The organism is Micromonospora sp. DT46, assembly GCF_049841735.1.
GTDB lineage: Bacteria > Actinomycetota > Actinomycetes > Mycobacteriales > Micromonosporaceae > Micromonospora > Micromonospora reichwaldensis.
The window spans coordinates 115343-230685 of record NZ_JBNCKW010000007.1; the positions used below are offsets into that span (position 1 = coordinate 115343).

The 115343-nt window shown below is 72.5% G+C and carries 91 protein-coding genes (2 of these 91 running past the window's edge); 34 read left to right on the plus strand and 57 right to left on the minus strand.

What is annotated here, in order from left to right; genetic code table 11:
- Window positions 1-633 carry the 5' portion of an SDR family oxidoreductase gene (locus ACLQ20_RS20520; protein ID WP_425857292.1) on the minus strand. It extends 267 nt beyond the left edge of the window, so 633 of the gene's 900 nt are visible here — the first part of the coding sequence; the start codon lies at window positions 631-633; its stop codon lies beyond the left edge, outside the window.
- 97 nt (window positions 634-730) lie between these two features.
- On the opposite strand from ACLQ20_RS20520, the gene ACLQ20_RS20525 reads away from it, so the two are divergent.
- From ACLQ20_RS20525 to ACLQ20_RS20535, 3 genes are read left to right on the plus strand one after another with little or no spacing between them, the layout of a single operon-like run.
- Window positions 731-1945: an MFS transporter gene (locus tag ACLQ20_RS20525; protein WP_425857568.1), complete on the plus strand. Its 1215-nt coding sequence runs from the start codon at window positions 731-733 to the stop codon at window positions 1943-1945.
- A gap of 55 nt (window positions 1946-2000) precedes the next feature.
- Window positions 2001-2822, plus strand: a complete 822-nt coding sequence (locus ACLQ20_RS20530) for an SDR family NAD(P)-dependent oxidoreductase (protein WP_425857294.1) — start codon at window positions 2001-2003, stop codon at window positions 2820-2822.
- On the plus strand, window positions 2815-3414 hold the full coding sequence (locus tag ACLQ20_RS20535; RefSeq protein ID WP_358118432.1) for a nuclear transport factor 2 family protein: 600 nt from the start codon (window positions 2815-2817) through the stop codon (window positions 3412-3414). Before ACLQ20_RS20530 ends, ACLQ20_RS20535 begins: the two co-directional genes overlap by 8 nt.
- Before the next feature lie 16 nt (window positions 3415-3430).
- Here the strand turns inward: ACLQ20_RS20535 and ACLQ20_RS20540 are convergent, their stop codons facing one another.
- Window positions 3431-4246, minus strand: a complete 816-nt coding sequence (locus ACLQ20_RS20540) for an SDR family NAD(P)-dependent oxidoreductase (protein WP_327028863.1) — start codon at window positions 4244-4246, stop codon at window positions 3431-3433.
- Entirely contained in the window at window positions 4243-5040 is a 798-nt protein-coding gene (locus ACLQ20_RS20545) for a hypothetical protein (RefSeq protein ID WP_425857296.1), read from the minus strand. The genes ACLQ20_RS20540 and ACLQ20_RS20545 overlap by 4 nt, the downstream gene beginning before the upstream one ends.
- 149 nt (window positions 5041-5189) lie before the next feature.
- On the opposite strand from ACLQ20_RS20545, the gene ACLQ20_RS20550 reads away from it, so the two are divergent.
- Together ACLQ20_RS20550 and ACLQ20_RS20555 are read left to right on the plus strand one after the other, a co-directional pair.
- Entirely contained in the window at window positions 5190-6455 is a 1266-nt protein-coding gene (locus tag ACLQ20_RS20550) for an FAS1-like dehydratase domain-containing protein (RefSeq protein ID WP_425857297.1), read from the plus strand.
- A 10-nt stretch (window positions 6456-6465) separates the two neighbouring features.
- Window positions 6466-7419 (plus strand): quinone oxidoreductase family protein, encoded by a 954-nt coding sequence (locus tag ACLQ20_RS20555; RefSeq protein WP_425857299.1) that lies wholly within the window; start codon window positions 6466-6468, stop codon window positions 7417-7419.
- Window positions 7420-7627: 208 nt separating this feature from the next.
- Here the strand turns inward: ACLQ20_RS20555 and ACLQ20_RS20560 are convergent, their stop codons facing one another.
- The 16 genes from ACLQ20_RS20560 to ACLQ20_RS20635 form a co-directional block, all read right to left on the minus strand.
- Entirely contained in the window at window positions 7628-8158 is a 531-nt protein-coding gene (locus tag ACLQ20_RS20560) for a nitroreductase/quinone reductase family protein (protein ID WP_151455101.1), read from the minus strand.
- A complete protein-coding gene (locus tag ACLQ20_RS20565) occupies window positions 8155-9627 on the minus strand; it encodes an MmgE/PrpD family protein (RefSeq protein ID WP_425857300.1) in 1473 nt (490 codons plus the stop codon). Before ACLQ20_RS20565 ends, ACLQ20_RS20560 begins: the two co-directional genes overlap by 4 nt.
- Window positions 9628-9630: 3 nt before the next feature.
- Entirely contained in the window at window positions 9631-10458 is an 828-nt protein-coding gene (locus tag ACLQ20_RS20570) for an ATP-binding cassette domain-containing protein (RefSeq protein WP_425857302.1), read from the minus strand.
- Window positions 10458-11528, minus strand: coding sequence for an ABC transporter ATP-binding protein (locus ACLQ20_RS20575; RefSeq protein ID WP_327028867.1), 1071 nt, complete (start codon window positions 11526-11528; stop codon window positions 10458-10460). Before ACLQ20_RS20575 ends, ACLQ20_RS20570 begins: the two co-directional genes overlap by 1 nt.
- Window positions 11529-11555: 27 nt before the next feature.
- A complete protein-coding gene (locus ACLQ20_RS20580; RefSeq protein ID WP_151455105.1) occupies window positions 11556-12533 on the minus strand; it encodes an ABC transporter permease in 978 nt (325 codons plus the stop codon).
- Window positions 12530-13471 carry an ABC transporter permease gene (locus ACLQ20_RS20585; RefSeq protein ID WP_151455106.1) on the minus strand — a complete coding sequence of 314 codons (942 nt, stop codon included), beginning with the start codon at window positions 13469-13471 and terminating at the stop codon, window positions 12530-12532. The genes ACLQ20_RS20580 and ACLQ20_RS20585 overlap by 4 nt, the downstream gene beginning before the upstream one ends.
- Before the next feature lie 142 nt (window positions 13472-13613).
- Window positions 13614-15188 (minus strand): ABC transporter substrate-binding protein, encoded by a 1575-nt coding sequence (locus ACLQ20_RS20590; RefSeq protein WP_151455107.1) that lies wholly within the window; start codon window positions 15186-15188, stop codon window positions 13614-13616.
- Between the two features lie 141 nt (window positions 15189-15329).
- Window positions 15330-16511: a lipid-transfer protein gene (locus tag ACLQ20_RS20595; RefSeq protein WP_151455108.1), complete on the minus strand. Its 1182-nt coding sequence runs from the start codon at window positions 16509-16511 to the stop codon at window positions 15330-15332.
- Between the two features lies 1 nt (window position 16512).
- Entirely contained in the window at window positions 16513-16938 is a 426-nt protein-coding gene (locus ACLQ20_RS20600) for a MaoC/PaaZ C-terminal domain-containing protein (protein WP_225852247.1), read from the minus strand.
- The gene (locus ACLQ20_RS20605) at window positions 16935-18062 is read right to left on the minus strand and encodes an acyl-CoA dehydrogenase family protein (protein ID WP_425857305.1); all 1128 of its coding nucleotides are present in this window, start codon (window positions 18060-18062) and stop codon (window positions 16935-16937) included. Before ACLQ20_RS20605 ends, ACLQ20_RS20600 begins: the two co-directional genes overlap by 4 nt.
- The gene (locus ACLQ20_RS20610) at window positions 18062-19081 is read right to left on the minus strand and encodes a bifunctional MaoC family dehydratase N-terminal/OB-fold nucleic acid binding domain-containing protein (RefSeq protein ID WP_425857307.1); all 1020 of its coding nucleotides are present in this window, start codon (window positions 19079-19081) and stop codon (window positions 18062-18064) included. Before ACLQ20_RS20610 ends, ACLQ20_RS20605 begins: the two co-directional genes overlap by 1 nt.
- Window positions 19078-20262, minus strand: a complete 1185-nt coding sequence (locus ACLQ20_RS20615; RefSeq protein WP_151455111.1) for an acyl-CoA dehydrogenase family protein — start codon at window positions 20260-20262, stop codon at window positions 19078-19080. Before ACLQ20_RS20615 ends, ACLQ20_RS20610 begins: the two co-directional genes overlap by 4 nt.
- Before the next feature lie 57 nt (window positions 20263-20319).
- Entirely contained in the window at window positions 20320-22017 is a 1698-nt protein-coding gene (locus tag ACLQ20_RS20620; RefSeq protein WP_151455112.1) for an AMP-binding protein, read from the minus strand.
- Between the two features lie 91 nt (window positions 22018-22108).
- Entirely contained in the window at window positions 22109-23269 is a 1161-nt protein-coding gene (locus tag ACLQ20_RS20625; RefSeq protein ID WP_425857309.1) for a CaiB/BaiF CoA transferase family protein, read from the minus strand.
- Window positions 23266-24903: an AMP-binding protein gene (locus ACLQ20_RS20630; protein WP_425857310.1), complete on the minus strand. Its 1638-nt coding sequence runs from the start codon at window positions 24901-24903 to the stop codon at window positions 23266-23268. Before ACLQ20_RS20630 ends, ACLQ20_RS20625 begins: the two co-directional genes overlap by 4 nt.
- A gap of 74 nt (window positions 24904-24977) precedes the next feature.
- Window positions 24978-26555 (minus strand): ABC transporter substrate-binding protein, encoded by a 1578-nt coding sequence (locus tag ACLQ20_RS20635; RefSeq protein WP_425857312.1) that lies wholly within the window; start codon window positions 26553-26555, stop codon window positions 24978-24980.
- Between the two features lie 522 nt (window positions 26556-27077).
- On the opposite strand from ACLQ20_RS20635, the gene ACLQ20_RS20640 reads away from it, so the two are divergent.
- From ACLQ20_RS20640 to ACLQ20_RS20665, 6 genes are read left to right on the plus strand one after another with little or no spacing between them, the layout of a single operon-like run.
- Complete coding sequence (locus ACLQ20_RS20640; RefSeq protein ID WP_151452840.1) at window positions 27078-27725, plus strand: PaaI family thioesterase; 648 nt, start codon at window positions 27078-27080, stop codon at window positions 27723-27725.
- A complete protein-coding gene (locus ACLQ20_RS20645) occupies window positions 27722-28597 on the plus strand; it encodes an SDR family NAD(P)-dependent oxidoreductase (protein WP_358118458.1) in 876 nt (291 codons plus the stop codon). Before ACLQ20_RS20640 ends, ACLQ20_RS20645 begins: the two co-directional genes overlap by 4 nt.
- Entirely contained in the window at window positions 28594-29742 is a 1149-nt protein-coding gene (locus ACLQ20_RS20650; RefSeq protein ID WP_425857314.1) for a TIGR03617 family F420-dependent LLM class oxidoreductase, read from the plus strand. Before ACLQ20_RS20645 ends, ACLQ20_RS20650 begins: the two co-directional genes overlap by 4 nt.
- Window positions 29739-30635 (plus strand): LLM class F420-dependent oxidoreductase, encoded by an 897-nt coding sequence (locus ACLQ20_RS20655; RefSeq protein WP_151452842.1) that lies wholly within the window; start codon window positions 29739-29741, stop codon window positions 30633-30635. The genes ACLQ20_RS20650 and ACLQ20_RS20655 overlap by 4 nt, the downstream gene beginning before the upstream one ends.
- A 52-nt stretch (window positions 30636-30687) precedes the next feature.
- Window positions 30688-31206: a nuclear transport factor 2 family protein gene (locus ACLQ20_RS20660; protein ID WP_425857316.1), complete on the plus strand. Its 519-nt coding sequence runs from the start codon at window positions 30688-30690 to the stop codon at window positions 31204-31206.
- A 4-nt stretch (window positions 31207-31210) separates the two neighbouring features.
- Window positions 31211-32080: a TIGR03619 family F420-dependent LLM class oxidoreductase gene (locus ACLQ20_RS20665; RefSeq protein ID WP_151452844.1), complete on the plus strand. Its 870-nt coding sequence runs from the start codon at window positions 31211-31213 to the stop codon at window positions 32078-32080.
- 48 nt (window positions 32081-32128) lie between these two features.
- Here the strand turns inward: ACLQ20_RS20665 and ACLQ20_RS20670 are convergent, their stop codons facing one another.
- The 3 genes from ACLQ20_RS20670 to ACLQ20_RS20680 are packed head-to-tail and all read right to left on the minus strand — an operon-like array spanning window position 32129 to window position 34352.
- A complete protein-coding gene (locus tag ACLQ20_RS20670) occupies window positions 32129-32959 on the minus strand; it encodes an SDR family NAD(P)-dependent oxidoreductase (protein WP_358118466.1) in 831 nt (276 codons plus the stop codon).
- Window positions 32956-33432, minus strand: coding sequence for a nuclear transport factor 2 family protein (locus ACLQ20_RS20675; RefSeq protein WP_358118468.1), 477 nt, complete (start codon window positions 33430-33432; stop codon window positions 32956-32958). Before ACLQ20_RS20675 ends, ACLQ20_RS20670 begins: the two co-directional genes overlap by 4 nt.
- Window positions 33429-34352 carry an NAD-dependent epimerase/dehydratase family protein gene (locus ACLQ20_RS20680; protein ID WP_151452847.1) on the minus strand — a complete coding sequence of 308 codons (924 nt, stop codon included), beginning with the start codon at window positions 34350-34352 and terminating at the stop codon, window positions 33429-33431. The genes ACLQ20_RS20675 and ACLQ20_RS20680 overlap by 4 nt, the downstream gene beginning before the upstream one ends.
- A gap of 205 nt (window positions 34353-34557) precedes the next feature.
- Between ACLQ20_RS20680 and ACLQ20_RS20685 the strand changes: the two genes are divergently transcribed.
- Window positions 34558-35019 (plus strand): hypothetical protein, encoded by a 462-nt coding sequence (locus ACLQ20_RS20685; RefSeq protein WP_151452848.1) that lies wholly within the window; start codon window positions 34558-34560, stop codon window positions 35017-35019.
- Window positions 35020-35125: 106 nt separating this feature from the next.
- Here ACLQ20_RS20685 and ACLQ20_RS20690 read toward each other — a convergent pair whose 3' ends face one another.
- Genes ACLQ20_RS20690 through ACLQ20_RS20700 form a run of 3 tightly spaced genes read right to left on the minus strand, consistent with a single transcriptional unit; the run spans window position 35126 to window position 45872 of the window.
- Complete coding sequence (locus tag ACLQ20_RS20690; protein ID WP_425857319.1) at window positions 35126-36790, minus strand: amino acid adenylation domain-containing protein; 1665 nt, start codon at window positions 36788-36790, stop codon at window positions 35126-35128.
- Window positions 36787-44127 carry an amino acid adenylation domain-containing protein gene (locus ACLQ20_RS20695; RefSeq protein ID WP_425857320.1) on the minus strand — a complete coding sequence of 2447 codons (7341 nt, stop codon included), beginning with the start codon at window positions 44125-44127 and terminating at the stop codon, window positions 36787-36789. Before ACLQ20_RS20695 ends, ACLQ20_RS20690 begins: the two co-directional genes overlap by 4 nt.
- Window positions 44124-45872: a condensation domain-containing protein gene (locus ACLQ20_RS20700; protein WP_192581262.1), complete on the minus strand. Its 1749-nt coding sequence runs from the start codon at window positions 45870-45872 to the stop codon at window positions 44124-44126. The genes ACLQ20_RS20695 and ACLQ20_RS20700 overlap by 4 nt, the downstream gene beginning before the upstream one ends.
- Before the next feature lie 232 nt (window positions 45873-46104).
- Between ACLQ20_RS20700 and ACLQ20_RS20705 the strand changes: the two genes are divergently transcribed.
- From ACLQ20_RS20705 to ACLQ20_RS20725, 5 genes are read left to right on the plus strand one after another with little or no spacing between them, the layout of a single operon-like run.
- Window positions 46105-47115, plus strand: a complete 1011-nt coding sequence (locus ACLQ20_RS20705; protein ID WP_425857322.1) for a ketoacyl-ACP synthase III family protein — start codon at window positions 46105-46107, stop codon at window positions 47113-47115.
- Between the two features lie 13 nt (window positions 47116-47128).
- Window positions 47129-47398: an acyl carrier protein gene (locus tag ACLQ20_RS20710; RefSeq protein WP_151452852.1), complete on the plus strand. Its 270-nt coding sequence runs from the start codon at window positions 47129-47131 to the stop codon at window positions 47396-47398.
- A complete protein-coding gene (locus tag ACLQ20_RS20715) occupies window positions 47395-48558 on the plus strand; it encodes an acyl-CoA dehydrogenase family protein (RefSeq protein ID WP_425857323.1) in 1164 nt (387 codons plus the stop codon). Before ACLQ20_RS20710 ends, ACLQ20_RS20715 begins: the two co-directional genes overlap by 4 nt.
- 5 nt (window positions 48559-48563) lie before the next feature.
- Window positions 48564-49583: an HAD-IIIC family phosphatase gene (locus tag ACLQ20_RS20720; RefSeq protein WP_425857569.1), complete on the plus strand. Its 1020-nt coding sequence runs from the start codon at window positions 48564-48566 to the stop codon at window positions 49581-49583.
- 43 nt (window positions 49584-49626) lie between these two features.
- On the plus strand, window positions 49627-50511 hold the full coding sequence (locus tag ACLQ20_RS20725; RefSeq protein ID WP_425857325.1) for a 3-hydroxyacyl-CoA dehydrogenase family protein: 885 nt from the start codon (window positions 49627-49629) through the stop codon (window positions 50509-50511).
- Between the two features lie 45 nt (window positions 50512-50556).
- Here the strand turns inward: ACLQ20_RS20725 and ACLQ20_RS20730 are convergent, their stop codons facing one another.
- Window positions 50557-50757, minus strand: coding sequence for a hypothetical protein (locus ACLQ20_RS20730; RefSeq protein ID WP_370518896.1), 201 nt, complete (start codon window positions 50755-50757; stop codon window positions 50557-50559).
- Between the two features lie 144 nt (window positions 50758-50901).
- Complete coding sequence (locus tag ACLQ20_RS20735) at window positions 50902-51552, minus strand: TetR/AcrR family transcriptional regulator (protein ID WP_425857327.1); 651 nt, start codon at window positions 51550-51552, stop codon at window positions 50902-50904.
- 118 nt (window positions 51553-51670) lie between these two features.
- On the opposite strand from ACLQ20_RS20735, the gene ACLQ20_RS20740 reads away from it, so the two are divergent.
- Window positions 51671-52696 (plus strand): hypothetical protein, encoded by a 1026-nt coding sequence (locus ACLQ20_RS20740; RefSeq protein WP_327028889.1) that lies wholly within the window; start codon window positions 51671-51673, stop codon window positions 52694-52696.
- 389 nt (window positions 52697-53085) lie between these two features.
- Here ACLQ20_RS20740 and ACLQ20_RS20745 read toward each other — a convergent pair whose 3' ends face one another.
- Together ACLQ20_RS20745 and ACLQ20_RS20750 are read right to left on the minus strand one after the other, a co-directional pair.
- On the minus strand, window positions 53086-54231 hold the full coding sequence (locus ACLQ20_RS20745; protein ID WP_151452856.1) for an RNA polymerase sigma factor: 1146 nt from the start codon (window positions 54229-54231) through the stop codon (window positions 53086-53088).
- Window positions 54232-54235: 4 nt separating this feature from the next.
- Window positions 54236-54643 (minus strand): YciI family protein, encoded by a 408-nt coding sequence (locus ACLQ20_RS20750; protein ID WP_151452857.1) that lies wholly within the window; start codon window positions 54641-54643, stop codon window positions 54236-54238.
- Between the two features lie 585 nt (window positions 54644-55228).
- On the opposite strand from ACLQ20_RS20750, the gene ACLQ20_RS20755 reads away from it, so the two are divergent.
- A complete protein-coding gene (locus ACLQ20_RS20755; RefSeq protein ID WP_151452858.1) occupies window positions 55229-56620 on the plus strand; it encodes a glycoside hydrolase family 43 protein in 1392 nt (463 codons plus the stop codon).
- 29 nt (window positions 56621-56649) lie between these two features.
- Window positions 56650-59400, plus strand: coding sequence for a beta-L-arabinofuranosidase domain-containing protein (locus ACLQ20_RS20760; protein WP_151452859.1), 2751 nt, complete (start codon window positions 56650-56652; stop codon window positions 59398-59400).
- Window positions 59401-59428: 28 nt separating this feature from the next.
- Here the strand turns inward: ACLQ20_RS20760 and ACLQ20_RS20765 are convergent, their stop codons facing one another.
- The 9 genes from ACLQ20_RS20765 to araB form a co-directional block, all read right to left on the minus strand.
- Window positions 59429-60421, minus strand: a complete 993-nt coding sequence (locus ACLQ20_RS20765; protein ID WP_192581264.1) for a LacI family DNA-binding transcriptional regulator — start codon at window positions 60419-60421, stop codon at window positions 59429-59431.
- 311 nt (window positions 60422-60732) lie between these two features.
- Window positions 60733-62817 (minus strand): RICIN domain-containing protein, encoded by a 2085-nt coding sequence (locus ACLQ20_RS20770; RefSeq protein WP_327028891.1) that lies wholly within the window; start codon window positions 62815-62817, stop codon window positions 60733-60735.
- A gap of 368 nt (window positions 62818-63185) precedes the next feature.
- Entirely contained in the window at window positions 63186-64688 is a 1503-nt protein-coding gene (gene araA / locus ACLQ20_RS20775; protein WP_327028892.1) for an L-arabinose isomerase, read from the minus strand.
- A 26-nt stretch (window positions 64689-64714) separates the two neighbouring features.
- Window positions 64715-65707, minus strand: coding sequence for a galactofuranose ABC transporter, permease protein YjfF (gene yjfF, locus ACLQ20_RS20780; protein ID WP_151452863.1), 993 nt, complete (start codon window positions 65705-65707; stop codon window positions 64715-64717).
- Window positions 65704-66774, minus strand: a complete 1071-nt coding sequence (locus tag ACLQ20_RS20785; RefSeq protein WP_151452864.1) for an ABC transporter permease — start codon at window positions 66772-66774, stop codon at window positions 65704-65706. The genes yjfF and ACLQ20_RS20785 overlap by 4 nt, the downstream gene beginning before the upstream one ends.
- Window positions 66771-68312, minus strand: a complete 1542-nt coding sequence (locus tag ACLQ20_RS20790; protein ID WP_327028893.1) for a sugar ABC transporter ATP-binding protein — start codon at window positions 68310-68312, stop codon at window positions 66771-66773. The genes ACLQ20_RS20785 and ACLQ20_RS20790 overlap by 4 nt, the downstream gene beginning before the upstream one ends.
- Before the next feature lie 89 nt (window positions 68313-68401).
- Window positions 68402-69394: an ABC transporter substrate-binding protein gene (locus tag ACLQ20_RS20795; protein WP_327028894.1), complete on the minus strand. Its 993-nt coding sequence runs from the start codon at window positions 69392-69394 to the stop codon at window positions 68402-68404.
- 89 nt (window positions 69395-69483) lie between these two features.
- Entirely contained in the window at window positions 69484-70155 is a 672-nt protein-coding gene (locus ACLQ20_RS20800) for an L-ribulose-5-phosphate 4-epimerase (RefSeq protein WP_425857571.1), read from the minus strand.
- An 8-nt stretch (window positions 70156-70163) separates the two neighbouring features.
- Window positions 70164-71849 carry a ribulokinase gene (gene araB / locus ACLQ20_RS20805; protein ID WP_425857332.1) on the minus strand — a complete coding sequence of 562 codons (1686 nt, stop codon included), beginning with the start codon at window positions 71847-71849 and terminating at the stop codon, window positions 70164-70166.
- Between the two features lie 843 nt (window positions 71850-72692).
- On the opposite strand from araB, the gene ACLQ20_RS20810 reads away from it, so the two are divergent.
- Window positions 72693-74210: a glycoside hydrolase family 27 protein gene (locus tag ACLQ20_RS20810; protein ID WP_425857572.1), complete on the plus strand. Its 1518-nt coding sequence runs from the start codon at window positions 72693-72695 to the stop codon at window positions 74208-74210.
- A 77-nt stretch (window positions 74211-74287) separates the two neighbouring features.
- Here the strand turns inward: ACLQ20_RS20810 and ACLQ20_RS20815 are convergent, their stop codons facing one another.
- Window positions 74288-74737 carry an alpha/beta hydrolase family esterase gene (locus ACLQ20_RS20815; RefSeq protein WP_425857334.1) on the minus strand — a complete coding sequence of 150 codons (450 nt, stop codon included), beginning with the start codon at window positions 74735-74737 and terminating at the stop codon, window positions 74288-74290.
- 555 nt (window positions 74738-75292) lie between these two features.
- Between ACLQ20_RS20815 and ACLQ20_RS20820 the strand changes: the two genes are divergently transcribed.
- Together ACLQ20_RS20820 and ACLQ20_RS20825 are read left to right on the plus strand one after the other, a co-directional pair.
- Window positions 75293-77101: a family 43 glycosylhydrolase gene (locus tag ACLQ20_RS20820; protein WP_425857336.1), complete on the plus strand. Its 1809-nt coding sequence runs from the start codon at window positions 75293-75295 to the stop codon at window positions 77099-77101.
- Between the two features lie 339 nt (window positions 77102-77440).
- Window positions 77441-79054: a cellulose binding domain-containing protein gene (locus ACLQ20_RS20825; protein WP_425857338.1), complete on the plus strand. Its 1614-nt coding sequence runs from the start codon at window positions 77441-77443 to the stop codon at window positions 79052-79054.
- A gap of 237 nt (window positions 79055-79291) precedes the next feature.
- On the opposite strand, the gene ACLQ20_RS20830 is transcribed toward ACLQ20_RS20825, so the two are convergent.
- Entirely contained in the window at window positions 79292-80815 is a 1524-nt protein-coding gene (locus ACLQ20_RS20830; protein ID WP_425857339.1) for a non-reducing end alpha-L-arabinofuranosidase family hydrolase, read from the minus strand.
- Window positions 80816-81249: 434 nt separating this feature from the next.
- On the opposite strand from ACLQ20_RS20830, the gene ACLQ20_RS20835 reads away from it, so the two are divergent.
- Window positions 81250-81609, plus strand: a complete 360-nt coding sequence (locus ACLQ20_RS20835) for a DUF4328 domain-containing protein (RefSeq protein WP_358118494.1) — start codon at window positions 81250-81252, stop codon at window positions 81607-81609.
- 285 nt (window positions 81610-81894) lie between these two features.
- On the opposite strand, the gene ACLQ20_RS20840 is transcribed toward ACLQ20_RS20835, so the two are convergent.
- Window positions 81895-83874 carry an acyl-CoA dehydrogenase gene (locus ACLQ20_RS20840; RefSeq protein ID WP_425857340.1) on the minus strand — a complete coding sequence of 660 codons (1980 nt, stop codon included), beginning with the start codon at window positions 83872-83874 and terminating at the stop codon, window positions 81895-81897.
- 264 nt (window positions 83875-84138) lie between these two features.
- Here ACLQ20_RS20840 and ACLQ20_RS20845 point away from each other — a divergent pair, with 264 nt between their 5' ends.
- Entirely contained in the window at window positions 84139-84966 is an 828-nt protein-coding gene (locus ACLQ20_RS20845; RefSeq protein ID WP_425857341.1) for an SDR family oxidoreductase, read from the plus strand.
- A 162-nt stretch (window positions 84967-85128) separates the two neighbouring features.
- On the opposite strand, the gene ACLQ20_RS20850 is transcribed toward ACLQ20_RS20845, so the two are convergent.
- Both ACLQ20_RS20850 and ACLQ20_RS20855 read right to left on the minus strand, forming a co-directional pair.
- Window positions 85129-86079: a hypothetical protein gene (locus tag ACLQ20_RS20850; protein WP_425857342.1), complete on the minus strand. Its 951-nt coding sequence runs from the start codon at window positions 86077-86079 to the stop codon at window positions 85129-85131.
- A complete protein-coding gene (locus ACLQ20_RS20855) occupies window positions 86070-86483 on the minus strand; it encodes a peptidase inhibitor family I36 protein (protein ID WP_425857343.1) in 414 nt (137 codons plus the stop codon). The genes ACLQ20_RS20850 and ACLQ20_RS20855 overlap by 10 nt, the downstream gene beginning before the upstream one ends.
- Before the next feature lie 156 nt (window positions 86484-86639).
- On the opposite strand from ACLQ20_RS20855, the gene ACLQ20_RS20860 reads away from it, so the two are divergent.
- A complete protein-coding gene (locus tag ACLQ20_RS20860) occupies window positions 86640-89447 on the plus strand; it encodes a BTAD domain-containing putative transcriptional regulator (RefSeq protein WP_425857345.1) in 2808 nt (935 codons plus the stop codon).
- A 192-nt stretch (window positions 89448-89639) separates the two neighbouring features.
- On the opposite strand, the gene ACLQ20_RS20865 is transcribed toward ACLQ20_RS20860, so the two are convergent.
- From ACLQ20_RS20865 to ACLQ20_RS20890, 6 genes are all read right to left on the minus strand, one after another.
- On the minus strand, window positions 89640-90143 hold the full coding sequence (locus ACLQ20_RS20865) for a hypothetical protein (protein ID WP_327028902.1): 504 nt from the start codon (window positions 90141-90143) through the stop codon (window positions 89640-89642).
- An 81-nt stretch (window positions 90144-90224) separates the two neighbouring features.
- Window positions 90225-90398 carry a hypothetical protein gene (locus ACLQ20_RS20870; RefSeq protein WP_192581199.1) on the minus strand — a complete coding sequence of 58 codons (174 nt, stop codon included), beginning with the start codon at window positions 90396-90398 and terminating at the stop codon, window positions 90225-90227.
- Window positions 90395-91327 carry a peptidoglycan-binding domain-containing protein gene (locus tag ACLQ20_RS20875; RefSeq protein WP_151452267.1) on the minus strand — a complete coding sequence of 311 codons (933 nt, stop codon included), beginning with the start codon at window positions 91325-91327 and terminating at the stop codon, window positions 90395-90397. The genes ACLQ20_RS20870 and ACLQ20_RS20875 overlap by 4 nt, the downstream gene beginning before the upstream one ends.
- A complete protein-coding gene (locus ACLQ20_RS20880) occupies window positions 91324-91869 on the minus strand; it encodes a hypothetical protein (protein ID WP_151452268.1) in 546 nt (181 codons plus the stop codon). Before ACLQ20_RS20880 ends, ACLQ20_RS20875 begins: the two co-directional genes overlap by 4 nt.
- Window positions 91866-92456: a MauE/DoxX family redox-associated membrane protein gene (locus ACLQ20_RS20885; RefSeq protein WP_151452269.1), complete on the minus strand. Its 591-nt coding sequence runs from the start codon at window positions 92454-92456 to the stop codon at window positions 91866-91868. Before ACLQ20_RS20885 ends, ACLQ20_RS20880 begins: the two co-directional genes overlap by 4 nt.
- 6 nt (window positions 92457-92462) lie before the next feature.
- Window positions 92463-93116 carry a hypothetical protein gene (locus ACLQ20_RS20890; protein ID WP_225851839.1) on the minus strand — a complete coding sequence of 218 codons (654 nt, stop codon included), beginning with the start codon at window positions 93114-93116 and terminating at the stop codon, window positions 92463-92465.
- Window positions 93117-93362: 246 nt separating this feature from the next.
- Here ACLQ20_RS20890 and ACLQ20_RS20895 point away from each other — a divergent pair, with 246 nt between their 5' ends.
- On the plus strand, window positions 93363-94343 hold the full coding sequence (locus tag ACLQ20_RS20895) for an acyltransferase domain-containing protein (RefSeq protein WP_425857348.1): 981 nt from the start codon (window positions 93363-93365) through the stop codon (window positions 94341-94343).
- Between the two features lie 51 nt (window positions 94344-94394).
- On the opposite strand, the gene ACLQ20_RS20900 is transcribed toward ACLQ20_RS20895, so the two are convergent.
- On the minus strand, window positions 94395-95447 hold the full coding sequence (locus ACLQ20_RS20900; RefSeq protein WP_151452272.1) for a S1 family peptidase: 1053 nt from the start codon (window positions 95445-95447) through the stop codon (window positions 94395-94397).
- Between the two features lie 550 nt (window positions 95448-95997).
- On the opposite strand from ACLQ20_RS20900, the gene ACLQ20_RS20905 reads away from it, so the two are divergent.
- Entirely contained in the window at window positions 95998-96831 is an 834-nt protein-coding gene (locus ACLQ20_RS20905; RefSeq protein ID WP_151452273.1) for an SGNH/GDSL hydrolase family protein, read from the plus strand.
- 161 nt (window positions 96832-96992) lie between these two features.
- Here the strand turns inward: ACLQ20_RS20905 and ACLQ20_RS20910 are convergent, their stop codons facing one another.
- The 3 genes from ACLQ20_RS20910 to ACLQ20_RS20920 all read right to left on the minus strand — a co-directional run bounded on the left by ACLQ20_RS20910 (window position 96993) and on the right by ACLQ20_RS20920 (window position 101970).
- Window positions 96993-97889 carry an NAD(P)-dependent oxidoreductase gene (locus ACLQ20_RS20910; RefSeq protein WP_425857350.1) on the minus strand — a complete coding sequence of 299 codons (897 nt, stop codon included), beginning with the start codon at window positions 97887-97889 and terminating at the stop codon, window positions 96993-96995.
- 118 nt (window positions 97890-98007) lie between these two features.
- The gene (gene wrbA, locus ACLQ20_RS20915) at window positions 98008-98649 is read right to left on the minus strand and encodes an NAD(P)H:quinone oxidoreductase (protein WP_425857352.1); all 642 of its coding nucleotides are present in this window, start codon (window positions 98647-98649) and stop codon (window positions 98008-98010) included.
- A gap of 48 nt (window positions 98650-98697) precedes the next feature.
- The gene (locus ACLQ20_RS20920) at window positions 98698-101970 is read right to left on the minus strand and encodes a BTAD domain-containing putative transcriptional regulator (protein WP_425857574.1); all 3273 of its coding nucleotides are present in this window, start codon (window positions 101968-101970) and stop codon (window positions 98698-98700) included.
- Between the two features lie 218 nt (window positions 101971-102188).
- On the opposite strand from ACLQ20_RS20920, the gene ACLQ20_RS20925 reads away from it, so the two are divergent.
- The gene (locus tag ACLQ20_RS20925) at window positions 102189-103352 is read left to right on the plus strand and encodes an MFS transporter (RefSeq protein WP_425857354.1); all 1164 of its coding nucleotides are present in this window, start codon (window positions 102189-102191) and stop codon (window positions 103350-103352) included.
- 75 nt (window positions 103353-103427) lie between these two features.
- On the opposite strand, the gene ACLQ20_RS20930 is transcribed toward ACLQ20_RS20925, so the two are convergent.
- On the minus strand, window positions 103428-105731 hold the full coding sequence (locus ACLQ20_RS20930) for an HAD-IC family P-type ATPase (protein WP_425857356.1): 2304 nt from the start codon (window positions 105729-105731) through the stop codon (window positions 103428-103430).
- A 300-nt stretch (window positions 105732-106031) separates the two neighbouring features.
- Here ACLQ20_RS20930 and ACLQ20_RS20935 point away from each other — a divergent pair, with 300 nt between their 5' ends.
- The 5 genes from ACLQ20_RS20935 (at window position 106032) to ACLQ20_RS20955 (ending at window position 113204) form a co-directional block, all read left to right on the plus strand.
- On the plus strand, window positions 106032-109079 hold the full coding sequence (locus tag ACLQ20_RS20935; RefSeq protein ID WP_425857358.1) for a patatin-like protein: 3048 nt from the start codon (window positions 106032-106034) through the stop codon (window positions 109077-109079).
- A gap of 171 nt (window positions 109080-109250) precedes the next feature.
- Window positions 109251-109547 carry a hypothetical protein gene (locus ACLQ20_RS20940; RefSeq protein ID WP_151452279.1) on the plus strand — a complete coding sequence of 99 codons (297 nt, stop codon included), beginning with the start codon at window positions 109251-109253 and terminating at the stop codon, window positions 109545-109547.
- A 774-nt stretch (window positions 109548-110321) separates the two neighbouring features.
- On the plus strand, window positions 110322-111149 hold the full coding sequence (locus ACLQ20_RS20945) for a peptidoglycan-binding domain-containing protein (protein ID WP_327028913.1): 828 nt from the start codon (window positions 110322-110324) through the stop codon (window positions 111147-111149).
- A gap of 72 nt (window positions 111150-111221) precedes the next feature.
- Complete coding sequence (locus ACLQ20_RS20950) at window positions 111222-112184, plus strand: hypothetical protein (RefSeq protein ID WP_327028914.1); 963 nt, start codon at window positions 111222-111224, stop codon at window positions 112182-112184.
- A 288-nt stretch (window positions 112185-112472) separates the two neighbouring features.
- A complete protein-coding gene (locus ACLQ20_RS20955; RefSeq protein WP_425857361.1) occupies window positions 112473-113204 on the plus strand; it encodes an alpha/beta hydrolase in 732 nt (243 codons plus the stop codon).
- A 50-nt stretch (window positions 113205-113254) separates the two neighbouring features.
- On the opposite strand, the gene ACLQ20_RS20960 is transcribed toward ACLQ20_RS20955, so the two are convergent.
- The 3 genes from ACLQ20_RS20960 to alaS form a co-directional block, all read right to left on the minus strand.
- Window positions 113255-114061 carry a M23 family metallopeptidase gene (locus tag ACLQ20_RS20960; protein ID WP_327028915.1) on the minus strand — a complete coding sequence of 269 codons (807 nt, stop codon included), beginning with the start codon at window positions 114059-114061 and terminating at the stop codon, window positions 113255-113257.
- 326 nt (window positions 114062-114387) lie between these two features.
- Window positions 114388-115071: a hypothetical protein gene (locus ACLQ20_RS20965; RefSeq protein WP_192581201.1), complete on the minus strand. Its 684-nt coding sequence runs from the start codon at window positions 115069-115071 to the stop codon at window positions 114388-114390.
- Window positions 115072-115156: 85 nt separating this feature from the next.
- Window positions 115157-115343: the end of an alanine--tRNA ligase gene (gene alaS, locus ACLQ20_RS20970; RefSeq protein ID WP_151452373.1), read on the minus strand. Its footprint extends 2459 nt past the window's final position; the window shows 187 of its 2646 coding nt (coding positions 2460-2646); its start codon lies beyond the right edge, outside the window; the stop codon is at window positions 115157-115159.

Below are 115343 nucleotides of genomic sequence, written 5' to 3' on the forward strand. Positions count from 1 at the left end.
GGCGAAGACGGCCTCGGTCATCGGCGTACGGGCCGAGGGGGCGATCGCGTTGACGACGATGCCGTAGCGGGCCCACTCGACGGCCGCGATCCGGGTCAGGGCGGCGATCCCGGCCTTGGCGGCGCCGTAGTTGCCCTGCCCGACGCTGCCCATGAGGCCCGCGCCGGAGGACGTGTTGACGACGCGCGCGGCGACCTGTCGGCCGGCCTTGGCCTCGTCCCGCCAGTACGCGGCGGCGTGGCGCATCGGGACGAAGTGGCCCTTGAGGTCGACCCGCAGGACGAGGTCCCACTCCTGCTCGCTCATGTTGACAAGCATCCGGTCGCGGTTGATGCCGGCGTTGTTGACGAGGGTGTGCAGCCCGCCGAAGGTCTCGACGGTCTCGCGCACGAGGCGCTCACCGTAGGCCCAGTCGCTGACGTCGCCGGTGCTGACGACCGCGCGACCGCCCGCTGCGCGGATCTCGTCGACGACGGCCTGGGCCGCCTCCCGGCTGCTCTCGACGTCGTTGACGACGACGTCGGCGCCCTGCCGGGCGTACTCGAGGGCGTGCACCCGGCCCAGCCCCTGTCCCGCACCGGTCACGATCACCGTTCGTCCTACGCAGAAGCCGCTCACGACACGCCCTTTCACTCGTGGTGCGGCCAGAAAACCACACCCGACGCTAGCTATGCAAGCAAGCGCTTGGTAGGGTCCGCGAAACGACAGAAGGACGGCGGACCACGTGACGATGTTCTCGGCCCTGCGATTCCGAGACTTCCGCTTCGTACTCCTGACCCTGGTGCTGTCCCAGGCCGGCTACTGGGGCTGCAACATCGCCTTCCAATCGGTGCTCACCGAGGTCGACGGCACCCCGGCGACGATGGGCGCGCTCTTCTTCTGCCTGCTCGTGCCGTTCACGCTCTTCTCCATCCCGGCCGGGGTGCTGGCCGACGCCTTCGACCGGCGACGGCTGCAGATCGGCGTGCTCCTGGCGACGAGCGCCCTGGCCGGGATCTGCGCGGCGACGGTCGCGGCCAGGGTCGTCGACCTGCCCGTGCTGCTCGTGCTCGCCTTCCTCGCCGGCACCGGGATCAGCTTCCTGTCCCCGGTGACCCAGGCACTCGTGGCCAACACCGTCCCGGCCGAGGCGCTCGGCAACGCCGTCCCGATCCAGGCCGCCGGGCTCAACCTCGCCCGCTCGATCGGCCCCGCGGTCGCCGGGCTGATCCTCGTGGCCTGGGGACCGCTGGGCACCTTCGTGATGTACGCGACGCTCAGCCTCGCCGCGGTCGCCGCCGCGGTCGCGGTGCGCACCCGTCGCGTCCCGCCGGTCACCCCGGTGGTCCGCGAGGGCCTGGCCGCGCAGGTCCGCGCCGGCATCCGGCACGCCCGGGAGCGGCCCCCGGCCGCGCTCTGCCTGGTCATCGTAGGGGTCAACGCCTTCTTCGGGTGCACCTTCACGACCCAGCTCGCCGTCCGGGCGACCTCGACCTCGGACCATCCGGAGACGGTCTTCCCCATGCTCGTGGCCCTGACCGGGCTGGGCTCGTTCCTCGGGGTCCTCGTCGTGGCCCGGCTCTCCGGGCGCGTCGCCACCGTGTGGCACGCCGCGGTCACCCTCGGCCTGCTCGCCGTGAGCACCGCGCTGCTCGGGGCGGCGACGACAGTTCCCGTGCTCGCGTGGGCCGCGCTGCTGTGCGGCTCGTTCAGCATCGGCGCCATGGTGATCCTGCAGACGGTCGTCCAGCGGGTCGTCGACGACGCGCAGCGCGGCCGGGCGATGAGCCTCTACTTCCTCGGCTGGGGCGGCATGCCGTTCGGTGCCCTCCTGCTCGGCGGGCTGAGCACGTGGTTCGGCTCCGCGACCGCCTTCCTGCTGTACGCCGCCGCGTGCCTCGCGACGGCGATCACGGTGATCGTGTGGTTGCGGCGCGGGGGCACCGCCCCCCTGCCCGCGACGTGACCGCCCCGGCCCCTCCTGCTCCCTGCCGACCCACCGCCCCTTGAAGGAGTTCGCCGTGACCGACCAGTCCCCCCCGACCACGCCCGCGGCGGCGCTGCCCGTGCCCGCCGACTTCGCCCACCGCACCGGTGTCGCGCTCGTCACCGGCGGCAGCGGCGGCATCGGCCGGGTCGTCGCCCTCGAGCTGGCCCGCCGGGGGTCGGCGGTGGCGATCACCTACCGCAGCAACGCCGAGGCGGCCCGGCAGGTGCTCGACGAACTGCCGCCCGTCGCGTCCGGCACGCACTCGGCGCACCATCTCGACCTCACCGACGCCGAGGCCACCGCCGCGCTCGTGACCGAGCTCACCGGAAGCCACGGTCCGCTGCACACGATCGTGCACGCGGCCGGGCCGCACGTGCCCATGCGGCACCTGTCGACGGTGCGCCCCGCGCAGTTCGCCGCGCAGGTGGCCAACGACACGACCGCCTTCTTCACGCTGGTCTCGGCCTGCCTGCCGGCCCTGCGGGAGAGCTGCGGCAACGTCGTGGCGATCACGACCGCGGCGACGGCGCGCTACCCCACCCGCGACGGCCTCTCCGCCGCACCGAAGGCGGCGGTCGAGGCGCTCGTGCGGGCCTTCGCCAACGAGGAGGGCCGCTTCGGCATCCGGTTCAACTGCGTCGGGCCGGGCATGCTCACCGACGGGATGGCGGAGCGGCTCATCGCCTCGGGAGACCTCGACGAACGCGCCCTGGCCGTCGCCCGGTCCTCGACCCCGCTGCGGCGGTTCGGCGACGCGCTCGACATCGCCGAGGCCGCCTGCTTCCTGGCCAGCGACCGGGCCGACTTCGTCACCGGGCAGAAGCTCGATGTCGACGGCGGCTTCGGTGTCTGAACAGCCCCGGTCCCCGTCGATTTCGGACCCCTGTGGCGAAGGGGACGCGGCGACCAGGGTCTCCGACGCGGTCGGGCTGGAGGTGCTGCTCGCCGAGCGGGCCATCGAGCGGGCCCTGCTGCGCTACGCGCGCGGGGTCGACCGGATGGACCGGGACCTCGCCGCGAGCGCCTTCCACCCGGACGCCCGGATCACCCTCGGCGGCACCGTGGCCGACCGGGACACGACGCTGGACGTGGTCTTCGCGCTCGTGGCGCGGCGCACCATGACGATGCACTACCTGACGAACGTCCTGGTCGAGCTCGACCCGACCGACCCGGACCGGGCCCGGGCCGAGACGTACGGCATCGCGTTCCAGCGCAGCGCGTCGGAGCCGCCGCACGGCAACATCGTCAGCGGGTTCCGCTACGTCGACCTCGTCACCCGGCGCGCGGGTGAGTGGCGGGTACGGGAACGTCTCACCGTCTCGGAGTGGCAGCGGGTCGACGACCTCGCCGGACAGTGGCCGCTCCCCGAGGCCTCGCTGCGGGGAGCCCGCGACGGGTCCGACCCGGCCAGCCGCCCGTGGCCGCCCGACGGCCCGGGTACCTAGCCACCGGACAGTGCCGTCAGCTCGGGCCGGGGCGCGACCCGCCGAGCATCGCGCGCATCCCGCCGTGGTTGCCGGCGACGAGGGCGGCCCGGTCCAGGCCGGAGCGCCGCGCGGCGACCTCGGCCTGCTGGCGCACGACGTGTACCGGGCCGGCACCCAGGGCTGCCAGCCCCTGGGCGGCGACGTCGGCCGGGTCGGCCGCTTTGGTCAGGTCGAGGCCGGCCCGCTGCATGGCCGGGGTGGCCGTGAGCCCGAGCACGAGGTGCAGCACGTCGACGCCGACCTGCCCGAGTTCGAGCCACAGGCCCTCGGTGAAGATCCGGGCGAAGGCCTTGGCCGCGGCGTAGACGCCGATGTCGGCGTGGCCGAGGTAGCCGGCCGAGGAGCCGACGACGAGAATGCCGCCACGGCCGCGTGCGGCGAGCCGGGCACCGAGCTCCCGGCAGAGTTCGAGCGGGCGGGTGACGTTGAGATCGATGACGGCCTGGACGCGGGCGAGGTCCGCCTCGACGAAGCGGCTGCGGTAGGTGTTCGCGCCGGCGTTGAGGACGAGCAGGCCGAGGTCGAGGTCGGCGACGGCCTCGACGATCCGGGCGGTCGCGTCCGCGTCGAGCAGGTCCAGTGCGAGCACGCGGCACGGGGCCCCGTGGGCCCGCACCCGGTCGGCGACCTCCTCGAGGGCCTCAGGCTTGCGGGCGACGAGCACGACGCCGAGGCCGGCCCGGGCCAGCTGCTCGGCGAACGCGGCGCCGACCCCCTCGGAGCCGCCGACGACCAGGGCCCAGGGCCCGTAGCGCTCGCGCAGGCCGGTCACGCCGGGAGCCGCGCTCATGACCCCGCCCCGCGCTCCGTCGCGGCGGGCTCGTCGAACCAGTCCCACTCCCAGGGGGTGATGGTGGCCAGGGGCCCGGTGAGCAGCGGGGTGGCCGTGCTGGCGAGCGTTGCGGGCGGGGCCGGCAGCGGATCCGCGGCCAGGTCCCGTGCGAACTCGACCGGGTCGGCCTCGAGGTAGGTGAGGCGGATCCGCGTGACCGGTCCGTCGGGGTTGCTGCGGCTCGGGGCGCTGCGGAAGGTCCACACGCCCGCGACACCGTCGCGCGCGAGCAGGTCGGGCACCTGGGTCTCGTGCTCGAACCGGGACAGGTCGGCCACGTCGGGGTGCGGGGAGGTCTCGACCCGGCTCACCTCGACGTACACCCCGCGGTGGGGTCGGAAGGGCAGCGCGGCGAGGGTGACGAGGGCCCGGGGCGCCACGTAGCCCCGGACGGGACGGAACATCCGGGTCATCGGCCGTTCGGTCCAGGCCAGCTCCGGACGCCGGCCCTGGTGGATCGCCCGGTCGCCGAGGTCCTTCCACTCGCCGATCGAGTCCGCGGCCGGCTCGGCGAACCAGTACATCGCCAGGTACTGGCTGCCGGCGAGGGCGGGGTCGGGGTAGCTGCCGAGCCGCTCGCACGCGGGGGTACGCACCCAGCGGTCGCCGTGGACGACGCCGGGCAGGGCGAGGTTCTCGGGGCGGTGGTCGAGCTGGTGCCACGCGTTGTAGTCGCGATGGCGCGCGGGGTCGGTCACCTTCGGGAACGAGAAGAAGGCGCGGGTGGCGGTCTCCGGGGTGCTCGGGATCATCTCGGCCCTCTCCACGGGTGGGCGCTGGTGGAGCGCGATCGGGCCGGCGTCGCCGCCGCGCTCGGCCGCTGACGCTTGACCCTAGGGCCGCACCAGCACTACCGTCAAGCAAGCGCTTGGTTGACGTAAGTGCCCGCGAAGGAGCCCCCATGACCGCCAGCGACGCGGACTTCCGCGCCCGGCTCGACGCCCTGATCGGCCTCACCGACCCGCCGCGCCGGGCCAAGGACGCGGTCACCGAGGCGGCAATCCGCATCTGGTGCGACGCCGTCGGCGACGAGAACCCCGCCTACCAGGACCCGCAGTGGGCCGCCCGCTCCGCCTGGGGCGGCATCGTGGCCCCCGCGACCTCGCTGAACATGTGGACCCTGCCGGGCAACCGGCGCAGCCACCGCCACGCCGAGAGCCTCGACCGGGTCAACGAGGTCCTCGCCGAGCGTGGCTTCACCTCGGTGGCCGCGGTGCAGACGGAGCACACCTACGTACGCCCGCTGCGCCCCGGCGACCACCTCGAACAGTTCCCCTCCATCGGCGCGGTCTCCCCGGAGAAGTCCACCCGCCTCGGCCGGGGCCACTTCGTCGACCTCGTCAGCGACTACCGCACCCTCGACGGCGAGCCGGTCGGACGCGTCGTCCTGCGGATGCTCCGCTGGAACCCGGCGACCCGGGCCGAGGTCCCGGCGACGCCCGGGGACCGCCTGGCCCGGCCGGTGCGTCCGGTCGGTGCCGCCCCGACCGACCTGCCGCCCGCCGGCACCACCGGCAGCCTGACCGCGCACCTGCAACCCGGCTACGCCGCCGCCCCCCTCGACGAGCGCCCCTACCTCGTCGGCACCGCCGAGCTCACCGACGGGACCCGCCTCACCGCAGACGTCGTGGACCTGCGCCCCGACCTCGTGCACGACGGCATGCCGGTCGTCGTGGCCCACCGGCGCACCCGCGACGGCCAGCTCCTGCCGGTCCTCACCGCCCCGCGGCCCGAACGCCGCACGAGCACCCGCACCGGGGCCGAGGTGAGCACCGGGCAACGCCTCGCCCCCTGGCCGATCCCCGTCACCCAGCTGTCCATCGCGGCGTTGGCGACCGCGACCTTCGACTTCAACGATGTGCACCTGGACCGCGACGCGGCCCTCGAGCGGGGCGCCCGCGACGTCTACATGAACATCCTCGGCTCGAGCGCGCTGGTCAACTGCTACCTCACCGACTGGGCCGGGCCGGAGGCCCGTGTCGTCGACTTCCGCACCCGCCTCGCCGCGCAGAACCACCCCGGCGACACCTTCACCCTCGACGGTGTCGTCACCGGCGTGAAGCCGGCGCCCGGGGCCACCGGGGGAACGCACGTCACCGTCGACGTCCGCGGCACCAACAGCCTCGGCGACCACGTCATCGCCTCCGCCACCCTCGCCCTGCCCTGAGAGGAACCCCGTGCTCGCCAGCTACGTCGTCGACTCCGGCTCCCCCGACAGCCTGCGGCTCGGCCAGCTCGACGCCCCGACGCCCGGCCCCGGTCAGGTGCTCGTGCGGGTCCAGGCGGCGAGCCTGGACCGGGTCGACACGTACATCCGTCGCGGCACCCACGGGATGGCGGTCGCCGGGCCGGCGATCCTCGGCCGGGACGTCGCCGGCACCGTGGTGGGGACCGGTCCCGGCGTCACCGGTCTCGCTCCCGGCGACGCGGTCGTCGGGCTGACCACCGGCACCCACGCCGAACTCGCCGTCGTCCCGGCCACGCACTGCTTCCCGCGGCCGGCCGCGCTCGACGCCGTCCACGCCGCGGCGGTGCCCACCGCCGGACGCACCGCCTACGACGCGGTCGTCAACCTCGCCGGGGTGCGCCCCGGTGACCGGGTCCTCGTCGTCGCCGCCGCGGGCGCCGTCGGCACCTTCGCCGTCCAGTACGCCCACCACCTGGGCGCGCGCGTCGTCGGCACCAGCGCCCCGGCGAAGGCCGACGCCGTACGCGCTCTCGGTGCCCTCGACGTCGTGGACCACTACCGCCCCGACGTCGTCGAGTCCCTGCGTGCCGCCCTGCCCGGCGGCGAGGCCGACGTCATAGTCGAGTCGGTCGGCGGCACCCTGTGGTCCGACGTGCTCAAGGTCCTCGCCCCCGGCGGGCGACTGGTCACCTGCGGCGTCACCGCCGACAGCCACGCCCACCTGCACCTGGGTCGACTCATGGTCAAGGGCTGGACGCTGCGCGGCATCGGCCGGCCCGGGCCCGAGGCGGTGGCCCGCCAACTGCGCGAGGCTCTCACTCTCTCGGCCGTCGCCGCCGTCCCCGCGGTCGCCGCCACGTACCCGCTCGAGCGGGCCGCGGCCGCGCACGACCGGATGGAGGCCTCCGACTTCGTCGGGCGGATCGTCCTCGCGATCGGCTGAGCGGGGCCGCGGGAAGCAGCTCCTCGTTGTGGTGCCTCGTCATGCAGCCTGGAACGGGTGATCCGCGCCGCGTGGGGCGGTGGTGGCCGCCGAGCCGGTCCGGCCGCTCACCATGCCGGTGAATCGTCTACGACATCAGCTCGACAGCGTCCCACGTGTGGATCCTCCGCGACGGACACCATGGCGGATCCTGCTCACAGACGAGGCGTCAGGTGAGCGACTCCCCCGACACGGCGGACAGGACGACGAGCGGGATCTGCCGCCCGAAGCCCGCGGCCCGTTCGGCGTAGCGCCCCACGTTCGGCTTCTGCGCCACGACGTGCGCGAACAGCTCCGGGTCGCGCTCCCCGTCGGTCACCCGCGCCCGCACCGCGATCGTCCTGCGCCGCAGGACGATCCAGCAGAGGTCGTGGTGCCGCGCGTTCACCACCCAGGCCGGGTCCTTGGGGCCGCCGCCCTTGGAGCCGACGACCACCAGGTCCGTCCCGTGCGGCACGTACGGCAACGCCGCGTCGCGCAGCTGCCCGGACCGGCGGCCCACCGTCGTCAGCAGCAGCGTGGGGTTGTACGGGAACCGGCCCGCCAGCGCGTACTGCAACGACACGAGCGAGAACCCGGTCCTGCGGACCAGGAACCGGTCGAACGCCATCCCGCGCGGCCCACGGATGACGATCAGCCACGACCGGCCGTACGAGGCGAACGACCTCGTCTCCGCACCGATCCGCTTTCCCCGGCTCATCGCGCCCGGGCCAGCAACGGTGACAGCGTCTCGGCGACGTCGGCGACGTCCTCGATGCCCCGGACCACCTCGACGAGCTGCTCCTGCGTGCCCGCGTCGAGGATCCCGTCGCAGAACGTGGCCAGCTTGCCGGTCACGAAGTCCCAGTCCGCCCGCGTCGCGGAGTCCCACGGGTCGCCCTGGGCGAAGTCCGACTCGACGACGTACTCCCGGCCGCCGGCCCGGATCGTCAGCGCGCCGCGCGTCCGGCGGATCTGACCGCCCGGATGCTCCCTGAGGTCGGCCTCCCACTCGGCGTCGAGCACCGGGTCGGGCGCCGTCGTGATCCGGCGCGCCAGGTCCCACACCTCGGGGTCCGTCAGCCGCTGCGGGTCGTACCACTGCGGACCCGGCGCGTGCCCGAGCAACGCCAGCGCCGCGGCGTACGGCATGTTGAAGGCACCGTCCAGCGGCGCGACGAGCGTGTCCGGGATCTGCGGGGCCGGCTCCCGGAACTGCAACGTCCGGTAGGCCGCCGGGCTCAGCCGGATCTCCATGGACTCGATCTGCGACACCGGCACCCCGTGGGTGCTCGGGAACGCGCGGATCGCGTCGAGCGCGGCGTGGGTGAAGCGGCACGTCGGGTACGGCTTGAGCGACGTCTCGCTGATCCACCACGTCGACCCCAGGCCGGCGACCATCTCGTGCCGCTCACCGCCGAGGAAGCCCATCGCCTCGATGAAGCCCGGGGTGCGGTCCAGCACGTCCAGGTCGCCGGTGTAGCCCTCCTCGGCGAGCGCCGCGCCGAGCATCCCGGCGTGCGCGATCGCGCCGTACGGGCCGTACTTGAACGCGTTGAACGAGCGCCGCTCGGCCATGTAGGAGTTCTTCGCCGGCGGGGCCAGCCAGGCGACCAGGCCAAGCGCGTGGGTCAGGCGCTCCGGCTCCCAGCCGCCGACGACGGCGCACGCCGCGGCGGTGCCCATCGAGGCGTACCCGTGCGACGACAGCGGCGACCAGCGGAACTGCCCGTCGGAGAAGGCCATCAGCGAGGTCGACAGGTTCAGCCGCGCGTTGATCTCGAAGGCGAGGATGCTCGCACGCAACAGGCTCGCCCCGTCGGCGTGCAGCCGCTCGGCCTCGGCCAGTCCGGCCGCGACCCCGAACACCGCGAAGTGCGCCGAGTTGAAGAAGGTGTCGTCCGCGTCCAACGCGTTCATCATGTCCGCGTTGGCGTGCGCGGCGTTGATCGCCGCGACCCGCTGCCCCAGCCCGAACACCGTTGCCTCGGCCGGGCCGCCGAAGCGGGCGGCGACCCGCTGGACCATGCGGCTGCGCCGCAACCGCACCGCCGCCAGTCCACAGACGAGCGAGTCGAGAAAGACGAGCTTGCCGTAGTCGCGCACCGACTCGGGAATGTCCTCGTCGCGGGTCGTCGTCGCGAACCGCGCGAGCAGCTGCGTCCGGGTCGGTCCCGTCGCGTCGGTCACCGCTCAGCCCACCTTTCCCGGCGCGACGAGCCGGTTGCCCTGCGTATCGCGCGGCAGCGGCACGGGGATCGCCGCGAGCAGCTTCTGTGTGTACTCGTGCCGCGGGTTGGCGAAGATCCGCTCCGTGGTGTCGGTCTCCACGACCTCACCGGAGGCCATCACCATGACCCGGTCGGCGATGACCTCGACGAGAGCCAGGTCGTGGCAGACGAACAGGTACGCCAGACCCAGCTCCTCCTGCAGGTCCCGGAGCAGGTTGAGCACCTGCGCCCGCACCGACACGTCCAGCGCCGCGACCGGCTCGTCGCACACGATCAGGCTCGGCTTCATCGTCAGCGCCCGGGCGATCGCGACCCGCTGCAGCTGCCCGCCGGACAGCTCGGCCGGGTAGCGCTCCAGGTAGCGCGAGCCGATGCCGACCCTGTCGAGCAGCTCGACGGCCTCCCGCTCACGCGTGGCCCGGTCCTTGTCGGTGTGCACGAGGATCGGCTCGGCGACCGCGTCCTTGATCGTCATCCGCGGGTCGAGGGAGCTGTAGGGGTCCTGGAAGATCATCTGCATCCGCTGACGCAGCTCGCGCATCCGCTTCGTGGCCAGCACGTCGATCCCGTCGAAGGTCACCGACCCGGAGTCCGGCTCGATGAGGCGCAGCACCATGCGCCCGACCGTCGACTTGCCCGCGCCGGACTCACCGACGACCGCGAGGCACTCACCGCGCTCCAGGGTGAAGCTCACCCCCTTGACCGCGTGCGACCACTTCGTACGCCGGCCGAGCCAGTCCCGGCCGGAGCTGAACGACTTCGTGAGGCCGTCGACCTCGAGCAGGCTCATCAGACCGTCACTCCATCCAGAGAGAGCTCCGCGACGCGTACGCACCGCGCGTCGTGCCCGGCGGCGCCGTCGACCCGGACCAGGCCCGGGTGGGCCACGTCGCACCGGCCCGGCTGGACGAACTCGCACCGGCTGCTGAACCGGCATCCGTGCGGCCAGGCACCCGGGGCCGGGATGCCACCGGGAATCGAGCGCAGCCGCCGGCCGGTGCTCAGACCCGGCCTCGGGATCGACCCGATCAGGCCGGAGGTGTAGGGGTGCCGCGGGTGGAAGAAGATCTGCTCCGAGGGAGCGTTCTCGGCCACCTCGCCGGCGTACATGACCACGACCTGCTGGCACAGCTCGGCCACCACGGCGAGGTCGTGGCTGACGAACAGCAGCGCCACGCCGGTCTGCTCCTGCAGGTCGCGCAAAAGCTCGAGGATCCGCTCCTGCACCGTCACGTCGAGCGCCGTCGTCGGCTCGTCGGCGATGAGCAGGCGCGGGTTGCACGCCATGACCATCGCGATCATGACGCGCTGGCACATGCCGCCGGAGAACGCGTGCGGGTACTCGTCGACCCGCTGCGCCGCCCGCGGGATCTGCACCAGCTCCAGCATCTCGACGGCGCGGGCCCGGGCCTGTTTGCGGTTCATGCCCAGGTGCTTGCGCACCGACTCCGCGATCTGGTCCCCGACCGTAAAGGCCGGGTTCAGGCTGCGGATCGGCTGCTGGAAGATCATGCCCATGCCGGGGCCACGCAGGTTCCGCCACTGCTTCCGGGTGCCCGCGGTGAGGTCCGTGCCGTCGAAGACGATCCGGCCCGAGGCGATCCGCCCGCCGGTCGCCTCGGTCAGACCCATCACCGCGACCGAGGTCACCGTCTTGCCCGACCCGGACTCGCCGACGAGAGCCACCGACGCTCCCGGCTTGAGGGAGAACGAGACGTCCTGGACGGTCGTCTGCCACCCACCGGAGGGTGCGGGGAACTCGACGGTGAGGTTCTCCACGCGCAGCAGGTCCGCCGCCGGGCCGGTGGCGGCGTCGGTCCTGGTGCCGGCGATCACGCCGGGTGCCGTTTCATGTGCCATGTCAGCTCCTGGTGGGGGCCGGGCCGGTCAGTTGCCCGACCGGGTGCGCACGAGGGCGCGACGGACACCGTCACCGACGTAGGTGAAGGCGAGGACGGCGAGGAAGATCATCACGCCGGGCGGCCAGACGAGGTACGGCGCGAGGCGCATGTTCGAGGAGGCCGTCGAGAGCATCGAGCCCCAACTGGCCGTGGGGGCCGTGACGCCCAGCCCGAGGAAGCTCAGGCTCGCCTCGGCCGCGACGGCGCTGCCCAACGACACCGAGATGACGAGGATGATCGGCGGCAGCACGTTGGGCAGCACGTGCCGCACCGCCGTGCGCAGGGTGCTGCAGCCCAGGGCGATCGAGGCCTCGATGTAGGTCTCGTGCCGCACGTCCATCGTGCCGGCGCGGGCCACCCGGAAGAAGCGCGGTGCCATGACCAGGCCGATGGCGAGCATCGCGTTGGTGATGCCGGAGCCGAGGACCGCGACGATGGTGATGGCCAGCACGAGCGACGGAGCGCTCATCAGCGCGTCCATGATGCGGGTGAGGATCGTGTCGACCCAACCGCCGCGGTAGCCCGCGATCATCCCGAAGGGCAGGCCGAGCACGAGCGCGACGGCCGAAGCCTGCAGCGCCGCCCAGAGCGAGACCCGCGCCCCGAAGATGAGCCGGCTCAGCACGTCCCGGCCGTAGTCGTCGGTCCCCAGCCAGTGTTCGGCATTCGGCGGCTTGAGCCGCTGCAACAGGTCCTGCACGTCGGGGTCGTACGGCGCCAGGGCCGGGGCGAAGATCGCGATGAGGGTCAGCACGAGCAGGAAGACGCCGGCCACGATCGTCGCGGGGCGACGCACGATGCTCCCGAGGATGCCGGGGGCGGCGACGGGCTCCGGGGCCCCCGTACCGGTGGCCGCCGTGGGCACCTCGGTGAGGACGGTCTCGGTGAGGCCGTCGCCGGGCACGCCGACGTCGGGTGATTCGCTCCCCGGCACCGGGGACGCGGGGGGCCGATTCGTGCTCATGACCGCACCTTCGGGTTGAAGTAGCCGTAGGAGATGTCGACGATGAGGTTGACGAGCACGACGATCGTGGTGCTGAAGAGGACGAAGCCGAGCAGCACCGGCACGTCACGCCCCTGTACGGCCTCGACGGCGGTGCGCCCGAGACCCGGCATGTTGTAGATCATCTCGATGGTCACCGACCCGGCGAGGACCTCCGCGACGCGGAAGCCGAGGACGGTGATGACGGGGATGCACGCGTTCTTCAGGGAGTGCTTGAACACGACGCTGGCGCGCGACAGCCCCTTGGCCTCGGCGTTGAGGATGTAGTCGGTCTTCATGACCTGCCCGAGCGCCGAGCGCAGTTGCAGGGTCACCTCGGCGGCGGGGAGCAGACCGAGGGCGATGCCCGGCAGGATGAGGTGCGAGAGCCACGGCCAGAAACCGGCGGAGAGCGGTTGGTAGCCGAAGGCCGGAAACATCTGCAGCCCCACCGCGAAGACCGAGGCGAGCACCAGGCCGAACCAGAAGCCCGGGATGGCGATCGAGATCGAGGCGAACCAGTTGACGACCCGGTCGACGATGCCGCCGGAGCGCAGCGTGGCCACGAGCGCCAGGATGGTCCCGAGCACGACGGCGAAGATCATCGCGACGAGCACCAGCGACATCGTCGTGGCCATCCGCCGGGTCAGCAGCTCGGTCACGGTCTGGTCCGAGAGGAAGGACGTGCCGAGGTCGCCGCGGACGACGTCGCCGATCCACATGAGGTATCGCAGAAGGACCGGATCGTTGAGGTTGAGTTCCTCGCGGATCGCCTCGACGCGTTCCGGGGTCGGTTCGTCACCGGCGAGGACGGCGGCCGGGTCCCCCGGGGCGAACTCGATCAGGACGAACACGAGCAGCGGGACGACGAACAGCAGGGGTATTGCCGCGAGTAGTCGCCTGCCGGCGTAGCGGAGCATGTCCTACCTCGACTCTGGGCGTGGTGCCTGGGACTGGCCGGTCGCGCGGCCTGGGGCCGGGCGGGGCCGGTGAGGTGTCGCCGCCGGCCCCCACAGCGGGTGGGTCCGGCGGCGACACCACCGGGTGGTCAGGAGCGGACGGTCACTTCTTGACCGCGATGTTGCGCAGGTCCCAGATGCCGATGTTCGACATCGGGATGTTGTCGAAGCCGACGACGTTCTCCTTCGCGACGGTCGCGTTGGTCTGGTTGCACAGCGGCACGTACCAGGCCTGTTCGAGCGTCGTCTTCCAGATGTCCTGGTACAGCGGGGCGCGCTTGTCCATCGACAACGCGGGGTTGCCGGCCTCGGCTGCCTTGGCCGCGACGAGCGAGGGGTCCGCGGCGAGCTTGTAGGTGTTCAGCAGGTAGGTGTTCACCGTCGCCGCCGGGTCGGCCTTCGGGCTCCACGACGTGGCGACCATCATCTCGAAGTCACCGGCGATGAAGCGCGGCTCGTTCTCGGTGTTGGGCACGGGGTTGAGCGTCGCGTCGATGCCGACGGCCTTCAGCGACGCCTGCACCACGTTCGCCGGCTGCTCGGCGTTCGTGCCCGCGGCGAAGGTGATGGACACCTTGGCGCCGCCGGCCTGCTGCACCAGGGCCTTGGCCTTGTCGACGCTGAACTCGTACGGGTAGGTGTAGTTCGGGATGCGGCTCGGGTCCGTCTCGCCGACGAGCTGGCGCGTCGGCGTGCAGTAGCCGCTGAAGAGTGCGCTGATCGCCGCCGGGTCGACCGCGTGGGCGATCGCCTGGCGGACCTCGGGCTTGGCGACGGCGCCCTTGTTGGCGCGCATGTAGACGCCCACGAGGTTCTTGAACTTGACCTGGTGCTGCTGCAGGCCGCTGCCCGTGGTGACGATCTTCTCGACCGTGGCGATCTCACCGGCCGAGCTGAGCGGGGCCAGGTCGACCTGGCCGCTCTGCAGACCGTTGAGGCGGGCCGCGGCGTCGGGCACGCGCTGCAGCTCGATGCCGCCGAGGCGTCCGACGTTCGGGTCCCAGTAGCTGTCGGCCCGCTTGAGGACGAGCTTCTCCTGGGGCACGAGCTCGGTGGCGATGTACGGGCCGGAGCCGGCGTTGCCGGGCTTGTTCTTGATGTCGACGCCGTCGGTGATGGCCTTCGGGCTGACCATCATGCCGGCCGTGCCGGTGAAGGACGCGGGAAGCTGGACGCCCTTGCCTTTGACCAGCTTGAGGCGCACGGTCGTCTTGTCGACGACCTCGACCGACTCGATGTCGGCGAGGTCGCCCTTGAGGGTCGAGGTCGCGAGGGTCTTGCCGCGCTCGATGTTGACCTTGACGGCCTCGGCGTCGAACGCCGTGCCGTCGTGGAACTTCACGTCGTCACGCAGCTTGAGCTCGAGGACGCTGCCGTCCTCGACGAAGTTCCACTCCTTGGCCAGGCCCGGGACGATCTTGTCGTCCTTGTCGAGCATGGTCAGCCGGTCCCAGACGAGGAACAGGTAGCCCCAGGCGCCGTAGCTCGTCTGGGCGGCCGGGTCGAGGTCGCGCAGCGGACCCGCCGACGCGAACTTGAGCACGGCCGAGGTGTCGATCTCGCCCTGGCCAGCGCCGTTGGTGCCGGAGCTCTCCGGTGAGCTGCAGCCGGCCACGGCCAGGGCCCCGATGGCGATCAGCGCGACCACGCGTCGCCTGGTCTTGTTCTTGACGCCCATTCTCATCCTTCCAAACACGAGCCGAATCGCTCCGGCCGATCGAGAGGTGGTGTTGTCCCCCGACGGCTGCCCGGCGGGATCGGTGGGATCGGTGGGTCGATGCGATGTCTTCGGGGTGTGTGGGTGCCGGCCGCCCGCGGGTCAGCCCTCCGCGGAGAGGATCAGTGCGCTGGTCGGGACCCCGACGCCGGCCGTCACGAGGACGTTGCGTACGCCGTCGGGCTGGTTGGTCGAGGTCCCTCGGACGAGGCGGACGCCCTCCGCGACGCCGTTCGTGCCGTGCAGGTAGGCCTCACCGATCTGGCCACCGTGGGTGTTGGTCGGCAGCGACCCGGTGACCTCGAGGTTGCCGTCGGCGATGAAGTGCCTGGCCTCACCGCGACCGCAGAAGCCGTACTCCTCGAGCTGGTGGAGCACGTACGGGGTGAAGTGGTCGTAGAGGATCGCCGCGTCCATGTCGGCGGGCCCGAGGCCCGACTGGGCCCACAACTGCCGGGCGCAGAGCTCGACCTCGGGGATCCGGGTCAGGTCCTCGCGGTAGTAGCTGACCATCTGGTACTGGTCCGGCCCCAGACCCTGGGCCGCCCCGACGATGTAGGCCGGGGTGGCGGGCAGGTCCTTGGCGCGCTCGGCACTGACGACGACCATCGCCTGGCCGCCGTCGGTCTCCTGGCAGCAGTCGAACAGGTGCAGCGGCTCGGCGATCCAGCGGGAGGCCTGGTGCTCCTCGAGGGTGAGCGGCTTGCCGTGGAACCACGCCCTGGGGTTGTTCGCGGCGTGCTTGCGGGCGAGCACGGCGACCCGGCCGTAGTCCTCGCTGGTCGCGCCGTACTCGTGCATGTAGCGACGGGCGAACATCGCGGTGTGCTGGGCCGGGGTGAGCAGGCCGTACGGGTTGACCCAGGAGCGGTACTCGTTGTCCGAGGTGGCCTGGGTCTTCGCCGGCGGCGGCCCCTGCCCGAAGCGGACGCCGGAGCGCTCGTTGAAGGCGCGGTAGGCCACGACGACGTCGGCGACGCCGCTCGCGACGGCCATGGCGGCCTGCTGGACGGGGGCACAGGCGCCGCCACCGCCGTAGGGGATCCGGGAGAAGAACTTCAGCTCGGGGATGCCCAGGCTGCGGGCGACCATGTTCTCCGGGTTGGTCTCCATGGTGAAGGTCGTCATGCCGTCGACGTCGGCGGGGCTCAGGCCCGCGTCGGCCAGGGCGGCCGATACGGCCTCGACGGCCAACTGCAGCTCGCTGCGGCCGGAGTCCTTGGAGAACTCCGTCGCGCCGATGCCGACGATCGCGGTACGCCCCGACAGGAAGTTGGACGTCACGTCACTGCTCCGTTCCGCGGGGCAGGCGCACGGTCACCTCGGAGACGGCGTGCGCGCCCTTGCTGTTCATGCCACGCACCGCGACGCGCACGGTGTCCTCCTCGACGCCGACGACCTCTCCGGTCAGCCGCATCACGTCACCCGGGAAGTTCGGCACCCCGAGGCGGGTGCTCAGGCGCACCATGCGCGCGGCGGGGCCGGCCCAGTCGGTGACGTAGCGGCCGACGAGCCCGTTGGTGTTGTTGATGCTCATGTAGGTGTCGGGGGTGCCGCGACGTTCGGCCTGGGCCGGGTCGTGGTGCACGTCCTCGTAGTCGCGGGTCGCGAGGGCGCCGGCGACGATGAGGGTCCGGGTCAGCGGGATCTCGAGCTCCGGCAGCGTGTCGCCGACGCTCACCTGCGCGATGGTGATCTGCGTGCCGCTCACAGCTGCTCCCCCGCGTCGACGAGGTCCGCGAGCTGCTGCAGGTGCCAGGCTCCCGAGCCGGCGGTGTTGGCCAGCTGGGTGGTCCAGAGCATGTAGCGGTGGATCGGGTAGGTGACGTCGGCGCCGATGCCGCCGTGCACGTGCTGCACGGTGCGCGCGACGCGGTCGCCCGCCTCGGCGGCCCAGTACTTCGCGACGTGTACGGCCGCGCGGGGCGGCCGGTCGGCCGTCTCGCGCCAGAGCGCGTTGAGGTAGGTGACCTCCATCGCCTCGGTGTCGATGTGGCAGTCGGCGATCTGGTGCGCGACGGCCTGGAAGGTCGCGATCGGCACACCGAACTGCTCGCGCCCCGAGGTGTAGTCGGCGGCCTGGCGCACGGCGGCCTGGCTGACGCCGCTCTGCAGGGCGGCCACGGCGATCCAGACCTGGCGCAGCAGCCAGTCGATCCGGTCCTCCCCCGGGCCCTCGGCGAGCGGCTCCGCGGCGGCGCCGTCGAGGTGCACGTCCGAGGCGAGCCCCCGGTCGGTGCGCTCGAAGGTGTCGCAGCGCACCCCTCCGCCGGTGGTCGGCACGAGGTAGAGCCCGACCGTGCCCTCCTCGTCGGTGGCCGGGACGACGATCGCGTCGGCGAGGTGCGCCGAACGGACGCCGACGGCGGTGCCGCTCAGGGTGACCCCCGCACCGCCGGGCCCGGTGCCGGACCGCGCGCGGACGCGGGCGCCGTACGGCCGGGCGTCGGCCAGGTCGTCGACGGCCACGGTGAGGACCGCGTCCCCGGCGGCCACGCGGGGCAGCCACTCGGCCTGCTGCTTGGCGTCGCCGTAGCGCACCAGCGGCAGGACGCCGCCGACGAGGGTCTCCCACAGCGGGACGGTGCCCAGCGTGCGGCCCTGCTCGACGAAGACCCCGGCGACCTCCCACAGGCCCAGCCCGGCGCCGCCGTGTTCCTCGGGCACGAGCAGCCCGAGGACGCCGGACCCGGCCAGGTCGCGGTACAGGACGCGGTCGAAGCGGTCCGGCCCGGCCTCGACGTCGAAGAGGCGCTGCGGGTCGCCGTTGCGCGAGAAGACGTCGCGCGCCAGGTCGTTGACCGTGACCTGGTCCTCGGCGAGCTGGAAGTCCATCAGTTCTCCTCTCCGGCGGGCTCCGATGCGGAGGTCGCGGCCCGGAAACGCGGCAGGGTGACGTTCTCGTCGTAGTCGAGCCAGTCGACCTGCACGGGCATGCCGATCTCGACCTCGTCGGCCTCCCCGACGAAGTCGGCGACGAGACGCGTGCCCTCCTCGAGGTCGACGAGCACGACGGTGAGCGGGTAGTCGTACCCGGGCGCCTTCGGGTGGTGGCTGACGACGTAGCTGTGCACCGTGCCGCGTCCGCTCGCCTCGACCTCGTGCCACGCGTACGAGTGGCAGGAGGGGCAGATCGGGCCGGGCGGGTGGCGCAGCGTGCCGCAGTCGGTGCAGGCCTGGATGACGAGGCGACGCTGTGCGGCGGCCTCGAACCAGAAGGCGTTGTCGCGCAGGACGAACGGCTTGTGCCGCAGCGCCGGGTCGGCGGCGGCCGGTGCCGGGGGCCTGGCGCGGGACGGGTCGAAGCGCAGGATGCGGAAGCGCTGGCGGGCCACGACCTCGTCGTCCTGGTCGGTGTAGGTGCGCAGCGTCGTGATGAAGTGGCCGGTGCCCAGGCCCGTGGTCTTGCGCGGCGAGACGTCCTCGATGACCGTCGTCATCTTGATCTCGTCGCCCAGGCGCAGCTCGCGCACGTACTCGTGCTCGTCGTTGGTCGCGACGACCCCGACGAAGCCGGCCTCGGCGAGGAGCGCGAGCAGCTGGGCCATGGGGGTGTCCGCCGTGGCGCCCGCGGCGGCGGCCGTGTGGGCCCGGTAGCCGATCATGAGCCAGGTGGACAGCATCGGCGGCGGCGCGACGACACCCTCGCGGCCGGTGTCGCGGGCGGCCCGCTCGTCGACGTAGACGGGGTTCTCGTCGCCCATCGCCTCGACGAAGTGGCGGATCATCGCCTGGTTGACGGCGTCCTGGGCATGGCGGGTGGGCGTGGCCTCGAGGCCGACGAACTCGCGCAGGCGGGCGAGGAAGGCGTCCTCGTCGGTGGCGGCGGCCGGGGTCCGCGTCGTGGTGCTCATGCGGACCGTCCCTTCCTCGGCATGCCGAGGCCGGCGACCGCGATCATGTCGCGCAGCACCTCGTTGGTGCCGCCGCCGAAGGTGTTGATGTAGGAGCCGCGGGTGTAGGCCTCGAGCTGTCCGCCGAGGACGGCGTCCGGGGCGCCGGGTCGCCGGGTCGCGCGGGGCCCGACGACGGAGACGAGGTTGCGGCAGACCCGGTCGTGGGTCTCCGTGCCGTAGACCTTGGCGACGGACGCGGCGGCGGGGGCCGGGTTCTGGCCCTCCCCGACGACGGCGATCTTCCAGTTGAGCAGGCGCATCGCGGTCAGCTCGGCGTAGTCGCGGGCCAGCTCCGTGCGCACCCACGGCTTGTCGAGTACGCGGACGCCGTCGGCGTCGGGCTCGGCGGCCCACGCGGCGACGTCGGTCCACAGCTGCTCGGTACGCCCGCCCATGGCGGCCAGCCCCACCCGCTCGTGACCGAGCTGGCCGGTGATGAGGCGCCAGCCGCCGTTCACCTCGCCGACGAGGGCCTCGGGACCGACGCGTACGTCCTCGTAGTAGGAGGCGTTGGTGTGGGTGATGCCGCTGGTGGCGATCGGCGTGCAGCTGAAGCCGGGGTCCGAGGTCGGCACGATGAGGATGGTGATGCCCTTGTGCTTCGGGGCGGCGGGGTCGGTGCGCACGGCCATCCAGACGAAGTCGGCCTGGCTGACGCCGCTGGTGAAGACCTTCTGGCCGTTGACGACCCAACCCCCCTCGGGCGTGGCCTCGGCCCTGGCCTTCAGCGAGGCGAGGTCGGTGCCGGAGCCCGGCTCGCTGTAGCCGATGGAGAAGATGACGTCGCCGGTGAGCATGCCCGGCAGGTAGGTGCGCTTCTGCTCCTCGGTGCCGTAGCGCATGAGCATCGGGCCGATGTTGTTGATGGTGACGAAGGGGAACGGCGCCTGGGCGCGGTTGATCTCGTCGAAGAGGATGTACTGGTCGAGCGCCGGGCGGCCCTGGCCGCCGTACTCCTTGGGCCAACCGAGCCCGAGCAGGCCGTCCCTGCCGATCTGACGGATGATCTCGCGATAGGCCGGCCGGTCCTCGTTGGTGCCGCCCAGCGCCTCGCGGACCTCGGGCGTGAGCAGGCGCGCGAAGTAGGCGCGCAGCTCCCGGCTCAGCTCTCGATGCTCCGGGGTGTACTCCAGGTACATGGATGTCCTCTTCTCGGGGCGTGGGGCGCCCGTCGGCGTGCCGGGCGGGCCGGCGGGTCAGGTGGCCGGCAGGAGCGCGGTGCGCCCGTTGTCGGCGAACTGTTTCTCGAGGTCCTGGACGTCCGCCGCCGTGAGCGGGCGGTACGCGGTGGACGCGCCGTCGCGGACGTAGACGGGATCGGTCGTGACCCAGGCGGCACGGCGCAGGACCTGCTTGGCGACCTTGCTGTTGCCCGTGGTGGGGATCTCGGTGACGATCCGCACGAAGCGGGGCCGCCACTTGGTGCCGAGGTCGGCCTGCGCGTCGAGGAAGGCGGTGAACGCCTCGGGGTCGAAGCTGGCGCCGTTGCGCAGTTGGAGCGCGCACATGACCTGGTCGCCGGTGCGCGGGTCGGGCACGGCGAAGACGGGGGCGACCGCCACCCGGTCCCAGCGCTCGATGATCCGCTCGGCCGGTCCGGCGGCGAAGTTCTCGCTGTCGACGCGGATCCAGTCCGAGGAGCGGCCGGCAAAGTAGAAGTAGCCGTCGGCGTCGCGGTAGGCCAGGTCCCCGGACCAGAAGTCCTCGCCGCGGATCCGCTCGGCGGCGGCCTCGGGGTTCTTGTAGTAGCCCTCGAACCGGGCAGCCATGCCGACTCCGACGAGCTGGCCGATGGCCTCCTCGGCGTTGACGAGCCGTCCGGTCCCGTCGAGCCTGGCCGGCGGGCACTCCAGGCCGGTGGCCTCGTTCATGACCTTGATCTCGGCGCCCGCGACGGCCACGCCGAGCGCCTCGTCGGGGGTCCCCGGGGTGCGGTTGATCCGCATGACGCCCTCGCTGGAGCCGTAGCCCTCGGAGATGACGGCGCCGAAGCGCTGGGTGAAGCGGGCGATGTCGGTGGCCGAGGCCTCGGTGCCGACGGCGCGACGCAGGGTGCTCGTCGCGTCGCGCGGGTCGACCGGCTGGGCCAGGACGTAGGCGAGGGCCCGGCCGACGTAGTTGAAGTAGGTGACGCCGTGCTCGTGCACGTCGCGTACGAAGCCGGACGCGGAGAACTTGCGGACCATGCAGATCGTCGCGCCGCAGACCATGGCGGGCCCGAGGTTGAGCATGACGGCGTTGCCGTGGAACAGCGGCATCGACAGGTAGCTGACCGAGTCGCGGGTCAGCTCGGTGCGGGCCAGCAGCGCCTCGGAGACCGCGGCGAGGCGCCCGTGCGAGCAGATAACCGCCTTCGGGGCCCCGGTCGAGCCCGAGGAGAACAGGAGCAACAGGTTGGCGCCGGGGTCGACCGCGTCGACGGGCACCGGCGCGCCGGCGTGCCGGGCCAGCCAGGCGGCGTACTCCGGGGAGTCGGTGTTGCGCACCTGCTCGGCGGGGATGCCCAGGTCGAGCCCGTCGACGAGGCCGGCGAGGCGGTCCTCGGTGATGAGCACGTCGCAGTCGGTGTGCCGCACGTCGTGGGCCAGCTCGGCGCCGCGTCGGGTCGGGTTGATCCCGACGACGGTGGCGCCGGACAGCGCCGCCGCGCAGATCCAGTACACGTGGTCGGGGGTGTTCTCCAGGAGCACCCCCAGGTGCAGCGGCCTGCCTTCGGGCCGGGGCACCTCGGCCAGGGCGGCGGCCCGGTCGGCGGCCTCCTGCACGACCTGGCCCCACGTGATGGTGCGGCCCTCGAAGAGGAGGCCCGGGTGGTCGTCACCCGTGCGCCCGCGCACGATGTCGCCGAAGACGGCGGGCCCCGAGGTCCGGGCCACCGAAGTCTGAGTCGTCATTGACGTCGCTCCGTCTCGTTCGTCGTCGAATGCGGACCAGCGGCAACAAGCAAGCGCTTGGTCGAGATCGTAAGGTGGGGTGTGACGCAGGTCAAGGCCTGGACAGGGCTTCCCACGGGCTGGCCCCGGCGAGCGCCGAGCGCACCCGGTCGGTGTCCTCACCACGGCGGCGCGGGGCCCGCGGGATCCCGGCGGGCGTCCGCGAGAAGCGGGGCACCGGGGCCGGCTGGGCGACCCCCTCGACCTCGACGACGGCGCGCCGGGCCCGCACCTGCGGGTGGTCGGCCGACTCGGCGACGTCCAGCACCGGGTGTACGCACGCGTCGACGCTCCCGAAGACGCCGGTCCACTCCTGCCGGGTGCGTCCGGCGAAGACCTGCGCGATCCGCTCGGCCCAGCCGGCCCACCCCGACTCGTCGAACTGCCCCGGCCCGTCCTCGGGATCGAGGCCGAGGGTGAGCAGGAACGTGCGGTAGAACTTCGCCTCGATGGCCGCGACGGACATGAACCTGTCGTCGGCGGTGCGGTACACCCGGTAGAAGTGCGCCCCGCCGTCGAGGTAGTTCGTCCCCCGGGTGAGGTTCCAGGCGCCCCGCCCGAGCATCGAGCGGATGACGACGGTGAGCAGCCCGCTGCCCTCGAGCATCGAGGAGTCCACGACCTGCCCACGCCCGGAGGAGACGCGCTCGTGCAGGGCGGCCAGGACGCCGAAGGCCAGCACCATGCCGCCGCCGGCGAAGTCGGCCAGGTACATCGGCGGCACGACGGGGCCCTGCTCGGGCAGGCCGATCGTGTCGAGCACGCCGGAGACGGCGATGTAGTTGAGGTCGTGCCCGGCGGCCGAGGCGAGCGGGCCGTCCTGGCCCCAGCCGGTCATCCGCGCCACGACAAGGCGCGGGTACCGCTCGGTGAGTTCGGCCGGGTCCAGGCCGAGACGTTCGAGCACCCCGGGACGGAACGGGTCGAGCAGCACGTCCGCGTCGGCGAGCAGCCGGTGCACGAGCCGCCGGTCGGCCTCCGACTTCAGGTCGAGCGTGACGGTCGTACGGCCGCGGTCGATCGCGTTGACCTGCGCGCGCTCCCGCCGGTCAGGCTCGCCGGGCGGGTCCACCCGCACGACCTGCGCACCGAGGTCGGCGAGCATCATCGTCGCGAACGGCACCGGCCCCTGCCCACCGAGTTCGACCAGGCGCAGGCCGGCCAGCGGCCCCTCGGACCGCGGGCCGGTGACCGGGCCGGGGGCGGCACTCACGCCTGCTCCCCGGCGCCGGCCGGGACCGGGCCGGTCACGGCGCGGGGGTCCGTGCTCCACGTCCGCGGGGTCACGCCCTCCTCGCGCAGGACCCGCTTGAGGACCCGCCCGACGGCGTTCTTGGGCAGCTCGGCGCGGACCTCGATGTGGGAGGGGACGGCGTACCGCGGAATCCGCGGGTGCAGCCACTCGAAGAGCTCCGCGGGGTCGATCCGGGCGCCGGGCGCCGGCACGACCGTCACCTTGAGGTCGTCCTCGGCCAGCGGGGAGGGGACCGCGTGGACGGCGACCTCGCCGACGGCCGGGTGGGCCGCGACGATGCCCTCGATCTCGAAGCTGGAGATGTTCTCGCCGCCGCGGCGCAGGTAGTCCTTGCCGCGGTCGACGAAGTAGAGGTAGCCGTCCTCGTCGAGACGGCCGTAGTCGCCGCAGTGGAACCACAGGCCCCGGAAGACCTCCAGGGTCTTCTCCGGCTGGCGCCAGTAGCCGTTGAACATGATCGCCGGGCGGGTGGGGCGGGCGACGATCTCGCCGACCGCGCCGACGGGCAGCGGGTTGTCGTGCTCGTCGACGATGCGCACCTCGAAGGAATCGTTGATCTTGCCGGCGGCCCCGGCGCGGTAACCCCCGGGCGGGGTGAGCGTGATCAGGCTGGCCTCGGTCAGGCCGTAGGCGCCCGAGCCGACCCGCTCCACGCCGAACCGCTCGGTCCAGCGGGCGGCGAGGTCGGCGGTGACCGGCGAGCCGGACACGACGCGCAGCTGGCCGAAGGCCTTGCGGGCGGCCTCGGACTCGGGGGCGCCGGCGATCATCGGCAGCATCGAGCCCATGAGCGCGGCCATCGTCGCGCGGGAGCGCAGGATCTCGTCCCAGAAGCCACTGACCGAGAAGCGCCGCGCGACGTCCATGGCCGAGCCGATCTGGAGCGAGCCCATGACGTGCCCGACGGCGGCCATGTGGAACAGCGGCATCGCCGACCAGAGGACGTCACCGGAGTGGCGCTCGAGGTTCTCGCGCATCTGGCGGGCCATGTTCGCCACGTAGCCGTGGCTGACCAGGCACGCCTTGGACGGTCCGGTCGTGCCGGCCGTGTAGATGAGGTGGCTGGTGGCGTACGCGTCGAGGTCCGGGGTGGTCGTCACCGCCGAGCCCTCGGCGACGGCGGTGTCGAAGTCGACGACCTCGGTGGCCCAGGCGGGCACCGGGCCCGAGGAGGGCCGGCCGGCCACGGGAGCGCCGACGAGGACCGGCGCCCGTAGCCCCGTGCCGACGAGGGCGTCGTCGAGGACGGGCACGAACTCGTCCTCGACGATCATCGCGACCGGGTCGGCGTCGAGCACCTGGTGGGCCAGTACGGGGCCGCGGTTGCTCGTGTTGAGCGGGACGACGAAACCGCCGCAGAGCGTCGTCGCCCACCAGGCGAGCAGGGCCAGGCGGCCGTTGCGGGCGAGGACGACGACCCGGTCGCCGGGAGCGACGCGGTCGGCGAGGAACCCGGCGAGGCGACGCGACGCGGCATCGAGCTCAGCCACGGTGAACGGGGTGCCGGCGAGGGTGAGTGCGAGGTCCGGCTGTTCGTCGAGCAGGCGGGACAGGGCGGGCAGGAGGGGGGTGGCGGCGGTGGGACGGGTCACTGGCTCTGGCTGCCTTTCTTCGGGCCGGCCGGTCGGGTGGGCGACCGGCCGGCCGGCGGGTGGGGAGCTGGCGCTCAGCCCTTCGTCATCGCGACGGTGCGCAGGTCGAACAGGCCGAGGTTGGTCCACGGCAGCTGCTCGACCCCGACGACCTTCGGGGAGGCGATGGTGGCGCTGGTGAGGTTGCAGAGCGGGATGAACCACGCCTCGGTGAACAGCCGCTCCCACAGTTGGTGGTACTGCGTGGCGCGCTCCCCCACGCTGGAGCGGGGGTCGGCGGCCCTGGCCGCGATCGGGGCGATGGCCCCGGGGTCGGTGGCGAGCTTGTAGTTGCCGGTGAAGTAGTTGTCCACCGTGCCCGCCGGGTCGAGGCGCGGGTTGAAGGTGTTGGACACCTCGAGTTCGAAGTCGCCAGCGATGAAGCGGGCCTCGGTCTCGGAGTTCGGCGTCGGGTTGAGCTTCGCGTCGATGCCGGCCTGGGCCATGGCGGCCTGGATGGCGGTGGCGGGCTGCTCGGTGTTGGTGCCGGCGGAGAAGGTGATCGACACCTTGGCCCCGCCGGCCTCGGCGATCAGCGCCTTGGCCTTGGCGAGGTCGAACTCGTACGGGTAGGTCGCCGCCGGGTCCGCCCACGGGCTGTCCGGATAGATGCTGCGGGTGGGCGTGCAGGTGTCGGCGAAGAGGGCGCGGATGGCGGCCGGGTCGACCGAGCGTGCGATGGCCTCACGGACCCGCTTGTCCTTGAGGTCGCCCATGTCGGCGCGCAGCAGGATGCCGAGGACGTTGCGGAACGGGCGGGTGGTGACCTTGAGCTGACCGGCCTCGCCGAGCTGGCGGGCCTGGACGACCTCGTTGGCCGAGGAGACGAAGCTGAGGTCGGTCTGACCGCTGACGACGCCGTTGAGTCGGGTGGCGCCCTCGGGGACGCGGGTGATCTCCATCCCGGCGAGGCGCCCGGCGTTCGGGTCCCAGTAGGCGCCTTCGGCGCGCTTGACGACGTACTTCTCGTTGGGCACGAACTCCGTGGCGACGTACGGGCCCGAGCCGGCGTTGCCGGGGGCGCGCTTGAGGTCGACGCCGTCGGCGATCGCCTTGGGCGAGACCATCATGCCGGCGGCGGTGGCCAGGGCCGAGGGGAGCACCGCGCCGGTGCCCGGCGTGAGGTTGAGGCGCACGGTGTGCGCGTCGACGACGGTGACGCCGGTGACGGCGGCGAGGTCCTGCTTGATGGTGCTCGTCGGCAGCGTCTGGCCGCGCTCGATGTTGACCTTGACGGCGGTCGCGTCGAAGGGCGTCCCGTCGTGGAAGGTGACGTCGTCGCGTAGGGCGAGTTCGAGGTGGGAGCCGTCCTTGGCGTAGGTCCACGAGGTCGCCAGGCCGGGGACGATCCCGTCCCTGGAGTCGACCATGGTGAGCCGGTCGTAGATCAGCGTGAGGTAGGGGTAACCGCCGGGGGCCGGCTGGGCCGGGTCGAGGTTCTGGAACGGGGACGAGGCCGTGACCCGCAGGACGGCGTCGGGGTCGATCTCCCCCGTGCCGGCACCGGTGGCGCCGGGGCTGCTGGTCGGGGTGCCGGAGCAGGCTCCGAGGGCGAGGGTGGCGAGCAGGCTGGTGGCGACGGCGAGGCGTCGGTGGTGCGGGAGGCGGGACAAGGTGCTCCTTTCCTGACCTGCCGCTCCGAGCCGGGAGCGGCTCCGCGGCCGGCGGCGGGGTCCCGGGTGCCCGGGGCGCGGCCGGGGTGCCGGCGGGTCGTTCGGCAGTGGCCGCGCGGGCGCGGTGGTCACGGTGGGTGGTGGATGGCGTCGGCGGCGTGATGCCCGCCTGGAGCTGCTCGGCGCGCGGCGTCCCCGAGGCTGCCGACATGCGGCGCCCCCGCGAACCAACCAAGCGCTCGATTGGGACGGTAGGGGCAGGCTGCGGGCGCGTCAATGGGCGGACGCCCGCCGCGACCCACAAAAGGACGCCACCGCGACCCACGGCCGGACGCACCGCCACCCACGGACGGCCGCCACCGCAGCCCACGGAGGGACGCCGCCGCGGTCCGCACGGACGGACGCCGCCGCGACCCGTGGGGGCGACGCCCGGGGCGCAAGCGTTGCCAGCGCGCCACCGGGTCGCTAGAGTGCCGTCAAGCAAGCGCTTGGTTGCCCTGACCGGCCGAAGGAGTCCGCCCGGTGGAAGCCACCCTCGCCACGGCACAGCCCCGCGACACCGGCATCGACGCCGTCGCCTCAGCCACCCGCCGGCTCGTCGACGCGATCACCCGCGCGGGCGGGGCCATCGACGCCGACGCCGACCGGATCGTGGCCGACCTCGACGGGCTCACCGCCCGGATCGACGCCCACGCTCCGGACCTCTCCGAGCGGATCGCGACGATGTGGCGCCAGCCCGGCCCGGGCCGTTTCGACCCCGCCGGCGGCACCGAGAACCCGCTGTCGCCGCCGGTGAGTCTCTGGGTCGAGCCGGACGGCTCGCTGCGCGGCGAGGTCACCCTGCGGCTGGCCTTCCAGGGACCTCCGGGGCACGTGCACGGCGGCACCTCGGCCATGCTCATGGACCACGCCCTCGGCATCGCCAACGCCCGCGCCGGATACGCCGCGGTGACCGTCGGGCTCGACGTCTCCTTCCGCGCGGCCATCCCGATCGGCTCGACGATCACGATCCTGGCCCGGCACGACGGGCGCGACGGGCGCAAGGTACGCAGCTCCGGCGAGCTGCGCGTCGGGGACCTCACGTGCGTCACGGCCACCGGCACCTTCGTGCTGATGGACGACCCGTCGACGCGGGACAGGTTCCGACGAGACTCGAGGGAGCAGGGATGAGCACGAGTCCCGACCCGACCAGCGCCCCACCCGGTCCGCTCGCCGGCCGCGGTGCCCTCGTCATCGGCGGGGGTGGCGGCTTCGGCCGCGCCATCGCCGCCGTGCTGGCCGCCGACGGGGCCGCCGTGACGATCATGGGGCGCACCGAGGCCACGCTGCGAGCGGCGGCCGCGACGATCGCCGCAGCCGTTCCCGGGGCGCTGCCGGTGCGGGTCAGCGTCGGCGACTCCGCCCTCGATCAGGACGTGGCCGCCGCGGTGCGCGTCGCCGACGAGACCCCGTTGGCGGCCGTCGTCACGACCGTCGGCGGCGGCACCTTCCGCCCCGTGCTCGCCCTCGACGCCGAGACCCTCGAGTACGACTTCCGGCGCAACGTCACGACGGCGCTGCACGCGATCCGGCACGGCGGACAGGCCCTGGCCGCGCGCGGTGGGGGCTCGATCGTGTGCACCTCGTCGAGCGCGGGCGGGCACTCCTTCCCGTTCATGCCGTCGTACTCGGTGAGCAAGGCCGCGCTCGAGGCGCTCGTCCGGGTTGCCGCCGACGAGCTCGGCCACCTCGCGGTGCGGGTCAACGTCGTACGCCCCGGCATCGTGGCCACCGACGGGAAGAACCCGGGCCTGCTGCTGGCCGACCCCGAGCTGGCCGCCGCGACCGTCGCCGAGAAGCCCCTGTCGCGAGTCGGACGCGCCGAGGACGTCGCCGCCGCAGTCCGCTTCCTGTGCGGCCCCGAGTCGTCGTGGATCACCGGCGCGTGCCTGCCGGTCGAGGGCGGGGCGCACCTGCGCCGCGCGCCCCGACTGGAGAAGCTCGCCCGGATCGTCGGTGGCGACGAGGTCGTCGACGCCGCCCTGGCGGGCCGCATCCCATGACGGCGGCACAGGTGCCCGCCACCCGGATGGAGCTGGCCACGACACTGCCGCCGACGACGGCGCTGCGCGAGGTGCCCGCGGTCGCGGCGCGCATCGAACGGCTCGGCTTCGACACCGTGCACGTCCCCGAGACGACGCACGACTCCCTGGCGGTCGCCCTGCTCGCGGCCGAGCACACCAGCCGGATCACCGTACGCACCAGCATGACGCTGGCCTTCCCCCGCAGCCCGATGGTGACCGCGTACGCCGCGTGGGACCTCGCACGGTTCTCCGAGGGTCGCTTCCAGCTCGGGCTGGCCACCCAGGTGCGCGGCAACATCGTCGGCCGCTTCTCGGTGCCGTGGGACCGGCCGGCCGAGAACCTGCGCGACTACCTCGCCTCGATCCGGGCGATCTTCGCCGCGTTCGCCACGGGCGGGCCCCTGGAGCACGAGGGCAGCCACTACCGCTTCACCCGGCTCCAGCCCTACTTCAACCCCGGCCCGCTGTCGACCGCGGCCCCGGCGCTCTACACCGGCGGGGTCAACCGGCGCGTCTGCGAGGTGGCCGGCGAGCTCGCCGACGGCTTCGTCACCCACGCGACGAACTCGCACCCGAGCCACCTGCGCACGGTCGTGCTCCCCGCACTCCGCGCCGGGGCCGAGCGCGCCGGACGCGCCCGGATCCCGCGGGTCGTCGTCGTCTCCAAGTCGATCACCGGTCCGACACCGGCCGCACTCGCCGCGAGCCGCGACTCCGCCCGCCAGGAGCTGGCGTTCCTCTTCTCCACCCCGGCCTACCGGACGACCCTGGACCGGCTCGGCCTGGGCCGGGTCGGCGAACGGCTCGCCGGGATGGCCGCCTCCGGGCGCTGGGCGGGACTCGCCGACACCCTCGACGACGAGACCCTGGCCACGCTCATCCCGCACGGCACCTACGCCGAGCTGCCGGACGTGCTCGAACAGGCCTACGGCGGGCTCGCCGACGGGCTCGGGCTCGGGCTGCCGCTCGACCCGGCCGACGACGAGGACTTCGGCGCGCTGCTCGAACGCCTCCGGCGCATCCCGACGAGTACCGCGACCTGCGACCCGCCCGCGACCGGCGGCCCCAGCGACGAGGCCACCGGCGCGACGCGCGGCGGCGCCGGATCGGAGACCCTGTCATGACCGCACGCATCGGGCTGCTCACCCCGGTCGTCGTACAGCATCCGCGCACCGCCGCCGCCTGGGAGCGGGACGTCCTGGCCGGCCCCGACGTCGGCGGTACGCTGCTGGCCATCGCCCGCGCCGCCGACGACCTGGGCTACCACCACCTGACGTGCAGCGAGCACGTCGCGGTGCCCGCCCCGATCGCCGCCGAGCGGGGCGGGACGTACTTCGACCCCGTGGCCACGCTGTCGTTCCTCGCCTCGGCGACGCGCCGCGTCCGGCTCGCGACGAACGTCGTCGTCATCGGCTACCACCACCCGCTGGCCCTCGCCAAGACCTACGGCACCCTCGACCTGCTCAGCGGCGGGCGCGTCATCCTCGGGGTCGGCGTCGGCAGCCTCGAAGAGGAGTTCGACCTGCTCGGCGCCGAGTTCGCCGGGCGCGGCGCGGTCGCGGACGAGGCGATCGCGGCCCTGCGCGCCGCCTGGGGCAGGGCCGTGCCGCACCACGAGGGTCCCCGGTTCACGTTCACCGACTTCGTCGTCGAACCGCACGCGCCGCGCACCACGGTGCCGCTGTGGTTCGGTGGGCGCACCCGCCGCTCGCTGCGCCGTGCCGTGGCGTACGGCACCGGGTGGGCGCCGTTCGGCCTCGGGCCGCAGGAGCTGACCCGCCTGTGGACCTCCGTGGAGCGCCCGGACGACTTCGACCTCGTGCTGCAGATCCCCCCGCTGGACCCGCTCGGGGACCCGGACGGCTCCCGCGAGCACCTACGCACGGCCGATGCCGTCGGGGCGACCGCGGTCAACGCCAGCCTCGTCGCCACCTCGGCAGCCCACCACCTCGCGCAGATGGCCGCGCTGCGCGAGCTCACCCCGGAACGCTTCGAGACGAACGCGACCACGACCTGACCGGCCACCGGCCGGATCGGCCCGCGAGAAGCCCGCTCGGAAGGAACCCACCATGACCGACTCGCAGCCCGACCGGCTCGCCCGGCTCGAGGCGCGCCTCGAGCAGGCCGAACGGCGCCTCGCCGCCGCCGAGGACCGGCTCGCCCTGTGGCAGATCGTCGCTAGCTACGGCCCCGCCGTGGACAGTGGCTCAGCGGAGGTCACCGCCCGGATGTGGACCGAGGAGGGCGTGTACGACACCTACCCGGTCGTGCTCGACGGCCGGGACGCGCTGCGCGCCATGGTGACCGGCGAGCGGCACCAGGCCCTGATCCACTCCGGCGCCGCCCATCTCATGGGCCTGCCGCACATCGTCGTCGACGGCGACCGGGCCGTCGTGACGAACTACTCGCAGCTCGTGCTCCACGCTCCCGACGAGAACGGCTACCGGATCTGGCGTACCGGCTCCAACCGATGGGAGTTCACCCGCACCACCGAGGGCTGGAAGGTGACCCACCGCTGGAACCGCCAGCTCGACGGCACCGACGAGGGCCGCGACATCCTCGCCCGCGCCGTCGACTCCGGGGCCTGAGGCCGTGCGCATCGGCCTAAGTTCCCCGGTCCTGGCCGACTCCGGACCCCGGCCCCCGTGGGAGGCCGAGGCCGGGGTCGCCGAGCTGCGGGAGGTCTTCACGACCGCCGACCGGCTCGGGTACGAGTTCCTCACCTGCCCGGAGCACGTCAGCGTTCCGGAAGGGCTGGCCCGGGGTGAACGCTTCTACGACCCGGTCGCGACGTTCTCCTACCTCGCGGCGATCACGGAGCGGATCCGCTTCCTGCCGTACGTGCTCGTGCTCGGGCTGCACCATCCGCTCGAGTTGGCCAAGCGGTACGGCACCCTCGACCACCTCAGTGGGGGGCGGGTCGTCCTCGGAGTGGGCGTCGGCAACCTGGAGGAGGAGTTCGCGCTGCTCGGGCGCCCGTTCGCCGACCGCGGACCACGGGCGGACGACGCCCTGCGGGCCCTGCGGGCGTCGCTGTCGGTGCGGCTCGCGACCTACCACGGGGAGTACTACCACTTCACCGAGCAGGTCGTCAGCCCGCACGCGGTCCAGGAGAAGGTCCCGATCTGGGTCGGTGGCCACAGCAGGCGCGCTCTCCGGCGCGCGGTCACCCTGGGCGACGGGTGGGCACCGGCGCCGGTGACGTATCGCGGTCCGGACCTGCGGACCCTGCCGCGGATGCTCGCCGAGCACGACCTGCCGGAGGGATTCGACGTCGTCATCACCCCGCCGGCCCGCCTCGACCCGACGGGCGACCCGGAGGCCGCGCTCGACCTCGTCGGCCGGATCGGCGAGGCGGGGGCCACCGTGGTCAACGTCGTCGTGCGGCACCGCGAGCTGGCCGAGTACCTCGACCAGCTCGCGGCGGCAGCCGAGCTCTTCGGCCTCGACCGCCGCGACTGAGCACGGCCGCCTGCGCCGGGACCCCCGCGTGGGTCCCGGCGCCCACGGTCAGGCCTCGTTGGGCATGTTCGACCAGCCCTTGCCGTCGACCCGCGCGTACCAGCCCGAGGCGGCCAGGGTCCCTCCGTCGACGGGGATGGTGTGCCCGGTGACGAAGCGGGCGTCGTCGCTGGCGAGGAACTCGACGACGGCGGCGTAGTCGTCGGGCTCGCCGAAGCGCCCGACGGGGATCCACGTGCGGATGAGCGCCGGGTCTCGGCCACGCAGCATCGCCGCGGCCGGTGTCTGGGGCGTGTCGGCGAGGTCGGGCGCGATCGCGTTGACCCGCACCCCGTGGCCGGCGACCTCGACGGCGAGGCTCCGGGTGAAGGCGCTGACCCCGGCGTTGTAGGCGGAGTACGGGGCGCACGCCGGGATGCCCCGGAAGGCCTCGACTGTCGAGTTGTTGACGATGGCGCCACGGCCCCGCTCGACCATGCCGGGCAGCAGCGCGTGGGTCATCGCGAGCACGTGCCACAGGTTGACCTCGTAGAGCGCCTGCCACTGCTGCGGGTTCGAGTGCAGGAAGGTCCTGGAGGCCGGGCGGAAGTCGCCGACGTTGTTGACGAGCACGTCGACCCGCCCCGAATCGAGGGCCGACGCGGCGGCGACCGCGGTGGCGACACCGTCGGCGGTGCGTACGTCGGCGAGGACGACCTCGACCTCGCCGCCGGCGCCACGGATGTCGGCGGCGGTGTCGACGGCGGCCTCCCCGTCGATGTCGACGAGGACGACGCGGGCACCCGCGGCGGCGAGACGGCGGGAGATGCCGCCGCCGATCCCGCGGGCGCCGCCGGTGACGACCGCGATCTGGTCCTCGAGCCTGCGGGTGGCGCTCATCCGCCGGTCACTTCCTCGTCGGTCCTAAGCGCGGAGACGCGGTGGCGTTCGATCCAGTTGATCGTCACGGCGCGCCGCGTGAAGGCCCAGCCGTCGTCGCTGCGCGCGTACTCGTCGTCGTAGTGCAGGAACCAGACCAGGTCCGAGGGCCCTTCGCGGCCGGACAGCAGGTGGTGGGCCGTGCCGCGGACCCGGCCACGGGCCCCGGTCGACGTCGGCAGGTAGCGGGCCCCGGCCACGACGTGGGTCGTCGCCAGCGTCCCGGCGAGTGCCCCGAGCGCGGCCACGACAGCGGGGCGGCCGACGTGGGAGACGTGGGGGTCGAGGTGAGCCGGCGGATCGGGCACGACGAGGACGCCGTCCGGGACGAAGAGCGCGCCGACCGCGGCGGCGTCACGGTCGTCGGCGGCCGCCGCATACGTCTCGGAGAGTACGCGCAACGCGGTGAGGTCGGCCGCGTCGAGGCTGGTCACGACCTGGGAGCGGTCGCCGCGCGCACGACCTCGACGAGCTCGGCGGCGGCACGCTCGCAGTCACCGCGGGTGTAGCCGAGCAGTGCGGTCTCGGTCGGATCCGGTTCGTAGGCGAGAACGGTCCCGCGGCCCTGGACGATCATCGAGTCGGGCATGAAGGGGTGCGGCTCGTCGAGCTCGGCGATGGTGCGGTTGCCCCCGGCCGCGTCGACGAGCAGCTGGAAGAACTGCGCGAACGTGAGGTTGGCGTCACCGACGAGGTATGCCGCGCCCGCCGTACCGCGGTCGATCGCGCCGCCGATCGCCTCGGCCAGGGACCGGGCCGACATGTAGTTCGTGCCGCCGGCCGGTGCGTGGTCGGGGAACTGCGGCTCGTTGCCGGCCGCCCAGGACACCATGCGGCGGTAGCGCTTGGCCGTGATGCCGGGGATGGCACCGATGATCGAGGGCGGGTTGAGGGTGCAGACCGTGAAGGAGGCGTCCGCCAGCGCCCGGGCTCCCTCGTCGGCGTCGCGGCGGGCGGCGACGTAGGCGTTGGAGTCGGCCAGGTCGGGTCGCAGGTGGTGGTAGTAGCTGCCGATCTGGACGAAGCGGGAGACACCCGCGCTCTTGGCGAGCGCGGCGAAGGCCGGCACTCCCCCGCTCTGGGTCTCCTTCCAGAACTGGGTCTCGTCCACGTCGCGGGGCAGATGGCGCACGTCCTGGCCCGCGGCGAAGACGACCGCGTCGAAGGGGGCCAGGTCCTTGCGGGTGAACGTCTGGCGGGTGTAGTCCCCGACCAGGACAGGCAGGTCGGCGACGGGCGAGTCCGCGTCGACCGCTCCCCGGGCGGCGACGGTGACGTCGTCTCCCCGATCCCGCAGGTGGAGAGCGGCGTGGGCCCCGATCATGCCGGTTCCACCGACGACGAGCACCTTCATCGTGAGGTCTCCTTGCGTAGTGAGGCGACTCCCCGGCGCGCGTCTGGGAGCCAGCATGGCAGCTGAGCTTACCAACCAAGCGATAGGTTGGTTAGTGGTGCGGGTGTGCGCGCTGACGCAACAGCTGTGCACTCGCCCGTAAGGACAGCCGTGTGCCGCGGCGAGCATGCTCGTTCCACAACGTCCGCAACAGACGGAGGAACCCATGCGAGATCTACGGAGAATCCGGGTCCTGGCGACAGCCGCCGCAGTCGTCGCGCTGCTCACCGCCGCCGCGTCCCCGGCGCGGGCGGACACCACGCTGGAGGTGAGACCGGGTCTCAGCCCGTTCTTCTCCGACGGCAAGAACGGCAGCGGACCCCGGGAGTACGTGACCCGCAACCTGAGCACGGAGGCCCGCAACCAGTACCTGCGCAGCTGCAGGTCGGGCTACTCCTGCTACGCCGTGGGAGAGGGCGACGGTCAGCACACCTTCTTCGAGCTCTACTACTGCGACAATCGGAGTGTCACGAACTTCCTGGGCCGCGGCGCCGCCGTCAACCACCAGACGGACGAGGCGGTCGCGTACCTCCGCGACAGAGAAAGCGTGACGAGACAGGAGATCGACCCGGACAACATCCCGGTCTCCGTCGACTGGAACCCGATCTGGTACATCCACCCGTGCTGACCCGGTGAACGGGCCCGCGCCGTCGTGATCCCGGGGGCGACGGCGCGGGCCCGCGGTCGTGCGCGCACCTCTCCCCCGGGTGCGCCCACCGGCGGCCGGACGGCGGCTACCCCGGCACCCCGAGCACGTGCGTGCTGCCGGTGCGTGCCGGCCACGGCAGCGCCGCGCGGTCGAGCTTTCCGTTGGCGGTGGCGGGGAAGCCGTCCACGAACACCACCGCGGCCGGCACCATGTAGTCCGGCAGCGCGGCGGCCACGTGCCGGCGCAGCTCCCGTACGGTCGGACGGCAGCCGGGGGCCGGCACGACGTAGACCACCAGGGCGCGCTCGCCGTCGCGGTCCGGCCGGGCCAGCGCCACCACGTCCTTCACCCCGGCGTGCCCGCGCAGGCGGTGCTCGACCTCGGCCAGCTCCACCCGGGCGCCCCGGATCTTGACCTGCCCGTCGACCCGGCCGAGGAAGGTCAGCACCCCGTCGGAGCCGAAGCTCGCCCGGTCGCCGGTGCGGTAGAGCCGGCCGCGTGGGTCGGGCCCGAGCGTGTCCGGGACGAACCGCTGCCGGGTCAGCTCCGGCTGGCGGTGGTAGCCGAGGGCGAGGACGTCGCCGCCGATGAGCAGGTCGCCCGGCACCCCTACCGGGCACGGCCGCAGGTCCTCGTCGACCACCCAGTACTGCGCGTTGTCGATCGGTCGCCCGTACGGGATGCTCCGCCAGGCCGGGTCGACCGCGCCGACCTCGAACCAGTTCGACCAGACGGTCGCCTCGGTCGCGCCGCCGAGGCTGACGATCGTCGCCCCGGTGAAGACCGACCGCACCTCGTCCGGCAACGTCAACGGCGTGTAGTCGCCGCTGAGGTAGACCAGCCGCAGGTGCCCGGTCCCTGCGGCGCCCCGGTGCCCGCCGAGCAGCGGCGCGAGGTGGGCCAGCGTGGTCGGCGCCGAGTTCCAGTACGTCACCGGCTCCCGCAGCAGCACGTCGAGCAGCAGTTCCGGGTCGCACCGCTGCGCGTCGTCGGCGACGTAGACGCCCGCCCCGTACGCGGGCAGGCCGAGCAGGTCGAAGACGGACAGGTCGAAACCGAGCGAGGTGACCGACAGGCCCAGGTCGTGCGGGCCGAAGCCGTGCGTGCGGCGGCACCAGGCGAAGAGGTTGTGCAGCGACCGGTGCGCCACGGCGACGCCGTTGGGCCGGCCGGTGCTGCCGGAGGTGAAGACCACGTAGGCGGTGGAGTCCGCGCCGGTGCCGGGCTCCGGGCTCCGCAGCTCGCGGTGGTCCGGGACCGGGGCGTCGGCGGGCACCGTGCGTACCTGCGGCGGCGCCGGCCAGCCGTCCTCGCCCGCCGTGCCGACCAGCAGCCGCACACCGGCCTCGGCCAGTAGGGTGTGCGCGCGTTCGGCCGGGAGCGCCGGATCGACCGGCACGTAGCAGCCGCCCGCCTTCAGCACCCCGTACACGGCGACCGCCAGCAGCGGGCCGCGCGGCACCCGGATGCCCACCGGCGTCTCGGGTCCCACTCCCTGGTCGCGCAGCGCCCAGGCCAGCCGGTTGGCGAGCCGGTCCAGCTCGGCGAAGCTGAGCGCGCCGCCAGCCCAGCGCACCGCCACGGCGTGCGGCCGGAGCCGGGCCTGCTCCTCGAACAGCCGGTGCACCGGGCCGTCCGCGGCGTACGCGCGGGCGGTGGCGTTCCACGCCCGCTGCTGCGCGGCCGGGTCGGATGCGGCAGGTCGGGGCACGGCCGGGTCGGTCGACGGGCGGCCCGGCGTGGTGGTCATCGGCTGCCGGCCAGCACAGCGCTGATCACGTCGGTCAGGTGCACCAGGAGCGGCGGCTTCATGATTCCGATGTGGTCCCCCGGCACCCGGTGCAGCTCGATCCCGCCGCCGATCAGCTCCTCCCAGCGTTCGAGGTAGTCGGCGAACGTCTGGCCGGAGGACACCACGTGCTGGCCGTTGGCGAGCGCGTCGCTGGCGATGAGGTGCAGCTTGCCGGCGTAGCGGGGGTTCGGGTACTCGATGAGCGCCTGCAACGATTCCCGCCAGACCCGGACCATCCGCGGCCAGGCGGCGCCGACGCCGCGCTCGGGCAGCGCCATGCCTTCCTTCTCGTCGATGTCGTTGGCCACCCGCTCGTAGAGGTCCATGATCTCGGCGCGCCGCTCGGGCGTGTCCGCCTCCGGCCCGCCCCGGTCGATCTCCAGCACCAGCTTCTCCAGCCGGCGCACGAAGCCCATCTGCTCGTAGAACTTCGGCCGGGTCTGCGCGTCCAGCACCGGGTCGAGGAGCATGAAGGTCACCTCCTCACCGGCGTCCAGCAGCAGGGTGGCGAGCTCCGCCGCGATCGTGCTGCCGCCGCACCAGCTGAACAGCCGGTACGGCCCGTGCGGCTGGGCGGCCCGCAGCTCGTCGAAGTGCCGGCGGGCCATCTCGGCGGCGGTGGGGATCGTGGCGTGGTCGCCGTGCGGCTTCGGCCACTCGAACGCGGCCAGTGGTAGCTGCGGGTCCAGGTACGGCAGGAAGCGCTGGAACCAGTGGGCGCTGCCGCCGCCGGGGTGGATGCAGAACAGCGGCGTGGCGCTGCCGCGCCGCAGCCACAGCAGCGCCCGGTTGCGGCTGCCGGGCGCGGCCGGTGCCTCGGGGCCGCCGACCGCGCCGTCGGTGATCGCGGCGGCCAGCCGCGCGACGGTCTGGTGCTCCAGGAAGGCTCGGAACGTCAGCTCCACGCCGTGCGACTCCCGCAACAGCGAGATGACCCGCATCATCGCCATCGAGTGCCCGCCGAGGTCGAAGAAGTCGTCGTCGATGCCGACCCGGTCCAGCCGCAGCACCTGCGCCCAGGCGTCGGCGATGGTCTGCTCCAGCGGTGTCCGGGGCGCCACCGGCGCGATCTGCGCGGCGGGCCTCGGCTCGGCAGCGACCAGCGCGGCGCGGTCGACCTTGCCCGAGGCGGTGACCGGGAACTGCCCGACGACGTGGCAGCGGGTCGGCACCATGTGCGCCGGCAGCCGGCGGCGTACGTGCTCGCGCAGCTCGGCCGGGGACGGGGCGGCGCCGCAGCTGCCGGCGGTGAGCCGGACGAACGCCACGAGCGTCGCCTCCTCGGTGCCCGCCGCGGCGACGGCGACGGCCGCGGCCGCGACGCTCGGGTGCGCCTCCAGCGCGTGCTCGACCTCGCCGAGTTCGATGCGGAAGCCGCGGACGCTGACCTGCTGGTCGCCGCGCCCGTGGAAGCGCAGCGAGTCGTCGGCGGCGCGGGAGACCACGTCGCCGGTGCGGTACATCCGGCTGCCGGGCGGCCCGAACGGGTCCGGGACGAACCGGTCGGCGGTCAGCGCCGGCCGGCCGAGGTAGCCGCGGGCCAGGCCCGCGCCGGCGACGTACAGCTCGCCGCGCACCCCGGCGGGCAGCGGCCGGCCGTCGGCGTCCAGGACGTGGCACCGCACGTTCGCCAGCGGGGTGCCGATCGACGGCATCCGCTCCGGCGAGCCGGGGGCGACCGGCGCGTACGTGGCGGCGACGCACGCCTCGGTGGGGCCGTAGAGGTTGACGAACGCGGCGTGCCGCGCCCACCGGTCGGCCTGCCCGGCGGGGCACGCCTCGCCGCCGACCAGGGTGACCCGCAGCCGCGGGAAGTCCGCCGGGTCCAGCCGGCTCAGCATCGACGGCGGCAGGAATAGGTGGGTCAGCGTGGCCGCCTCGGCGCGCAGGTCGCCCGGGTCGCGGTCGGGCTCGGGCAGCACCAGCTCGGCGCCGGCGGTGAGCGCGGCGACCAGCTCGGACACCGACGCGTCGAAGCCCACCGAGAAGAACTGGAGCATCCGGTCGCCCGGCCGGACGTCGAAGACCTCCTGCTGGGCGTGCCGGAGGTTGAGCAGCGCCCGGTGCGGCACGGCGACCCCCTTGGGCCGCCCGGTCGAGCCGGACGTGTAGGTGACGTACGCCAGGTCGTCCGGCGCCACCGTCACCTCCGGCGCGGTGACCGGCATGTCGAGCTGGGCGGACTCGTCGGTCACGTCGACCGTCGGCACGCCCGCCGGGTCGGCCTGGACGAGGCCGGCCGGCAGCCGCCCGGCGGCGAGCAGCACCGCGGCTGCCGTGTCGTCGAGCATGAACCGCAGCCGCTCGACCGGGTACGCCGGATCCAGCGGCAGGAACGCGCCGCCCGCCTTCAGCACGGCCAGTACGCAGACGGCGAGGTCGGGCGTCCGCGGCAGGCAGATGCCGACGACCGTGCCCGGGCCGACGCCGAGCGCGCGCAGCCGGTGCGCCAGCCGGTTCGCGCGTAGCTCCAGCTCGGCGTAGTAGACCTTGACGACGCCCTGCCGCAGCGCGACGGCGGTGGGCGCGGACCGGGCCTGCCGCTCGATCAGCCGGTGCACCGGCTCATCGGTGGGGAACGCCCGGTCTGTGCGGTTCGGGTCGACGAGCACCCGCTCGCGGTCGGCCGGCGCCAGCGTCACGGTCCGCGGCGACGGCGACGGCAACACAGCCGGGGTGGCGTCGGGACCGGCGCCGGGATCGCGGGCGGCACCGGGCCCGGCCACGCTGGCGGCCATCGACGCCAGCACCTGCCGGTAGGTCCGGCCGACCAGCTCCAGGTACGGCCGGCCGATCCTGCTCGGCCGGCCGAGCAGGCGCAGGTGCCCGGGGAACGACACCGCGGAGAACGGCTGCTCGCTCGGGCTGAAGTCGTCCTCCAGGTCGATGCCGGCGCTCCAGTCGAGCATGTGGAAGTCCAGGTACGTGAAGCTGACGTCGACCAGCGCCGAGGCGTGCCGGCCGTCGCGCCGCATCGCGGCCATCGGGTAGCGCCGGTGCGGCCACATCCGGGCCTCCCGCGCGAAGACCGCCCGCACCAGCTCCGGCCAGCTCCCGGCGGTCAGGTCGGCGGGGAACGGCACCGTGTTCAGGTACATGCCGATCACCTCGTCGCCGCGCAGCCGCTCCGGCCGGCCGTTGCCGACCAGCCCGGTGAAGAAGCGCTGCCGCCCGGTGACCACGCCCCAGGCCGCGAGGTGGGCGGCGTGCAGCACGCTCTTCAGCGACGCCCCCGCGTCAGCCGCGAGCCGACGCAGCGCAGGCTCCAGGTCGGCGTACTCGACGACGACCTGGTCCGGCGCGTCGTCGGCGCCGGCCGGCCCCTCGGCCCCGTCCGCCTGACCGCCCCACTCGGCCGGGATCTCCAGCTTGTCGGCGGCCGTGATCGTGGCCGTCCAGAAGTCCCGGTCGGCCGCCGAGCGCAGCGACTCCTGCTCGGCCGCGACGAAGTCGGCGAACCGGACGGCCGGCAGCGGCGCCGGCCGGGGCACGTCGCCCCGGCGCAGCGTCCGGTAGTACCCGAGCAGCTCGGCGATCACCGACGTGTGGCTCCAGCCGTCGAGGATCGCATGACACTCGACGTGGGTGAGCCACCACTCGCGCTCGCCGGTCTGGTGCACCGTGTAGCGCAGCAGCGGCGGCACGGCCAGGTCGAACGGCGCGGCACGCTGGGCGAGCAGGAAGTCGTCGAGGACCTGGCGCCGCGCGGCCGGCGGCAGGTCCCGCAGGTCGTCCAGGTCCACCGGCAGCTCGGCGGTGCGGTGCACCAGTTGCAGCGGCCGCGTGTAGCCGGCGAGCGCGAACGAGGTACGCAGGATCTCGTGCCGCCGCACCAGCAGTGCCGCGGCAGCGCGCAGGTCGGCCAGGTCGAACGGCGTCTCGTCCTCGATCCGGTAGCAGCTGACGTTCACGTAGACCGGCCGCTGCGCGGCCAGCATCTCGTACACCATTCCGGCCTGGATCTCGCCCATCGGGTACGCGTCGACCAGGCCCGGCGGCAGCAGCGCGCGGTCGGCCTCGGACAGCAGCGCGAACGGCGCCACGACCGGCTGCTCGGTCACCTCGGCCGGCTGCTCCGGCGCCCGGGCGCCGACCAGTTCGGCCAGCTCGGCCACCGTGGCGTGGCTGAACAGGTCGTGCACCGACACCGGCAGGCCGGCCGCCCGCAGCGCCCCGACGGCGCGGATGGCCCGGATCGAGTCGCCGCCGTGCGCGAAGAACGCGTCGTGCCGGCCCACCGCGTCGACGCCGAGCGCGTCGGCCACGGCGCGCGCGATCGTCCGCTCCAGCGGGGTGCGTGGCGCTTCCGCCGCCGGCGGGGCGCCGCTGGGCGGTGCGGGCAGCGCGCGATGATCGACCTTGCCGGCGGCGGTCAGCGGCAGCGCGTCGAGCACCACCCACCGCGCGGGCACCAGCTGGCGGGGCAGCCGGGCCCGGGCGTACGCGGCGACGCCGTCCCGGTCGACCGTCGGCCCGACCTGCCCGGCGCCGGCCTCGGCGGCCGGGCCGACGAGGTACGCGACGAGCCGGTCGTCGTGCACGGTGACCACGGCGGCGGCGACGTCCGGGTGCGCGGTGAGCACCGCCTCGACCTCGCCCGGCTCGATCCGGTGGCCGTGCAGCTTCACCTGCCGGTCCAGCCGGCCCAGGTACTCGATCGTCCCGTCGGCGCGGTGCCGGGCCAGGTCGCCGGTGCGGTAGAGCCGGTCCCCCGGCCGCGTGCCGAACGGGTCCGGCACGAACCGGTCGGCCGTGTGCGCGGGGCGGCCCAGGTAGCCGCGGGCGAGCTGGACGCCGGCCACCACCAGCTCGCCGGGCACGCCGACCGGCAGCAGCCGCAGGTCCGGGTCGACGACGTGGGCGCGGGTGTTGGCGACCGGGCGGCCGATCGTGACCGGCTCCCCGGGCAGGCACCGCGCCGCGGTCACGTCGATCGTCGCCTCGGTGGGGCCGTAGAGGTTGTGCAGCTCGCAGCCGATCCGCTCGGACACGGCCGCCGCCAGCCCGTCCGGGAGCGGCTCGCCGCTGGCGAAGATCCGGCGTACCGAGGGCAGCTCGCCGACAGGCGTGTCGAGGAAGGCGCGCAGCATCGACGGCACGAAGTGCAGCGTGGTGACGCCGTGCTCGGCGATCGCCGTGGTCAGGTACGCCGGGTCCCGGTGCCCGCCGGGGCGGGCGACGACGAGCGTCGCGCCGGTGATCAGCGGCCAGAACAGCTCCCAGACCGAGACGTCGAAGCCGTACGGGGTCTTGTGCAGCACCCGGTCGGTGGCGTCCAGCGGGTACTCGCGCTGCATCCAGACCAGCCGGTTCACGAGCGCGCGGTGGGTGATCACGACGCCCTTGGGCGGGCCGGTCGAGCCGGAGGTGTGCAGCACGTACGCCGGGTGGTCCGGGTCGGGGTCACCGGGCGGCGGCCCGTGCGGGGCGGTGCCGTCCACGTCGGGCCGGAGCACCGTGCGCGAGGCGGTGCCGACGGTGTCCCGGTCGGTCACCACGACCCGTACCGCGGCGTCGGTGAGCAGCTGCTCCAGCCGCTGCGGCGGGCTCTCGGTGTCCAGCGGCAGGTAGGCGCCGCCGGCGGTGAGCACGGCCAGCAGCGCGGCCACCAGGTCCGGGCCGCGCTCCAGGCACACCCCGACCACCGACTCGGGGCCGACGCCGGCCGCGCGCAGCCGGAGCGCCAGCGCGGTGACGCGGGCGTCGAGCTCGGCGTACGACAGGCTCCGCTCCGCCGTCCGCACGGCCACCGCGTCCCCGGTGGCGGCCACCTGGGCCCGGAACAGCGCGGGCAGCGTGGTGGCCGGCACGTCGGTCGCGGTGTCGTTCCAGCCGTCGAGCAGCTGCTCGCGCTCGGCCGGCGGGAGGATGTCGATGTCGGCCAGCGGGATGTCCGGGGCCGCCGCCACGCCGGCCAGCAGCCGACCGACGTGTGCGACGAAGCGCTCGATCGTGGCGCGGTCGAACAGGCTGGTGGCGTAGACCGCGGCGCCGGCGAGCGAGCCGTCCGGGCCCGGGCCCACCGACAGGGTCAGGTCGAACTTGGCATCGGCGAACGGGATCGGCACCGACAGGACGTCCAGGCCGGGCGCCTCGAAGCCGTCCGGCGCGGCCTCGTGCCAGACGAACATCGTCGAGAAGAGCGCCGTCCGCGCGGGGTCCCGGACCGGCGCCAGCTCCTCGACGAGCTGCTCGAACGGCAGCTCCTGGTGGGCGAAGGCGTCCAGCGACGTACGGCGGACCCGCTCGACCAGCTCGCCGAACGTCGGATCGCCGGCCAGGTCGGCCCGCACCACGACGGTGTCCACGAAGAGCCCGATGAGGTCCTGCACGTCGTCGTGCCCACGGCCGGCGACCGGGGTGCCGACCGTGACGTCGGTCCGGCCGCTCCACCGCCCGAGCACGACCGCGTACGCGGCCAGCAGGACCATGAACGGCGTGGCCCGGTGGTGGCGGGCCAGTTCACCGAGGGCCGCCGCCACCTCGGCGGGCACGGTGAACGGCACGACGTCGCCGGCGGAGTCCCGTACCGCCGGCCGTGGCCGGTCGGCCGGCAGGTCCACCGGCGTGGCGCCGGCGAGCTGGCGACGCCAGTACGGCAGCTGGGTCTCGCGCAGCTCGGCGGTCCGCTGCCGCTGCCAGGCGGCCACGTCGGCGTACTGCGCGGGCAGCGGGGGGAGGTCGGCCGGGCGACCGTCGAGCGCGGCGGTGTAGCGGTGGTGCAGCTCGTCGAGCAGCAGGCCCTCCGACCAGAGGTCCATGGCGATGTGGTGGGTGGTGAGCAGCAGCAGGTGCTGGTCGGGTTCCCGCCGGACGAGCAGGGCGCGGAAAACCGGCCCGGCGGCCAGGTCGATCGGCTCGCGGTCGACGGAGACGAGCCGGTTCAGCAATCCGCACTGGGTGTCGCCGTCCAGGTGGGTGAGGTCGCGGATCGGCAGGGGAACCGGGGCGGGCGGGTCGATCAGCTGCACCGGCTCGCCGTCGGGGCCGACCGGGTAGCGGGTGCGCAGCACCTCGTGCCGGGCCACCAGCCCGTCCAGCGCGGCCCGCAGCGCGTCGAGGTCCAGCCGGCTGCCCGGCCGGTCGGTCATGTGCAGCGCGATCTGTACCAGGTACTCGACGCCGCCGGGGCGCAGCCGGTCGAGGATCCACAGCCGGCGCTGGGCGTACGACAGCGGTGGCGGGTCCGCCCGCGACGCCGGGGGGATGCCCGGCTCGGGGAGCGGCTCGAGGCCGAGCAGCCGGCGCTCCAGCAGCTTCTCGTGCGGGGTGGGCGACTCCAGCATCTCGGTCATCGGGTTCCTTCCCGGGCGGCTCGGGACAGCAGGTCCTGCACCTGGCTGTCGGAGAGTCGGCTGACGTCGGCGCGGACCGCGGCGGTGACCACGGCCGCGAGTCCGGCCACGGAGGTGGCCTCGAACAGGACCTGCAGGGGGAGATCGACGGCGAACGTCCGCCGCAGCGCGGTACGCACCCGGGCGACCAGCAGCGAGTGGCCGCCGAGGTCGAAGAAGTCGTCGTCGGCGGCGATGTCGTCGACGCCGAGCAGCCGCGACCAGATCCCGGCGACGACCTGCTCGACCGGGCCGGCCGGCGCGGGTGCCGGCGGAACGGGGGCACCCGCCGGCACGGCCGCAGTCGCCGGCACGCCCGGCGCGCCGGGCGCCGGGGCCAGCCGGACCGCCCGGGCCTCCGGTTCGCGGGTCGACCGCTCCAACAGCGCCACGTAGTCCTCGGCGAGCCGGAGCATCGTCGTCCGGTCGAACAGGCCGCCGGCGTACTCGAGAACGCACCGCAGGTCGCCGGCCGCGGTGCGGCAGACCGTGAAGACCAGGTCGAACTTGGCGTCGGTGGCGTTCATGGGCAGCGGCCACACCGTGGCGCCGCCGAGCGTGCCAGGCGTCTCCGCCGTGTGCAGGACCTGGAACATGATCTCGAACAGCGGGTTGCGGGCGGGGTCGCGGCGGGGCCGGACCGCCGCCACGACATCCTCGAACGGCACGTCGTTGTGCAGGAGCGCGGCCAGCACCGTCGTGCGCACCCGGTCCAGCACCTCGGTGAACGACGGTTCGCCCGCCAGGTCGGTCCGCAGCACCAGGGTGTTGACGAAGAAGCCGATCAGGTCCTCGGTCTCCGGCACGTCCCGCCCGGCGGCGGGCATCCCGACGGCGATGTCGGTGCGGCCGGTCCGGTGCGCCAGCAGCACCTGGAAGGCGGCAAGCAGCGTCATGAACGCGGTCGTGCCGTACCGCTCGCCGGCGGCGGCGACCAGCCGGGCGACGTGCCGCGGCACGTCCACGGCGAGCATGTCGCCGCTGGGGTCGCGGCGGGTGCCGCGCGGGCGGTCGGTGGGCAGCAGGACCGGTTCGAGCCCGGCGAGCTGGTCCCGCCAGTAGCCGATGCCGGCCGCGCCGGCGGCCTCGCGCCGGGCCCGCTGCCAGGCCGCGACGTCGGCGTACTGCACCGACGGCGGCGCCGGCACGGGCCGGCCGGCCGCCAACGCGCGGTACGCGTGGTCCAGGTCGCGCAGCAGCACGTCGCACGACCAGGCGTCGGCGGCGATGTGGTGCAGGGTGAGGCCGACCAGGTGCTCCGTCGGCGCGAGCCGTACCACCACGACCCGCAGCGGGTGCTCCCGGCGCAGGTCGAACGGCCGGCCCGCCGCCGTGTCGAGCAGCGCCGCAGCCCGGGTCCCGGCGTCCGGTCCCCCGGTCAGGTCCACGACCGTCACGTCGGCCGGGCCGGGCGGGTCGACGACCTGCACCGGCTCGCCGTCGCTGTCCCGGTACCGGGTGCGCAGCACCTCGTGCCGGCCGACGACCGCGGTCACGGCGCGGGCGAACACCGCGGGATCCCACGACCCGCGCAGGCGCATCCGCAGCCAGACGAGGTATTCGGTGCCGTCGCCGTGCAGCCCGTCGAGGAACCACAGCCGCTCCTGTCCGGGCGACAGCCGCAGCGCGCCGGTGCGCGGCACCGGCCGGATCCGGGTGCCGCTCGGCGGCGGGGCGTTCGTCTGGTCGGGCATCCGGCTCGGCATCGGCGGTCTCCCCTTCACCGGCGGTCGGCGTCGGATCGAGACTGGTGGACGCGAGCGGGCCGGAACCAGAGAAGGACCGGCAGAGGCGTTGCCGGTCCTTCTCTGTCCCGGCACGAGCCGCGATCGGCAGAGTGGCATCGAGTCGGCGCACGGGACTCCGGACGCAGGAGCGGGTCCGGACGCCCGGGACGGGACACCGACGACGGCCCCTGCTACCGGAAGGCGCGGCGACATGCCCGGAACGATCGTGGTACGGACGATGGCGTCGTTCCTGCCGCAACGGTCGGTCGCGGTGGCGGAGTTGCCGGAGCTGGCGTACCTGGGGCCGGCCGAGCGGGAACTCTGCGCCGGCCTCGGGATCGACCGGGTGCGTACCGACCCGGAGCTGGACGCGTTCGACCTGGCCGCGGGAGCCGCCACCCGGGCGCTGGGCGCAGCCGGGCTGGACCCGGCACGGATCGGGGCGCTGGTCGTGGTGGAGTCCCGCGCGCCGGCCACCCTGATGAGCTCCGCCGAGACCCGGCTACAGGCGTACCTCGGTGCCGACCGGGCCCTGACCTTCGCCGTCGGCGGGCTGGGCTGCGTGTCGACCACGCCGGCGCTGCTGGTGGCGCGCGGCCTGCTGGCCGCCGACCCGGACCTGACCGACGTCCTCGTCGTGCACGGCAGTACGCCGGCCACGCCCCGGCGCTACCGGCACCCCGTCACCGTCAGCGGCGACGGGGGCATGGCCGTGGTCGTCTCGCGGGACGGGCCGCTGCGGGTACGCGACGTGCTCCAGGAGACCGACGGCCGCTACTGGGACCTGTTCCGGGTGGACTACCGGGACCGCCCGTCGGCCCGCTGGACCGAGCAGTGCCGCGACCCCCGGGAGTACTCCTTCCAACTGGCCCTGGAGAGCCGCAATCGGCTGCGCGCGATGTACCGGAGCCTGCTGGACCGCAACGGGCTGACGCCGGCGGACGTCGCCCGGCACGTGAGCCACAACCTGTCGGCGGGCGCGTTCCGGTTCGTCGAGGAGACGCTCGGGGTGACGGTCGCTCCCACCTGCCGCGACAACCTGCGCGACCTGGGCCACCTCGGCGCGAACGACGTCCTGCTCAACCTGGCGACCGAGATCGGCACCGGGCGGCTGCGGGGCGGCGAGCGGGCCGTACTGATCAGCTCCAGCCCCGTGGCCGCCTGGAGCATGGTGCTGGTCGAGTTCGACGGCGATCCCGCTGCGGCCGTCGCGGGAGACTGAGATGGGAGTGGGGATGGGAGCACCGGACCGGCCCGCGGTGGCGCGGGAGCTGCACGACTTCATCGCCCCGGCGGTGTCCGGACCGATCGGCCCGGACGAGGACTACTTCGCGCTCGGCCTGCTCAACTCGCTGTTCGCGATCGAGCTGGTGGTGTTCGTGGAGCGTCGCTTCGACATCGAGGTCGAGGTGGCCGACCTCGACCTCGACCACTTCCGCACCATCTCCCGGCTGACCGACTTCGTGCTGGCCAAGACCGCCGGCCGCGCCGGGATCCCGGCGTGACCGCCGCGGTCGCGCCGCCGGCGCTCGACGGTCTCGGCGACGACCTCGCGGCGGCGGCGCGCGACGAGGCGGCCCGCTGGGACCGGGACGGCGCGCTGCCCGCCGGGGTACGCCGCGCCGCGGCGGCCGCCGGGCTGCTCACCGCTGACCTGCCGGTCGGGCACGGCGGCCTCGGCGCCACACCGGCGCAGCTCGGTGAGCTGTGCGCCCGGCTCGGCGGCGTGTGCGGCGCGCTGCGCGCGCTGGTCACCGTGCAGGCCATGGTCGCCGCGGCCGTCCTGCGCTGGGGCACCGCCGAGCAGCGGGCGCGCTGGCTGCCCGCGTTCGCCCGCGGTGAGCTGCTCGCCGGATTCGCCGCCACCGAGGCCGGCGCGGGCAGCGACCTGACCGCCGTCGACACCCGCATCCGTGCCGTCGGCGGTGGCCGGCAGCCGACCCTGGAGCTGACCGGGGCCAAGCGCTGGGTGACCTTCGGCCAGGTCGCCGACGTGCTACTGGTGCTCGGGGTGCTGGACGGCCGGCACACCGCCGTGCTCGTCGAGACCGACCGGGCCGGCGTGACGCGGCAGCCGGTCGAGGGCCAGCTCGGCCTGCGGGCCGCCCAGCTGGCCCACATCCGGCTCGACGGCGTACGGGTACCGGCGGCGAACCGCGTCGCACCGCCCGGGTTCGGCCTGTCGCACGTCGCGGCCAGCGCACTCGACCACGGCCGGTTCACGGTCGGCTGGGGCTGCGTGGGCATGGCCGAGGCGTGCCTGCGGGACATGACCGACCACGTGCTCACCCGCCGGCAGGGCGGCACCCTGCTCGCCGAGCACCAGACCGTACGGGGGCTGCTGGGCCGGGCGGCGGTGGACACCGCCGCCGCGCGGGAACTCGCCGCCCGGGCCGCCCGGTGGCGGGCCGCCGGTGCTCCCGACGCGATCGCCGGCACGGTCGCGGCGAAGTACGCGGCGGCGCGCACCGCCGCCCGGGTCGCCGGCACGGCCGTGCAGGTCCTCGGCGCGGCCGGCTGCGCCCCGGACAGCCGGGCCGGCCGGTTCTACCGGGACGCCAAGGTCATGGAGATCATCGAGGGCTCCTCCCAGGTGGCCGAACTGCACGTCGCCGACCACCTGCTGCGGCGCGCCCGCGCGACGGGGCCGGGAGGGCGGCCGTGACCAGCATGGTGAAGTGCCTCGTCTGGGACCTCGACGACACCCTGTGGGACGGCGTCGTGCTGGAGGGCGACGAGCCGGTGCCGTTCCCCGCCGCCGTACGCACGCTGCACGCCCTGGACCGGCGCGGCGTCCTGCACGCCGTGGCCAGCCGGGGCGAGCGTGCCGCCGCCACCGCCCACCTGGCCGCGCACGGCCTGCTCGACCTGTTCACCCGGGTCGAGGTGGGCTGGGGCGCCAAGTCCCTCGCGGTCGCCCGGATCGCCGCCGACCTGGGCATCGGCCTGGACTCCGTCGCGTTCGTCGACAACGACCCGGTGGAGCGCGCCGAGGTGGCCGCCGCGCTGCCGGTCGTGCGCTGCCACCCGGCCGACGCCGTCGCCGAACTGCCGGCGCTGCCCGAGTTCGCCTGCGAGTTCGTCACCGAGGAGTCCCGGCAGCGCCGCCAGCTCTACCGGACCGACGAGCGACGCCGGGCCGCCGAGGCCACGCATGCCGGGCCACCCGCGGACTTCCTCGCCTCGCTCGGCCTGGTGCTGGAGGTGCGCCGGGCCGGCCCGGCCGACCTCGCCCGGGCGCACGAGCTGACCGTACGCACCCACCAGCTGAACACCACCGGCGTCACCTTCAGCCTGGCGGAGCTGCACGCGCTGTGCGCGTCGCCGCGGCACGAGGTGCTGGTGGCGCGGCTGCGGGACAGGTTCGGCTCCTACGGAACGGTCGGGCTGGCCGTCACCGAGTCGCAGCCGGACGCGACCGTACTGCGGCTGCTGCTGATGTCGTGCCGGGTGCTGTCCCGCGGCGCCGGCGCGGCCCTGCTCGACCACCTCGTGCACACCGTGCTCGCCGCGGGCCGGCGGCCGGTGGCCGAGTTCGTGCCCACCACGGTCAACCGGCAGATGCTGGTCACCCTGCGGTTCGCCGGCTTCGCCGTCGAGGACGACGCGGGCGACCGGTGGACGCTTGCGATCGACCCGGCCCGGCCGCCGGCCGCGCGGGCACACCCGGTGCGGGTGGTGACGGCGTGAGCGGGCACAGCGGACGGATCATCAGACGCGGCGAGGGGGAAGCATGAGCGGAACCGTCGGGGTGGTCGGCGCCGGCACGATGGGGCTCGGCATCGCCCAGTGCCTGGCCGAGGGCGGGTACGACGTGGTCGTGGTCGACCCGGCGCTCAGGGCGGCGACCGGGGTGGCGGCGGCAGAGGACCGGCTGCGTACCGGGCTGCGGCAGGCCCGGCTGCTGGCCCCGGACCGCGCGGGCGAGCCGGTGGCCCGGGTGGTCGAGCGGATCAGCTGGACCCACCGGACCGCCGGGCTCGACCGGGCCGGGTACGTGGTCGAGTGCGCACCGGAACGCATCCCGCTCAAGGAACGGATCTTCGGCGAGCTGGACGCCGTCTGTCCACAGACGACGGTGCTCGCGTCGGTCACCTCCGCCATCCCGATCGACCGGCTCGCCGCCAGCACCCGCCGGCCGGACCGGGTGGTCGGGACGCACTTCATGAACCCCGCGCCCCTCAGGGACAGCGTCGAGGTGGTGCGTGCGCCACGGACCAGCGCGGACACCCTCCAGCGCACCCTCGACCTGCTCGCCGCGATCGGCAAGACCGGCATCGTGGTCGCCGATGGGCCGGGCTTCGTGATCAACCGCGTGTTGATGCTCACCGTGAACGAGGCCGCCGAGGTCGTCGGCCAGGGCACCGCCGACGCCGCGACCGTCGACCGGGTCTTCCAGGAGTGCCTCGGCCACGCGACGGGTCCGCTGCGTACCGCCGACCTGATCGGCCTGGACACCGTCGTCGACACGCTCCTGGTGCTGCTCGAGTGCACCGGTGACCCCCGCTTCCGGCCCGGGCGCACACTGCGGGAACTGGTGGACACGGGCAGGTACGGGCGCAAGAGCGGCAGCGGTTTCCACCAGTACCCGCGGCCGGTCGCGACCGCCGCCACCTGACCACCGCCGGGGATCCGCGTCTGGCCACCCGCACGGCTGCCCGGGTCAGCCTGGGGTGAGGACGCAGGAGACGATGAGGTCGAGGCAGACCGCGACGGGGTCGGGGTAGACGAAGCCCTCGGGTTCGAGGTTTGTCACGCCGGGCCCCTCGCTGGAGACTTCCCAGCCGAGCGCCTCCGCCCAGAAACCGCCCAGCACGGAGTCGTTCCGGGCCTTCATGTTGATCTGCACGAGCCGCGTCGGCACGCCGGCCAGGCTAGTACTCCAGTCGTGGATCGCGACCTGACGTAGCGTCGGCTACGTTGCGTCGACCGCCGAGGACGATGGCCGGGCGCATCGGCATGTTCCGGATCTACTGCTGGTGCAGCGGATGCCCCGGTTGGGTCGGCTTCACGGCTGGTTGTGCTGCTCGGCGGCGTCGAACGCGGGCGCGAGCGGGGCCAGCGCCTTGCGGAGCTGGTCGGCCAGTGAGCCGGAGGGCACGACCAGTCCTCCGGCGGCGAGACTCCCGGCGGCCTCCGGGTTACCGGCCGGCTGGAGCCAGCCTTCCAGTGCGATGCGAACTGCCGCGGCCACGCTTGCAGCGAGGACGCGGGCCGTGTGCGCTTCGGCGTCGTCCAGGCGTTCGGCGATCACCGCCGCGAGCGGGGGCTCGATGCCGGCGGTGGTGTCGAGGAACGCGTCGCGCAGCGCGGTCTGGGTGGTGATCAGCAGCAGCGCCTTGTGTTCGCGCTCGCCGGTGTTCGTGTACTGCTCGACCACTGCCTGGGTGACGGCGTCGGCCAGGCGTACTCCTGCGGGCCGGGCCGCGACCGCCGCCGCGATGCGCGCCTCCCGGTCCGCGGTGACGGCGGAGACGATCGCCTGCTCGCGGCTGGCGAAGTAGTTGTTGTAGGTGCGCGGCGAGACCCCGGCCGCTTCGGCGATGTCCTCGACCCGCACCTGGTCCGGTCCGCGCTCCTCGGCCAGGCGCAGGGCCGCCTCGCGTAGCGCCTCACGCGTGGCCTGCTTCTTCCGCTCCCGCAGCCCTGGTGGTGTCACGGTGTCAGCGTCCCATGCAGGGCTGCACACACGCAAAGTTGCGTGCATGCAAACTTGCGTGCACGCATTTTTCCTGCCAGTCTCGACCTGGACCGGGACCGACAGAGAGGACGTCGCCATGCGAGCAAGAGGAATGACCTACGACACCGGATTCGTCGTGCACGGCCAGACGTCCCGCGAGCACTTCGACCTCGCGGTGGTCCGGCGCGAGCTCGCCATCATCCGCGACGACCTGCACTGCAACGCGGTCCAGATCATCGGCGGTGACCCGGATCGACTGGAACTGGCCGCCGGTGCCGCCGCCGAACTCGGACTGGAGGTCTGGTTCTCGCCCTACCCGCTGGAGCTGGATCCGGAGCAGATCCTCACGCTCTTCCGCGACTGCGCCGAGCGGGCGGAACGGGTCCGGCAGCAGGGGGCCACAGTCGTGTTCGTCGCAGGCGTCGAGCTGAGCGTGATGAACCGCGGGTTCCTGTCCGGAGAGAGCCCCGAGGATCGGGTCGAGCGGCTGATGAGCCAACCCGAGCGGCGGGCCGAAGCCATCCGCGAACTCGGCGTGCACATCAACGCGTTCCTCCGCGACGCCGCGGCGACGGTCCGCGAGCGCTTCCAGGGCAAACTCACCTACGCGTCCATCCAGTTCGAGCAGGTCGACTGGACTCCCTTCGACATCGTGGCGTTCGAGCTGATCCGCTCCGCCGAGGTCGCCGACCGGTTCCGGGACGCGGTGCGCATCCTGGCCCAGAGCCCGAAGCCGCTCGCCATCACCGGGTTCGGCACCGCGGCCTACCGCGGCGCGGGAGACCGCGGTGGGCGGGTGCTGGAAGTGGTCGAGTACGACCCGGAGACCAGGGCTCCGGTACGGCTGAACGGCGTATACGAGCGCGACGAGGCCGGCCAGGCCACCTACCTGAGCGAACTGCTGGAGATCTTCGAGACCGAGGGCGTGGACAGCGCGTTCGTGTTCCTGTTCGCCCTGCCCGGCTACCCGCACCGCCCGGACGGCGACCCCAGGGACGACCTGGACCGGGCCGGCCTGGGCATCGTCAAGCTCCTCGAAGGGCGCCGAGGGCAGACCTACCCCGACATGGAATGGGAACCCAAGGCCGCCTTCGCGGCAGTGGCACAGCGCTATCGGAGGTGACAGGCCCCGAGCACGATGGCCACGGCGCGGGATCTGCACCGCGCCGCGGTGCAGATCCCGAACAGATGGACGCGGTGGTCGCCGACCGCGGCTGGTCCGCCCGGCGACGCCGCCACCAGACCCGAGCCCGCTGGCACCGCTACCGACCCGACTCGCCCTCGATGAATGACACCAGGTCGGGTTCCGCCCGTGCCGGCTGACGCACATCCCCTAAAGCGTCCTAGGACATTGATTGTCCGGCGACGCTGGGCCGCGACCTGGGCTCTCCTCGATCCGGCACTCTCTCGGCCTGTGCCGCTCGCCCGGTCTCCCGAGGAGCGACCGGAGCCGGAGTGGCCTCCCTCCGGGGCGGCCCTGTCGTACGAAAAAGCGGTGAAGTCCTGGACCGCTCAGGGGCGCTGGCGGGCGTTGAGCCGGGCGGCCTGGCGCGTCAGGTGGTCACGTTCGGCGAGGTTGGGCGCCCGCCGGGCCGCTTCGGAGTACAGCCGTGCCGCCGTCGCCAGGTCGCCGTCGCGCTCGTGGAGGTACGCCGCCACCGCCGCGTGGCGGGGCAGCGAATCGTCCAGCGCCACGAGCGCCGCCAGGCCGGCGCGCGGTCCGTCGGCCTCGCCGACGGCCACCGCGCGGTTGAGCCGGACGACCGGACTGTCGGTCAGGCGGACGAGCTCGTCATACCACTCGACGATCTGCACCCAGTCGGTCTCCGCGGCGGTGGGCGCGTCGGCGTGCAGCGCCGCGACGGCTGCCTGGGCCTGGAACTCGCCCAGCCGGTCGCGGGCGAGGGCGGCCTGCAGGATCTCGACGCCCTCGGCGATCGACGTGGTGTCCCACCGGCCGCGGTCCTGCTCGGCGAGCGGCACCAGGCTGCCGTCGGGCGCGGTCCGGGCGGCGCGCCGGGCGTGGTGCAACAGCATGAGGGCGAGCAGCCCCGCCACCTCGGGGTGGTCGATCGCGGCCGCGAGCTGCCGGGTGAGCCGGATGGCCTCGGCGGCGAGGTCGACATCGCCGGAGTAGCCCTCGTTGAAGACCAGGTACAGGACGCGCAGTACGGTCGCGACGTCGCCGGGCTGGTTGAACCGCACGCCGGAGACGGTGCGCTTGGCCCGGCTGATGCGTTGCGCCATGGTCGCCTCGGGCACCAGGTACGCCTGGGCGATCTGGCGGGTGGTCAGCCCGCCGACGGCACGTAGCGTGAGCGCGACCGCCGACGCCGGCGTCAGCGACGGGTGGGCGCACAGGAAGTAGAGCTGGAGCGTGTCGTCCACCGTGGGCGCGGGCCCGGGCGCGGGCTCCTCGTCGACGAGGTCCTCGCGCCGACGGCGGGCGGCGTCCGCCCGGGTCGCGTCGAGGAACCGACGCCAGGCCACGGTGACCAGCCAGGCCTTCGGGTCGCGCGGCGGGTCGGCCGGCCAGGTGCGCACCGCCTCGACCAGCGCATCCTGTACGGCGTCCTCGGCCGCCGCGAAGTCGGCTCCGCGGCGGACGAGGATCCCGAGCACGCCGGGCGTGAGGCTCCGGAGCAGGGCCTCCTGCATCAGGTCACTCCGTGATGGTGGGCGGCGCGGTCAGGAACGGGCGCAGCTCGAGCCACTCGTGGATCGGCTTCCCGCCCGCCCCGGGGGCGGCCGACAGCTCCCCGGCCAGCTCGACGGCGCGCTCGTAGCTGTCGACGTCGATCACCATCCAGCCGGCGATGAGGTCCTTGGTCTCGGCGAACGGGCCGTCGGTGACCGGCGGGCGCCCCTCACCGTCGTACCGGACGAACGTCCCCTCGGGGGCGAGCGCCTGACCGTCGACGAACTCGCCGGTCCCCTCGAGCCGGGTCGCGAAGTCCTGCATGTACTGCACGTGCGCCGAGATCTCCTCCGGCGTCCACTGGTCCATGGGTACGTCGTTGACCCCGGCCGGAGCGCCCCGGTAGTGCTTGAGCAGCAGGTACTTGGCCATCGTGTTTCCCCTCTCGGTGCGGGTGCGAACCCATTCTGATCGCGTCCACCACGGGGACGGAGCCGGTCCCGGGTTCTCGACATCGCTGCCCGGATATTTCTGGGTCGATCTCGTGTCCGGTCCCGGAGCATGCGAGATCCGAGGTGCGTCGGCTCCTGCCCCGCGCGCTCCGGTGCCGTCCCGTTGCCCGCAGGCGACCGGATCCGCACCGCAGGCGGGCGGGCGACCGGCGGACAGGGCTCGGCTTCCCGGGCCGGGAGGAGTCTTGCGCGGGCGTCACGCGGAAACTATGTTATCGATAACATAGATGTTTCCCCATGGCTTGTCTGGACGGTCGCGCGGCCGTTCCGACCGCCGCGCCCGTGGCACGCACCACCCGTCCCGCACCTCTTCCCCGACGTCACACCCGCTCCGGCGACGGCGTGCCGCCGGGCCCTTCGGCCGGCCGGAGCGCTCGCCGACGGCTGGCCCGTCCTGACTCGGCCGGCCCCACGACCAGCACCCGAAAGAACCAGGACGTAAGGGCTCTCGCGGCGCCGGCCCGCCAACCGCCGCTCTCCCGCCACCATCGAGAAAGGTCACCCCATGGCCCTGACCCGACGAGCCTTCACCCTCGGTGCGGTCGCCACCGGCGCGGCCACCGCCACCGGCCTGACGATCGCCCCCCGGGCGGCCTCGGCAGCGGCCTACACCGGCTACGTGATGACCTACTTCACCGAGTCGCCGAACTTCGTCGGCGCGGACTACGGCCTGCACCTCGCCGTCAGTCGCGACGGTCTGAACTGGACCCCGCTCAACCAGAACAACCCGGTGGCCACCCCGACCGCCGGCCAACTGGGGCTGCGCGACCCGTTCATCTTCCGCAAGCAGGACGGCACGTACATCGTCATCGCCACCGACCTGCGCGGCACGAACTTCGGCGTCATCAGCCAGTACCTGCACGTATGGGACTCGACGAACCTGACCGGCTTCACCGGTTACCGGCGGCTGCGGATGCACACCTACAACGCGCACACCTGGGCGCCGACGGTCTTCTGGGACGCCAACCGCGGGCAGTACGGCATCGTCTATTCCTGCAACACCAGCAGCGGGGACGTGTTCCTGGTCAACTACACGTCCGACTTCCACTCGGTCGGCTCCCCGCAGGTCTTCTTCAGCCCCGGCTTCGGCGTCCTGGACAGCGACATCATGGTCGACGGCGGGGTCACGTACCTGTACTACAAGAACCTCGCCAACGGAAACCTGTACGGCGCCCGCTCGTCGACCGGCGCCCCGAACAGCTTCACCACCTACACCGGCGGCCTGCGGCAGGGCGACGCGATGGAGGCCCCGCTGCTGGTCAAGCGCAACGACGGCAACGGCTGGTACCTGTGGGGCGACTCGTTCGCCCCGGTGAACGCCGACTACTACGCCTGGTCCAGCGGCAACATCACCGCCAACGCGTGGACCACGCTGAACCAGCGCGACTACACCCCGCCGCTGAACGGCAAGCACGGCTCGATCCTCGGCATCACCGAGGCCGAGTACGCCGGCGCGGTCAGCCGGTGGGGCACCCCGAACTGGGTCCGGCTGAAGTCCGCCAACTTCCCGGACCGGTTCGTACGGCACCTCAACGGTGTCGGGCGCCTCGACGCGTACCCCTTCGACCCGTACCAGGACCAGCTGTGGCGGCTGGTGCCCGGCCTGGCCGACCCCTCCGGGGTGTCGTTCGAGTCGGTGAACCGGCCCGGCAACTTCCTGCGCCACAGCGCCTACGCCATCCGGCTCGAACCGGACAACGGCACCGCGACGTTCCGCGCCGACGCCACGTTCCACCGCACGCCGGGCCTGGCCGACTCCTCGTGGACGTCGTTGCGCTCCCACAACTTCCCGGACCGCTACCTCCGACACTCCGGCTACCTGCTGCGCATCGACCCGCTGAGCGCCTCCTCCAGCGCCGCCGACCGGCAGGACGCCACCTTCCGGCTCACGTCGTAGCACCCCGACCCCCGCTTCCGGAGGCCCTGATGCCCACTCCCTTCCTCAACCGTCGACTCCTGCTCAGGTCCGCCGGCGTGGCCGCCGTCGCCGCCACCGGCGGGCCCGTCCTCGGCGCCGTCACCGGCGGCGACGCGGCAAGCGCCGCCCTGCCCCCGGCCCGGTCCGACATCGGCGTCTCCGCCTACGCGTTCGAGCCCGGCCAGGTCCGGCTGTCGGCGAGCCGCTGGCAGGAGAACCAGAGCCGCACGCTGAACTACCTGCGGTTCGTCGACGTCGACCGGCTGCTCTACAACTTCCGCGCCAACCACCGCCTCTCCACGGCCGGCGCCGCGCCGACCGGCGGCTGGGACGCCCCGACGTTTCCGTTCCGCACCCACATGCAGGGACACGTCCTGACCGCCTGGGCCCACGCCTGGGCGGTGCTCGGGGACGCCACCTGCCGGGACAAGGCGAACCGCATGGTGGCGGAACTGGCCAGGTGCCAGGCCAACAACGCGGCCGCCGGCTTCAACACCGGATACCTGTCCGGCTTCCCGGAGTCGGACTTCACCGCGCTGGAGGCGCGGACGCTGAGCAACGGCAACGTGCCGTACTACTGCATCCACAAGACACTCGCCGGGCTGCTCGACGTCTGGCGCCTCGTCGGCAACACCCAGGCCCGCGACGTGCTGCTGGCACTCGCCGGCTGGGTCGACTGGCGCACCGCCCGGCTCACCACCGCCCAGACGCAGGCCATGCTGGGCACCGAGTTCGGCGGCATGAACGCCGTCCTGGCGGACCTGTACCAGCAGACCGGAACCGCCCGGTGGCTCACCGCCGCCCAGCGGTTCGACCACAACGCCGTGTTCAACCCCCTCGCCGCCAACTCCGACCAGCTCAACGGGCTGCACGCCAACACGCAGGTGCCGAAGTGGATCGGCGCGGCCCGGGAGTTCAAGGCCACCGGCACCACCCGGTACCGGGACATCGCCAGCAACGCCTGGAACATCACCGTCGACGCGCACAGCTACGTGATCGGCGGCAACAGCCAGGCCGAGCACTTCCGCTCCCCCGACGCCATCGCCGGGTACCTGCGCACCGACACCTGCGAGGCCTGCAACACCTACAACATGCTGAAGCTGACCCGGGAGCTGTGGCTGCTGGACCCGAACCGGGCCGCCTACTTCGACTTCTACGAGCGGGCGCTGCTCAACCACATGATCGGCCAGCAGAACCCGGCCGACGCCCACGGCCACGTCACCTACTTCACGCCGCTGAACCCGGGCGGCCGGCGCGGGGTCGGTCCGGCGTGGGGCGGGGGCACCTGGAGCACCGACTACGACTCGTTCTGGTGCTGCCAGGGCACCGGTCTGGAGACCAACACCACGCTGATGGACTCCATCTACTTCCACAACGGCACCACGTTGACGGTGAACCTGTTCATGCCGTCGGTACTCACCTGGACGCAGCGCGGGATCACGGTCACCCAGAGCACCTCGTACCCGGTCGGCGACACCACCACCCTGACCGTGACCGGCTCGGCCGGCGGATCGTGGACGATGCGGATCCGGATCCCCGGATGGACCAGCGGCGCCAGCGTCAGCGTCAACGGCACGCCGCAGAACATCGCCACGACCCCCGGCAGCTACGCCAGTCTCACCCGCTCCTGGGCCTCCGGCGACGTGGTCACGGTCCGGCTGCCGATGCGGGTCGTCATGTCGGCCGCCAACGACAACGCCGCGGTGCAGGCCGTCACGTACGGCCCGGTGGTGCTCTCCGGCAACTACGGCAACACCGCCCTGAGCGGGTTGCCCGCGCTGAACACCGGTTCGATCACGCGTACCAGCACCAGCGCCCTCGCGTTCACCGCCGTCGCCAACGGCGCCACGGTCGGCCTCGGACCCTTCCACGACGCGCACGGGCACAACTACACCGTCTACTGGAGCGTCGCCGGCAACGGCGGCGGCAACGCGAGCTTCCGCCTGGTCAACGCGGCCAGCGGCCTGGTGCTCGGCATCCGGGACATGTCCACCGCCGACGGCGGCCCCGCCCTCCAGTGGGGCGACACCGGCACCGCCGACCACGACTGGCAGCTCCTACCCGGCGGGTCGACGATCCGGCTGCGCAACGTCCACAGCGGCAAGGTACTCGGCGTGGAGGGCATGTCCACCGCCGACGACGCCCGCATCGTCCAGTGGGCCGACAACGGCACCGCCGACCACGACTGGACGCCCGTCGACGTGGGCGACGGCACGCACAAGCTGCGCAACGCGCACACCGGCAAGCTGCTCGCCATCTCCGGCGGCGCCACCGCCCAGGGCGCCCAGGCGGTGCAGGACCAGGACAACGGCAGCCCGGACAACCAGTGGAGGTTCGTGCCCAACGGCGCCCGCCGGATCCAGAACCTCGCCAGCGGGCTCGTGCTCGGGGTGCGGGACATGTCCACCACCGACGGCGGCCTCGTCCTCCAGTGGGGCGACACCGGCACCGCCGACCACCTGTGGACCGCGATCGTGGACACCGGCGGCTACCTGCGGCTGCGCAACTCGCACAGCGGCAAGGTGCTCGGGGTCGAGGGCGGCGCCAGCGCCGCCGGCGCCCGGATCGTGCAGTGGGCCGACAACGGCGCGAACGACCACCGGTGGCGGCTGCGGTACGGCGGCAACGGCTACTTCCGCGTCCAGTGCGCCAACGGCGGCCGGGTCCTCGGGGTGAGCGGCGGCTCCGGCAGCCAGGGCGCGCAGATCGTCCTCGGCACCGACAGCGGGGCCGCCGACCAGCGTTGGCGGTTCGTCTGAACCGTGTCGCGAGGACCTCCACCCGGCCCTAACGGCGCGGCGGCGCCCCGACGCTGCGGCGGGCGACCAGGCTCGGTGCGACCGTCTGCCGAAGCGGGCCGACGACCTGCGACGACTCGATCTGGGCGAGCAGCAGGTCCAGGCTCGCCCGGGCGACCGCGGCGAAGTCGGGACGCACGGTGGTCAGCGGCGGGATGAAGTACGCCGCCTCGGGCACGTCGTCGAAGCCGACCACGCTGATGTCGTCCGGCACTCGCAGGCCGTGCTCGTGCAGCGCCCGCAGCACGCCCAGCGCCAGGTGGTCGTTGGCGGTGAACACCGCGGTGACCTCCGGTATCCGGGCGAGCATCTGCCCGCACCGGTAGCCGGCCGCCGCGGACCAGTCCGCCGGGATCAGCGGCGGCGCCTCGGCACCCGCCGACCGCAGGGCCTCCCGCCACCCCTCGATGCGGCCCGCGCTGTCGAACCAGTCGGGCGGGCCAGACACGTGCCAGACCGTCCGGTGCCCGGCGTCGAGGAGATGCTGCGTGGCGGCGCGGGCACCGGCGACCTGGTCGACCGTCACCAGCGGAATCGGCCGCCGCGGGTCGCCGTCGACGGTTACCAGGGGTACGTCCTTCGGCAGCCGTCCGAGCGCCTCCCCGGCCGACTCGACGGGCGCGATCACCACGATGCCGGCGACCCGGTGCGCGAGGTGCCGCTCCACCGCCGCGGAGATGGACTGGTGGTCGAGGTCGCTGACGCTGCCGACGCTGACCGCGAAGCCCGCCTCGGCGGCCGCCTGTTCCAGGGCGGTCAGCAGCGAGGCCGGGCCGAAGAGGGTGGTGTTCTGCGCGACCACCCCGATCACCTGGGACCGGCCGGTGACCAGTGCCCGCGCGGCCCGGTTGGGCCGGTAGCCCAGCTCGGTGATCGCCGCCTGGACGCGCAGCCGGGTCTGCTCGCGCACGTTGGGGTGCCCGTTGAGGACCCGGGACACCGTCTGGTGGGAGACGCCGGCGAGGCGAGCCACGTCCGTCATCGCGGGACTGCGCACGGCCACCTCACTTCCCCGCCTGCCCGTCGACGATCGCACACGTCGTCGTCGACGGGAGCGGCCATCGTGTTGCTGCCTCCGCCACGGCGACGTGTGCCGGGTGACCGGTGGAAACGCCGACAGTCTACGCCAGTCGTCCCGTCGGTCAGGGTGCGGCTGAGCCGGCACACCAGACGGGACTGCTGGCGGCGCGCGCCCCGGGGCGGAAGGGGTTTCCGATGGTTCCCCGCACCCCACCCCGGACCATTCGCCGTACGATCCTCAGGCTCTCGTACGCCTGGGAACGGTGACCGGTGTCATGGTGTCGTCAGGGTGAACCGGCGCACCGTCACCTGGCCGCCCAACGACTGGGTGGCGTAGTTGAAGATGCCGAACCGGTATCCCATGAAGAACTGCCAGGCGTTGTTGAGGGTCAGGGCGTTGCCCAGCGGGACGAACGTGACCCCGTCGGTGCTGTACGAGAACCTCGCCTGGCGACCCGAGCCGGGCCGGATGTCGGCGTTGGCGCGCAACCAGATCCGCCCGCCGGACACCGGCGCGCTGGCGATCTCGGTTCCGGTGCCGGTGGTGTTCCAGTTGTCGGTGCCCATGGTCAGGCCGTTGGTCATGACCACCCGCGTGGCCCCGTTCTCGCGCTTGACGCCGATCCACGCCGAGGTGTCGCGCAGCATCGCCAGCCCGGTCCGGTCGCCGTCGCGCATCGTGGAGTAGTCCAGTTCGATGGTGCCCGTCGAGGTCGGACCCTGGATCCGATGGGTCACCGTGTTGCGCGCCCGGTAGAGGTCGTTGGTCACCGTCGCGGTCTGCAGGCGCAGCCCGTTGTTCACCGACCACCGGCTGTTGTCCGGGTTGTGGTTCCACTCGTACTGGACGCCGAGGGTGGTGCCGGGGAAGGTGTCGGTCCCGGTGAGCGGCTTGACCGGACGCGACGGCAGCGGGTTGGGGTAGTTGACGCCCCAGGAGCCGTTGACCGCCTGCACCTGGGGCCAACCGTCGCTGGTCCAGGTGATGGGGGCCAGCGTCGGCATCCGGCCGCCGGGGTACGCGTCGGTGAACGCCATGTAGTACCAGCCCCCGTTCTGGGTCTGCACCAGTCCGCCCTGGTGCGGCACCCCACCGCCGGAGATCGGACCCGGCATGTTGAGCAGCACCTGTCGCTGCTCGTACGGACCGAACGGGCCGTTCGTCGACTTCAGCACGTACTGGCCGTTGGCCGGGCGGGTGAGCCAGATGTAGTAGGCACCGTTGCGCTTGTAGAAGCGCGCTCCCTCCAGCGTGCCGATGCTCGACGGTGTCTGGTACACCTGCTGGGCCCGCACCTGGGTACGTCCGTCCGGCGACAGCTGGGCCACGCTGATCGTGCCGTTGCCGTACGCGACGTACATGGTGTCGTTGTCGTCGACGAGCATCCCGGCGTCGTAGTAGCAGTTGGGGATGGTGGTGTGGCGGCTCCACGTGCCGTCGACGGCGGACGCGGTGTAGATGTGCGTCTGGGCGAAGTCGATGCAGCCGGCCCAGTAGAAGGTGCGGTTGCTCGGCCGGTAGTTCAGCGTGGAGGCCCAGATGCCGTCGACGTACCCGTGGCTGCCGTTGGCCAGGTCGTACTTCGTGCCGAAGTCCAGCCGGGGCACCGAGTGCCCGGCGAACTCCCAGTTCACCAGGTCCCACGACCGCAGCACGGGGGCGCCGGGCGAGTAGTGCATGGTGGAGGCCGACATGTAGTAGACGTCGCCGACCCGGATGATGTCGACGTCGGCGAAGTCCTGCCAGACGACCGGGTTGCTGAAGGTGCCACCGGGGTTGCCGCTGTCGCCGACGCGGACCAGCTGCCACTGCTGATGGCCACCGTTGAAGTCGTCGTACTGCACGATGTTGCCGCCGTCAGCGGTGGAGGCGTTCTGCACCTCGACCACCTTGTTCGAGTTCCGGTTGATCAACCGCACGTACCCGTCGGCTGAGTCCGCCAGCCGGAACTGCTGGTTCGTCCCGTTGCCGTCGCTCCACTGCACGATGCTGGCGCCGTTGGCCGTGGAGAAGTTGTAGACGTCGAGCACCTTGCCCGAGTGGCGGGACTTCAACCGGTAGTACCCGCCGCCGGAGTCGACGAACTGCCACTGCTGCCCGTTGCCGTTGTTGCGCGGCCACTGCGTGATCCGCGCCCCGTCGTTCGTGGCCCCGTTGTACAGGTCCAGCACCTTGCCACTGTTGCGATTCACCAACACGTACCACGCGCTGGTGTCCACCGTCGCCGCCGAAACCGGCCCCGGAGACACCGCGACGAGCCCGCTCGCCGCGAGCACCGCGACCACCGCGGCCGAGACACGCGACAACCAACCACGCCGTCGGGGCACAGCCCGCGAGGGCCCACCAATGGCAACCATGATCCTCCTTCGAGAGCGCTGACACGATCCGGATTCCGTCGGGGAGCGTCACCCGGGCGCCTGCGACCACCGCGGCGATCGGCCATCTCGAATGTGATCGCTCACAGCCGTGCCACCGTCATGACGCACAGAGTCGCACGACCCCGGCAAGGAGGTCTTCGGCCGGCATGCCCCCGTGGAGGCCGATCGACCCATCCATCGACTGTGAGCGATAACATGGCGTTCGTCAAGACGTCACGCATGAGCCGGGACAGCGACCGGAACGCCGACGGGGGCCCTCCCGGCACGGGAGGACCACCCGGGGCCACCGACGGAACCGACCAGCGGGCCAGGCCGAGGGCGCGCTGGTGGTTGCCCTCCTGCGCGGGTCAGAACCCCCGGGCGAGGCGGTAGTAGGCCTGGTTCCACCGGATCTCGTTGGCGAAGCGGCGGGGCTCGGTGTGCTCGTCGATGACGACCAGCTCGGTGCGTACCATCTCGGCCAGGTCGTGCAGCTCCTCGACGCCCACCGCCTGGGACAGCACGGTGTGGTGCGGGGCGCCGGCGGTGATCCAGGCCTCCGCCGAGCCGGCCAGGTGCGGGCGGGGCCGCCACACCGCCCGGGCGACCGGCAGCCGGCGCAGCGGGTGCGGCGGCGCCACCACGTCGACCTCGTTGGCCACCAGGCGGAAGCGCTCCCCCATGTCCGCGAGACCGAGCACCACCGCCGGGCCGGGCGCGGCGTCGAACACCAGCCTGACCGGGTCCTCGCGGCCGCCGATGCTCAGCGGGTGGACCTCGACCTTCGGGGTGTCACCGGCGATCGTCGGGCAGACCTCGAGCATGTGGGCGCCGAGCACCAGCTCGTCGCCCGGCGTCAGGTCGTAGGTGTAGTCCTCCATGAAGGACGTCCCACCCTCGACCCCGACCGCCATCGCCTTGAGCGAGTGCACCAGCACCGAGGTCTTCCAGTCGCCCTCGCCGCCGAAGCCGTAGCCGTCGGCCATGAGTCGCTGCACGGCGATGCCGGGCAGTTGGCGCAGACCGCCGAGGTCCTCGAAGTTCGTGGTGAAGGCCCGGAAGCCGCCCTCCTCGAGGAACGCGCGCAGGCCGAGTTCGAGGCGCGCGGCGTAGCGCAGCGAGTCGTGTCGCTCCCCGCCGGGCCGCAGCTGCGGGTCGACCCGGAAGGTGTCGTCGTACTCCTTGACCAGGTCGTCGATCTGCGCGTCGGCCACCTGGTCGACGACCGCGACGAGATCGTTGACGCCGTACGTGTTGACCGAGACGCCGAAGCGCAGCTCCGCCTCGACCTTGTCGCCCTCGGTCACGGCGACGTCGCGCATGTTGTCGCCGAAGCGGGCCAGCCGCAGCGACCGCATCGCCGAGTAGCCGAGCGCGGCCCGGGCCCAGGCGCCGACCCGGGCGGTCACCCGGGGGTCGCTGACGTGCCCGGCGACGGTCTTGCGGGCGACGCCGAGCCGGGTCTGGATGAAGCCGAACTCGCGGTCGCCGTGCGCGGCCTGGTTCAGGTTCATGAAGTCCATGTCGATCTCGTCCCAGGGCAGCAGGACGTTGGCCTGGGTGTGCAGGTGCAGCAGCGGCGTCCGCAGGGCGTCCAGGCCGGCGATCCACATCTTGGCCGGCGAGAAGGTGTGCATCCAGGCGATCACCCCGACCACACCCTGCGCGGCGGCGTCCCGACAGGCCTTGAGGATGTCGGCGCTGGAGGTCAGGACCGGCTTCCAGACCACCCGGACGGGGATCCCCGGCGCGTCGTCGAGCTGCGCGGCGATCTGCCGGGACTGCTCGGCGACCTGCCGGAGGGTGTCCTCGCCGTACAGTCCCTGGCTTCCGGTGAGGAACCAGACCTCGGGTTGGGGGTGCGTTGCCATGCAGTTGCCTTCCGCGAGATGGGCGGTCACTTGAAGCGGATGCCGATGAGGCGCTGGAGGAGGATGAAGGCGAAGAGCAGGCCACCGATCACGATCCTCGTCCACCAGGAGTTCAGGCTCCCGTCGAAGGTGATCAGGGTCTGGATCACGCCCAGCACCAGCACACCCAGCACGGTGCCGAAGACGTAGCCGGACCCGCCGGTGAGCACGGTGCCGCCGATGACGACAGCCGCGATCACGTCCAGTTCCATGCCGATGGCGATCAGCGGTGCGCCGGAGAGCGTGTAGAACGACAGCAGGATGCCGCCGATAGCCGAACAGAGGCCGCTGACCGTGTAGACGGCGATTCGGGTACGCCCCACCGGCAGGCCCATCAGCAGCGCCGACTGGGGGTTGCCGCCGATCGCGTACACGGTGCGGCCGAAGCGGGTGTACGCCAGCACGTACGCGGCGACCAGCACCACCGCGAACGCGATCAGCACGATGATCGACACGAAGTTGCCGCGCGGGTCGCCGATGCGCTCCTGCGACACGGCCGTCCAGAAGCCGTCGGTGATGGGGATGGACGCGTCGCTGATGAACGTGCACATGCCCCGGGCGAAGAACATCCCGGCGAGGGTGACGATGAACGGTTGGATCTCGAAGAAGTGGATCGCGCAGCCCATCAGGAACCCGAGCGTCGGGCCGATCAGCAGCGCGACGACCAGCACCAGGGCCGCGGGCAGACCGTCCTGGAGCAGCGACGCCGACACCATGGCGGTCATCGCGACGACGGAGCCGACCGACAGGTCGATGCCGCCGGTGAGGATCACGAAGGTCATGCCGACCGCGACGACCAGCAGGAAGCCGTTGTCGATGAAGACGTTGAAGACGACCTGGACGTTGGAGAACGCCCGGTACTGGGACACGCCGACGCCGTACATGACCAGCAGCAGGGCGAGGGTGGCCAGGACCGGGACGTGCCGTCGGGGCACCCTGGGTCGCCAGGCACGGCCGGTGGTCAGTGACGTGCTGCTCATGCCGGCACCTGCTCCTTCTCCCGCCGCCGCGCCGTGGGCCCGGGCGTGGTGCCGCGACGGCGGCGGCTGAACCTGGCCCGGAACGCCGGCGCCTGGATGAGGCAGACGGCGATGACGACGACCGCCTTGAACAGCAGGGCCGTCTGCGGCGAGATGTTCATGGCGTACACCGAGGTGGTGAGGGTCTGGATGATCAGCGCGCCGAGGATGGTGCCGCCGAGGGAGAACCGGCCACCGGCGAGTGAGGTGCCGCCGATGACCACCGCGAGGATCGCGTCGAGCTCCACCCAGAGGCCGGCGGCGTTGCCGTCGGCGCTGGACACGTTCGCCGTCATCATGAACCCGGCGACCGCGGCGCAGGCGGCGCTGAGCACGTACACGAGGAAGACGACGCGGCTGGATCGGATGCCGGCCAGCCGGCTCGCCTCGGCGTTGCCGCCGACCGACTCGACGATCAGACCGAGCGCGGTACGCCGGGTGAAGGCGGCGATGAGCAGGGCCGCCGCGAGGGCGATGAAGACGGCCAGCGGCAGGGTCAGGAAGTGCCCGAGCCCGATCGCCCGGTACGGCCCGGAGTTGATCGTGATGATCTGGCCCTCGGTGACCAGTTGCGCGAGCCCTCGGCCGGCCACCATGAGGATCAGCGTGGCGATGATGGGCTGGATGCCGATGACGGCGACCAGCACCCCGTTCCAGGCGCCGAGCGCGAGCGCGGCGCCGAAGGCCAGCGCGAGCGCCGTGAGTACGGTCGCCGGGCTGTTCTGGTCGGGCGCCTCGCTGATGTGGAGGCAGGCGATGGCGCCGCTGATGGCACAGAGCGATCCGACGGAGAGGTCGATGCCGCCGGTGGCGATGACGAGGGTCATGCCCAGCGCCACCAGCATCAGCGGTGCGCTCAGCCGGAGGATGTCGACCGGGGTGCCGTAGAGGTGCCCGTTCTTGACCTCGATGGAGAGGAAGCCGGGCCGGTAGATCGTGTTGGCCAGGATCATGACCACCAGCACGAGCACCGGCCAGAACAGGCGGTGGCCGGTAAGCGGGCGGAGGCGGTCGGCGACGGCGTTCACCGGATCACCTCCGCACCGGTGGTGCCGCTGGCGATGGTCCGCATGACGCGGTCGGCGTCGAGGGTGTCGTCGTTGTCGAGTTGGGCGACCATCGTCCGGTCACGCATCACGGCGACGCGGTGGCTCAGCCGCAGCACCTCCTCCAGCTCGGCGGAGATGAACAGCACCGCCATGCCGTCGTCGGAGAGCTGGACCACCAGTTTCTGGATCTCGGCCTTCGCGCCGACGTCGATCCCCCGGGTGGGCTCGTCGAGGATGAGCAGGCGCGGCTCGGTGATGAGCCAGCGGGCCAGGAGCACCTTCTGCTGGTTGCCGCCGGAGAGGTTGCGCACCGGCAGATCCGGGTTCGCCGGCCGGATGCTGAGCGCCTGGATGTACTTCTCGACCAGCTCGTCCTGCCGGCGGCGGGGGATCGGCCGCAGCCACCCGCGGGCCGCCTGCATCGCGAGGATCATGTTCTCCCGCACCGACAGCTCGGGGACGACGCCCTCCGCGCGGCGGTTCTCGGAGCAGAACCCGACGCCGCGGTCGATGGCCTGGACCGGGTTACGCACCTGCGTCCCGCCGCCGTCGACGACGACCGTGCCGTGGTCGGCGCGGTCGGCGCCGAACAGCAACCGCGCCACCTCGGTACGGCCGGAGCCGAGCAGGCCGGCGAGCCCGACCACCTCGCCGGCGTGGATCCGCAGGCTGAAGGGGGCGACCGCACCCTTGCGGCCCAGCTCCGACGCGTCGACCAGCAGGGCCGCGTCGGACCGTACGGCGGCGGTCCGCTTCTGCTGCTCGTCGAGGCGCTCCAGGACGTCGAGCTCCTTGCCGATCATCTTCTCGACGAGGCTGAGCTGGGGCAGCTCCTCCGTCCGGTACTCCCCCACCAGGGCGCCGTTGCGCAGCACCGTGATGCGGTCGGCGATGCCGTAGACCTGGTCGAGGAAGTGCGTCACGAAGAGGATGCCGATGCCCTCGTCGCGTAGCTGCCGCATGATCCGGAAGAGCTGCGCGACCTCACCGGCGTCCAGGCTGGAGGTCGGCTCGTCGAGGATCAGGACCCGGGCCCGTACGTCGATCGCCCGGGCGATGGCGACCATCTGCTGCACCGCCAGGGAGTACGTGCCGAGCTGCGCGGTGACGTCGATGTCGAGATCCAGCCGGGCCAGGAGCGCCCGCGCCCGCCGGCGCATCTCGCCCCAGCGGATCGCGCCGAGACGACGGGGCTCCCGGCCGATGAAGATGTTCTCCGCCACGGACAGGTTGGTGCAGAGGTTGACCTCCTGGTAGACGGTGCTCACCCCGGAGGCCGACGCCTGCATCGGGCCGCTGAAGGCGACCTGCTCACCGTCGAGAACGACGGTGCCCTCGTCGATGGCGTAAACGCCGGTCAACACCTTGATCAGGGTCGACTTGCCGGCACCGTTCTCGCCCATCAGGGCGTGGACCTCGCCCGGGAACAGGCGGAGATCGACGTCGTGGAGCGCGCGTACCCCGGGGAAGGTCTTGCTGATCCCGGTCATGGTCAGGACCGGACGGCTATCCGTCATCCCATCGGACCTCTTCTGGATGGTGTCGGTAGGACAGGAGCGAGCGACGGGCCGGGGTCGCCGTCGACGGACGGCGACCCCGGCGTCGGTCAGTACTTGCGGTTGGGCAGTGCCTCCTTGGCCTGCTCCTGGGTGAAGGTGGTCTCCTCGGTCTCGATCCGGGCCGGGACCTCCTCGCCGGCGTGGACCTTCTTCGCCAGGTCCATCAGCTGCGGGCCGAGCAGCGGGCTGCACTCGGCGATGAAGTTGAACCTGCCGTCGGCGAGGGCCTGCATGCCGTCCTTCACCGCGTCGATGGTGATGATGGTGATGTCCTTGCCGGGCACCTTGCCGGCCGCGGTGATCGCCTCCAGCGCGCCCAGACCCATGTCGTCGTTGTGCGCGAAGAGCACGTCGATCTTCGGGTTGGCTTTGAGGAACTGCTCCATGACCTGCTTGCCGTCGGCCCGCTTGAAGTCGCCTGACTGGGAGGCGACGATCTTCAGGTTCGGGTTGGCGGCGATCGCCTTGGCGAAGCCCTCCTTGCGGTCGTTGGCCGGCGCCGAGCCGGTGGTGCCCTGAAGCTCGACGACGTTCACCGGCCCGCTGGCGCTCTTGGTCTGCTCCACCAGCCACTCGCCGGCCAGCCGGCCCTCCTTGACGAAGTCCGAGCCGAGGAACGTCTTGTAGAGCGACTTGTCGGCCGAGTCGACGGAGCGGTCGGTCAGGATCACCGGGATGCCGGCGTCCTTGGCCTCCTTGAGCACGGTGTCCCAGCCGGACTCCACCACCGGCGAGAAGGCGATCACGTCGACCTTCTGCTGGATGAAGTTCCGGATCGCCTTGATCTGGTTCTCCTGCTTCTGCTGCGCGTCGTCGAACTTCAGCTCGATCCCCGCGGCGGCGGCGGCCTCCTTGATCGAGGTCGTGTTCGCCGTCCGCCAGCCGCTCTCCGCGCCGACCTGCGAGAAGCCCAGCGTGACCTTGCCGTCGTCGGCGGAGCCGTCGCCGGTGTCGCTGTTGCCGCAGGCCGCCAGGCTGCCCGTGAGCAGCACGGTGGCGACGACCGCGAGCAGGGTGCGTGCCGTTCTCCTGGTTCTCATCGGTTCTCCTCGGTGGGGTGGTCCGGACACGTGGCGCGCGCGTGTCCCGGTGTGGTGGTGAGGTTGGTACGAGAAGGGGCCGTTCCCGGTCAGCCAGGTGCCGGGCGTTGGCCGTAGACGTTCTGATACCGGTCATGCAGCGAGCTGATGTCGGCCTGCGTCATCGGCAGCGGCTGCCCGAGCGCCCGCGCCAGGTGCGCGGTACGGGCGACGTCCTCGCACATCACCGCGGCCTTGACCGCCGCGCGGGCGTCCTTGCCGATCGTGAAGACCCCGTGGTTGCGCATGAGCACCGCCGGCGAGCGGTGCCCGGACAGGGTGCTGACGATCCCCTTGCCGATGTCGTCACCACCGATCAGCGCGAACGGCCCCACCGGGATCTCCCCGCCGAACTCGTCGGCCTGGGCGGTCAGCCAGCACGGGATGGACTCGCCCCGGGCCGCCCAGGCGGTGGCGTAGCTGCTGTGCGTGTGCACGACGCCACCGACCTCCGGCATGGCCCGGTAGACGTAGGCGTGCGCGGCGGTGTCGCTGGACGGCGCGCCGTTCCCGTCGACCACGGTCCCGTTCAGGTCGCACACGACCATGGTGTCCGCCGTCAGGGCGTCGTAGTCGACACCGCTGGGCTTGATCACCATGAGGTCCTGGCCCGGGACCCGCGCCGAGACGTTGCCGGCGGTCCAGGCCACCAGCGCGTACCGGGTCAATTCGGCGTGCAGGCGGGCCACCGTCTCCCGCAGGACGCTCACCTGCCGCGCCATGTCGTTGCTCATCCGATCGCCTCCAGAACCGTGTCGGTCCGCGCCGCGGCCGCGTCCAGGGCCGTGTTCCTGATCGCCCGCAGGCGGAGCATGACGTCGTCGCCGCCGCGGCCGAAGTGGTCGTGCAGCGCGCGGTACTCGGCGTAGAGGGCGTCGTACGCCCGCGCGTTGTCCGGGTCCGGCTGGTACACGCCCTCGTTCACCCGGCCCATCGCCGCCGAGGCCCGGTGGACGTCCGGGTACGCCCCGGCGGCGACGGCCGCGTGGATCGCCGAGCCGAGCGCCGGTCCCTGGGCGGAGCCGATGATGCCCAGCGGGCGGTTGGTGACGTCGGCGTAGATCTGCATGAGCAGCCGGTTCGAGGCGAGACCACCGGCGACGACCAGGTCGGTGACCGGTATCCCGGCCTCGACGAACGCCTCGATGATCATCCGGGTGCCGAACGCCGTGGACTCCAGCAGCGCCCGGTAGACGTCCTGCGGCCGGGTGGTCAGGGTCAGCCCGACGATCAGGCCGCTGAGGTCGTGGTTGACCAGCGGTGACCGGTTGCCGTTCCACCAGTCCAGCGCGATGAGGCCGTGGGCCCCGACCGGTTGGTCGGCGGCCAGTTCGGTCAACCGCTCGTGCGACGCGACTCCGGCCGGCGCGGCGTTCCTGACGAACCAGCCGAAGATGTCGCCGACCCCGCTCTGCCCGGCCTCGTAACCCCACGCGCCCGCGCTGATGCCGCCGTCGACGACACCGCACATGCCGGGCACCTCGGCGGGGTGGGTGCCGTTGAGGACGTGGCAGGTGGAGGTGCCCATGATGGCCACCAGTCGGCCGGGGCTCAGTGCCTGGGCGGCGGCGGCGGTGACGTGGGCGTCGACGTTGCCGACCGCGACAGCGATGCCCGCCGGCAGCCCGGTCCAGGCGGCGGCGCGGGCGCTGAGGGTGCCGGCCCGCTCGCCCAGCGGCAGCAGGGGACCGTCCAACTTGGCCACGAAGTCGGCGAAGCCAGGGTTGAGGGCGCTCAGGTAGTCGGTCGACGGGTACCGGCCGTCCTGCCAGATGCCCTTGTATCCGGCGGTGCAGACGTTGCGGGTCTCCTCGTCGCACAACTGCCACACGATCCAGTCGGCGGCTTCGACGAAGCGCTCGGCACGGCGGTAGACCTCCGGATCCTCCTCGAGGATCTGGAGACCCTTGGCGAACTGCCACTCGGCGGAGATCTTGCCGCCGTAGCGGCCGATCCACGGCTCGTGCCGCTCGTGGGCCAACGCGTTGATGCGGTCGGCGTGCGACTGGGCGGCGTGGTGCTTCCACAGCTTCACCCAGGCGTGCGGCCGGTGGCGCAGCTCCGGGACCTCGCACAGCGGGGTGCCGTCGGCGAGCGTCGGCAGGACGGTGCAGGCGGTGAAGTCGGTGCCGATGCCGATGACCTGCGACGGGTCCACACCGGCGTCGGCCATGGCGGCGGGGACGGCGTGCCGCAGGACGTCGCGGTAGTCCTCCGGGTCCTGTAGGGCCCAGTCGGGAGGCAGTGCCGGGCCGCCGTCGGGGAGCACGGCCTCGATCACGCCGTGGCGGTACTCGTGCACCGCGGTCCCGACCTCGGCACCATCGCGAACCCGAACCACCAGCGCCCGCCCGGAGAGGGTGCCGTAGTCGACTCCGACCACGTACCGCTCGTCCGCACCGTCCACACTGCCCATGTCCACCTCCGATCAATGACCGGCATAGTGTTAACGCTCACATACAGCGCCGTCAAGACGTTGGCCGACAACAGCTCAGTAACGGAAGGATAGGCGGAGCGTGTGGCCCGGACCAGAGGCATCACACCCGGTCACCATTCCCGCGCTCTCGGCTGCCCGGACACGGTGCCGGCGCCCGCTCGGCGGAGGCACGGGGGCGGGAGCGCCCGGCGCCGCAGCCCGGGCGGCAAATCGACGACTGTTAGCGAGAACATCCAGGCCTTCTCTGCCTTCTCGCGGGCGCACGACATCAGTCGAGCACGGACCGGCCCCCTGGGGACGCCGACTCCGGTGCGCGCACTGAGCTGCGACGCTCTCCGACCGAAGCCGACGCGGACCGCCATCAATCGTCGCGCGGATGACTCGACCTCGTCGCATCCGATTTACATCAGTGGATGTCAGCGATAACATCCGTCTCATCGTGTCGGGTCCCCGGGCAGCCACCGGGCCGGAGCAGACCGGGAACGCGACGACGGACGGGCGAGCGACTAGTCCGGCACGAGGTCGGCCGAGGGCCGGACGATCCCCGTCCCGAGGTATTGCCGTCGATGCCCGCGGGCAGGGCCGGGCGACAGCCCACCGGCCACGCCCCGTGACGCCCTCGTTCGCCGCATCCCGGCGCCGGCGCCCGACCCGACGCCACTCACCGCTCCGACCGAGGAGGAACACGTGCGCAGACCGAGACAATGGCTCGCCGCCGCCCTGGGCATCCTGGCGGTGGCCCTCGCGGCGACCGTCGCGGACGGGGCCGTCGCGCCCCGTCCGGCACAGGCGCTGGACAACGGCGTCGCCCGGACGCCGCCGATGGGTTGGAACACCTGGAACACGTTCGGCTGCAACATCAACGAGACGCTCATCCGCCAGACGGCCGACGCGATCGTCGCCAACGGGCTGCGCGATCTCGGGTACCGGTACGTCGTCGTCGACGACTGCTGGTTCAACCCGGACCGGGACGCACAGGGCAACCTCCAGGCGCATCCGCAGCGCTTCCCGAGCGGGATGAAGGCGCTGGGCGACTACCTGCACTCGCGCGGCCTGCTGTTCGGCCTCTACCAGGCGCCGCTGGACCAGACCTGTGCGCAGTACTTCGACGCCTTCCCCGGCTCCACCGGCAGTCTCGGGCACGAGTACCAGGACGCCCGGCAGTTCGCCGCCTGGGGCGTGGACTACCTCAAGTACGACTGGTGCTCCCCCACCGGGACCATCAACGACCAGGTCGCCAGGTTCGGCATCATGCGGGACGCGCTGGCCGCCGCCGGCCGGCCGATCGTCTACAGCATCAACCCGAACAGCATCCCCGAGAAGACCGGGCCGCAGCGCAACTGGAGCGACGTGGCGAACCTCTGGCGGACCACCGAGGACATCACCAACGCGTGGGACACCGGCCAGACCAACGGCTACCCGATGGGCATCCGGAACATCGTCGACGTCAACGTGCCGCTGGCCGGGTACGCCGCACCGGGCGGGTTCACCGACCCGGACATGCTGGAGGTCGGCAACGGCGGGATGAACGACACCGAGATGCGCAGCCACTTCGCGCTCTGGTCGATCATGGCAGCGCCACTCATGATGGGCAACGACCTGCGCTCGGCCAGCGCGGCGACGCTGAGCATCCTGCGGAACCAGAACCTGGTCGCGATCAACCAGGACCCGCTCGGGCTCCAGGCGGTCCAGGTGTCGAACGACGGCACCCGGCGGGTGCTGGCGAAGCGGCTGGCCAACGGTGACGTCGCGGTCGCGCTGTTCAACCAGGGCAGCTCCACCACGACGATCTCCACGACGGCGGCGGCGATCGGCAAGAGCGGTACCTCGTTCACCCTGCGCGACGCGTGGACCAACGGCACCTCCACCAGCACCGGAACGATCTCCGCGAGCGTCCCGGCGCACGGCACGGTGGTGTACCGGGTCAGCGGCGGCGGCACCACGAACCCGCCGCCCCCCACCACGTTCCGGCTACGCAGCGAATCGGCCGGACGATGCCTCGACGTCGACAACTCCCAGACCGCCAACGGCACCGGGACGCTCATCTGGGACTGTCACGGCAACGCCAACCAGCAGATCAGCCAGAGCGGGCAGACGCTGCGCGTCCTCGGCAAGTGCCTGGACGTCCCGAGCACCGCCGCCAACGGCACCCGGGTGCAGCTCTGGGACTGCAACGGCGGCACGAACCAGCAGTGGACGTTCAACGGCAACGGCACGGTGAGCAGCATCCGCTTCCCGTCCCTGTGCCTGGACGTCAACAACGGCGGCACCGCCAACGGGACCACGGTCATCCTCTGGTCCTGCCACGGCGGCACCAACCAGCGGTGGAGCCGGGTGTGACCGACGGCCACCGACCATAGTGCGGCCGGCCGGGTGGACACGCCTGCTCCCACCCGGCCGGCCGGACCCTTCGCCTCCTACTGGAACTGCGTGAAGAACCGCCAGGCCTCCCCCGGCACCCAGGTCCGGGGGCCGCTGTCACCCGGCGCCCCGTCCTGGGGCGCCGCGATGTGTCCTTCGTCGAACGCGATCCACTCCACCGGGTAGCCGGCGGCGCAGCCCGGGTACGCGGTCCGGACGTGGGTCAGGCTGCCCGTCGCGGGCTCGCGCGGGCTCTGCGCGGCGCAGGCGTTGTTCTGCACGAACCGGTCACGCAGCGACCGGCCGCTCGCGATGGGGAGCACCCCGTCGCGGGTGCCGTGCACCCCGAGGTACGCGACGCGGCCGGTGCCGCCGCTGCACCCGCTGAGCTGCGCGCCGGACAGGACCGCGACCGCGCGGAACACGGTCGGCCGCGCGCAGGCCACGGCGTAGCTCATCGCCCCGCCGAAGCTGAAACCGGTCGCGAAGCGCTGCCGCGTGTTCACGCAGAGGCCGCCCTCGATGAGCCTCAGCTGCTCCCTGTCTGGACCGCGCGAATCAGGACGGGCGCGCTCCTCGTGGTGCGTGTGGGAGAGACGCAAAAGGGCCGCGACCGCACCACGCGCCTGTCTCCCGCCCGCTTGCGACCCGGTGGCGATGTCGGCTCCCGCGACCAGCCAGCCCGAGGCTGCATGTTAGCGATAACAGAGCTAGGTGTCAATTGATGAGACAGGGTGCGAATTCGGCGCGACGTTCGCCGGCCGCGCCGTGGTCGCGGCCACGGACGCGGCGCTCCGGCTTGTCGTTGACGTCCACCGCCGAGGCCAGTACGGTGCATCGCAAGTAATCGATGTCAACGCCGTGACGTCCGCGTTGCCATCCCATCAAGCGCGACTCTCCGCACGCGTACCGGACCCAGCCCGCACGACGTGAGACAACCTTGATGTTGGGTGTTAGCGATAACAGGGATTCTTGCGGTCTCTCGGGTGCGCTGGAGTGCAGTCCCTCCGACAGCGCCTGCCGTGAAGAGCGCTGGACCGCCGACACCCTGGGGGTGAGCCTTGAAGCTGACACGTGCACGCCGGATCGGGACGAGAGCTCGGCACGCCATCGCCGTACTCGCCGGCCTGATCTGCACCGTCGCCCTCCTGCCCGGCACTGCGCAGGCCGACAACCCGATCGTCCAGCACATCTACACCGCCGACCCGGCGCCGATGGTGCACAACGGACGCGTCTACGTCTACACCGGGCACGACGAGGACGGCTCGACGTACTTCACCATGCGCGAGTGGCGGGTCTTCTCGTCGGCCGACATGGTCAACTGGACCGACCACGGCGTACCGATGAACCTCGGCACCTTCGCCTGGGCGGACGCGGACGCCTGGGCCGGCCACGTCGTCCCACGCAACGGAAAGTTCTACTGGTACGTCCCGGTGCGGCAGCGCGGCGGCGGAATGGTGATCGGGGTCGGTGTCGCCGACAGCCCGACCGGGCCGTTCCGGGACGCGCTCGGCCGCCCGCTGGTGGGCAACGGTGAGATCGACCCGCACGTCCTCGTCGACGACGACGGGCAGGCGTATCTGTACTGGGGCAACCCGAACCTGTGGTACGTGCGGCTCAATCCCGACATGATCTCGTTCTCCGGCAGCCCGACCCGGATCCCGCTCACCACCGCCGGGTTCGGCACCCGAACCGGCAACCCGAGCCGCCCGACCCTCTACGAGGAAGGCCCCTGGGTCTTCAAGCGCAACGGGCTCTACTACAACGTGTTCGCGGCGGAGTGCTGCTCCGAGTTCATCGCCTACTCGACGGCGCCCGGCCCGACCGGACCCTGGACGTACCGGGGCACGGTCATGCCCCGGCAGGGCGCCAGCTTCACCAACCACCCCGGCATCGTCGACTTCAACGGCGGGTCGTACTTCTTCTATCACAACGGGGCGCTGCCCGGCGGCGGCGGATTCACCCGGTCCGTGGCGGTGGAGAAGTTCGCCTACAACTCCAACGGCACGATCCCCACGATGAACATGACCACCGCCGGCGTTCCGCAGGTCGGCACGCTCAACCCGTACACCCGGCAGGAGGCCGAGACGATCGCCTGGGGTTCCGGCATCGAGACCGAGCCGTCCAGCGAGGGCGGCATGAACGTCGGCTATCTCGCCAACGGCGACTACATCAAGGTCAAGGGCGTCGCCTTCGGCGCCGGCGCGACCTCCTTCAGCGCCCGGGTGGCCTCCGGGGCGGCCGGCGGCCGGATCGAGGTACGGCTGGACAGCGCCACCGGCCCGCTCGCCGGCACCTGCGCCGTCGGCGGCACCGGCGGCTGGCAGACGTGGACCACCTCCACCTGCGCGATCAGCGGTGCCACCGGGACCCGTGACCTGTATCTGCGGTTCGCCGGGGGCACCGGAAACCTGTTCAACGTGAACTGGTGGCAATTCGGCGGCGGGACGGCCATCCCGGCGTACCGGGTCACCAACCGCAACAGTGGCCAGGTCGTCGACGTCCAACAGCCGAACCTCGACGACCTCGCCGTGATCGGCCAGTGGACGGGCAACGGACAGAGCTGGCAGCAGTGGCGGTTCCTCGACGCCGGCGGGGGCAACGTGCGCCTGCAGAGCGTCCACAGCGGCAAGTGCGTCGACGTGGTGGACTTCTCCACGGCCGACGGGGCCCGGATCGTCCAGTACACCTGCCATGACGGCCTCAACCAGGTGTTCAGCTGGCGATCCACCGGCGATGGCTACCACCAGCTGGTCAACGTCAACAGCGACAAGTGCCTGAACGTGGTCGGCGGCTCCACCGCTCCCGGTGCCGCGTTGGAACAGCGGACGTGCGGCTCCGCCGCCAGCATGCAGTGGTCCCGCGCCTGAGTCGACCTCGGGAGAGGGCTGTGCGGCGACGCTCGACCGTCCCCGCACAGCCCTCGCGCCCGGGTGGTCGCCCGGCCCGCCCCGTGCTTGACCCGCCCCACACCGGAACCTAAACTCACGATCTGTTAACGCTAACAGCGGCGTCAGTCGATGAGAGCCGACGGGTCATTGACGCCGGGGTCAAGGGCAGTCCCCAGGGCGGCGCTGACCGGTCCGGACCGGACCGGGGCACGCGCGTATCACCACCACCAGCCAGGAGGACGCAGAATGACGCACGATCAGAACGGGCCGGTCAGCGGCGAGCGGCGATTGCTGAGCCGGAGAGCTGTCCTGACGACCATGGGGGCCGTGCCGGTCGCGGCAGCGGCGACCACACTGCTGGGAGCCACGGGAGCCTCGGCCGCGCCGGCGACCGTCAACCTGTCGGCGCAGCGGCAGACGATCAAGGGCTATGGTGCCATGGCCCACGCGGCCTGGATCGGCGACCTGACGGCCGCCCAGCGGGAGACGGCGTTCGGCACCGGCGAGGGTCGGCTGGGCTTCTCCATCCTGCGGATTCCCGTCGGCGAGAGTTCGGCTGACTTCGGCCGTGACCTCGCGACGGCGAAGCGCGCGGCCGAGCTCGGGGTGACCGTCTTCGCCTCGCCGTGGAACCCGCCCGCCAGCATGATCGAGACCTTCACCCGCGGCAGCCAGACCAACGCGAAGCGGCTCCGCTACAGCTCGTACGCCGCCTATGCGCAGCACCTCAACGACTTCACCACGTACATGCGTAACAACGGGGTGCCCCTGTACAGCATCTCGGTGCAGAACGAGCCCGACTACGCGCACGACTGGACGTGGTGGACCTCCGCCGAGATGGTCAGGTTCCTGCGGGAGAACGCCGGCTCGATCAGCACCCGGGTCATGGCACCCGAGTCGTTCCAGTACATCAAGTCCGTGTCGGACCCGATTCTCAACGATCCCACGGCGCTGGCCAACGTGGACATCATTGGGGCCCACCTCTACGGGACGTCGTACTCGAACTTTCCGTACCCGCTCTTCAAGCAGAAGGGCGCGGGCAAAGAGCTCTGGATGACCGAGGTCTACTACCCCAACAGCAACACCAACTCGGGCGACGCCTGGCCCGAGGCGCTCGACGTGGGCGAGCACATCCACCGCGCCATGGTGGACGCCGAGTTCCAGGCGTACGTCTGGTGGTATCTGCGGCGCAGCTACGGTCCCATGCGGGAGGACGGCCAGGTCAGCAAGCGCGGTGCCATGATGGCGCACTTCGCCCGGTTCGTCCGGCCCGGCTACACCCGGATCGACGCGACGGCGAACCCGGCATCAAACGTCTACGTCTCGGCGTACCGGGGCGGCAACACCGTCGTCATCGTCGCCGTCAACAAGAACACCTCGTCGGTGAGCCAGCAGTTCAGCCTGTCGGGCACCACCGCTTCCGGCAGCGTCTCGAACTGGCTGACCGACGCGAGCCGGACCGTCGCGCCCCAGAGCGCGCTCACCATGTCGAACGGCTCCCTCACCGTCACGCTGCCCGCCCGAAGCATCATGACCTTCGTGACCAGCGTGAACGGCACCCCGCCGCCCAGTCCGACCCCCACGCCCACCGTCACCCCGCCCCCGGGTGGGGGCACGGGACCCCGGGTCGCCTACACGATGAACTCCTGGGGCTCCGGCTTCACGGCCAGCATCGACATCACCAACACCGGCACCTCGGCGATCAACGGCTGGACGTTGGCCTTCAACCTGCCCTCGGGCCAGTCGATCACCTCGGGCTGGGGTGCCACCTACTCGCCGTCCAGCGGCCAGGTGAGCGCCCGTAACGTCGACTACAACGCCGCGATCGCCCCCGGGGCCACCATCAACATCGGCTTTCAGGCCAACACCAGCGGCAACACCGCCGAGCCGACTGCCTTCACCCTCAACGGCGTCGCCTGCACGGTGGTCTGACCGCTACGACGCAGGGCCCATGCCCTGGAGATTGACCAAAACCGGGTGCGGCCCCTCCGGCAACGGAGGGGCCGCACCCTTCTCAGGGGGGCGTGCCCGGGGACTGTCCGAGTAAGGGTGTAACCGGTCTGGCCCGACACGCCGAGCCTGATGGGCTTGGCGGGAAGGTGTGGATCGACACTCCCCCGCCGGTGTCCCCCGGACGTCTACGACATCCGGGGGATCCGGTGCCCGTCGTCAGCGTTGCAGGGTCAGCAGACCCGGGCGGTACGGCAGGCGGCCGTAGTCGCCGCCGGAACTGGGGGAACGGCCCTGGTAGAGCAACTGCAGGTTGCAGGGATCGACGGTCATGGTCTGATCGGCGTTGCTGCGGATCAACTCGCCGTGGCTGATGTCGTTGGTCCAGGTGGCGCCGCTGTTGGCCTTGCCCGCGAACGGGTTGCTCTCGGTGGCGGCCTGCGGCGTCCACGTACCGCCCAGGCTGGTGGCCGTGAACGAGCGGAAGTAGCGGCCCTGCGCGCCGATCGCCTCGACGAGCATGAGGTACCGGTTCTGGCCCTGGAGCTTGTAGACCTGGACCGCCTCGAACAGGTTGTTCGTCGTGTCGCTCATGATGGTCGTGTAGGTCGAGCCGAAGTTGCCCGGGAAGTTCCCGATGGGCATGCTGGCCCGGTAGATCTTCCCGTTGTCCCCGGCGAAGAAGAGGTACATGTTGGTGTCGTCACCGATTATCGCCTGATCGATCGGCCCGGTGCCGGAGCCGGAGATGCTGCCGGTGAAGAGCGTCTGCGGCGACGACCAGCTGTTCACGTTGGTGGGGTCGCTCGACGTCCGGTAGGAGAAGGCGGGTCCGCCCCACTGGTAGGCGAGCACCCAGATGTTCCTGGGGGCGAAGTAGAACAGTGAGGGCGCGACGGCGGAGAAGGGCATCTGGTTCTGGCTGGCCGAGGCCATGTCGGACCAGTTCGTGAAGAGGCCGAAGTTCATCGAGCCCCACGTCGTTCCCGTGTCGTGCGTGGTCGCGTAGACGAGTTGCCGGCCGTTGTAGGGGGCGTGGGTGAAGTCCTTCAGCGAGACCCATCCCGCCCTCGGTTGCGCCAGCGCGCCCGTCGACGACCAGCGGTACGTCGACGGCAGCGCACACGTGCCGGGCGGTGGCGTGGTGGGGTTGCCCCCGCCGTCGACGCGGACCAGTTGCCACTGCTGGTTGTTGCCGTTCCAGTCGTCGTACTGCACGACGTTCCCGCCGTCGGCGGTCGAGGCGCCCTGCACCTCCACCGCCTTGTTGCTGTTCCGGTTGATCAGACGGACGTAGCCACCGGCGGAGTCGGCCAGCCGGAACTGCTGGTTGGACCCGTTGCTGTCGGCCCACTGCACGATGCTGGCACCGTTGGCGGTCGAGAAGTTGTAGACGTCGAGCACCTTGCCGGACAGCCGCGACTTCAACCGGTAGTAGCCACCGCCGGAGTCCACGAACTGCCACTGCTGCTGGTTGCCGTCGTTGCGCGCCCACTGCACGATCCGCGCGCCGTCGTTCGTGGCCAGGTTGTACACATCCAGGGCCTTGCCGCTGTTGCGGTTGACCAACACGTACCACGCGCTGGTGTCGACCGTCGCCGCGGCGGCGGGTGCCGACGACACCACCGCCGCGGCGACGCCACCGACCAGCAGGGCCACCCCAGCGGCGACGACCCGCGGCAACCACCGGCGCCGCCGCGACGGCGGCGGCGTGGGAGATGGAGACCTATCGAAGACAGACATGATCCTCCTCGGCTGAGAGATGCCAGCGGGATGCCCGAAGATGGGCGCACCGCGACGCGTGGCCGGGCACGAGCGGCAAGCAGTTAGCGCTAACAAGACCTGCTTGCGCCCAGGCGCACGCCTGATTCAAGGTCGACAAGCCAGCTCGCCCGGAAAGCCACGCGTCGTCGGCCTCAGCCATCGACTGTGAGCGATAACATGTCGTTCGTCAAGACGTAACGTTCCCCACTCGGTACGCATCGACGCATCTGCCTGGCCTGGTCGCGCGGACCAACGCCTCCAGCCATGATCGTCTAGTCTGCGCGCGTCACCTCTCGCCGCCATCCTGGATGGTCACCTTGATCTGCAAGACCTGCGGGGACGCCACGTCCCCGGCCTTCAACGAGTGCCGGCGCTGCAAGACTCCACTGGGCCAACCGGCGGTCGCTCCGGGAGTGCCCATCCATCCCCTGCGCCGCCTGGGCACGGCTACCGCCGTCGCCGTTGGCGTGGCCAGCCTGCTCTACCTGCCCAGCGGGCTGTTCCCTGTGTTCGGCGTCCAGCTGGCCCGCGCCGCCGCCGAACGCGGCGACCGCGATCTGCTACTCGGCGCGGTGGCCGCCGAGGTGCTGCTCACCCTGCTCCACCTCTCGGCGATGCTGACCGCCGCGGTGCTACTGATCATCTGGACCTGGCGCGCGCGCAGGAACCTGGAGGCGTTCCCGGGGGCCCTGCCGACACGGAGTTTGCCACGTACGTCCGCTACTACCAGGACTCGCTCGGCCCCCGGCTGGTCCCCACCGTCGCCTGCCTGATCGCCGGCGCCTCGCTCATCGTGCTGATCCGCCGGATCACCGCCGCCCAGCAGGACCGCATCGCCAAGACGACGCCGATCGGTACCGGACACGGCGGGCTCGCGCCCGACGCACCCTACGCGGCACCTCGAAGCGCGCCCGGGCACCCGGCGCCTCCGGCGGGCTCGATGGCGACGTAGCGACGACCGCAGCCGCACGGCGACGCGCTGGGGCAACCCGGTCACCGTCGCCCTGGGCCAGGCGCGGCAGCCCTCTCGTCCGCGCGGTCGTCGCGGGCGGTTCTCGTCACCGGCCTCGCCCGGCGGCGTCGTGGGCGGCCATGTCCTCCTGCCTGCGGGGTTCCTCGCGCAGGACGGCGCAGTGCAGCCAGGCGTCCGGGATGGCGAACCCGTCCACGAGCGTCCGCATGCGCGGGCGCAGCTCCTTGAGCAGGCCGTTCACCACGCCGGTGATCGCCTTGGCGCGGGCCGGCGTGAGGCGGCCGTGTTCCAGGAACCATCCCTTGTGGGCCTCGATGACGGTGAGCGCGTACAGGTCGCAGACCCGGGAGAGCAGCGCCCGGACCTCTGGGTCCGTCGCGTCCTCGATGCCGGCGACGAACGCCTCCAGGGTGACCCGGTCGACGTGCGCGGCGGCGACGGCGAGGACATGGTCCTGGACGTCGTTGAAGATGTCGAATGGGCGGTCCTTCTTCGTCGCCGCGCCGTTGCGCAGGCGGCGGACCACGCCGTCGAGGAGGTGCCTCTCGCGGTCCTCGAAGACCTTGAGCTGCCAGCCGCGATCGGTGACGGCGACCTCCTCGTCGCGGCCGGGCACGGCGCTGATCAGCCGCTCGATGACCGACCGCGCGGCGGTGCGCTCGAGCACCATCTCGCGGACCTGTTCGGCGACGAAGGAGGCGCGCCCCCAGCCGTCCAACGAGCCGAACTCGTCCCGGTAGCCGGTGAGCAGCCCCTTGGCCACCAGCTGAAGCAGCACCGTGTTGTCGCCCTCGAAGGTGGTGAAGACGTCGGTGTCGGCCTTGAGGCTGGGCAGCCGGTTCTCGGCCAGGTAGCCGGCGCCGCCGCACGCCTCGCGGCACATCTGGATGGTGCGGGTGGCGTGCCAGGTCTGTGCGGCCTTGAGACCGGCCGCCCGGGACTCCAGCTCCCGCTGCCGGTGCGCGTCGACCGGCCCGTCGCCGCCCTGCACCTCGTGCAGCGCGGCGACCAGCTCGGCCTGGGCGAAGTGCAGCGCGTACGTGGCGGCCAGGGCGGGCAGCAGCTTGCGCTGGTGGGCCAGGTAGTCGTTGAGCAGCACCTCCCGGTCCGCGTCGGGCGTGTCGAACTGGCGGCGGATGTCGCCGTAGCGCACCGCGATGGTCAGCGCCGACTTGGTCGCCGCCGCCGCGGCGCCGCCCACGCTCACCCGGCCGCGGACCAGGGTGCCGAGCATGGTGAAGAAACGCCGGGAGTCGTCCTCGATCGGGCTGGAGTACGTCCCGTCCTCCGCGACCTGACCGTACCGGTCCAGCAGCATGTCCCGCGGCACCCGCACGTGGTCGAAGCTGAGCCGCCCGTTGTCGACACCGAGCAGGCCGGCCTTGGGCCCGGCGTCGCCGATGGTCACGCCGGGCAGCGGGTTGCCCTGCGCGTCGCGGATCGGCACCAGCCACGCGTGCACACCGTGCCGCCGCCCCTCGGTGATCAGCTGCGCGAAGACCACGGCCATCCGCCCGTCCCGGGCCGCGTTGCCGATGTAGTCCTTGCGGGCCGCCTCGTGCGGGGTGTGCAGGTCGAAGGTCTGCGTCCGCGGGTCGTACGTGCAGGTGGTGCGCAGCTGCTGCACGTCCGAGCCGTGGCCGGTCTCGGTCATCGCGAAACAGCCGAGGATCTTGCCCGAGACGATGTCCCGCAGGTAGGCGTCGTGGTGCCGCCGGGTGCCGAGGGCGTCGACGGCGCCGCCGAACAGGCCCCACTGCACGCCCGCCTTGACCATCAGCGACAGGTCGACCTGCGCCAGCATCTCGCAGGCCACGATCGAGCCGCCGACATCGGATCTGCCGCCGTACTCGGTGGGGAAGGCCGACGCGATGCCCAGCTTGACGGGGAGTTCGGCGATCAACCGGGTGATCCGCTCACGCGCCTGGTCACCGGTCTCGCCGTACACGGGGAGGAAGCGCGCGTCGAGCTGCTCCCGGTGCGCGTTGCGGACCTCGGCCCACGGCCCGTCGAGCAGTTCCCGCAGGCGGGTGACCTCGATGCGGCCGGATGCGTGATCGGACATGGTCACCCCTCGGAATAGCGGATATATGGGCACACTCCGTACCCGATCCAGGATACCGGCCGCTCCCGTCATCAAGATCCGGCAGGGACAGGTCGCGACGGCCGCCCCGGAGGGCTGGGCCAACCGGCCGTCGCCCCTCGGCCGGCGGTGCGCCGGGTACCCGACGAATCCGGTTGGCGACAGCCGATGTCCCTTCACCCTCGCCAACGACTCTGACACTCTGCACCCGACAGGTAACCCTTCGGATTGGGCGGGTCGAGAGCGATGGCGAAGCGTTGGTTGATCACGGGGTGTTCGAGCGGACTCGGCCAGGCCCTCGCGGCCCGGCTCGCCGCCGAGGGGGAGCAGGTGCTGGCGACGGCCCGGCGACCGGAGACCCTCGGCGCGTTGGTGGCCCGGCATCCGGGCAACGTGGTGGCCGCCGCGCTGGACGTACGGGATCCGGCGCAGTGCGTGGCGGCGGTCGAGCGGGCGGTGGACGCCTTCGGCGGGGTCGACGTCCTGGTCAACAACGCCGCCTACGGCCAGTTCGGCACCTTCGAGGAGGTCTCCGACGCGGAACTCGCCGCGCAGTTCGACACCAACGTGTTCGGGCCGTGGCGGCTCACCCGGGCCGTGCTGCCGTTGTGGCGGGCGCAGCGCCACGGGCACGCGGTCTTCGTCAGCTCGGTCGCCGGCATGGTTCCCTTCCCCGGGCTGGCCGCGTACACGGCGAGCAAGTTCGCGGTGGAGGGAGCGGCCGAGTCGCTGGCCGCCGAGGCCGGGCACCTCGGGGTGAAGGTCACCATCCTCCAGCCGGGCGGCTTCGCCACCGGATACAGCGGCAACCTGGTGATGCCGGAGCAGCGGATCCCGGAGTACACGGCGGTCAGCGACGGCCTGCTCGGCGCGCTGCGCAGCATGAACACCAAGATCGAGGTGAACTCCCCCGAACTCTTCGCGGATGTGGTCTGGCGGCTCAGCCAGCTGGAGTCGCCGCCACTTCGGCTGCCGGTGGGCCCGGACTCGGAGACGTTCCTGGAGGCCGCCTACGACGCCCGGCGCAGTGAGTACGACCAGGTCGTCAAGGCGGGTCATCACACCCTCGCGTGACCCTCGCCCGGGCTCGGCCGGCACCGACGGCCGGCGGACGCGGCCGACCGCGACGACGGTTGTGGCCCTTCGCCGCGCACGGCGGGACACGTCGCACCGGGCCGGCACCACGGCGCCGGCCCGGCACCACGCGACGTTCGCCCGCCTGCCGGTCCCCGGGCGCTACCGGCCGTCCTCCGGGCTCGACAGGCACGGCTGGGCGTGCGCCAGGTCCCCGACCACCGGCTGCGCCCTGCGGTAGGCGGCGCAGTGCACCGCGCCCAGGTCGTTCAGCTCGCGCCGCCGGGTGACGGGCAGGGACTGAGCCCCGTCCCGACGTAGCGCGAGCTCCGTCGCGGGCACGTGGGCCCGCAGCGCGCACTCGCCGTCGGCGGTGGCCACGGCGATCTCCCGGCGGCGCAGGGAGGCGGAGTCGCCGTCCTGCCGGTACGCACGCGACAGGTCCTCGGCCGCAGCCTCCGGGTCGGGGTACGGGTAGCCCGCTTCGGCCATGCACGAGAGCCACCGGGCGCGGGCCCGCGCCAGTTCCGGGGCCTTTCCGACCTGCTCCCTGAGGGTGTTGTCCAGGACCTGGGGGACGCCGTCGACGCGGGCCCACCTCCGGCTGTCGCCGTACAGGGCGGCCCGGCTCTCGGCCACGCACCCGAGCGTCGGGTAGGACAGGACGCTGCCGTTGGGCAGCTCCAGCTTCTCGTACCGCCTGGTGTCGCCGAACAGGGCGAGCTGGAACGCCGGCTGCCGGTCGTTCGGACCCGCCCTCGGGGGCCTCGACGCCTCCGCCAGCCCGAAACCCTTCGCGCGGCGCCGAGGCAGGTCGACCGCACGCTCCTCGTCGGACCCGGTGACCGGCGGCGGGATGACCGGCCAGTAGACCTGCCGACGCGCGGCCATGCACCGCTCGACCAGCTTCTCCTCGGCCAGCTCCAGCACCCGCCTGCGGGCCGGATGGCCGCCGGACCCGGTCAGCAGGTCCAGCGCGTCGACGCCGAGCGCGGACTCCTGGCGGCCGGTGGTGCCCGCCTGCGGGGTGCAGGCACTCCCGCAGACGAGCACCAGGAGACCGACGGCCACGGAGAGCATCCGGGACGTCGAGCGTCGAGTCGTCAGCACCACTTGTGCGAGCTGATCTTGTCGTTGGGGCTGGTCCCGTCGCTCCACCTGTCGTACGCCAGGTTGGCGAGGTAGCTGCCGCGCGGCAGCCGGTAGAAGAAGGCGCCGGTGTAGTTGGTGCCGTCGTGGAAGGTGACGGCGCAGTTCTGCCCGTTGTTGAACACCGACGACACGCAGTTGCTCCAGGTGCCCGTCGGGCAGGTGCCGTGACCCCAGTTGCCGTAGTTGGCCTCGTTGTTCTGCCACTTCCCCGGGCCGTCGTTGAAGTCGGCGGCGGCCCACACGCAGAAGGAACCCGACGGACAGCCGGCGTACCTGTCCCCCGCGGACGCGGGCTCCACCAGGCACACCAGCGCCAGCACGAATCCCGCCGCCGCCGCCGCGCACCGCCGCAGCACGTTTGTCATGATCTCCCTCTTCTCTGCCCGGACAGTCGACCGGATGCGGTCGACATCTGTCGCATCAGCGTCGGCGGTGGTGTGGGGTCGACGGCTTGTGAAATTCTTGTGCATCGATGCGGGCGACCGGTGGGCGACGATCGTGATGCCGCTTTTGGGGGGTTCGTGGCCGACTTTCGCGTACTGGGGCCGGTGGAGATCTGGGCGGACGACCGGCGGCTACCGGCCGGGCAGCCGAGGCAGCGCGCCGTGCTGGCGGCGTTGCTCGTGGACGCCGGACGGTCGGTGACGCCGCAGACCCTGTTGGACCGGGTGTGGGGGGACAGCCCGCCACGGGGCGCGCGTCAGTCGCTGCACGCGCACGTCACCCGGATCCGGCAGGCCCTGCACCTCGTGGACGTCGGTGAGCCGCCCGCGCTGGTGTGGCGGCCGGGCGGATACGTGCTCGAGGTCGCCGCCGACCGGGTGGACGTACACCGGTTCCGCAGCCTGCTCGCCCAGGCCAAGGAGCCGGAGTGCCCGGACGCCCGACGGGCGTCGTTGCTGCGGGAGGCGCTCGCGCTGTGGCGGGGCGAACCGCTGGCGGGACTGTCGGGGCCCTGGGCCGCGCGGACCAGGGAGAGCTGGCGGCAGCACTACCCGGAGGCCGTCGTCACCTGGGCGTACGCCGAGTTGCGGGTGGCGAACCCGGAACCGGTCATCAGTCGGCTCACCGAACTGGTGGGTGAGTATCCGCTCGTGGAGTCGGTGACCGCGGCGCTGATGCGCGCCCTCTACGCCGTGGGCCGGGGAGCCGACGCCCTCGTGCAGTACGCGGTCGTCCGTCGGCGGCTCGCCGAGGAACTCGGTGTCGATCCGGGGCCCGAACTGCGGACGCTGCACCAGGCGATCCTGCGCGACGACCTGGACGCGCCGCACGGCCGGCACCCGGCGCCGGTGACCCTTGCGCACCCGACGCCGGCCCAGCTGCCTCCCGACACCCCGGGATTCGTGGGCCGGGCGGAGCACCTCGCCCGCCTCGACGCGCACCTGCCGGGGCAGCAGCCCGCCGCGGCGTCCACGATCGTCACCGTCTCGGGTACCGCAGGGGTCGGCAAGACCGCACTGGTCGTGCACTGGGCGCACCGCGTCGCTGGGCGGTTCCCCGACGGGAACCTGTACGTGAACCTGCGCGGCTTCGAGCCCACCGGCGAGGCGACGGCTCCCGCGGAGGCCGTCCGCGGTCTCCTCGACGCTCTCGGCGTGACCGCCGACCGGATGCCACGGCAACCGGAGGCGCAGGCGGCGTTGTACCGCACGCTGCTGGCCGGCAGACGGATGCTCGTCCTGCTGGACAACGCCCGCAATGCCGAACAGGTCCGCCCGCTGCTGCCCGGGGCGGCCTCGTGCCTGGTGGTGGTGACCAGCCGCGACGCGCTGGTCGGTCTGGTCGCCGCCGAGGGCGCCACGCCGTTGCGGCTGGACCTGCTGGACCGTGGTGAGGCGTGGAGCCTGCTGGCCGGCCGGCTCGGACGGCACCGGCTGTCGGCCGAGCCCGGGGCCGCCGACGAGATCGTCGACCTGTGCGCCCGGCTTCCCCTGGCGCTGTCCGTCGTGGCCGCCCACGCCGTGATGCGGCCCGACGTCGCCCTGGCGGTGCTGACCGGCGAGCTGCGTGAGGCACGCGGCGGCCTCGACGCCTTCGCCGCGAACGACCCGACCACCAACCTGCGGAGCATCTTCTCCTGCTCCTACCGGGCGCTCGGCGGCGAGGCCGCGCGGACCTTCCGGCTGATCGGGTCGCACCCCGGCGCCGACATCACCGTGCCGAGCGCGGCGAGTATGAGCGGCGTGCCGGTGCGGCAGGCGCGGGCCCTGCTCACCGAACTGACCGACAACCACCTGCTCGCCGAGCACACCGCCGGCCGGTACGCCGCCCATGACCTGCTCCGCGCCTACGCCGCCGAGCTGGCGAACAGCCTCGACGGCCGGTCGGAGCGGGACGGCGCGACGCACCGGGTCCTCGACCACTACCTGCACACCGCACACGCCGCCGCCCGGATGCTGGAGCCCCACCGGGAGCCGCTCACGCTCGCCGCGCCTCGTTCCGGCGTCACGCCCACGGCCTTCGCCACCGCCGCCGAGGCACTGGCCTGGTTCGTGGCCGAGCGTTCCGCCCTGGTCGCCAGCGTCCAGCTGGCCGCCGCCGCCACCCGGCACACCGCCCACGCCTGGCGGCTGGCCTGGATCCTCAACACCTTCTTCAGCCGGCAGGGGTACTGGCACGACCAGGCGGCCGTCCAGCACATCGCGCTGAGCGCGGCGCGGGACGCCGGCGACAAGGACGGACAGGCACACCTGCACCGGGGCCTCGCACGGGCCTACTTCCGGCTGGGTCGCCACGACGAGGCGGACACCCACCTACGGGTGGCCCTCGCCCTCTGCGAGGAACTCGGCGACCCGGTGGCGGAGGCGCGCGTCCACGGCGGCCTCGGCTTCATCCTCAACCAGCGCGGCCGGCACCGCGAGTCGCTACCGCACCTCCGGCGGGCGCTCGGGCTGTACGCCAGGGCCGGGCACCCGGACGGGTACGCGGAATCGCTCAACGCGCTCGGCTGGAGCCACGCGCTGCTCGGCAACCACCACCAGACCCTCGTCTACTGCCACCAGGCCCTGACGCTGATGGGCCGGCTCGGCGACTGCCACGGCCAGGCCAACGTCTGGGACAGCCTCGGCTACGCCCACCACCACCTCGGGCAGCACGGCAGGGCCATCGAGTGCTACCGGCAGGCTCTCCAACTCTTCCAGCACACGGGCGAGCGGTACCTGCGGGCCGAGACCCTCGTCCGACTGGGCGACGCCCTGCTGGCCGCGGACGAGCCGGGACGAGCCAACGCCGCCTGGGCCGACGCCCTGTGCGTCCTGTCCGACCTCGGTCACCCCGACATCGACCTCGTCCGCGCCCGGCTCCGCTCGGTCCCCGGGTTCCCGTAGCCGCCGACGCCGGCCAGCAGGCACCTGTCCGGGACGTGGCCGGACGAGGGCGCAGCGGGACGGTGATCCCCCGCCGGGTGCGCCACCCGGCAGGGTCGGGGCGACGTCCGCGCGGGCCTCGGCCGGCACGACACGTGCACGGTCTGTGCGGCCGACCGTCGCGGTGGACGGCGTCGTGGCGTCGCGCCGCGGTCAGAACTGCCGCACGGCCAGCAGGCCGAGGGCGATCACGAGCACGACGCCCGCCGTGACGGTGATCGTCCGGATCCGTACCCGCAGGTCGGCGTCCCACCTGTCGCCGGTGCCGGCGGCGCGGCGGGCCAGCGGGGTCATCGCGCGTCCGACACCGAATCCGATCCCGGCGAGCATCGCGACGTGCAGGCGCTGGCCACCGAGGAGCAGAGCGACCGCCAGCACGTACGGAGCGCTCGCCGAGACGTAGGTGCGCACCCCGGTGCCCATCTCGAAGCCGAACTGCAGCGCCCCACGCCGCAGGCTGCGCTGGAGCACGTCCTGCGGCACCTGCCGGGCGTTCTGCGGCAGCCGGATCGGCACCAGACCCACCTCGCGGAGCAGCCCCAGCACCGCCACCGCCACGATGCCCGCGTACCGCCACGGGACGGGCACGGGAGCGGACAGGCCGGAGAGCAACCCCAACACCGATCCGCTGAGCAGGCCACCGACGATCAACCCCACGACGAACAGGGTGAGGACGACGCCCTGCCGATCTCGATCCCGCCACCCGGGCGAGGCCAGCGCGTGCGCGCTGTTGTGCGTTCAAACGGAGCCGGAGAGCGTGTAACCCGCGAGCCCTCCGATCATCGCCCAGGTGAGCACGTGCCCGTACGCGGCGGCGGCGAGCGCACCGACGACGAGCAGCAGCAGGGGTACGAGAGGGTCACCGGCCCGGCGTAGTGCCGCCCGGGCGTGCCCTGGCAGTGTCCGGGTCATACGGCGGCGCCGGTCAGCGTCCGCCAGGAGTTCACCCCGACGACCCCGTCGACCGTGAGCCCGTTCTGCCGCTGGAAGTCGCGCGCCGCACTGTCTGTGGCCGGGCCGAAGGCCCCGTCGACCACCAGCGCGTAGCCGCGCCTGTTCAGCTGGCGCTGCACCGCGCTGACGGCGTGGCCGCTGTTCCCGGAGCGGACCGTGCTCACGAGCTTCGGCCAGGTGGTCGCGTTGACGACACCGGTGGCCCCGAGGCCGGCCGCCGCCTGGAAGCTCTTCACCTTCGCCTCCGTGTCGCCACCGAAGATCCCGTCGATCTCGGTCGCGTGCCCGCGGGCGGTCAGCAGGTGCTGCACGGTGTAGACGTTCACCCCCGTGTTGCTCCGCTGGGTGGTGGGCCAGGTGGCCGCGCCCAGGCATCCGCACTTGGTGTTCCAGCGGCAGATCGACTTCACCCAGCCCGAGCTGGTCTTCTTGTACCCGTCGTGGCACCGGCGTTCGACCGAGCAGGCGCAGGCGCCGCACGCCCCGTTGTAGGCCCACAGCCAGCCGTCGTAGGTGCCGCCGTAGCACTGGTTGGGCCGCAGGATCCAGGTGACGCCGTCGTTCTTGTGGAATCCGGCGTACGTCCCGCTGGTGTTGCAGGAGTCGGCGAAGATCGTGCTCGGGCCGCACCCCGGTGAGCAGTTGTGGTCGCTGGCGTACGTCGGACACCCGGCATAGATCGTGTAGCCGTCGGCGTACGCGCGGCGGGCCGCCGGGAACACGCTGAGCGCGGCCATCCCCACCGCGGTGCCCGCCCGGAGCAGGGTGCGTCGCGACAGCGCCCAACCCGCGCGCCGGCCGCCCGGCTGCACCGGCACCCGCCGGACGGCGGCCCCGGTCCCCGGGTCGTCCCCGCGCAACCAGGGCACCGTGTCGATACCGGTCATGCCCGATCTCCCTGATTCGTGGCGACCGCCGGTGCGGGGCCGCCGGGTCGGCTGTCGACTTCGTCGAGCAGGCGGTGCAGTGCCGCCCGGGAGCCGATCGGCTCGGCGCGGAGCACCCGCCCGGCCGCGTCGACGACGGTGGCGAACGGCGTGGCGAGGGCGTCGTACCGCTCGAACAGTTCCGCCTGCCCACCGAGCACGGTGATCGGGAGCTCCGCCGCCCGCGCCGGGGGGTCCTCCCGGTAGAGGACCCGGAACTCCAGGCCGGGACGGGCGTGCTCGCCCGCCTCGGCCAGCACCTCGGTGCACGTCCCGCAGTCGGGCTCCAGGAAGAGCAGCACCAGCGGAACCGTCGGGGCCGCCGGCGCCAGCCGGGCGAATCCGGGGGCTGGTGCGCCCGGCCGCAGACCGACCGACTCGGGACGGCGCTGAACCGCCCCGCTCGACAGCGCGTGCACCTGGCGTACCAGTCCCGAGACCGTGAAGGCCAGCAGGAGGATCGCGATCCAGCTCAGGATCAGTGCGCTGGTCTGGAAGCTCATCCGGCAAGGCCTCCCTCTGTCGTGCCGATGGACCGGCGGGTCGTGCGCCGCCCGGCTGTCGCCGTCGCCGGCTCGTACATCGCGGCGGGCAGGTGCCACAGCAGCGTGGTGAACGTGGCGGCGGCCAGCAGCACGACGGCGAGTGCGGCGTCGGCCCGGTCCGGCGCGACGATCGAGCCGGACAGCGACAGCGCGAGCAGTGCCAGCCCGGCGAGGATCGCCGCCCGTGCCACCACCCAACCGGTCATCGGCAGTTCCACCCGGGAGCATCCGCACGATCCGGCGCGCCCGGTCGACCGCACGTACAGGCCGTAGCCGGCGTAGAGGGCGAGTAGCGCGCCGCTGCCGACGAGGACGGCGACGAGCAGGCGCTCGCCGGCGGGGTGGAGCAGCGCCACGATCCCGGCACCGGCGAGCAGTCCTTCGCCGGCGATGGCGACGACGGCGACCGCGACCGGAGCCGGAAGCACCCGGTGCGCGGCCAGGGCCCGGGCGAGCGCCGCCGGCCGTGACAGGTGCTCGGCGGTGCTGACGAGCAGGGTGAACAGGACGGTGTACGTGGCCACGCCGGCCAGCAGCCCGGACATCCCGACCTACCGGACCGTCTGGACGCGGAGCCGGTCGACCAGGGTGGGCACCTGCTCCACGGCCGTGTCGCCGAACGGCACCAGGCTGAGCCAGGCGTCCGCCGCGGCCAGCACGAAGTAGGGCTGCCCGTCTGGCAGGACGTCCCGGAAGAGCTCGCCCGCCCGCGTCTGCAGGCCGCGCCAGGATGGCAGCTGTCCGGCACGCTGCTTGGTGAGCGGTGCGATCTCCAGCAGGCCGAGCCCGGGGATCTCCTTGAGGACGGTGGCGGGTTCGGCGAACTCGGCCCCGGTCTTCGAGGCCGGGCGCAGGGCCAGCCCGTCGTCGTGCTCCTCGACGCGCAGGGTCCGCAACGCCCCGAGCAGATCGGTGGTCGACGCGCCGTACATCTCGGTGAAGAAGCAGTGTCGCCGTCCCCGCCAGACCGCCACGAGCCGCTCCTCGGCCAACTGGATCTGCGGGTCGTAGGACCGGATGCGCGCGGTCGCCAGCGTGCCGCCCTGGTAGGTGAGTTCCTCGTCGAACGTCTCGACGCCGAGCGTCCGGGCCACGTCGTCCGCGAGCCCGACCGAGCCGGCCGTGAACTCGTGCAGTCGGCCGCCGATGGTCACGTCGGCCACCGAGGTGAACGGTGCGCTGAGGTCGAGTGAGCCATCGAGCATGAACCGACCCTGGTCGATCGCCCGATGCGTCACCGGCGCCCCACTGGCTGCCATGCGCCCGCCCTTCGTCCGGGTCCGGAACTTACCAACGGCACGGTATACGGTTCTGTAAATATATGACAAGGTCGATTGCTGTCACCGGGTGGTGACAGTTCCGGCCCGGCGCGCGGGCACTGCGGACGCGCGCCGCCCGGCCCGAGCGGCACGGGCCGGGGAGGACGCCGACCGGCCGATAGGGTCGTCCGCGTGGATCTGGACGACACCGCCGCCCGGCTCGGCGTACCCGTCGAGGACATCGACCGCCTGCACCGGCTCGCCGGCGACCGGCCGTCGGCGCCGCTGCCCGCCAGGGCCGACGCGCCCGCGCTCCTCGACCGGCTCGCGGTGCGGCCGGACGACGCCGCCGAGATCATGGCGGGCTGGCCCGACCCCGACTCTCCGCTGTGGACGCCGGAGCTGCGCTGGCTGCTCGACCGGTCGATCGCCCTGGTCCGCGCCGATCTCGGGGGCCACGGCTGGCTGCCGCCCGGTCCGGCGCTGCCGCGCGAGCGGGGCCCCGCCTGGCGGCATCTCTACGTGTACGCGTACCTGGCCCTCATCAACGTCGTCAGGGGATACCACCGCGGCCACGGCATCGCCGACGCCGTGTCGTGGGCGACCCTCGCGGACCTGGGCCGCAACCTCGCGATCGACCGGCGGATGCGCCGCGAGGGCTGGCCGGTCATGCAGAGCTGGCTGACCCTGCACGCCCGCGGCGGCCTCTACGAGCTGGGCCGGCTGCAACACCAGCGCGGCGACACCGGCATCGCCCTGCACATCCCCGAGTCGGGGCCGCTGACCCCGGAGTCGGTCACGGCGTCGCTCGACGAGGCCCGGGCGTTCTTCCCGCGCCACTTCCCCGACGAGCGCCACACGGCGTTCTCCTGCGGCTCGTGGCTGCTGGATCCGCAGCTGCTGGAATACCTGCCCGAGGACTCCCACATCGCCCGGTTCCAGCGGAGGTTCGAGCTGGAGCCCCACGAGGATCCGGATCCGGAGGGGCTGGACGCCGACGTCGAGGTGCTGCGGTTCGTGTTCCGCACCCTGACCACGCCGCTCGACGAGCTGCCGCGCCGCACCGTGCTCCAGCGCGCGGTCGTCGACCACCTGAAGGCCGGCCGCCACTGGCAGTGGCGCCGCGGCCGCTTCCCGTTCCAGCCGCACCCGTCGGCCGGATCGGCGGCCTGAGAACAGCAGCGGGGCCGCCGGTGTCCGGCGGCCCCGCTGCTGTGGCGCCTGTCAGACGATCTCCACTCCGTATACGCTCAGCGCCTCGGTGACCGGCTGGAAGTAGGTGGTTCCGCCGGAGGAGCAGTTGCCGCTGCCACCCGAGGTCAGGCCCAGGGCGGTACTTCCACTGAAGAGCGCGCCGCCGCTGTCGCCCGGCTCGGCGCAGACCGTGGTGCGGATCAGCCCGCTGACGCTGCCCTCGGCGTAGTTCACCGTGGCGTTGGTGGCCTCGACCGCGCCGCCGTGCAGGCCGGTGGTGCTGCCGGAGCGCTGTACCGACTGCCCGACGAAGGCGTCGGCCGCGCCGGTGATGTCGCGGGTGGTGCCGTCGTAGAGGTAGACGCTGCCGTCGGCGGCGGCCGGGTTGGTGTGCTGCACGATGCCGTAGTCGTTACCGGGGAAGCTGCCGGTGCCGCCGGTGCCGAGCAGGTTGCCCTGCGCGGAGTCGGCGTACCAGTTGGCGGTGATGTCGGTGCAGTGCCCGGCGGTGAGGAAGTAGTGGGTGTCGCCGCTGCGGACGTTGAAGCCGAGCGAGCAGCGACCGCCGCCCTCGGCGTAGATGGCCTCGCCACCGGCAGCCCGGGTGCTGAGGGTGCCGGCCTCCCGCTGGATGCGGACGGTACCGCCGAGCCGCGCCGCGACGGCCTCGACGCGGTCCAGCTTCGCGCCGGTGACCGTGCTGTCGACGGAGACCACGACCTGGTTGGTCGCCGGGTCGGTCCACCAGGCGGTGCCGGGCACCCGCGCGGCGCTGTCCAGCGCGGCGGTGGCCCGGGCGAGGTCCTTCGCACCTCGGGCGACGAGCTTCGGGGTCGCGCCGGCCGCGCGGACCTTGCGGGCAGCGGCGTCGTCGGTCACGGTGACGACCATGGCGCCGTCGGCTCCGGCGTACGCCCCGCCGGAGCGGTCGCCGAGTGCGGCGGCGAGCGCGGTGGCCTGGTCGGGGGAAGCGGGCGTCGCGGGTGCTGCCTGGGCGGGACTGCTGGTCAAGGTGCCGACGACCAGCGCGCCGGCCACCGACAGTGCGGTGATGCGGCGCATCGAAGACCCGGAGTGTCGCATGTGGTACCTCCATGGAGCTGAGCACGGGCTGCCTGTCAGGTAGCCCCGGGCACCCGATCGGTTGGTGAGGCTCACCCGACCGGAGGCGTTCGATCTATTCATAGATCTCATATTGATTGCAAGAGTGACGGTTGGCCTGACTCGGCCACTTCTCATACCTTGGGTCCGGAGAGCCCGACGAGTGGCGCCTGCGGCGATTAGTCGCTATTCGCCGCGACTTGGCAGGTCAGCAAGCCCCGCCCGCGACCCACCCGTCGGCTCCCACCACTCACCACGACCGGATGGCGGGACGCGGCCGCAACATCGAAAAAACCGGTGTCGGTCGACGACCATCGGGCTGGCGCCGCGCACCGCGACGCCTCCCCCGGCTCCATCGCGGCACCGACGGCCGGGCCACCGGATCCGGCGTCATGGGCCGGGCGGGCCCGGCCCCGCGCCGAGCCACCCCTTAGTTCCACCCGATCACCACATCGATTCGATCTGCACCTATCCCTAAACATCGATGTAGTGCTATTAATCGTTCACCAACCGGTGGACCTTGGAGGGGTACATGACCAGAACCCGAACGCTGAGCCTGCTCGCAGGCGTCCTCTCCGCGACACTCGCGGTACTTGGGCTGGCCAGCCCGGCGCAGGCCGCCGGCCATCACTACGTGGCGCTCGGGGACTCGTACGCCTCAGGTGTCGGCGCCGGCAGCTACACCTCGGAGAGCGGCGCCTGCAAGCGCAGCACCAAGGCGTTCTCCGCCCTCTGGGCGGCGGCCAACGCGCCGGCCTCCTACAAGTCGGTGGCCTGCGGGGGCGCCAAGACGACCGATGTGATCAACTCGCAGGTCGCCGCGCTCAGTGCACAGACCACCCTGGTCAGCATCACCATCGGCGGCAACGACGCCGGGTTCGGCACCATCATGAGCACCTGCGCCCTCCAGGGCTCCAGCGCCTGCATCGCCGCGGTGGACGCGGCCCAGGTGCAGGCCCGGGCGAACCTCCCCGGCCTGCTCGACCGGGCCTACGCCGCGATCCGCAGCAAGGCCCCGAACGCGAAGGTCGTGGTGCTGAGCTACCCGGTCTTCTACCAGCTCGGCACGGTCTGCCTCGGAATCGGCGAGGCGGCCCGCGCGAAGGTCAACGAGGGCATCAACCTGGCCGACAACCTGATCGCCGCCGCCGCGGCCCGCGCCGGGTTCACCTTCGCCGACGTACGCAGCATCTTCGTCGGACACCAGATCTGCAGCGGTAACAAGTGGATCCACTCCGTCGACATCCTGAACCTGTCGAACTCGTACCACCCGATGGCGACCGGGCAGTCCCTCGGCTACCTCCCGGTGTTCACCCAGGCGGTCGGCCAGTCCGCCACCGCCAAGAAGGCCGGCGCCAAGGCGTAGCCGCGAGGTCTCCGGTTCGGGCCTGTTCCCGCCGAACAGCCCTTACCGGAGACCTCACCCCAGCCCGGCGTCAGGATGCCCCCGCCCAGGCCGTGGACGCACGCCCCACGTGGAACGACACGGCGGGCCGTGGCGGCTCCCCGGGCGCTGGGGAACCGCCGTCAGGCCTTCGCCAACAGCTCGAACAGGCTCGAGAATCCCTGAGCGCCGAAGCCGTCAGCGATCCGGCGGTCCATCAGGCCCTCGACCTCCCGCATCCGCACGGCCTCCACGCCGATGGACTCCCGATGGCTGATCAGGTCGTCCATCAGCGCGGCCTGGACGTTGAGCGGGCCGAGATCCGGCGGGTAGTCGCCGGCCCTGACCGCGTTGCCGATCGAGGTCAACAGCGGTGCCAGCGCGGCCACGTTGTTGGCGACACGCTCCGCGAACTCCGCCACGTCGACCCCTTCCGCCTGCACCAGCCTGAGCGTGTGCAGGAACCCGATGAGGATCTCGTAGCCCATCGCGACCTGCGCCATGAACTCCACGGCGGCCGAGCCGGCCTCCTCCCCGTGGTAGACGACGGTGCCCAACTCCCGCAGCATCGGCCCGTGCGCCTCGAAGGCGGTGCGGGAACCGCTGAACGGGAACATGACGTGCGGCGTACCGACGTAGGGCGGGTCTCCCATGATCTTGCCGTCGAGGTACTCGGCGCCGCGCGCTCTCGCCCAGCGATCGTTGGCCCGTGCCTGCTGAGGAGAGCCGCTCGTCAGGTTCACCAGGACCTTGCCCGCGACTGCGGCGTCCACGGAACCGAGCACCTCGTCGACCGCTGCGCCGTCGAGCAGACACACCACGACGAGCGGACTCGCGGCCGCCGCCTCCGCGGCGGTCGCGGCGGCCGTGGCGCCGGCGTCGACCAGCGGCAGGGCCTTGCTCGCGGTCCGGTTCCAGACCGTCGTGCGGTGTCCGCGGTCGAGGAACGTCCTGGCGATCGCCGATCCCATGTCACCGAGGCCGAGCACGGTGACCTGGCTGGCCCGGTTGATCGGATCGACTGTGGTCGTTGTCAGCATGATTTCCTCTCGTCCTTCACCCAGGTGGTCCTGGTGCGTCAGGTGGCGGAGTGCTCGCCGCGGACGCGGCTACGCACGATGTCGTCCCGCACGCCGTACTGCTTCCGTCGCCGGGCTGCTACCCGGGCTGGCGCTCCGCGCGGACGGCGGCGACGGCGGCTGCCATGCGGGTGAGGCGCGCGCCCTGGAAGCGGGCCGTATCGAGGACGGCCCGGGCGTACCCGGGATCCCCGCCGGCGCGGCTCTCCACGAGGCTGACGCCGTACGGGTTTCCGCCGGCGGCGTGCGCGGTGTCGTAGTTCAGGTAGCCGGTGGGCAGGATGACCGACCCCCAGTGGTGGAAGGTCTGGTAGAGGCTGAGCAGGGTCGCCTCCTGCCCGCCGTGTTCCTCGTAGGTGGCGGTGAAGCCGGTCGCCGGCTTGTCGGCCAGTTCCTCCGCCTGCCACGGGGCGGTCGTGGTGTCGAGGAACTGGCGCAGCTGGGAGCAGACGTTCCCGAACCGGGTCGGCGTGCCGAAGGCGTACCCGTCGGCCCACCGGAGGTCGTCGAGGGTGGCGAGCGGGATGTCGGCGGTGGCGTCCAGGTGAGCCCGCCACTGCGGTTTGGCGACGACGACCTGCTCCGGCGCCAACTCCGCCACCCGGCGCAGGCGGACCTCCGCGCCGGCGTCGGCCGCTCCGTCGACGAACGCCTGCGCGAGCCGGTGCACGGTGCCCGTGGCGGAGTAGTAGATGACGGCGATCCTGGCATCGGTCTGCACGGTTGCCTCCTGGTCGGCTCGGTTCTCGGTCAACCGTGCCGGGCAGGCTTACCGTCTGCTGACCGTCCCCTGACCGAGGCCGCTGAGCGCCGCGTCGTCGAGGTCGAGCTGTGCGCCACGGCTCATCTCGGCAGCGAGTTCCCCGCCGCCGAGCGCATCCCGGAGGCGGCCGGTCACGCGCTGGACGTCGTGCCGTTCGCCTGGGGGCAGCGGCGCTCCGGCGACCTCGCGCAGCGTGCGGGCCGCGCCGAGCAGCCGCGCGGCACGGCGCTGGTCACCGCCGAGGCTGGTGGCCCCGGCCAGTCCCTCGAGGGCCAGGGCGACCGCCCGGTGGTCTCCGGCGGCGCGCGCCGCGTCGAGCGACTCACGGTGTCGGCGCTCGGCGAGGACGGCGTCGCCGCGGTGCTCCGCGATGAACCCCAACTCGGCCAGCGCGAGCGCGCAGCCTGGCAGGTAGCCGGCGTGCCGGTTCCAGTCGAGCAGGTCGTGCTGCTGGGCCTCGGCGGCGTCGAGGTCGCCCCGCCGTCGCGCGATCATCGCCAGGCCCGTGCCGGCGAAGGCGGCGGCGGATCGGCTCGACTGTTCCCGCGCGACCTGTAGCGCGCGGTCGTGACTGGCGGCGGCCTCGTCGAGGTCGCCGCGCAGCAGGGCGAGCCGACCGATGCAGGCCAGCTGCCGGGACACCGACGTCCACAGCCGCAGGTGCTCGGCGGTGCGCAGCGCCTCCCGGTAGTGCGCGGCGGCCAGGTCGTAGTCGCCGTGGATCTCGGCCAGGGTCCCCAACAGGCTCGTCGGATGCACCTGCCCCCAGCGGTCGCCCAGCTGACCGAACAGCGACCGGCTGGTCTCGCAGTCACGCTGCGCGGCGGGCAGGTCGCTGCGGTGTACGAGCGCGAGGTCCGCCCGGGTGGCGCAGGCGGCCGCGATGCCCCACTGGTCCCCGTCGGCACGGAACGCCGCCAGCGCCGCGTCGACCAGGTCGGCGGCCTCCCCCGGATCTCCGGAGCCGAGCATCATGGAGGCGAACAACCACCGCGCGAACGCCTTCTCCGGCCCGTCGGCGTCCCGGTAGCGCTCCAGGATCCGCTGCCGGGGAGCGGTCGGATCACCGTCGCGGGTGGCGAGGGCGGTCAGCCACATGTCCGCGTGTCGCCGCAGGGCGTCCGGTGCGACGTCGTCCGCGCTGCCCCCGACGATGTCCAACGCCGTCCGCAGGGACCGGCTCATCTCCCCGAACCGGCCCCGCAGCAGCCGGTACCAGCACAACGAGGTGGCGAGCGCCAAGCCCACGCGGGCCTGACCGTCGGTGGCGGCGACGTCGAGTGCCGCCCGCAGGTTCGCGTTCTCGGCGTCGAGTTCGCGCAGCGCGCGACTCTGCTCGCGCCCACGTAGCCGCCCTGCGGCCTGCTCGGCGAGACGCGCGAAACACGCGGCGTGGCGGCGACGGGTCGCGCGCAGTTCGCCGGCGCTGTCGAGCTGTTCGAGACCGTAGGCGGCCACCGTCTCCGGCAGCCGGTAGCGTCGCGGGCTCTCGCCGTGCCGCACCATGACCAGCGAGCGGTCGATCAGGCGGGCCAGCACGTCGAGGACCTCGTCCGACGCCACCTGCCCGCCCGGGCACACCTGCTCGGCGGCAGCCAGGGTGGCGCCGTCGGCGAAGACCGCCAGCCGGCGCAGCACCGCGCGTTCGGGAGGCGACAGCAACTCCCAGCTCCAGTCGATCATCGCGCGCAGTCCCTGCTGACGCGCGGGCGCGGTGCGCCGGCCGGACGACAGCAGCCGGAAACGGTCGTCGAGCCGCGCCGCCAGCTCGCCCGGGTCGAGCACGGGCAGCCGGGACGCGGCCAGTTCCAGCGCCAGCGGTACGCCGTCGAGGCGCCGGCAGATGGTGGCGATCGTGTCCGTGTTCCGCGCGTCGACGGTGAACCCCGGCTCGGTGGCGCGGGCGCGGGCTGCGAAGAGCCGGACCGCCGGGGCGTCGGCGATCTGCTCGGCGGTGGCTCCCGGTTCCGGCAGGGCCAGCGGCGGCACCGGAAGGACGACCTCGCCGGGGATCCCGAGCGGTTCGCGGCTCGTCGCCAGGATGCGCAGGTCGGCCGCGGCGCCGAGCAGGCTCTCGGTCAGTTCGGCGATCGGCGCCACCACGTGTTCGCAGTTGTCGAGCAGCAGCAGCATCCGCCGGTCCCGCAGCGCGGCGACCAGCCGGTCCATCGGCTCGCGTGGTCGCTCACCGGGCAGGCCGGGCGGGCTGTCGTCCCGGATCTCCAGGGTCGCCGCCACCATCTCGACGAGCTCGGTGCAGGTCGCCTGGCCGCCGCAGTGCGGCTGGCCGGCCAGCTCGACGAGCCACACCCCGGCGGGGAACGTGTCGGCCAGCACCCGGGCGGCCTCGAGCGCCAACCGGCTCTTCCCCACCCCGCCCATCCCGGTCAGGGTCACCAGCCGCTCGCTCGTGAGCCGCTCCCGTACCGCCTCGACGGCCGTCTCACGCCCGATCAGTCCGCCGTACGGACCGGGTGACACAGGGGCCGGCAGGTTGGTTCGGGCCGGAGTCGACGGCGGTGCCGGCGGCCGCAGGGCGGGGTCCTGGCGCAGGATCGCCCGATGCAGCTCGGCCAACTCCTGGCCGGGATCGATGCCGAGTTCGTCGCGCACCTGCCGACGGAACTGCTCGTACGCGGACAGGGCCTCACGCTGCCGTCCCGAGCCGTACAGGGCGCGCAGGTGCGCGGCCCGTAGCCGCTCACGCCACGGGTGGCGTGCGACCAGGTCGGCCAGCTCACCGGCGAGCAGGTGGTGCTCACCGAGATCGAGCCGGGCCTCGGCCAGGTCCTCCAGCGCGGCCAGGCGCTGTTCGTCGAGCCGCTCGGCCGTCTGGCGCACGAACCGCTCGTCCCTGAAGTCGGCGTACGGGGAACCGCGCCACAGCGACAGGGCTTCCGTCAGCGTCGCCGCCCGCCCCGCCGGCTCCCGCTGCGCGCGCGAACGCGCCACCAGCACGGCGAAGCGACCGGCGTCGACCGACTCCGACGACGCCCGCAGCCGGTAGCCGGCATCGCCGGACTCGACCAGCGCGCGGCCACCCGCCTCACCCGCCCCCAGCGCGCGGCGCAACTGCGACACCTTGGTCTGCAGTGCCCCCAGCGCCTTGCCCGGCGCCTCGTCACCCCAGAGATCCTCGATCAGCCGGTCGGCGGAGACCGGGCGTCCCTCGTGCACCAGCAGGTCAGCCAGGAGAGCACGAACCTTCAGGCCGGGCACGGTGACGGGCCTGCCGTCCGACGTCCAGACCGCGATCTCGCCCAGCACCCCGAACATCACGACTTTCACACTAGCCAGTCGACCGTCCCGCCCCGCGAACGTCCGTCGGCCGTCGGTCCGCCCACCGGGTCGCGGCTCCGACGCGTACGTCAGCCGGCCGTCAGCCGGTGGTGAGCGACCCCGGGCAGGCTGATCCGAGCCGACACCGGAGGAATGAGATGGATCGTCTGCAAGAGCCCCGGGCCGCTCACGGTCACCGGCCGTTCGCACCAGCGCGGGTGGCCACACCCTGGCTCGCCCTGCTGGCCGGCCCGCTGTCGTACGGGATCGCCGCACCGGCCCTGATCCTCGACGACGTGGCGCGCGCGACGCGTACCGACGAACAGGCCGCGGCCGCCGGCGTGACGGCCTTCGGCTGGGGGATCGCGTTGGGGACGCCGCTGTTGGCGGCGCTGCTGGCCCGGAGCGGCGTGCGGGCGGTCCTGACCGTCTCGGCCGTGCTGCTGGGCGCGGGGACGCTCCTGCTCGTGCTGGTGCCGAGCGTGCCGGCGTTGGTGGCCGGCGCGGCGGTGCAGGCACTGGGGTCCGCCGGCCTCACCGTGACGGCGATGAAGCTGGCCGACTCGGCCCGGCAGATGGGGGTGGTCACCGCGTCGCTGGCGGTCGTCGGGGCCACCGGCCCGCTGACCGGCGCGCTGGTCGCCGACCTCTTCTCGTGGCAGGCGGCGCTGGCGTTGCCGCTGCTGGCGGTGCTCGCGGTGCCCGCCGCTCGCCGCGGCACCACCTCGCCGGACGCGGCGCCGGCGTCGTTCGACCCCCTCGGCATGGTTCTGTTGTCCTTGCTGGTCACCGCGGCCGTCCTCATTCCGCACCGTCCGCTGGTGGCCGCCCCGGTCACCGTCGCGCTGCTGCTCGCGCTGGTGGCCTGGATAAAGATCCGTCCGGAGGGCTTCCTGCCCGCCGTGGTGGCACGCAACGGCCGGTTCCTCGCGGCGTGCGCGTCGGCCTTCGTGCTGGGGGTGGTGAACTTCGCCCTGCTCTACGCCGCGCCGGACCTGCTGCGGGAGCACGCGGGATGGGACGGCACCCGCAGCGGGCTCGTGCTGCTGGCGCCGTACCTGCTCGGCGGCTTCTGTTCCGGGTTCCTCGTCGCGGCGTCCGTGCGGGTGCCCCGCCGCGTCGCGGCCGCCGCGTTGCTCGTCACCGGCGCCGCCGCGTCGCTGCTGGCGGCGGTCACCACCGCCGCACCGCTGCTGCTCGCGGCGATGACGCTCGGCTCGCTGGCCGCCGCGACCGGCCAGGGCGCACTCGCCCTGCAGGCGACCGGAGTGGTAGCCGCCTCGCGTCGGGCCGAGGCCCTGGGTCTGTTCAACCTCGCCTACCTGCTCAGCGTCGCATTCGGACCTGCGATCGCCGTGACGCTCGCGCACCCCGCCGCCTGAGCACCCGCGTTCCTCTCCGCGCCTGCCCGGACCGCCCTGGCTGGCCTCGTCCTTGGACGTCGAAAGGCAGTTCGCTCAGCCGACCCTCGTCAGCCAGCGGTCGAGCCGCAGCAGCACGACGAGGACGGCGGCGCCGAGCACGGCGAGTCCCAGCCCGGCGAGGGTGTCGCGCGGTTCGGGAAAGGTGAGGTCGGCGACCTGCCGCGTTCCGGGCAGCACGGCCACGGCCGCGAAGCAGCCGGCCATCACCGCCAACAGGCCAAGCCGCCACCGGGTGTACGGCCGGGCGATGACGACGAGTGCCGCGAACGCGACGAGGAACAGGGTGAGCGTGGCGGTGGAGCGGTCCGCCCGCAGGCTCGACGCCGTGTTCGACCGCGCGACGGCGTACGCGGCGAACGTCATCGAAGCGGCCACGGCACCGGCGGGAACGGCGAACCGCAGGACGCGGGGAACGAAACCCGGTCGCGCCCGTCCGCTGTTCGGGGCGAGCGCGAGGAAGAAGCCGGGCACGCCGATCGTCAGGGTCCCGACGAGGGTGATGTGCCGGGGCAGGAACGGAAACGGCACCTGGGCGATGCCTACGAGCAGCGCGAGCAGCGCCGCGTACACGGTCTTGGTGAGGAACAGGTTCGCGACATGTTCGATGTTGGCCAGCACCCGGCGTCCCTCGGCGAGCACGTGCGGCAGCGCGGTGAAGTTGTCGCCGAGGAGGACCACCTGCGCGACCGCCCGGGTGGCAGGGCTACCGGAGCCCATGGCGACGCCCAGGTCGGAGTCCTTGAGCGCGAGCGCGTCGTTGACCCCGTCGCCCGTCATCGCCACGGTGCGACCCCGCGCGTGCAGGGCGGCCACGAACTCCCGCTTCCGTTGCGGTGTCGCCCGGCCGAAGACGGTGTGGCCGGCGACGGCGTCGGCGAGCGCGTCCGGCTCCTGCGGCAGCGAGCGCGCGTCGGCTGGCGCATCAGCCGACGGGATGCCGACCTGCCGCGCGATCGCGCCCACCGCGGCCGGGTCGTCGCCGGAGATCACCTTGACGTCGACGCCCTGCGCGGCGAAGTACCGGATCATGTCCGGGGCGTCGGCCCGTATCCGCTGTTCGAGAACGACGAGGGCGGCGGTCCTGCGGTCGCGGCTGGCCAGCGCGGCCGACCGCACGAGGGCCAGCACCCGTCGACCCGTCGCGGCGAGATCCTGGGCCTCGCGTCGGGCCGGGTCGTCGTCGGGCAGCAGCACGTCGGGCGCACCGACGAGCCAGGTGCCGTGCTCCGGGAAGGACGCGCCCGAGAACTTGCGTGCCGAGGAGAACGGCACGGTCTCGGCCGCGTGCCAGCCGTCGGCGGAGAGGCTGTCTCCGATGGCCCGCATGGTCTGGTTGGGCTTCGCCTCCGCGCGGGCGAGCGCCGCGAGCGCCGCCCGCGCGACACCGGGGGAAACGCCGTCGTACGGCCGCACCTCGCGCAATGCCATGCCGGGCTCGGTGAGCGTGCCGGTCTTGTCGATGCAGAGCGTGTCGACGCGGGCCAGCACCTCCACCGCCGGCAGTTCCTGTACGAGGCACCGGCGCCGGCCGAGCCGGATCACACCCACCGCGAAAGCGACGCTCGTCATCAGCACGAGCCCTTCGGGGATCATCGGTACGACTCCCGCAACGCTGCCCACCACGGCGTCGGAGACGCTGGCCCCGCTGGTGAACAGCCGCACGACCAGCAGCCCGCCGATCGGCACGATGATCCAGGTGACCAGCCGGAGCAACCGGTTGATGGCCGTCATGAGTTCGGAGTCCGTCAACTCGAAGCGGCTGGCCTCGGCGGCAAGCCGAGCCGCGTACGCCTTCTCGCCGACCCCGGTCGCCGCGAGCAGGCAGCTGCCCGCGGCCACGAAGGTGCCCGACTGGACCTTGTCGCCGCGCCGCTTCTCGACCGGGTCCGCCTCGCCGGTCAACAGCGACTCGTCGATCTCGACCCCGTCGGCCTCCCGGACCGCCCCGTCCACCGGCACCTTCTCCCCGGGCCCCAGCAGTACGAGGTCGTCGACGACCACCTCACCCGGCCGGATCGAAACCTCACGGCCGTCGCGCAGGACACGCACCGGCGCCTCGGTGAGCAGGGTGAGCCGGTCCAGGGTCCGCTTCGCCCGCAGTTCCTGGATCACGCCGACTGCGCTGTTGACCACGATCACCGAGCCGAAGAGCGCGTCGACCGGCTGGCCGAAGACCAGGATCAGACCGCAGAGCACCGCGATGATCGCGTTGAACCGCGTCAGCAGATTGGCGCGCAGGATCTGGCCGAACGTGCGGCTGCTCCGGCGGGCGGTCGTGTTGACCGAGCCCTTCGCGACCCGTTCAGCGACCTGCGCACTCGTCAGCCCCTGGTGCACGTGCCACGCCCCACGTCAGGCCACCATTCCTGTTCCGGCGCATGAGCCGAGGCGTGCGCCCTCGACGACATCCGATGGCACGACCAACGAGCCCGACCCGGATCCGGATACGTGGTCGTGCTTCGCGGAACCGCCGACCCGACATACCATGTCGGACATGTACGGACGATCCACCCGAGCGATCATGCCCTCGCCTGCCCTCACCGCCGGGTAGCAGTGGCGCAGACTGGCGAGGACCAGGAGCCGCCGCGGCCGGCGTCCTCCAGCGACAGAGCCGACCGGCAGGACATCCGCCTTGCCGTGGTGATGACTGGTGGAGTCAGCCTGGCGGTGTGGATCAGCGGCGTCACCCTCGAGGTCTCCCGCCTGGCCGCGGCACGCACGGACCCGGAGTCGCCGTACGCGTCGCTGCTGGATCTGCTCCGGGCGGACGTTCGCGTCGATGTCATCTCGGGCACCTCGGCGGGCGGTCTCAACGGCGCCTTCCTCGCGCTTGGCCTGGCCAGGGGCGGGGACCTGTCCGTCATGCGGGACCTGTGGCACGAGCACGGCAGCCTGGACCGGTTGTTGCGCGACCCGTTGACGCGCCGTCCACGATCCTTGCTGAAGGGGGACGACTACTTCCTTCCGAAGGTGCGGGACGCGCTGGAGAAGGTCGTCTCGACCACCGGATCGCCTTCGGCCCGGACCGACGATGAACGGGTGCCGATCGAGCTGGTGCTGACCGGGACGCTCTGGCAGGGCAGGTCCACGACGTTCACCGACGACCTGGGTGTCGGGATCACCGAGACCGATCACGACGCCACCTTCCGGTTCGCCGACCTCCGGGCCGGCTACCGCGACGGCCGACCGGTCAGTGGTGACCTCGCCGCCGACGCCGTGCTCGACGAGTTGGCCGCCGCGGCGCGGTGCACGTCGTCGTTCCCGGGTGCCTTCGAGCCGCACTTCGTACGGGTGCGCCCCGGAGATCCCGGCAGCGACCTGCGGTGGGAGTCCGCGGCGGGTCGATCGAACTTCCGCGACGCGCAGCACGTGGTGGACGGCGGAGTGCTGCTCAACAAGCCGATCCGCCCAGCCCTGGAGGCGGTGTACCGGCAGACCGCCGGCTTCCAGGTGCGCCGGGTTCTCGCGTACGTCGCCCCGGATCCGGGCGAGCAGCTCTGTCCCTCCCCCGCGGCCGACTCGCCGGCAGCCCCGCATGCGGACGCCGCCGGCCCGGGGATGCCGCTCCCGTCGGCCCGCGAGGTGCTGCTCGGAGTCCTCACCCGACTGCGGGCCACCGACTCCGTCTCCCGGGAACTCACCGAGATCCGCGGCCGCAACACCACGGTGCGGATGCGCCGCCGGGCCCGGGACCGGTTCGCGACGGCGATGATCGGCGTCGCCGAGCAGCTTTCCGACGGGGCGTGGCCGGCGTACCTGGAGGTGCGCGTCGAGAACGCGGCCACCACGATCGCTCCCCTGCTGGCGATGGGGCAGCGCGGCCGACCCGCCGAGCAGTGGAGCGGGCACGAACTGCTCGCCGCACTTCGGCGACAACGGATGTCGTTCGTCCCCGAGGGCCCCCTCGCGGAAGCGCTCGGGAGAACCGGAGCCGGCTGGGACTGGGGACAGACCACCGTCCAGCGCCTGGCAGACATGACCGTCGACCTGCTCAAACGATCGGTGTGGCTGGCCCACCTCGGTACGCCGGAGCGAACGAGGATCGTGCGCTGCCGCGAACAGGCAGCCGCCACTCTGGAGGAGATCCACGCAGACCGCACCGACCTCAACCGCTACTGGTCGGCCGCGCCAACGGGACCGGCGCGGTACGGCATCGATCCGATGCCCAGGCGCCGGGGCTCGCTGAACCGGACGGCCGACAACCTGCCCGAGCTCGAACGCTGGCTCGCCGCCGCGTTGACGGCGTGGGACGCCCTGCCCGTCCCCGGTGACGGCGTGCGACGAGCCCGACTTCACCGGCAGGCGCTCGAACTGGCCCGGAGCCTTCGCGAGGTCGCCCCCGCCCTGCGGACGGTCAGCGAGGCAGGCAACGACGTGCTCGATCCGGATGGCGAGTGGACGGGGCGGCTCACCGCACTCCACCGGTTCCTCGTCCCGATGCGGTCCGCCGACGAGACCGTCCTGCGGAACATGTTGCGGCTCGACGTCGTACAGCTCGCCTTCACCAGCGCCAGTCAGGACCCGGAGCAGGAGGTGGAGCTCGCCAAGGTCTCCTCGCTGCACCCGGACCTGCTGACCGGCATCCAGCTGCACCACTTCGGCGCCTTCTACCGCGGCTCGTGGCGCCTCAACGACTGGTTGCACGGCCGAATGGACGCGGTCGAACAGCTCATCCGGATCCTGCTGGCGCCGGAGCGACTACGGCAGTGTCTGCTGGCACCCGGATCAGCGACCTGTGCCGGGCCACGGCCGGCCCAGGCCGAGGCGGTGGACCGGCTGATGGAGGCGTTCGAGCGGTGCGCGGTCCCCGACCGGTCGCCCGACCGCGGATGGCTGGCCGACCAGTGGGCGCGGGACCGCGCGGCGTGCGAACGCGAGGCGCAGCAGATCCTCGGCAACCCGGACGCCCGCTCGTTGAGCGCCTGCACCAGAGCCATCGCCCGACCGATCCAGACCTCGGTGCTCAGAGAGGACCTGCCCGGCCTCGCCGCCGCGGTACGCGCCGAGGGCACCGATCGGGCCAGGACGAGCACCGCCTGGCTGGCGTCCTTCGACGCCGCCGACCTGAAGGCCGGCCGGGAGATGCCGGCCCAGGATCTGTGGCGGCTGTGGGACGAGGCAGCCCAGATCGGCGGCGAACGCATCGATGGTGACGTCGGCAGCGACACTTTTGCCCGAACCACGTCGCACACCGCCACCGTCCTCGCCAACGTCGCCGGCGACACGGCGCGCACCAGGCCACTGGCCGTGGTGCTCTCCGCCTTCCGCGGCTACGCACTCGCCGTCTGGGCGATGGTGGCCCTGCTCACCCGCCGCAGCGCGATGGGCACGCGGGCAGTGGAGATCGCCGTCGCGGCCGGCGCTGTGCTGCTGGCCGTATCCCTGCTGGTGCCCGCAGTGCCGATCGCGCTGGCCCTGCTCGCGGTCCTCCTGCTACTGGCCGGGTTCTCGGCCGCCGCCCTGCTCTCGCCCCGGACCAGGCCGGTCGGTCTGCGCCTGGTCGCAGCGGCGCTCGTCGTGCTGCTCGCACTGGGCGGAGTTCTCTGGTGGGACTGGTACCGCAACGGCACGGCGTTGATCTGGAGCCTGTCGATCAAGCTCGGGGTCACGCTCCTCATCGTCCTGCTCGGCTGGTGGGTCGCCCGCGCCCAGCCCCGGCGCTCCGGCCGCAGCACCCGCAGGTAGGCCGGCGGCCGGCTCCATACGGTACGCATCAGCACCACCTCCGGCAGCCGGGAAGTCGTCCACCAACGCATCGGCTGGACCCGGACCTACCGCTCGGGATGCCCGACTTGTCATGTCAGAGGCGTTGGGCATAGTCGATGCCTCGCAAGGCACCCGATCGAGAGGAAGCGCATGAGGCGTAACGTTGTACGCGTGCTGGCGGTCATGGCCGTCGTCGCCGCGGGATCGGCGGTGGTGTCCGCGCCGGCCGCCGCCAGCGACAGCCCTGGTGACATCTGCGTGACCAACCAGACCACCTGGCTGCGCGACCAGCCCTGGGGCAGCACGCTACGCACCCTGAGCCCCGGGCGAGGCTTCCGCGTTCACTCGATCTACGGCGGCAGTGACATCCAGACCTGGTACTACGGCCACGGGGCCGAGGCGCCGGGGCAGGACGGCTGGATCCCGGCCGCCAACTGCAACTGGTAGACCGGAGCCGCTCCACCACCATGGCGCCGGCTCCGGCCGGCGCCATGCGGCTGCGGCCGACAGTCAGTCGCAGCGATTGCCGTTCGGGCTGCTGGCGCCGGGTTCGCCGCGGTCGCTGCCGGAACCTCCCGGGGCACGCACCGATGTCTCCGCCATCCGAGGCTGGTGCCTCGTCTCAGAACGTTGATCGGGTGACCGCTGGCGCAACCGGCGCTTCGGACCGAGATCCGGATTCGCGACGAACTCCAACGCTCCGCCCTGGTGTCCGTCGGCGGAGGATCCGCACGTGCGACGCTGTCGAGCTGATGTCGCAGACGACTCGCCGCCGGCCGGTGCGCGGTGGCCCAGACGGCGCCTGATGTCACAGACGACTCAGCTCGACAGCGTCGTCCGACCCTCTTGCCCGCGGACCGGCTCGGCGGCCACCACCGCCGCACGCAGCATGGACCAGCTCTCCATCGATGAACATCTTGACGAAGGCGCCGTCGTCCCTGATAGTCGGGCGACCGAACCGGTGATCGCGGTCACGGATCATCGCTCGCCCTCGACAGGAGACCAGTTGACGGCACGTCCCCCTGCGGCTGCTCGCGGTCGCCCTCCCCGCCGCGGTCGACGGGCTCTTCGCCGCGAGCACGCCGGCACGGTCGATGTAGTGACCGACCTCGGCAACGCGTACGACACCAGCAACGTCGGGGACCGGATCGGCACGGGCCGGTTCATCCCCGGCGTTTCACGCTACCGACCGGCCGCACCCCACCCACCGACGGAGAAAACGTGATCACGAGAAGAAGCCTGCTCGTCGCCGCCGGCGCCGCCGCGGCCGCCGCCGGGCCGTTGGCCCGCCCCGTCTCCGCCGCGCTGCCCCAGGTCGACATGGAGGCGCTCATCAAGGCCGCCCAGATCGATCCGCGCCGGGCGGACACCGCCATCACGACAGGCGCCAAGGACAGCGTCCTGCTGGTCGAGCGCGCCCTACAGGCCAGAGGACACCTGTCGGCCACCTACGTGGACGGACACTTCGGCACCAGCACGATCGCCGCATATGCGGCGTACCAACGGTCCCTCGGCTATACCGGCCTCGACGCGACCGGCCTGCCCGGCCCGTCGTCGCTGCGGCTGCTGGGCGAGGGGCGCTACACCGTGGTCAAGGCGATCTCGCCCGGCACCGTGGTGAGCCTGCGTGACGTACGCGTCAACACCCGTACCAGATCCATGCTCCTCGAGGCCGAACGCCTGCTCGGGCGTCAACTCACCATCACGCAGGGGTCCTACAACACCGGCGTGGGCGCGTCGGCGGGCACCCACGACGGCGGTGGCGCCCTCGACCTCTCCGTGAACGGCCTGTCGTCGGCCACCCGAACCGAGGTGCTGCGCCGTCTGCGCACGGTCGGGTTCGCCGCCTGGCTGCGTACGCCGTCCCAGGGCGACTGGCCGTACCACATCCACGCCATCGCGCTGGCGGACACCGACCAGTCGACCGGCGCGCAGCACCAGGCCGGCGACTACTACCTCGGCCTCAACGGCCTGGCGAATCGCGGGCGCGACGACGGTCCTGCGGTCAGCCCCAAGCGGACCTGGGAGGAATACCAACGGACGCTCTGACAGTGGCGAGCGCCGAGCCTCATCGGCGCTGGCGCAGTTGCGCCGAGTGTCTCCATCCGATCAGGAGGAAAGTTGTCCATCCGTAACAGCCGCCTCGTACGCGGCGCCGTCGCCGTGCTCACCACGGCCCTCACGACCGCGGCGGTCGGCCTCACCGGCGCCACCGCCGCCCAGGCCGCCGTGAACACCTCGCCGAGCCATCTGGTGGTCTACAACAACAACATCGAGAACTGGCTGCCGAGCTCCTGCGCCGACGGCCACATCTGGGACCGGCTGATCACCTACCTCAAGGGCCGCCCACTGAGCCCGGACATCTTCACCGTGCAGCAGGTCTCGAACCAGACGCAGCTCAACACCCTGACCAAGCGCCTCTCGGACGAACTGCCCGGCACCTACGCCGGACAGATCGCGATCGCGAACCCGGGCTCGATGGGCTACACCAGCACCTGCGGCAAGATGAAGAACCAGCAGACCAACGCGGTCATCTACCGCTCCGACCGGTTCACCTACGAGGCCGCCACCCGCTGGCGCTCCGACGCCCCCGCGAACTACGACGCGGGCACCGGCGGATGCCAGAACCTCGAACCCACCAGAAGCAGCCAGGACCGGGTCCACAACATCGGCATCCGGCTGCACGACAACGTCGCCAACCAGGACGTCTCGGTAGCCTCGATCCACTGGCCCACCAACACCTGGCACGGCCCCAAGTGCGCGGACGAGAACATCAAGGAGGCCGACGAGGCGATGGGCCGCCTCGGCGGCGACCTCAAGATCGTCGCCGGCGACGCCAACGCGGAGCCCGACGACGCGGGATGGTGGAACGACGGCAAGAGCTACGGCTACCGCGACCCGATCGCCGAGAAGTGCGGCAGCCGCAACTGCTCCTCGGCCTACGACACCCTGAACAGCCGGCGTATCGACTTCCTGCTGGTCAAGAGCGGCAACGGCTTCAGCAACGTCGCCACCGTCACCGAGTCGATGACCGGCGGGGCGTACTCGGACCACCGCGCCGTCACCGCGTACGTCAAGTACTGACCGCGTGGGGCGGCGAGGTTGACAGCACAGGCGCGGCGTCGTCCCGCCCGTGCCCTCGCCGCCCCACCGCGGTCAGCAGCGACGTGCTGCACTCCCGGCTGCCGCGCGTCCGCGGAAACCCGTTGGCGGGCCACGGCGAGCACCGCTACTCTGCCAACGGCCGTGCGAGAGAACGAGGAGGTGGTACCCGTGAATGCAGTATCGACATGGGTGCTCCCCTCCGGGGTCACGGTCGGGCGATAGGTCGTCCGGGAGCGCCGCTCACGAGCACTCCCGAAGGGCACGACCATGCGATTCACTTCCGAACAGCGCCTCGACGACGATGTCCTCGAACGTCAGTTCACCCTCGGTGAGATCCCCGGCATCCTGTGGACGCCGGGATCCGGCTCCGCACCGGCCCCGCTGATTCTGATGGGCCACCCCGGCGGGCTGCACAGGTTGTACCCCCGACTGATGGCGCGGGCCCGGCACTGCGTGGCGGAGGGCTTCGCCGCAGCCACCCTCGAGCTCCCCTGGAGCGGTGACCGGCCCCGTTCCGCCGCCGCCGAGGAGACCCGCGCCGACCTGCACCGGGCGCTGGAGGCCGGCGAGCCGGTCGACGACGAGCTCGTTGATCGGCTCGTCCTCCCACTGGTCGAGAAGTCGGTCCCGGAATGGCGGGCCGCCCTGGACGCCCTCCTTCCGCTGCCCGGGATCGGCGGCGCGGTCGGGTACGCGGGAGGGGTGATCTCCATCGGCATCCGGCTGGCGGTGGTCGAGCCGCGCATCTCGGCCGCCCTCCTGTTCGCCGGGAGTTTCGTGCCCCGCACCATGTTCGAGGAGGCCCGACAGGTCACCATTCCGCTGCAGGTCCTGCTCCAGTGGGACGACGAAGGAAACGACCGGCAGGCGGCCCTGGACCTGTTCGACGCCTTCGGCACCAGGGAGAAGACGCTGCACGCCAACATGGGCGGGCACACCGGCGTCCCGCACTTCGAGGGGGACGCCGGGAACCAGTTCTTCGCCCGGCACCTGAGGTGAGGCCGCGCCGTCAGACCGCGCAGGCGTCTCCGAGGCCACCGCCGGGTGGATCAGGCAGGCACGGTCCCGTTGAGGTACGCGTTGATCTGGTCGATCTCCAGTGCGTTGAAGACCTCAGGCTGGGCGGCGGCCTGGTTCGAGTTGATGATCCGCTTGAACAGGTTGTAGTGCGCCATCGACCGCAGACCGATGACCCGGTTGGGGGTGACCAGGTAACCGGTGCCGCCGGTGCTCCAGATGAGGTACATCAGTCCATCCTTAGTGACGATCTCAGGGGGAGTTCCGGGCGCCCCGGCGTATGGGGCACCCGTCAGAACCGACTCGGGGTTAACGCGCTGACCGTTCGGCTGGAAGATCTCGAGATGCAGGTGCGGGCCGGTGGAGTGGCCGGTGGATCCGACGTTGCCGATGTGCTGCCCGGCGGCGACCTGCACGCCCGTCCCGACTCGGGGAGCCTCCCGCATGTGCCCGTAGACACTCCGCCAACCATCGGCGTGCGTGATGGTGGCGTTGTGCCCAAGGCCGCCCGCGCTGTACGACACGCTGGTCACGGTGCCCGCCGCGATCGCACGGATCGGATAGCCGAGGATTCCCGAGTAGCTGTAGTCCGTGCCGTTGTGCATCCTGGACACGCCGGTGATCGGGTCTGTCCGCATCCCGTACGAGGATGTGATCGGCACCCACTTGTCGAACGGCCGGTTCCATCTCGGCGTCGCGCCGTACGCGGCTTCCGCGAGCCACGCCTCCGGAATGATGCCGGCTGCCAGTGTGGCGGTGACCAGACCAAGCAGATGGCGGCGGCCGATGCGACGCGACTCCGCCCCGTCGCCCGGCAGTGTTTCGTCGAGTGTCCGCATTCGGCCCCTTGCTCGCGATGAATGACGACCGGAAACACAATCCGCACCGAGGAGACCACCGATTGCGACTTCTGCCCACGTTCGGGTGGTCACTGGTTCGGGACGGGCCGACCAACCCCTTCGGCGGCGAACCAGCGAGCCCGCATGCATCTGGGATCTTGGATATTAAGGTATCGGGCTCCGCTGGTGTCAAGACTCGGACAGTGCGAGCGTCGTTAAGCCTTTCTCCGCGCCGTCGAGCAGGGCACGGCGTGGCGCGAGTCGGTGTACGCAGCGGATCTGCGCTCCCGGTACCGTCACCGGTCCCGGTCGTGCTGCGGTTGCCGCTACTGCCCGGCGGGCAGGGCCCGCAGGTAACGTAGCTCCACGATCTGGGTGTCGATCGGTGTGCGGTTCGGGTTCCGGATGTTGTGGGTCTCGCCGGGATGCAGGTAGCGCACTGCGGGCCGTGGCGGTGTGTCGGCGTCCGCGCCGCCGGCCAGGTCGACGACGAGCAGGGGCACCGACTCCGCGCGGCAGGTGTGTTCGTCGTCGGGCGGAGTCGTGAGGCGCTGGACGCGCACCCCGTCGGTGTCCAGCACCGTCGTCAGGGCCATGCCGTGGGCCGGTTCCCCGGGCCAGCCGTCGGTCGTGTCGGGCAGTGCGTACGGTGCTTCTCCCGAGGCTTCCTCGCCGAGGTCGAGCAGTTCGACGAGGCGGTTGCGGTAGAGGCTGTGGCCCTGGTTGGTGAGCATGTGGACCGGGGAGACGGGCCGGTAGATAGCACCGCCCACCTGTTCGTTGATGTGCCGGGGCGGGCTGCCGTCGAGCCAGTCCATGCGGCAGGCCGAGGTGTCGAGGCAGAGCACGAGGTACGGGTTGCGGTGCAGGTGCCAGGGCTGGCACTCGCCTGGAGCGAGGGCCACCTCCCAGACCCGTACCCGGGAGTTGGCGAGCAGGACCCGCTGGCCGACCTCGCCGAGCACGATGTCGCTACCGTCGGGGGAACGAACCACGGTGCCGGCGCTCATGGGTTCCTTTCGGCGGTGGTGCTCGGCCTGGGTGGCGGCACCCCCGGGGGTGGTGGGTGTGGTGGTCAGTCGGCGGCGTCGGGTGTCATGCCGCGCGGGTGAGGTCCCGCAGCTGGTCGAGCAGTTCCGTCGGTTCCGCGTTGGCCTTGCCCTGGGCGGACGCGGCGTTGCCGCCGCCTTTTCCGGCCAGGAGGTGTTTGATCAGGTCGTTGGCGGACAGGCCGCGTTGCACGCCGGCGGGGGTGACGGTGACGACGATGCTCGCGCCAGCG

Coding starts and splice junctions, on each gene's coding strand:
- ACLQ20_RS20525 (WP_425857568.1), top strand. CDS start 731: ATGTTCTCGGCCCTGCGATTCCGAGACTTCCGCTTCGTACTCCTGACC.
- ACLQ20_RS20540 (WP_327028863.1), bottom strand. CDS start 4,246: ATGAGCGCGGCTCCCGGCGTGACCGGCCTGCGCGAGCGCTACGGGCCC.
- ACLQ20_RS20545 (WP_425857296.1), bottom strand. CDS start 5,040: ATGATCCCGAGCACCCCGGAGACCGCCACCCGCGCCTTCTTCTCGTTC.
- ACLQ20_RS20550 (WP_425857297.1), top strand. CDS start 5,190: ATGACCGCCAGCGACGCGGACTTCCGCGCCCGGCTCGACGCCCTGATC.
- ACLQ20_RS20560 (WP_151455101.1), bottom strand. CDS start 8,158: ATGAGCCGGGGAAAGCGGATCGGTGCGGAGACGAGGTCGTTCGCCTCG.
- ACLQ20_RS20570 (WP_425857302.1), bottom strand. CDS start 10,458: ATGAGCCTGCTCGAGGTCGACGGCCTCACGAAGTCGTTCAGCTCCGGC.
- ACLQ20_RS20575 (WP_327028867.1), bottom strand. CDS start 11,528: ATGGCACATGAAACGGCACCCGGCGTGATCGCCGGCACCAGGACCGAC.
- ACLQ20_RS20580 (WP_151455105.1), bottom strand. CDS start 12,533: ATGAGCACGAATCGGCCCCCCGCGTCCCCGGTGCCGGGGAGCGAATCA.
- ACLQ20_RS20585 (WP_151455106.1), bottom strand. CDS start 13,471: ATGCTCCGCTACGCCGGCAGGCGACTACTCGCGGCAATACCCCTGCTG.
- ACLQ20_RS20590 (WP_151455107.1), bottom strand. CDS start 15,188: ATGGGCGTCAAGAACAAGACCAGGCGACGCGTGGTCGCGCTGATCGCC.
- ACLQ20_RS20605 (WP_425857305.1), bottom strand. CDS start 18,062: ATGGACTTCCAGCTCGCCGAGGACCAGGTCACGGTCAACGACCTGGCG.
- ACLQ20_RS20610 (WP_425857307.1), bottom strand. CDS start 19,081: ATGAGCACCACGACGCGGACCCCGGCCGCCGCCACCGACGAGGACGCC.
- ACLQ20_RS20615 (WP_151455111.1), bottom strand. CDS start 20,262: ATGTACCTGGAGTACACCCCGGAGCATCGAGAGCTGAGCCGGGAGCTG.
- ACLQ20_RS20620 (WP_151455112.1), bottom strand. CDS start 22,017: ATGACGACTCAGACTTCGGTGGCCCGGACCTCGGGGCCCGCCGTCTTC.
- ACLQ20_RS20645 (WP_358118458.1), top strand. CDS start 27,722: ATGAGCACGAGTCCCGACCCGACCAGCGCCCCACCCGGTCCGCTCGCC.
- ACLQ20_RS20650 (WP_425857314.1), top strand. CDS start 28,594: ATGACGGCGGCACAGGTGCCCGCCACCCGGATGGAGCTGGCCACGACA.
- ACLQ20_RS20655 (WP_151452842.1), top strand. CDS start 29,739: ATGACCGCACGCATCGGGCTGCTCACCCCGGTCGTCGTACAGCATCCG.
- ACLQ20_RS20660 (WP_425857316.1), top strand. CDS start 30,688: ATGACCGACTCGCAGCCCGACCGGCTCGCCCGGCTCGAGGCGCGCCTC.
- ACLQ20_RS20670 (WP_358118466.1), bottom strand. CDS start 32,959: ATGAGCGCCACCCGCAGGCTCGAGGACCAGATCGCGGTCGTCACCGGC.
- ACLQ20_RS20680 (WP_151452847.1), bottom strand. CDS start 34,352: ATGAAGGTGCTCGTCGTCGGTGGAACCGGCATGATCGGGGCCCACGCC.
- ACLQ20_RS20685 (WP_151452848.1), top strand. CDS start 34,558: ATGCGAGATCTACGGAGAATCCGGGTCCTGGCGACAGCCGCCGCAGTC.
- ACLQ20_RS20690 (WP_425857319.1), bottom strand. CDS start 36,790: ATGACCACCACGCCGGGCCGCCCGTCGACCGACCCGGCCGTGCCCCGA.
- ACLQ20_RS20695 (WP_425857320.1), bottom strand. CDS start 44,127: ATGACCGAGATGCTGGAGTCGCCCACCCCGCACGAGAAGCTGCTGGAG.
- ACLQ20_RS20700 (WP_192581262.1), bottom strand. CDS start 45,872: ATGCCGAGCCGGATGCCCGACCAGACGAACGCCCCGCCGCCGAGCGGC.
- ACLQ20_RS20705 (WP_425857322.1), top strand. CDS start 46,105: ATGCCCGGAACGATCGTGGTACGGACGATGGCGTCGTTCCTGCCGCAA.
- ACLQ20_RS20710 (WP_151452852.1), top strand. CDS start 47,129: ATGGGAGCACCGGACCGGCCCGCGGTGGCGCGGGAGCTGCACGACTTC.
- ACLQ20_RS20720 (WP_425857569.1), top strand. CDS start 48,564: ATGGTGAAGTGCCTCGTCTGGGACCTCGACGACACCCTGTGGGACGGC.
- ACLQ20_RS20725 (WP_425857325.1), top strand. CDS start 49,627: ATGAGCGGAACCGTCGGGGTGGTCGGCGCCGGCACGATGGGGCTCGGC.
- ACLQ20_RS20740 (WP_327028889.1), top strand. CDS start 51,671: ATGCGAGCAAGAGGAATGACCTACGACACCGGATTCGTCGTGCACGGC.
- ACLQ20_RS20745 (WP_151452856.1), bottom strand. CDS start 54,231: ATGCAGGAGGCCCTGCTCCGGAGCCTCACGCCCGGCGTGCTCGGGATC.
- ACLQ20_RS20750 (WP_151452857.1), bottom strand. CDS start 54,643: ATGGCCAAGTACCTGCTGCTCAAGCACTACCGGGGCGCTCCGGCCGGG.
- ACLQ20_RS20755 (WP_151452858.1), top strand. CDS start 55,229: ATGGCCCTGACCCGACGAGCCTTCACCCTCGGTGCGGTCGCCACCGGC.
- ACLQ20_RS20760 (WP_151452859.1), top strand. CDS start 56,650: ATGCCCACTCCCTTCCTCAACCGTCGACTCCTGCTCAGGTCCGCCGGC.
- ACLQ20_RS20765 (WP_192581264.1), bottom strand. CDS start 60,421: ATGACGGACGTGGCTCGCCTCGCCGGCGTCTCCCACCAGACGGTGTCC.
- ACLQ20_RS20770 (WP_327028891.1), bottom strand. CDS start 62,817: ATGGTTGCCATTGGTGGGCCCTCGCGGGCTGTGCCCCGACGGCGTGGT.
- araA (WP_327028892.1), bottom strand. CDS start 64,688: ATGGCAACGCACCCCCAACCCGAGGTCTGGTTCCTCACCGGAAGCCAG.
- yjfF (WP_151452863.1), bottom strand. CDS start 65,707: ATGAGCAGCACGTCACTGACCACCGGCCGTGCCTGGCGACCCAGGGTG.
- ACLQ20_RS20790 (WP_327028893.1), bottom strand. CDS start 68,312: ATGACGGATAGCCGTCCGGTCCTGACCATGACCGGGATCAGCAAGACC.
- ACLQ20_RS20795 (WP_327028894.1), bottom strand. CDS start 69,394: ATGAGAACCAGGAGAACGGCACGCACCCTGCTCGCGGTCGTCGCCACC.
- ACLQ20_RS20800 (WP_425857571.1), bottom strand. CDS start 70,155: ATGGCGCGGCAGGTGAGCGTCCTGCGGGAGACGGTGGCCCGCCTGCAC.
- araB (WP_425857332.1), bottom strand. CDS start 71,849: ATGGGCAGTGTGGACGGTGCGGACGAGCGGTACGTGGTCGGAGTCGAC.
- ACLQ20_RS20810 (WP_425857572.1), top strand. CDS start 72,693: ATGGGTTGGAACACCTGGAACACGTTCGGCTGCAACATCAACGAGACG.
- ACLQ20_RS20825 (WP_425857338.1), top strand. CDS start 77,441: ATGGGGGCCGTGCCGGTCGCGGCAGCGGCGACCACACTGCTGGGAGCC.
- ACLQ20_RS20830 (WP_425857339.1), bottom strand. CDS start 80,815: ATGTCTGTCTTCGATAGGTCTCCATCTCCCACGCCGCCGCCGTCGCGG.
- ACLQ20_RS20840 (WP_425857340.1), bottom strand. CDS start 83,874: ATGTCCGATCACGCATCCGGCCGCATCGAGGTCACCCGCCTGCGGGAA.
- ACLQ20_RS20845 (WP_425857341.1), top strand. CDS start 84,139: ATGGCGAAGCGTTGGTTGATCACGGGGTGTTCGAGCGGACTCGGCCAG.
- ACLQ20_RS20855 (WP_425857343.1), bottom strand. CDS start 86,483: ATGACAAACGTGCTGCGGCGGTGCGCGGCGGCGGCGGCGGGATTCGTG.
- ACLQ20_RS20870 (WP_192581199.1), bottom strand. CDS start 90,398: ATGACCCGGACACTGCCAGGGCACGCCCGGGCGGCACTACGCCGGGCC.
- ACLQ20_RS20875 (WP_151452267.1), bottom strand. CDS start 91,327: ATGACCGGTATCGACACGGTGCCCTGGTTGCGCGGGGACGACCCGGGG.
- ACLQ20_RS20880 (WP_151452268.1), bottom strand. CDS start 91,869: ATGAGCTTCCAGACCAGCGCACTGATCCTGAGCTGGATCGCGATCCTC.
- ACLQ20_RS20885 (WP_151452269.1), bottom strand. CDS start 92,456: ATGTCCGGGCTGCTGGCCGGCGTGGCCACGTACACCGTCCTGTTCACC.
- ACLQ20_RS20890 (WP_225851839.1), bottom strand. CDS start 93,116: ATGCTCGATGGCTCACTCGACCTCAGCGCACCGTTCACCTCGGTGGCC.
- ACLQ20_RS20900 (WP_151452272.1), bottom strand. CDS start 95,447: ATGCGACACTCCGGGTCTTCGATGCGCCGCATCACCGCACTGTCGGTG.
- ACLQ20_RS20905 (WP_151452273.1), top strand. CDS start 95,998: ATGACCAGAACCCGAACGCTGAGCCTGCTCGCAGGCGTCCTCTCCGCG.
- ACLQ20_RS20910 (WP_425857350.1), bottom strand. CDS start 97,889: ATGCTGACAACGACCACAGTCGATCCGATCAACCGGGCCAGCCAGGTC.
- ACLQ20_RS20940 (WP_151452279.1), top strand. CDS start 109,251: ATGAGGCGTAACGTTGTACGCGTGCTGGCGGTCATGGCCGTCGTCGCC.
- ACLQ20_RS20955 (WP_425857361.1), top strand. CDS start 112,473: ATGCGATTCACTTCCGAACAGCGCCTCGACGACGATGTCCTCGAACGT.
- ACLQ20_RS20960 (WP_327028915.1), bottom strand. CDS start 114,061: ATGCGGACACTCGACGAAACACTGCCGGGCGACGGGGCGGAGTCGCGT.
- ACLQ20_RS20965 (WP_192581201.1), bottom strand. CDS start 115,071: ATGAGCGCCGGCACCGTGGTTCGTTCCCCCGACGGTAGCGACATCGTG.